84 protein-coding genes, 1 tRNA gene and 2 pseudogenes (2 of these 87 cut by a window edge) are annotated in these 115,343 nt (G+C 64.1%); 57 read left to right on the forward strand and 30 right to left on the reverse strand.

Annotated elements, in window-relative coordinates; translation table 11 throughout:
- From radA to LOY33_RS03355, 4 genes are all read left to right on the forward strand, one after another.
- A protein-coding gene (radA, locus tag LOY33_RS03340) for a DNA repair protein RadA (protein ID WP_258661448.1) crosses the window boundary here: on the forward strand, positions 1–366 show its final stretch. It extends 1,002 nt beyond the left edge of the window; only the last 366 of its 1,368 coding nucleotides appear in the window; its start codon lies off the left edge, out of view; the stop codon is at positions 364–366.
- A gap of 91 nt (positions 367–457) precedes the next feature.
- Positions 458–2,167: a ShlB/FhaC/HecB family hemolysin secretion/activation protein gene (locus tag LOY33_RS03345; RefSeq protein WP_258661451.1), complete on the forward strand. Its 1,710-nt coding sequence runs from the start codon at positions 458–460 to the stop codon at positions 2,165–2,167.
- A gap of 36 nt (positions 2,168–2,203) precedes the next feature.
- Positions 2,204–15,796 carry a hemagglutinin repeat-containing protein gene (locus LOY33_RS03350; protein ID WP_258661453.1) on the forward strand — a complete coding sequence of 4,531 codons (13,593 nt, stop codon included), beginning with the start codon at positions 2,204–2,206 and terminating at the stop codon, positions 15,794–15,796.
- Positions 15,797–15,801: 5 nt separating this feature from the next.
- Positions 15,802–16,119, forward strand: a complete 318-nt coding sequence (locus tag LOY33_RS03355; protein WP_253087386.1) for a hypothetical protein — start codon at positions 15,802–15,804, stop codon at positions 16,117–16,119.
- A gap of 300 nt (positions 16,120–16,419) precedes the next feature.
- Here LOY33_RS03355 and LOY33_RS03360 read toward each other — a convergent pair.
- The 3 genes and pseudogenes from LOY33_RS03360 to LOY33_RS03370 all read right to left on the reverse strand — a co-directional run.
- Positions 16,420–16,859 (reverse strand): annotated as a pseudogene (locus tag LOY33_RS03360) (transposase); the annotation flags it as partial.
- A 300-nt stretch (positions 16,860–17,159) separates the two neighbouring features.
- Positions 17,160–18,680 (reverse strand): nucleobase:cation symporter-2 family protein, encoded by a 1,521-nt coding sequence (locus tag LOY33_RS03365; protein WP_043860568.1) that lies wholly within the window; start codon positions 18,678–18,680, stop codon positions 17,160–17,162.
- Between the two features lie 264 nt (positions 18,681–18,944).
- Positions 18,945–19,310 (reverse strand): PilZ domain-containing protein, encoded by a 366-nt coding sequence (locus tag LOY33_RS03370; RefSeq protein WP_058540734.1) that lies wholly within the window; start codon positions 19,308–19,310, stop codon positions 18,945–18,947.
- Positions 19,311–19,507: 197 nt separating this feature from the next.
- On the opposite strand from LOY33_RS03370, the gene LOY33_RS03375 reads away from it, so the two are divergent.
- From LOY33_RS03375 to yjiA, 3 genes are all read left to right on the forward strand, one after another.
- Entirely contained in the window at positions 19,508–21,574 is a 2,067-nt protein-coding gene (locus LOY33_RS03375) for a carbon starvation CstA family protein (RefSeq protein WP_043860566.1), read from the forward strand.
- Positions 21,575–21,592: 18 nt separating this feature from the next.
- Positions 21,593–21,790, forward strand: coding sequence for a YbdD/YjiX family protein (locus LOY33_RS03380; RefSeq protein ID WP_043860565.1), 198 nt, complete (start codon positions 21,593–21,595; stop codon positions 21,788–21,790).
- A 62-nt stretch (positions 21,791–21,852) separates the two neighbouring features.
- Complete coding sequence (yjiA, locus tag LOY33_RS03385) at positions 21,853–22,836, forward strand: GTPase (RefSeq protein ID WP_167400244.1); 984 nt, start codon at positions 21,853–21,855, stop codon at positions 22,834–22,836.
- Between the two features lie 142 nt (positions 22,837–22,978).
- On the opposite strand, the gene glyA is transcribed toward yjiA, so the two are convergent.
- Positions 22,979–24,232, reverse strand: a complete 1,254-nt coding sequence (glyA, locus tag LOY33_RS03390; protein WP_043860563.1) for a serine hydroxymethyltransferase — start codon at positions 24,230–24,232, stop codon at positions 22,979–22,981.
- Positions 24,233–24,440: 208 nt separating this feature from the next.
- The gene (locus LOY33_RS03395; protein WP_258661476.1) at positions 24,441–28,283 is read right to left on the reverse strand and encodes a bifunctional diguanylate cyclase/phosphodiesterase; all 3,843 of its coding nucleotides are present in this window, start codon (positions 28,281–28,283) and stop codon (positions 24,441–24,443) included.
- A gap of 364 nt (positions 28,284–28,647) precedes the next feature.
- Here LOY33_RS03395 and tssA point away from each other — a divergent pair, with 364 nt between their 5' ends.
- The 27 genes and pseudogenes from tssA to gdhA all read left to right on the forward strand — a co-directional run bounded on the left by tssA (position 28,648) and on the right by gdhA (position 64,485).
- Positions 28,648–30,210, forward strand: a complete 1,563-nt coding sequence (gene tssA, locus LOY33_RS03400; protein WP_236177437.1) for a type VI secretion system protein TssA — start codon at positions 28,648–28,650, stop codon at positions 30,208–30,210.
- Between the two features lie 32 nt (positions 30,211–30,242).
- Positions 30,243–30,752 carry a type VI secretion system contractile sheath small subunit gene (gene tssB / locus LOY33_RS03405; RefSeq protein ID WP_043860560.1) on the forward strand — a complete coding sequence of 170 codons (510 nt, stop codon included), beginning with the start codon at positions 30,243–30,245 and terminating at the stop codon, positions 30,750–30,752.
- A gap of 25 nt (positions 30,753–30,777) precedes the next feature.
- Positions 30,778–32,253, forward strand: a complete 1,476-nt coding sequence (gene tssC / locus LOY33_RS03410) for a type VI secretion system contractile sheath large subunit (RefSeq protein ID WP_058540731.1) — start codon at positions 30,778–30,780, stop codon at positions 32,251–32,253.
- Between the two features lie 14 nt (positions 32,254–32,267).
- A complete protein-coding gene (tssE, locus tag LOY33_RS03415) occupies positions 32,268–32,675 on the forward strand; it encodes a type VI secretion system baseplate subunit TssE (protein WP_043860558.1) in 408 nt (135 codons plus the stop codon).
- Positions 32,676–32,740: 65 nt separating this feature from the next.
- The gene (tssF, locus tag LOY33_RS03420; RefSeq protein ID WP_054916573.1) at positions 32,741–34,528 is read left to right on the forward strand and encodes a type VI secretion system baseplate subunit TssF; all 1,788 of its coding nucleotides are present in this window, start codon (positions 32,741–32,743) and stop codon (positions 34,526–34,528) included.
- Positions 34,492–35,499, forward strand: a complete 1,008-nt coding sequence (gene tssG, locus LOY33_RS03425) for a type VI secretion system baseplate subunit TssG (RefSeq protein WP_043860556.1) — start codon at positions 34,492–34,494, stop codon at positions 35,497–35,499. The genes tssF and tssG overlap by 37 nt, the downstream gene beginning before the upstream one ends.
- A 6-nt stretch (positions 35,500–35,505) precedes the next feature.
- Entirely contained in the window at positions 35,506–38,094 is a 2,589-nt protein-coding gene (tssH, locus tag LOY33_RS03430; RefSeq protein ID WP_258661483.1) for a type VI secretion system ATPase TssH, read from the forward strand.
- A gap of 10 nt (positions 38,095–38,104) precedes the next feature.
- Positions 38,105–39,622, forward strand: coding sequence for a sigma 54-interacting transcriptional regulator (locus tag LOY33_RS03435; RefSeq protein ID WP_258661486.1), 1,518 nt, complete (start codon positions 38,105–38,107; stop codon positions 39,620–39,622).
- A gap of 95 nt (positions 39,623–39,717) precedes the next feature.
- Entirely contained in the window at positions 39,718–39,858 is a 141-nt protein-coding gene (locus LOY33_RS03440; RefSeq protein ID WP_058540727.1) for a hypothetical protein, read from the forward strand.
- 17 nt (positions 39,859–39,875) lie between these two features.
- Positions 39,876–41,039, forward strand: coding sequence for a type VI secretion system-associated FHA domain protein TagH (gene tagH / locus LOY33_RS03445; RefSeq protein ID WP_253087390.1), 1,164 nt, complete (start codon positions 39,876–39,878; stop codon positions 41,037–41,039).
- A gap of 5 nt (positions 41,040–41,044) precedes the next feature.
- Positions 41,045–41,539 carry a type VI secretion system lipoprotein TssJ gene (gene tssJ, locus LOY33_RS03450; RefSeq protein WP_043860551.1) on the forward strand — a complete coding sequence of 165 codons (495 nt, stop codon included), beginning with the start codon at positions 41,045–41,047 and terminating at the stop codon, positions 41,537–41,539.
- A gap of 2 nt (positions 41,540–41,541) precedes the next feature.
- Complete coding sequence (gene tssK / locus LOY33_RS03455) at positions 41,542–42,873, forward strand: type VI secretion system baseplate subunit TssK (protein ID WP_054916577.1); 1,332 nt, start codon at positions 41,542–41,544, stop codon at positions 42,871–42,873.
- A gap of 4 nt (positions 42,874–42,877) precedes the next feature.
- On the forward strand, positions 42,878–43,747 hold the full coding sequence (gene icmH, locus LOY33_RS03460; RefSeq protein WP_058540725.1) for a type IVB secretion system protein IcmH/DotU: 870 nt from the start codon (positions 42,878–42,880) through the stop codon (positions 43,745–43,747).
- Between the two features lie 14 nt (positions 43,748–43,761).
- On the forward strand, positions 43,762–47,319 hold the full coding sequence (gene tssM / locus LOY33_RS03465; RefSeq protein WP_258661489.1) for a type VI secretion system membrane subunit TssM: 3,558 nt from the start codon (positions 43,762–43,764) through the stop codon (positions 47,317–47,319).
- On the forward strand, positions 47,320–48,048 hold the full coding sequence (locus tag LOY33_RS03470; protein WP_258661492.1) for a PP2C family serine/threonine-protein phosphatase: 729 nt from the start codon (positions 47,320–47,322) through the stop codon (positions 48,046–48,048).
- Positions 48,045–49,094 (forward strand): serine/threonine-protein kinase, encoded by a 1,050-nt coding sequence (locus LOY33_RS03475; RefSeq protein ID WP_078481832.1) that lies wholly within the window; start codon positions 48,045–48,047, stop codon positions 49,092–49,094. Before LOY33_RS03470 ends, LOY33_RS03475 begins: the two co-directional genes overlap by 4 nt.
- Positions 49,095–49,412: 318 nt before the next feature.
- A complete protein-coding gene (locus LOY33_RS03480; RefSeq protein ID WP_043859617.1) occupies positions 49,413–49,931 on the forward strand; it encodes an Hcp family type VI secretion system effector in 519 nt (172 codons plus the stop codon).
- Positions 49,932–50,026: 95 nt separating this feature from the next.
- Positions 50,027–53,047 carry a type VI secretion system tip protein VgrG gene (locus LOY33_RS03485; RefSeq protein WP_258661496.1) on the forward strand — a complete coding sequence of 1,007 codons (3,021 nt, stop codon included), beginning with the start codon at positions 50,027–50,029 and terminating at the stop codon, positions 53,045–53,047.
- On the forward strand, positions 53,044–57,729 hold the full coding sequence (locus LOY33_RS03490; RefSeq protein WP_258661499.1) for an RHS repeat-associated core domain-containing protein: 4,686 nt from the start codon (positions 53,044–53,046) through the stop codon (positions 57,727–57,729). The genes LOY33_RS03485 and LOY33_RS03490 overlap by 4 nt, the downstream gene beginning before the upstream one ends.
- Positions 57,726–58,082 carry a hypothetical protein gene (locus tag LOY33_RS03495; protein ID WP_258661502.1) on the forward strand — a complete coding sequence of 119 codons (357 nt, stop codon included), beginning with the start codon at positions 57,726–57,728 and terminating at the stop codon, positions 58,080–58,082. The genes LOY33_RS03490 and LOY33_RS03495 overlap by 4 nt, the downstream gene beginning before the upstream one ends.
- Positions 58,083–58,375: 293 nt before the next feature.
- Positions 58,376–58,657 (forward strand): annotated as a pseudogene (locus LOY33_RS03500) (hypothetical protein); the annotation flags it as partial.
- A gap of 129 nt (positions 58,658–58,786) precedes the next feature.
- Positions 58,787–59,173, forward strand: coding sequence for a hypothetical protein (locus LOY33_RS03505; protein ID WP_146094999.1), 387 nt, complete (start codon positions 58,787–58,789; stop codon positions 59,171–59,173).
- Between the two features lie 411 nt (positions 59,174–59,584).
- A complete protein-coding gene (locus LOY33_RS03510) occupies positions 59,585–59,866 on the forward strand; it encodes a hypothetical protein (protein ID WP_258661507.1) in 282 nt (93 codons plus the stop codon).
- Between the two features lie 211 nt (positions 59,867–60,077).
- Positions 60,078–60,617, forward strand: coding sequence for an SMI1/KNR4 family protein (locus LOY33_RS03515; RefSeq protein ID WP_258661520.1), 540 nt, complete (start codon positions 60,078–60,080; stop codon positions 60,615–60,617).
- A 217-nt stretch (positions 60,618–60,834) separates the two neighbouring features.
- Positions 60,835–61,098: a PAAR domain-containing protein gene (locus LOY33_RS03520; protein WP_054916267.1), complete on the forward strand. Its 264-nt coding sequence runs from the start codon at positions 60,835–60,837 to the stop codon at positions 61,096–61,098.
- A gap of 120 nt (positions 61,099–61,218) precedes the next feature.
- Positions 61,219–62,883 (forward strand): energy-dependent translational throttle protein EttA, encoded by a 1,665-nt coding sequence (gene ettA, locus LOY33_RS03525; RefSeq protein ID WP_043860207.1) that lies wholly within the window; start codon positions 61,219–61,221, stop codon positions 62,881–62,883.
- A 264-nt stretch (positions 62,884–63,147) separates the two neighbouring features.
- Positions 63,148–64,485 carry an NADP-specific glutamate dehydrogenase gene (gdhA, locus tag LOY33_RS03530; protein WP_258661525.1) on the forward strand — a complete coding sequence of 446 codons (1,338 nt, stop codon included), beginning with the start codon at positions 63,148–63,150 and terminating at the stop codon, positions 64,483–64,485.
- On the opposite strand, the gene LOY33_RS03535 is transcribed toward gdhA, so the two are convergent.
- The 4 genes from LOY33_RS03535 to LOY33_RS03550 form a co-directional block, all read right to left on the reverse strand.
- Entirely contained in the window at positions 64,482–64,970 is a 489-nt protein-coding gene (locus tag LOY33_RS03535) for a GreA/GreB family elongation factor (RefSeq protein WP_054916265.1), read from the reverse strand. The two genes, gdhA and LOY33_RS03535, sit on opposite strands and share 4 nt — an antisense overlap.
- Before the next feature lie 67 nt (positions 64,971–65,037).
- The gene (locus LOY33_RS03540) at positions 65,038–65,388 is read right to left on the reverse strand and encodes a hypothetical protein (protein WP_043860210.1); all 351 of its coding nucleotides are present in this window, start codon (positions 65,386–65,388) and stop codon (positions 65,038–65,040) included.
- Positions 65,389–65,543: 155 nt separating this feature from the next.
- Positions 65,544–67,397, reverse strand: coding sequence for a DUF4105 domain-containing protein (locus LOY33_RS03545; protein ID WP_054916264.1), 1,854 nt, complete (start codon positions 67,395–67,397; stop codon positions 65,544–65,546).
- Positions 67,398–67,476: 79 nt separating this feature from the next.
- On the reverse strand, positions 67,477–67,965 hold the full coding sequence (locus tag LOY33_RS03550; protein ID WP_043860212.1) for a DUF3015 domain-containing protein: 489 nt from the start codon (positions 67,963–67,965) through the stop codon (positions 67,477–67,479).
- A gap of 276 nt (positions 67,966–68,241) precedes the next feature.
- On the opposite strand from LOY33_RS03550, the gene LOY33_RS03555 reads away from it, so the two are divergent.
- From LOY33_RS03555 to LOY33_RS03575, 5 genes are all read left to right on the forward strand, one after another.
- The gene (locus LOY33_RS03555) at positions 68,242–70,680 is read left to right on the forward strand and encodes a Lon protease family protein (protein WP_043860213.1); all 2,439 of its coding nucleotides are present in this window, start codon (positions 68,242–68,244) and stop codon (positions 70,678–70,680) included.
- A gap of 216 nt (positions 70,681–70,896) precedes the next feature.
- Positions 70,897–71,238, forward strand: coding sequence for a hypothetical protein (locus LOY33_RS03560; RefSeq protein ID WP_043860214.1), 342 nt, complete (start codon positions 70,897–70,899; stop codon positions 71,236–71,238).
- Positions 71,239–71,347: 109 nt separating this feature from the next.
- Entirely contained in the window at positions 71,348–71,836 is a 489-nt protein-coding gene (locus LOY33_RS03565; RefSeq protein ID WP_043860215.1) for a TIGR00645 family protein, read from the forward strand.
- Positions 71,837–71,972: 136 nt separating this feature from the next.
- The gene (locus LOY33_RS03570; protein ID WP_043860216.1) at positions 71,973–72,278 is read left to right on the forward strand and encodes a DUF6482 family protein; all 306 of its coding nucleotides are present in this window, start codon (positions 71,973–71,975) and stop codon (positions 72,276–72,278) included.
- A gap of 86 nt (positions 72,279–72,364) precedes the next feature.
- The gene (locus tag LOY33_RS03575) at positions 72,365–72,982 is read left to right on the forward strand and encodes an FKBP-type peptidyl-prolyl cis-trans isomerase (RefSeq protein WP_043860217.1); all 618 of its coding nucleotides are present in this window, start codon (positions 72,365–72,367) and stop codon (positions 72,980–72,982) included.
- Positions 72,983–73,061: 79 nt separating this feature from the next.
- Here LOY33_RS03575 and LOY33_RS03580 read toward each other — a convergent pair whose 3' ends face one another.
- The 3 genes from LOY33_RS03580 to LOY33_RS03590 form a co-directional block, all read right to left on the reverse strand.
- Positions 73,062–73,310, reverse strand: coding sequence for a hypothetical protein (locus tag LOY33_RS03580; RefSeq protein ID WP_043860218.1), 249 nt, complete (start codon positions 73,308–73,310; stop codon positions 73,062–73,064).
- Positions 73,311–73,443: 133 nt separating this feature from the next.
- Positions 73,444–73,785, reverse strand: a complete 342-nt coding sequence (locus tag LOY33_RS03585; RefSeq protein WP_258661557.1) for a zinc ribbon domain-containing protein YjdM — start codon at positions 73,783–73,785, stop codon at positions 73,444–73,446.
- Between the two features lie 99 nt (positions 73,786–73,884).
- Positions 73,885–74,853 carry a polyprenyl synthetase family protein gene (locus LOY33_RS03590; protein ID WP_054916263.1) on the reverse strand — a complete coding sequence of 323 codons (969 nt, stop codon included), beginning with the start codon at positions 74,851–74,853 and terminating at the stop codon, positions 73,885–73,887.
- 253 nt (positions 74,854–75,106) lie between these two features.
- Here LOY33_RS03590 and rplU point away from each other — a divergent pair, with 253 nt between their 5' ends.
- The 5 genes from rplU to LOY33_RS03615 all read left to right on the forward strand — a co-directional run bounded on the left by rplU (position 75,107) and on the right by LOY33_RS03615 (position 78,784).
- On the forward strand, positions 75,107–75,418 hold the full coding sequence (gene rplU, locus LOY33_RS03595) for a 50S ribosomal protein L21 (RefSeq protein WP_038614793.1): 312 nt from the start codon (positions 75,107–75,109) through the stop codon (positions 75,416–75,418).
- 33 nt (positions 75,419–75,451) lie between these two features.
- Positions 75,452–75,709 (forward strand): 50S ribosomal protein L27, encoded by a 258-nt coding sequence (gene rpmA / locus LOY33_RS03600; protein WP_010225698.1) that lies wholly within the window; start codon positions 75,452–75,454, stop codon positions 75,707–75,709.
- A gap of 191 nt (positions 75,710–75,900) precedes the next feature.
- Positions 75,901–77,124: an Obg family GTPase CgtA gene (gene cgtA, locus LOY33_RS03605; protein WP_043860221.1), complete on the forward strand. Its 1,224-nt coding sequence runs from the start codon at positions 75,901–75,903 to the stop codon at positions 77,122–77,124.
- Positions 77,125–77,199: 75 nt separating this feature from the next.
- Positions 77,200–78,318, forward strand: coding sequence for a glutamate 5-kinase (gene proB / locus LOY33_RS03610; protein WP_043860222.1), 1,119 nt, complete (start codon positions 77,200–77,202; stop codon positions 78,316–78,318).
- A 4-nt stretch (positions 78,319–78,322) separates the two neighbouring features.
- Complete coding sequence (locus tag LOY33_RS03615) at positions 78,323–78,784, forward strand: CreA family protein (RefSeq protein WP_043860223.1); 462 nt, start codon at positions 78,323–78,325, stop codon at positions 78,782–78,784.
- Between the two features lie 107 nt (positions 78,785–78,891).
- Here the strand turns inward: LOY33_RS03615 and mksF are convergent, their stop codons facing one another.
- The 3 genes from mksF to mksB are packed head-to-tail and all read right to left on the reverse strand — an operon-like array spanning position 78,892 to position 83,691.
- Positions 78,892–81,726 (reverse strand): Mks condensin complex protein MksF, encoded by a 2,835-nt coding sequence (mksF, locus tag LOY33_RS03620; protein WP_054916262.1) that lies wholly within the window; start codon positions 81,724–81,726, stop codon positions 78,892–78,894.
- Positions 81,723–82,424 (reverse strand): Mks condensin complex protein MksE, encoded by a 702-nt coding sequence (gene mksE / locus LOY33_RS03625; protein ID WP_043859813.1) that lies wholly within the window; start codon positions 82,422–82,424, stop codon positions 81,723–81,725. The genes mksF and mksE overlap by 4 nt, the downstream gene beginning before the upstream one ends.
- The gene (gene mksB, locus LOY33_RS03630; RefSeq protein WP_043859814.1) at positions 82,414–83,691 is read right to left on the reverse strand and encodes an Mks condensin complex protein MksB; all 1,278 of its coding nucleotides are present in this window, start codon (positions 83,689–83,691) and stop codon (positions 82,414–82,416) included. Before mksB ends, mksE begins: the two co-directional genes overlap by 11 nt.
- Positions 83,692–83,857: 166 nt before the next feature.
- Here mksB and LOY33_RS03635 point away from each other — a divergent pair, with 166 nt between their 5' ends.
- Complete coding sequence (locus tag LOY33_RS03635; RefSeq protein WP_043859815.1) at positions 83,858–84,640, forward strand: hypothetical protein; 783 nt, start codon at positions 83,858–83,860, stop codon at positions 84,638–84,640.
- Entirely contained in the window at positions 84,633–85,088 is a 456-nt protein-coding gene (gene rimI, locus LOY33_RS03640; protein WP_043859816.1) for a ribosomal protein S18-alanine N-acetyltransferase, read from the forward strand. Before LOY33_RS03635 ends, rimI begins: the two co-directional genes overlap by 8 nt.
- 4 nt (positions 85,089–85,092) lie before the next feature.
- On the opposite strand, the gene LOY33_RS03645 is transcribed toward rimI, so the two are convergent.
- Positions 85,093–85,416, reverse strand: coding sequence for a hypothetical protein (locus LOY33_RS03645; RefSeq protein ID WP_054916260.1), 324 nt, complete (start codon positions 85,414–85,416; stop codon positions 85,093–85,095).
- A 118-nt stretch (positions 85,417–85,534) separates the two neighbouring features.
- Between LOY33_RS03645 and can the strand changes: the two genes are divergently transcribed.
- Positions 85,535–86,173 carry a carbonate dehydratase gene (gene can, locus LOY33_RS03650; RefSeq protein ID WP_043859818.1) on the forward strand — a complete coding sequence of 213 codons (639 nt, stop codon included), beginning with the start codon at positions 85,535–85,537 and terminating at the stop codon, positions 86,171–86,173.
- Positions 86,174–86,261: 88 nt separating this feature from the next.
- On the opposite strand, the gene LOY33_RS03655 is transcribed toward can, so the two are convergent.
- Complete coding sequence (locus LOY33_RS03655) at positions 86,262–87,386, reverse strand: hypothetical protein (RefSeq protein ID WP_043859819.1); 1,125 nt, start codon at positions 87,384–87,386, stop codon at positions 86,262–86,264.
- A gap of 87 nt (positions 87,387–87,473) precedes the next feature.
- On the opposite strand from LOY33_RS03655, the gene LOY33_RS03660 reads away from it, so the two are divergent.
- Positions 87,474–88,067 carry a D-Ala-D-Ala carboxypeptidase family metallohydrolase gene (locus LOY33_RS03660; protein ID WP_258661579.1) on the forward strand — a complete coding sequence of 198 codons (594 nt, stop codon included), beginning with the start codon at positions 87,474–87,476 and terminating at the stop codon, positions 88,065–88,067.
- A gap of 96 nt (positions 88,068–88,163) precedes the next feature.
- Positions 88,164–89,807 (forward strand): AarF/ABC1/UbiB kinase family protein, encoded by a 1,644-nt coding sequence (locus LOY33_RS03665; RefSeq protein WP_078481778.1) that lies wholly within the window; start codon positions 88,164–88,166, stop codon positions 89,805–89,807.
- Here LOY33_RS03665 and LOY33_RS03670 read toward each other — a convergent pair.
- Positions 89,794–90,642 (reverse strand): LysR substrate-binding domain-containing protein, encoded by an 849-nt coding sequence (locus LOY33_RS03670; protein ID WP_043859822.1) that lies wholly within the window; start codon positions 90,640–90,642, stop codon positions 89,794–89,796. The two genes, LOY33_RS03665 and LOY33_RS03670, sit on opposite strands and share 14 nt — an antisense overlap.
- Positions 90,643–90,757: 115 nt before the next feature.
- On the opposite strand from LOY33_RS03670, the gene LOY33_RS03675 reads away from it, so the two are divergent.
- From LOY33_RS03675 to LOY33_RS03690, 4 genes are all read left to right on the forward strand, one after another.
- A complete protein-coding gene (locus LOY33_RS03675; RefSeq protein WP_054916257.1) occupies positions 90,758–91,375 on the forward strand; it encodes a LysE family translocator in 618 nt (205 codons plus the stop codon).
- Positions 91,376–91,487: 112 nt separating this feature from the next.
- Positions 91,488–92,003 carry a sigma-70 family RNA polymerase sigma factor gene (locus LOY33_RS03680; protein WP_043864306.1) on the forward strand — a complete coding sequence of 172 codons (516 nt, stop codon included), beginning with the start codon at positions 91,488–91,490 and terminating at the stop codon, positions 92,001–92,003.
- A complete protein-coding gene (locus tag LOY33_RS03685; RefSeq protein ID WP_256582860.1) occupies positions 92,000–92,941 on the forward strand; it encodes a FecR family protein in 942 nt (313 codons plus the stop codon). The genes LOY33_RS03680 and LOY33_RS03685 overlap by 4 nt, the downstream gene beginning before the upstream one ends.
- 76 nt (positions 92,942–93,017) lie before the next feature.
- Positions 93,018–95,474, forward strand: a complete 2,457-nt coding sequence (locus LOY33_RS03690; RefSeq protein ID WP_258661593.1) for a TonB-dependent receptor — start codon at positions 93,018–93,020, stop codon at positions 95,472–95,474.
- A gap of 116 nt (positions 95,475–95,590) precedes the next feature.
- On the opposite strand, the gene LOY33_RS03695 is transcribed toward LOY33_RS03690, so the two are convergent.
- The 4 genes from LOY33_RS03695 to LOY33_RS03710 form a co-directional block, all read right to left on the reverse strand.
- A tRNA-Met gene (locus tag LOY33_RS03695) sits at positions 95,591–95,667 on the reverse strand.
- A gap of 92 nt (positions 95,668–95,759) precedes the next feature.
- Positions 95,760–98,171 carry a TonB-dependent receptor gene (locus LOY33_RS03700; protein WP_229589128.1) on the reverse strand — a complete coding sequence of 804 codons (2,412 nt, stop codon included), beginning with the start codon at positions 98,169–98,171 and terminating at the stop codon, positions 95,760–95,762.
- A 96-nt stretch (positions 98,172–98,267) separates the two neighbouring features.
- Positions 98,268–99,194: a FecR domain-containing protein gene (locus tag LOY33_RS03705; protein ID WP_258661596.1), complete on the reverse strand. Its 927-nt coding sequence runs from the start codon at positions 99,192–99,194 to the stop codon at positions 98,268–98,270.
- Positions 99,191–99,712 carry an RNA polymerase sigma factor gene (locus LOY33_RS03710; protein WP_054916253.1) on the reverse strand — a complete coding sequence of 174 codons (522 nt, stop codon included), beginning with the start codon at positions 99,710–99,712 and terminating at the stop codon, positions 99,191–99,193. Before LOY33_RS03710 ends, LOY33_RS03705 begins: the two co-directional genes overlap by 4 nt.
- Positions 99,713–99,947: 235 nt before the next feature.
- Between LOY33_RS03710 and LOY33_RS03715 the strand changes: the two genes are divergently transcribed.
- A complete protein-coding gene (locus LOY33_RS03715) occupies positions 99,948–101,168 on the forward strand; it encodes an MFS transporter (protein ID WP_043864311.1) in 1,221 nt (406 codons plus the stop codon).
- Positions 101,169–101,468: 300 nt separating this feature from the next.
- On the forward strand, positions 101,469–102,626 hold the full coding sequence (locus LOY33_RS03720; protein WP_258661608.1) for an MFS transporter: 1,158 nt from the start codon (positions 101,469–101,471) through the stop codon (positions 102,624–102,626).
- 9 nt (positions 102,627–102,635) lie between these two features.
- Here LOY33_RS03720 and LOY33_RS03725 read toward each other — a convergent pair whose 3' ends face one another.
- From LOY33_RS03725 to LOY33_RS03740, 4 genes are all read right to left on the reverse strand, one after another.
- Positions 102,636–105,092 carry a TonB-dependent receptor gene (locus tag LOY33_RS03725; RefSeq protein WP_116052783.1) on the reverse strand — a complete coding sequence of 819 codons (2,457 nt, stop codon included), beginning with the start codon at positions 105,090–105,092 and terminating at the stop codon, positions 102,636–102,638.
- A gap of 91 nt (positions 105,093–105,183) precedes the next feature.
- On the reverse strand, positions 105,184–106,140 hold the full coding sequence (locus LOY33_RS03730) for a FecR domain-containing protein (RefSeq protein WP_258661610.1): 957 nt from the start codon (positions 106,138–106,140) through the stop codon (positions 105,184–105,186).
- Positions 106,127–106,642: a sigma-70 family RNA polymerase sigma factor gene (locus tag LOY33_RS03735; RefSeq protein ID WP_043864315.1), complete on the reverse strand. Its 516-nt coding sequence runs from the start codon at positions 106,640–106,642 to the stop codon at positions 106,127–106,129. Before LOY33_RS03735 ends, LOY33_RS03730 begins: the two co-directional genes overlap by 14 nt.
- 110 nt (positions 106,643–106,752) lie before the next feature.
- Positions 106,753–107,751 carry a LacI family DNA-binding transcriptional regulator gene (locus LOY33_RS03740; protein ID WP_229589130.1) on the reverse strand — a complete coding sequence of 333 codons (999 nt, stop codon included), beginning with the start codon at positions 107,749–107,751 and terminating at the stop codon, positions 106,753–106,755.
- A gap of 247 nt (positions 107,752–107,998) precedes the next feature.
- Here LOY33_RS03740 and LOY33_RS03745 point away from each other — a divergent pair, with 247 nt between their 5' ends.
- Both LOY33_RS03745 and LOY33_RS03750 read left to right on the forward strand, forming a co-directional pair.
- A complete protein-coding gene (locus LOY33_RS03745) occupies positions 107,999–109,330 on the forward strand; it encodes an MFS transporter (protein WP_043864317.1) in 1,332 nt (443 codons plus the stop codon).
- A 13-nt stretch (positions 109,331–109,343) separates the two neighbouring features.
- The gene (locus LOY33_RS03750; protein WP_258661622.1) at positions 109,344–110,699 is read left to right on the forward strand and encodes an amidase; all 1,356 of its coding nucleotides are present in this window, start codon (positions 109,344–109,346) and stop codon (positions 110,697–110,699) included.
- Positions 110,700–110,706: 7 nt separating this feature from the next.
- Here the strand turns inward: LOY33_RS03750 and LOY33_RS03755 are convergent, their stop codons facing one another.
- The 4 genes from LOY33_RS03755 to LOY33_RS03770 all read right to left on the reverse strand — a co-directional run.
- Positions 110,707–113,097, reverse strand: coding sequence for a TonB-dependent receptor (locus tag LOY33_RS03755; RefSeq protein WP_043864319.1), 2,391 nt, complete (start codon positions 113,095–113,097; stop codon positions 110,707–110,709).
- A gap of 85 nt (positions 113,098–113,182) precedes the next feature.
- The gene (locus LOY33_RS03760) at positions 113,183–114,151 is read right to left on the reverse strand and encodes a FecR domain-containing protein (protein WP_238596461.1); all 969 of its coding nucleotides are present in this window, start codon (positions 114,149–114,151) and stop codon (positions 113,183–113,185) included.
- Positions 114,148–114,678 (reverse strand): sigma-70 family RNA polymerase sigma factor, encoded by a 531-nt coding sequence (locus LOY33_RS03765; RefSeq protein WP_043864320.1) that lies wholly within the window; start codon positions 114,676–114,678, stop codon positions 114,148–114,150. The genes LOY33_RS03760 and LOY33_RS03765 overlap by 4 nt, the downstream gene beginning before the upstream one ends.
- Before the next feature lie 102 nt (positions 114,679–114,780).
- On the reverse strand, positions 114,781–115,343 hold the 3' end of the coding sequence (locus LOY33_RS03770) for a PLP-dependent aspartate aminotransferase family protein (RefSeq protein WP_043864321.1). The gene runs 604 nt beyond the window's last position; the window shows 563 of its 1,167 coding nt (coding positions 605–1,167); its start codon lies beyond the right edge, outside the window; the stop codon is at positions 114,781–114,783.

Below are 115,343 nucleotides of genomic sequence, written 5' to 3' on the forward strand. Positions count from 1 at the left end.
GCCATGTTGCTGGCGGTGCTGCATCGCCATGGCGGCATCCCCACCCACGACCAGGACGTGTTTCTCAACGTGGTGGGCGGGGTCAAGGTACTGGAGACCGCGTCGGACCTGGCCTTGATGGCGGCGGTGATGTCGAGCCTGCGCAACCGCCCGCTGCCACACGACCTGCTGGTGTTCGGCGAGGTGGGCCTGTCTGGTGAAGTGCGCCCGGTGCCGAGCGGGCAGGAGCGCCTGAAGGAGGCCGCCAAACATGGCTTCAAGCGCGCCATCGTGCCCAAGGGCAACGCGCCCAAGGAAGCGCCGCCGGGGCTGCAGGTGATTGCGGTGACGCGGCTGGAGCAGGCGCTGGATGCATTGTTTGAATAAAATGTAATCAATTTGCCATGATGGCAAATTGACGCCATTGTTCTGTCTCTCTACTATCGCGCCTTCGTTTTTTGCTTCCAGGGATGGGAAGATGGCGTTTTTGGTATCTGGCACAAAGCTGTCCTGCTTCTGGCTGTTGTTGGGCATCCTTGCTGGCCCTGTATCGGCCGCGAGCTTGCCGGGGGACCAGGAACTGATTCGCGAGCGTCAGGGGCGGTTGCTTGAAGAGCAGCAGCGGCGCCTGCAGGAACTCAAGGAGCTGCCTGGCAGCACCGCCCCTACCCAGACTGCACCGGCGCCGGCCGATGCCCGCTGCTTTCAGATCGACACCATCGAGCTCAAGGGCGCCGACAGCCTCTCGAGCGCCCAGCGCAGCCGCGTGCTGCAGCCCTACATCGGCCAGTGCCTGGGCGTTACCCAGCTCAATGAAGTGCTCAAAGCCATCACCAACCTCTACATCGACAAGGGCTGGGTGACCAGCCGCGCCTACCTGCCGCAACAGGACCTGTCCTCAGGACACCTGCAGGTGCTGGTGGTGGAAGGGCGACTGGAAGGTCTGCGCGGTGCCGATGACAGTCAGCTGTCCGCACGCGAGCTGGGCATGACCTTTCCTGGCCGTGAAGGCGAACCGGTCAACCTGCGTGAAATCGAACAGATGGTCGACCAGCTCAATCGCTTGTTGTCGAACAAAGCACAGATGGAACTGAGCCCCGGTGCTGCCGTAGGAGGCAGTACCGTGCTGGTGCGCAATACCGCACAGAAACCCTGGCGCGCAGCGATCTCGCGCAACAACAACGGGCAGAAGAGCACCGGCGAGCAGCAGGTCAACCTGGGCTTCGAATGGGACAGCCCGCTGGGCCTGGCCGACCAACTGGTGCTGCGCGGTGGCCACGATGTGGTCAGTGACCACGCTGTCGGTTCGAAGAACGGCGTGCTGTTTTACAACCTGCCGTGGGGCTGGTGGAACTTCACCTACAGCTATAGCGAAAGCGAGTACCGCGCGCTCGGCCAGGGCAATGGCTATGACTTCAAGTACAGCGGCGACAGCCAGTCCCACCAGTTGCGTGCCGAACGCGTGATCCATCGCGACGCGCTCAGCAAGACCTCCCTCAATGCTGGTCTGGCGTACCTGCGCACCAACAATTACGTCGAACAGAGCCGTCTGCAAAACAACAGCAACCGCATCAGCGAGTCGCAGTTGGGCTTCAACCATGGGCGGCGTATCGGCAACGCCTTCGTAAACCTCGACCTCGGCATGCAGAACGGCATCGGCGCCTTTGATGCCCAGGGCAATGACAATCCCGGGCCTGGTCACGCCGATGCGCGTTTTCGCAAGTACACCGCCACCCTCAGCTACCTGCAGGGTTTCGAGCTGTGGGGCGAGTCGCTCAGCTTCAGCAGCCTGGCTACCGGCCAGCGCAGCGAGGACGTGCTGTACAGCCCGCAGCGCATCAGCCTGGGCGGCCTGGCCTCGGTACGCGGCTTCAAGGACCAGTCCTTGGCTGGTGACAGCGGTGGCTACTGGCGTAATGACCTGCGCTGGAGCCGCCCGGTTACCTGGCAGCGACTGCAACCAGTGTTGCGTGAATACGGTTTGAGCCTGGGTTACGACCAGGGTGTGATTCGTGGCGACCGTTACAACGGCCAGCGGCACGGTCGCGCCAGTAGCAACTCGGTGGAGCTGTTTGCGTTGGGCAAGCATGTGCAGGCGAGTGTGGTATTCGCACATACGCTGAAGCGCCCTGGCGCGCTGCCGGACCGGGAAGCCCCGGTGTACTTCCACTTTGGTCTTGCCATCTGACCTTTCCGATCAAGACTGCACCCAGCGAGATGTGACATGGACGTTCGACTTTTTGCCTTCTTGGCGCGCCAGCGCTCGGCCACGATTCAATCGCGTGAGTCTTTCTGCGGGCTATCCAAGCGTGGCTTGGCATTCATTCTAGCCAATGCCATGTTTTGGCAACCGCTGTGGGTGCAGGCGTCCGAAGGCATAGTGGTCAGCGCACCGGGGACGACATTGGGTCAAGCCGGCAACGGCGTCCCCATCGTCAATATCGCCGCACCTAACGGCAGCGGCCTGTCGCACAACCAGTTCAAGGATTACAACGTCGCCAGTCAGGGCGTGATTCTCAACAACGCCACCGGGCGCACCCAGGCCACCCAGTTGGGCGGGATCATCCTCGGCAACTCCAACCTCAAGGGCAAAGCCGCCAACACCATCCTCAACGAGGTCAACGGTACCAATCCCAGCCAGTTGCGTGGTTACACGGAAGTGGCGGGGCAATCGGCCAAGGTCATCGTCGCAAACCCCCATGGCATCAGCTGCAATGGCTGCGGTTTTATCAACACCCCTCAGGTGACGCTGACCACGGGCACACCGGTGCTCGACCACCAAGGCCGCGTGGGCCGCTACCAGGTCGATGGTGGCAGCGTCAGCCTCGAAGGTGCGGGGCTAAACGCCGACAACGTCGAGCGCTTCGACATCATTACCCGCTCGGCCAGGCTCAACGCGCAGTTGCATGCCCAGGAACTGAACATCGTCACCGGGCGTAATGACGTCGACGCCAGCACACTGGCCACCACCGCGCGCGCGGGCACTGACCAGGCGGCGCCCGCATTGGCCATCGATTCCACCGCACTGGGCGGCATGTATGCCGGGGCGATCAAGCTGGTAGGCACCGAAGCCGGGGTCGGAGTGCGCCTGGCCGGTGACGTTGTGGCCAGTGCGGGGGACATGCAGCTCGATGCCAATGGACACTTGAGCGTGGCGCAGGTCAGTGCCAGTGGGGCGGTGAAGGTCAAGGCGGCGAGTGTCGAGGTGCAGGGGCCGATGTATAGCGGTACCGAGGTGCGTGTGGACAGCGCGGGGGCGCTGGTCAACCAGCAGAGCATTGCGGCGCGTGAGCGTGTGACCTTGCAGGCCGAGGGGACGCTGAGTAACCGCGGTGTTATCGAGGCCGGTGTGAACCCCGACAACAGCCGCAATGGCCGGGGGGATGTGAAGTTGACGGCGGCGCAGTTCGACAACGCGGGCAAGACTGTGGTGGCCAGCCGAAACCTGGCGGTCAATGTGCGTAACGGAGTGGACAACCGGAGTGGTGCGTTCAGTGCCGGGCAAGTGGCGCAGTTCAAAGCCGATAGCTTCGACAACCGGCAACAGGGGCGCCTGGTCAGCGGCGCCCACATGGCAATCGATGGCGGTCAATTGCTCAATGGCAAAGGTGGCCAGGTCACCAGCAAGGGGGCGCTTGATATCACTCTGACCAATCTGGACAACCAGGCGGGTGAGCTGTCGAGCCTTGATGTGATCAGCCTCGATCTGGGCAGCCTGGACAATCGCGCCGGGCGTATTCTGGCCGGCCTTGGCATGGCGCTCACGGCCGCTGAGCATATCGATAACCGAGGCGGTCACCTTGCCAGCCAAGCCACTTTGGGCATCAAGGCCGCCACGCTGAACAATGGCGCCGAAGGTCGCATCAGTGGCAATCAGGCGGTGGCCGTCAGCGTTGGCAGGCTCGACCAGCACGGCGGCCAACTGACGAGTGCCACCGACCTGACCCTGGACCTGAACAAGGGACGTCTGGATAACCGCAATGGCGTGATTGCCGCCCGTCAATTGAACCTGCGTCAGCTAGCCGACGTGGATAACCGTAGCGGCGAAATTTCCAGTCAGCGCGCCCTGCACCTTGTTGCCCACACGCTGGACAACAGCAAAGGCCAGTTGTACAGCGAGCAAGCCCTGACGCTTAGGTTGGATGGCGTGATGAGTAACCTGGGTGGCCTGGTGTCGGCTGAGGGGCTCGACCTTGCGGCGCTGCGCCTGGATAACCGCGAAGGAGTAGTGACCAGTGACGGTGACCTGTTCGTCGCCCTTGGAGAGGGTCTGGACAATCGCCTGGGCGAACTTTCCAGTGCGGGCGTCAGCCGTATCGAAGCCGACCGTATCGACAACCGTGTGGGGACGGTCAGCGGTGACAATGCCCTGCGGCTGAACGTGAAGGGCGCGCTCGACAACAGGCAGGGTGTACTGGCTGCGGGAGGGACGTTGGACGTCGATGCCGGCAGCCTCGACAATACCGCACAGGGCAAGGTGCTCAGCGACGGTTCGCTGCAAGCCAAGGTCAGCGGTCTGTTGAACAACCAGGCGCAGGGCCTGTTCAGTGCAAAGGGCAAGGCGTTGATCGACGCCGGGCAACTGGACAACCGCAGTGGTCGGCTCAGCGGCAAGGATCTGTTGACCCTGCGGGGTGGCCAGTGGGACAACCGCGGCGGCAAGGTCGATGCCAATGGCCAACTTGACCTGCATATCGACAGCCTCGACAACCGCGATCATGGGCAGGTAAGTGGTCAGTCTGGCATCCGTTATAAAGGGCAGGCGCTTCTCAATACTTTAGGGCTGTTCGGTGCCATGGGGGACATGCATCTGACGCTCACGCACCTGGACAATACTGCGGGACATGTGTCGAGCGGTGGCGACCTGAGTGCGCGCGTTGATCGGCTGAATCAGCAAGGCGGCAAGCTCGTTACGCTGGGGCAGTTGAATCTGCGCGGCACGCAGTTGGACAACAGCCAGGGTGGACTGGTCGGTGCCGGCAAGGGCGCGACCCTTGAGGTGCAGACCCTTGATAACCGCGCCGGTGAACTGTCCGCAGGACAGTCCATGGTGCTGCTGGGGCAACGTCTGGACAACAGCGCGGGCAAGCTTCTGGCCGGCACGGACCTGAGGCTGAAGGTTGCCCAGGTGATCAACCAGTCCCAGGGGCTGTTGCGTGCCAGCGGGGAGTTGACACTCGATGGCGTGGGCCTGGACAACACTGGTGGTCGCCTAATCGGTGAGCAGCACATACACCTCAAGACCGGCGAGACGCTGCGTAATGAACGGGGTCTGATCACTACTGAGGGCGACCTTGTCGTAACGGCTGCCAGCCTGGACAACACCGACGGAACCCTGAGCAGCGCCGGCAACCTTGCGCTTGCAGCAGAGGGCGGTGTGAACAACCGACGCGGCTCTCTTGCTGCCGAGGGACGGATGACCGTTACCAGCGTCCGGCTGGACAACCGTGCGGGAGAAATGGGGGCACACGGTGCGCTGACGTTGACCACCGGTGACCTGGACAATCGCGAGCGCGGCCAACTGACCGGCAACGGCAGGCTGGTGGTCCAGGCTGCACAGGTCAGCAATGGTGTTGGCAGCCGGATTGCCAGCGAAGGCGCCGCTGAAATCACTGCCAGCGGCCTGGACCAGCAGGGGGGCGAACTGTTCAGCAAGACATCGTTGAGCCTGGACCTTGGCTCGGGTCAGTTGACCAACCGGGGCCTGATCAATGCACCGGTTCTGGTACTCAAGAACCTCGCGGCGGTGGATAACCAGCAGGGTGAAATTTCCAGCGCTCAGGCGGTGAACCTCAGCGCCACTCGCCTGGACAACCGACTCGGCAAACTCATCAGCAACCAGCAATTGACGGTACGCGTCGACCAGGCTATCGCAAACGTCAAGGGCCTAGTCTCGGGCAATGGCCTTACCCTCTCTGCCGCCAGCTTGGACAACCGTGAAGGTCTGGTCAGCAGTCGCCAGGCACTGTCCCTGTCCGTTGAGGGCCTGCTCGACAATCGTCAAGGCACATTGGTGGGTGACGCCGCGAGTCGGTTGCTTGCCGCTACGCTGGACAACGGTCAGGGCACGGTTTCCAGCAAAGGGAACCTGGTCGTCGAGGCCGGCAGGATGATCAATGCCGGCGGTTCGCTTGTGGGACTTGGGCAGATGCAGCTCAAAGGCGGTTACCTGGATAACCGTCTGCTGGGGCTGGTCGGTGGCAACGCAGCGGTGTTGCTCGATATCGCGCAGGTGGACAACCGCGGCGGTGAAATCACTGGCAAGACCACCCTTGGTCTTACCGGCGCACAGTTGGACAACAGCGATGGTGGCCTGCTGGTCGCGGGGACCGACCTGTCGCTGGACGTACAGCAGTTACTCAACCGCAACCAGGGTCGCATCGAGGCACACACCGGCCTGACACTCACTGGCCAGCGTCTGGACAATGAGGGTGGGCGCTTGCTCAGCCAGCAGGACATGGCCGTGATGCTGACCGGGCAGGCACTCAACCGTGCCGGGCTGATCAACGCTGAAGGCAAATTGGCGCTGACCCTGCTGGGGCTGGACAACAGCGCCGGCACCTTATCCAGCGCTGGCGCGATGCAGTTGGCAGCCGGTGGCGCGGTGCTCAACCAGGGGGGGCGCTTGCTCACTGATGAGGGCCTGAGGCTCACCAGTGCCAGCCTGGACAACAGCGCCAAGGGCGTACTGGCAAGCAAGGGTGGGCTGGACATTGGCACCGGCCATTTCGACAACAGCCATGAAGGCAGCGTCAGCAGCAACCTTACCTTGGCCATTCGCGCCGGCCAGCTGGACAACCATGACGGTGGCCGTCTTGGCAGCCGTGAAGCGCTCACTGCCAGTGTCAACGGGCTCGACCAGCAAGGTGGCAAGCTGTTCAGCGACGCCTCCGTGCACCTGGACCTCAATCACGGTCATCTGGACAACCGTGCTGGTCTGATCAATGCGCCGTTGCTGGTGCTGGACAACCTGAAGACGGTGGACAATCGCGCGGGCGAAATCTCCAGCGCCCAGGCGTTCACCCTGGCTGCTCGACAGCTGGACAACGGCGGCGGCCGTGTGCTGAGCAACCAGGCATTGCACGTGCGCGTCAGCGAACTGTTGAGCAACCTGAAGGGAATGCTCGCTGCCCAATCGCTCGATGGCCGCGTGGGGCGGCTGGATAACAGTGCGGGTACTCTGGTGAGCCTGAGTGGCATGAGCCTGGAGGTCAACGCGCTGTTGCTCAATCGCGACAACGGCATGATCGAGGCGCGCAGCAATCTTGCCTTGAGCAGCCTGGGCCTAGACAACCAACGCGGCAAACTGCTGGGCAGTGCCATCACGCTGGATATGCGCGGCGCCGACCTGGATAACAGTGGCGGGCTGATCACTACCGCAGGCCCTTTGACCCTGGATAACCTGCGCAAGCTGGCCAACGTGGGCGGTGAGCTTTCCACGGCCCGTGACTTGCGTTTCAAGGCGGGCGAGTTGGACAACCGCAATGGCGTGCTGCTCAGCGAGCAGTCCTTGAGCGTGACGGCGACAGACATCGACAACCAGAGCGGCCTGGTCTCGGGCTGGCAGGGCCTGGCTGTTACCGCCCAGCGCCTGGATAACCGCCAGCAGGGCACGCTATCAAGCCGCTCTGGCGACCTTGAGGCGCAGGTCGAGCACGCCCTGCGCAACAGCGGCAGGGGGGCACTGGTCGCCCAGCAGCGCCTGGAGGTCAGCGCTGCCAGCCTCGACAACAGCGCCAACGGCGTACTGTCCAGCGGTGCGGGCCAGCGCCTGACGGTAACCGGCACGCTCGACAACCAGGAGGGCGGACTGATCGACGCCGGGGGCGACCTCGAGATCAGCGCGCACACCCTCGACAATCGCACGGGGCGTGTGGCGGCGCAGCAGGGGTTGAGCCTGAGCGGTACACGGCTGGACAACCGTGCCGGTAGCCTGGCCGCACAGGGCGTGCTGACCCTCGACCTGCTGGCTGATGTGGTCAACCGCGGTGGCAAGCTAGCCAGCGGCAAGGCCTTGCTGATTCAGCGTGCGGGCGTGCTCGACAATCAAGGCGGTCAGATCGCCAGCCAAGGTTTGCTGACACTGCTGGTGGCGGGGCTGGACAACAGCCAACGCGGCACGCTTGCCGCCAGCGACCTGCTTACCCTCACCAGCACGGGAGGTGTGGATAACGGCGAGCAAGGGCTGATCTACAGCCAGCACGCAGACGTGAACCTGCGTGCGGCGAGCCTTGCCAATGCCAAGGGTACCTTGCAGGCCCAAGGCGCCGTGGCGATCGAGCTGGATGGCGACCTCGACAACCAGAGTGGCAAGGTCATCGCTCAGGGAGGGGCCCTGACCCTGAGCGGCGTCAATGTCGACAACCGAGGTGGCGTGCTCGCCAGCCTCAAGAGCGCATTCGTCGCGCGCAGCACCGGCGTGTTGCGAAACGGGGTGGATACGCTGGGGCAGGGCGGCATTCTTCAAGCCCTGCGGCTGGATCTACAAACCGGGCAGCTCGACAATCGTGGCGGACGCATCGCGGCGCTCGATGGCGACGCGCTGATCCGCGCCCACCGACTGGACAATCGCGCCGGCGGGCTTTCCGCCAGTGGCCTGCTGAGCGTCACCGGCCAAGACCTGGCCAACGGCGGTGACACCCGAGGCGAAATGGTCGGCCAACGTATCGAGCTTGACCTGACCGGCGCCCTGGATAACCGCAAGGGCATCCTCGAAAGCGCGAGTGTGCTGGGCATCAACGCCGCCAGCCTGGACAACCAGGGTGGGCAGTTGCGGGCACTGGGCGCCACCGGCAAGAGCCGGTTTGCCATCGGCGGGCTGTTCGACAACCGCAGCGGCCTGGTAGAGATCGGCAGCAGTGACCTCACCCTCGGCGCAGGATTGCTGAAGAACGTGGGCGGCAAGGTGCTGCACGCGGGCACCGGCACATTCGACATCGATATGGCCAACCTTACCCGTGCTGGTGGCAGCCTAGTCACGCGCGGCGGCCTGACACTGACGGCCGATAGCTGGACCAACGGCAGCGCCATCCAGGCAGGGCGCCTGAACCTGAACATCAATCACCTGACCCAGACCGCTGGCGGCCAGTTGCTAGCTTCTGATCGGCTTGAGGGCATCGGCGGCAATTGGAGCAATGACGGGCTGATCGCCAGTGACGGCGATCTCAGCCTTAGCCTGCGTGGCACTTATAGCGGTAATGGTCGCGTCAGCAGCCAGGGTTCACTAAACGTGCGAACTGCGCAGATGGCATTGGGCAGCAACGCCAGCATGACGGGGGTGGGCACAAGTAACGTCGATGTAAGTGGCCTGTTGAGTAACCTGGGGCGACTGACCTCGGGGGCAGACATGTTGGTCAGCGCAGGACGCCTGGATAACCTAGGAACGTTAGGCAGCAACCAACGGTTGAGCGTAACCACCGCTAGCCTGCGCAATGAGCGCGGGTTGCTGTTCAGCGGCGGTGATATGCAGTTGTTCACAGGTAACTTGACCAATTTCTATGGTGACGTTTACAGCCTTGGCACGTTGACCGTAGCGCGAGATGTAGCGGGGAGTTGGGCGGATAAGCTTGAGAATATTTCCGGCAGCCTCGAAAGTGCGGGTGACATGCGCTTGGGTGTGGGAGAGATCGAAAACCGGAAAGAGTTTTTCAAGGTGTCGGGAACACCCGTGTGGAGTTCTATCGGCATGCGAGAGACCGGACAAAATTCCGGACATATGGTGCTGCAGGAGTACTATGAGTCAGAACTGGAGGCCGACTCTCCTGCGGCAATCATTCAATCCGGAAGGGATCTTTTCATTCTTGGGCGTAACCTTGAGAACTCCGCTTCTGTTATTAGTGCTCAGCGTAACATCACCGCGACTTTAGAGAAGTTCAACAATGCTGGGACAGCATTGGGTACTTATTCTGTCCTGAAGTCGTTTGGCCTGCCCGGATACGTCAATAAGTATGCTAACAAGTTTTGGTCGGCTGTGATGAAGTACAATGCTGTCAACGATCCTGATTATTCCTATGTTTCTCAAGGTTTTGAGAGCCGAGGCACGTTGAGGAGTTGGGACGCCAATTGGAATGAGTCCAGAATCACGCCAACGATACGCCTGAGTTCTGACAACGACCAAGCTGTCACTGTCGGTTGGCGTCACTATGGCACGTTAGTCAGTGGCAGTGCGTTCAATGTGAGGCCGGCGTTTCGGCCGGGCTCACCAGCCCCGCTTCCCGAGCAGTTGCAAGGCATTTCCTTCTTCGATGAGCGCATCATCAATCATGGCGCACAGGTGGGAGCTGCCAACGCCGTAATCCAGGCAGGTGGCCGGGTGCAGATCAACGCCACGAAGAACCTCACCAACAGCGTCATTCGTGAAGGTTTGCCCGTGAGTGGCTCGGCTGCGAAGGCTTTCGACCCAAAGCTTTCGACTGCTTCCAGCAGCACCCTTATCACTATCAATGCGCAATTACCCCCAGATCTGGCCCGACAGCAGGTAAACCCTCTGGCATTGGGGAGCTTCACCCTGCCAACTGGGCAGAATGGGCTGTTCCGCTTGAGTGGGCAAGGGGGCAGCACGGTCAAGGGGGCTTCGCCAACCTGGAGTATGGGCAGTTCTAGCCTCGATTCCCCAGGGCGTGAGGCGGTGGCACCTGGCGTGCAGCTCGGTATGCCTAAGGTGGTCGATGCAGCTGTTTCCAGCCTGAGTAATCAGTATGTCGAACGTCTCGACCATCAAGGCGGCGTGAAAGGGGGGCATGCCAGCGTGCTCAGCTTACATACCCCGGTTGCAACAGCGGTGGATACATCGGTGCCTCAGCGCCATGATGGCGCTAAGGGTCGCACCCCGGAGGTCACTGATGACCTTGGTATCAGCAGCGTGACGCCGCTGCCAGGTATCACCCATGTTCCCAGTAGCCAGTATGTCGGCGCCCCGCACAAGTACCTGATCGAAACCAACCCGGTACTGACCGAACTCAAACAGTTCATGAGCTCCGACTATCTGCTCTCCGGCCTGGGCTACGACCCGGATAAAAGCTGGAAGCGTCTGGGCGACGGTCTCTACGAACAACGCCTCATACAGCAGGCGGTGGTGGCCCGCACCGGCCAGCAGTTCCTCGAAGGGAAGACCTCCGGCGAACAGGTATTCAAGTACCTGATGGACAACGCCATCCGCAGCCAGCGTGAGCTGGCTTTGAGCGTCGGCGTGGGGCTGAGCGCAGCGCAGGTGACAGCCCTGACCCACGATATCGTGTGGATGGAAACGCATCAGGTCAACGGTGAGCAGGTACTGGTTCCGGTGCTCTACCTGGCCCAGGCCAACAACCGCCTGGCACCCAGCGGCGCACTGATCGCCGGCCAGGATGTAGAACTCATCGCAGGCGAGAACCTGACCAACGCAGGTACGCTGCTTGCCTCGCGCGATCTCTCTGCCAAAGCGGGCAATGACCTTGTCAACAGCGGCTTGATCCAGGCTGGCGAGCGGCTGGAACTGTTGGCTGGCAACAACGTGCTCAACAGTACCGGTGGCATCATTGCCGGTCGCGATGTGAGTGTGAGAGCGGTCAACGGTGATCTGATCAACCAGCGTGACCAGACCCGTGCAGTACTCAATCATCGTGGCACAAGCCAGCAGAGTGACTTCCTCGACAACGCCGCGCGCATTGAAGCGGCCAACGACCTTGATCTTTCTGCAGGTCGTGACGTCAAGAACATCGGCAGCGTGATAAAGAGCGGCGGCGACCTGTCCATCAGCGCGGGTCGTGACGTCAGCTTGCTGGCGGTCGAACAACGGGAAAGTTTCTACAGTAGCCAGAAGCGCAACAGCACCGTGCAGCAGCATGGCGCCACGGTTGAAGCGGGGCGTGATCTGGATATCGGCGCTGGCCGTGATATCAATGCCGTAGCCAGTCGCATTGAGGTCGGGCGTGATATCGCCATGGCCGCCACAAGTGACCTCAACCTTGGCGCTGCTGCCGAAGAGGCCCACCGCTATAGCCGTGGCCGCAAAGTTACCCAGTCCCAGGACCGCATTACTCAGGTTTCGACCGTAGTGAGTGCAGGTGGTGACGTGTCCTTGAGCGCGGGCCAGGACCTGTCTATCGTCGCCAGCCAGGTGAAAGGCGGCGGTGCGGTCGATATCGATGCGGCCCGTGATCTGGTTGTCGCTTCCGATCAAGATGAGAGTGCGTCCTACTACCTGAAGAAGAGTAAGGGCTCATTCGGGCGTAGCAGTTCCGAGCAGAAAGAGAGCTACCACAGCACCAATGTCGCGTCTCTGATCGAGGCGGGCAAAGACCTCACCATCAACACCAGCAAGGCCGCCGATGGCAGTCTGAACCTGGATGGCGGGCGCAACGTCAGCATCATTGGCAGCGAACTCAAGGCTGGCAGTGACCTGCTGATGGCGGCCGCAGGAGACGTTGCGGTGTTGTCCGGAATCGAAGAGCACGGCAGCTTCAGCAAGAAGACCAAGTCAGGCTTCCTCGGCCTCAGCAGAAGCGGCAAGAGCCAGCTCAAGACCAGCGCCAGTCAGGTGGCCAGTGAGCTGGAGGCCGGCAATGACGCAGTCATCGCCGCAGGCGGCGACGTACGGATACGCGCCAGCGAAACCCGTGCCGGCAACGACGTGGAACTGCGCGCCGGCTTGGTCAACGCCGCAGGCGATATCAACCTTGTGTCTGCCAATGACACGGCCTATAGCCATAGTGAGCAGTACAAGCAGAAGGTCGGGTTGAGCGCATCCAATGGCTTCCTATCGATCGCCTCGGCCAAGGAATCTGGACGTCAGGCGCAAACCAGCACCAGCGTAGGTAGTCAGGTGGTGGCGGACCGCGATGCCACGCTGCAAGCCAAGCGCGATATCAACGTGGTTGGCAGCGGGATCGACGCCGGTCGCAATGTCAGCCTAAATGCCGGGCGCGATGTAAATGTGCTGGCGGCGCAGAACCAGCAGTACGACGAACAATGGTCTCGCCACAAGCAGGTCGGGCTGGGTGTTTCGGGCGATGACAATGGCGTGAGTTTCTTTGCAGGCGCTGAACAGCTCAAGGAGAAGCAGCGCCTTGAGCAGCAAACTGCCGCTGCCAGCCAGATCAGTGCCGGGCAAGACCTGGCCGTGGTCGCAGGTCGCGATATCAACCAGGCTGGCTCGGATGCGCAAGCCGCGCGCGATATCGACTTTACTGCTGTACGTGACATTAACATCGATGCCGCGCAGCAGTTGCGCGTGAGCGAACAGCAGCGTGAGCTCCAGCGCAACGGTGTAACTGCCACCGTCAACCACAACTTCGGTAATGCCAAGGACGCCGCAAACGGCGCAGGCAAGGGCGACAATGCTGTCAGCAAGGTCTCCAGTACCCTCAAGGGCTTCGACGCAGTCAACCAGTTCATGGCCGGGCCGACGGCGGACGTCAAGGTGGGCCACAGCATCCAGAGCGTCACCCAGCAGACGGTGGAGCACAGCACCCGATCATCCACGCTGGATGCGGGCAGGGACGTCAATGTCGCTGCCGGCAACGATGTGACGATCAAGGGCGGGCAGTTGCAGGCCGAGCGCGACATAAACATCAAGGGGCGCGATATCCACCTTGACGTGGCCAAGGGCAGCGTGACTCAGGAAAACGTACAGCGTGAAAGCTGGGGTGGTGCCCATGGTGGTACCAGCGGTGGCTTCAAAGTAGGCGTTGGGGGCAGCTATGGTGCCGCCGCTGCGGATTCGACACAGGGCTCCTCGACACCGGCTCAATTGGCGGCAGGGCGCGATGTCAATCTGCAGGCCAGCCGTGACATGAATCTGGTGGGCACTCAGGTGTCTGCCGGGCGTGACATCGACCTCAAAGCCGGCAACGACCTCAACATCCGTGCGGTGCATAACGACAGCAGCAGTAACGAGCACCGACATAATGCCGGCGGGGAGGCTGGCTTTGCGTTCGGTTCCGATGGGGTCGGTGTGTATGCCAGTGTCAGCCCGGGCGAGGGCAATCTGGAACGTGAAGCTGAACGCCACCAGCAAGCCTACCTGTATGCCGGCGACCGCTTGAACTTCAGCAGCGCCGGGGATACCACGATTGCCGGTGCTGACCTGCGCGGCGACGAAGTGCTGGGACGGGTGGGGGGCGACCTGAAGGTCGCGTCGCTTGCTGACACGGGCCGGGTCAAGGGTAAGGAATCCGATCTTAACGTGACGGTTACAGTTGGCATTGGGGCAGGCATCAGCGGCTCCGTGGGCTACGGCAAGACCAGCGGCAAGACCCATTGGGTTGACCAGCAAACCACCATCACCGGTACGAGTAAAGTCGATGTTCGTACTGAAAACCACACTCAGGTCGATGGGGCGCTGATTGCAGCCGATAACGGCAATCTCAAACTCGACACCGGCACGCTTGGCTTCAGCGACATCGCTGGCAGCGATAAAGAGCATGGCTACTACTTGAACGTGGGTGGCAGCTTCAGCAAAGGTAGCGGGGGTACGACTCAGGATGCCAGCCAGGTCGGCAAGGGTGATAACGGGCGCGATGGCAAAACCAGCTGGAGCGTGAGCGGCTGGGAATATCAGAAGGATCGCGAGCAAATCGTGCGAGCCACCGTAGGGGCTGGCGAGATCGTGGTGCGCAATGATGCTGTCACCGGTATCGACTCCACGAAGGGCCTCAACCGAGATCTCAACAAGGCTTACGAGATCACACGCGACCAAGAGCAGTACACACACCTTTACGTCACTGGTTCGTCAGTAAACGCGGTGATGACCCCCAAGCAGACGTTTGATCGTTGGAAAGCCAATGCGGCCCGCTACGGCGAAAACAGTGAGCAGGCACTGAACGATCTCAGTGATCTTGTGTTCACCATGTCCGCATTTGCGCAGGGCAACGGTGCCATTGCGGTCAACAATACATTGGTGTCGCGTGCAAAAATGCGCGAGTTCACTCACCGCGATCCAGCCAGACGAGCGGTTATCGTCAATGGGGTAATCGCCGATCTGACCCATGGAGCGACCACGCCTGAGTCTCAAGCATTAGCCCAACGTCTGACCGAACTGGCGGGTGAGTCGCCGGAAAAAGCCCTTCAGGTGATCGCGCAGTTGAGGCTGCTTTCCGATTCGAGTCTTGGGCAGTCGAACTGGGTAGCCTCACCTCAATTGGCTTATGGCACTATCGTTGGAGTAGGCGCGGCACTTTCGGCCTATTACGCGGCACCCAACAACAGCGAGGGATTGGTTGCAGCTGCCAGCGCATTGGAAGCGGCCACGTGGGAAACGGGGAAAGACGTCAAGCACCAGATGGAGGTTTCGGCCACGATCTGGACGATACTGTTGGGTACGAAACTGCCGATCGCCGATTTTGATCCCAAGTCGGGCGTTTACGACAACCCGATCGCGGGTTCAAATAACGGGCATCCGGTCAGTGGTGGGTATGCGGAGGGTGGAGGCCTGGTGACCACGCCGCATACGGGCGGCACACAGCTGGATGGACAGAAGGGGGATGGTGCGTATGTGACGCCGGGGCATCAGTTGAGTCCGGGGGGGATGTACAGTGAGGTGGGCGATGCGGGAGAGGGTGCAAAAGGAATACCTTCAATCGTGGAGCCAAAAATTGCTCAGCAAATGGGGAAGCGGGGTTGGACAACCGATTCTCTTGAAGGTGTTATCGCAAACCCAAGCAAGACTGTTGTGACTAGAGATACTAGGTTCGATCCGGCTTCTGGTACCAGACTCAATGATCCCGCAACTGGTTATGTAGCCAAAGATGGTTCTTACGTTGTGCGGAATGACCGGACTGGTGCGATCGTGCAGGTATCGGATAAGAATGATAAAAATTGGGTCGCGCCATGGGACTAAATGTAATGAACGAATTTATATTTCTGGGTGCGGGGCCGGAGCCCACTAGGTTTTGGGGTGAAACGCCGTTATTTAACTTAATTGATGGGCATAAATTACTAGTTTTTTGCGATGAACACGATGCAGCCGTACTCGGAATCGAGGGGTTTAAAGTCATTGGAGATAAAAGAGTGCCTGACATGGATTGTATTGCGGATTTTTCTGCCCTGGCTATGACTGCCGGAGAGCTATTCCCGGCTGAGTCTAGAAAATCGGCCAAGTACTTCCTAAGTACGATTTCAGACCCTGATACGCTATTGGAGTTCGTTTTAGTTAAAGCTTGACGGTGCAAAAGGGGCTGCAGACACTCTGGCTACGCTGAGTCAAGGCCAAAAAAGAGCTGTCGGAAAAATTGACAATATTCTTAATAATTTCAAGAATAGTGATATTACGGGTACCTTAAAGGATATGGCTGGTAATCCTGTTCCGAAGCCTGGCGGTTGTTATCGGGATCACCTAAGGATACTCCGATCAACTTGCCGAAAAGCGGCAGCCGGCCAAGCATTCTGCGGCGCGTGGCGCTGATTGCCGAAAGAAAGTCCCAGGCACAGCGTTTTGAGGGCTTTGTCGCCCGTTCTTCCGTGTTACGCGCGTAACTCGCCCATACTCATTAGCTTTTTTCGAGCCATCCACAGGTTCGACAGAGCGAACAGCGTGGTCAACTGAGCCGTGTTCTTCATCAGCCCTCGAAAGCGCACTTTCACGTAACCAAGTTGCCGTTTGATCACCCGAAACGGATGCTCAACCTTGGCCCGTGTCTGAGCTTTGCAGTACTCAATTTTGCGCTTGGCTTTGTAAAGCAGGCTGCGTTTGTTCAGCTTGGAATACGTGCTGCGGCGCGCGGCGACTTGCCAGATTACTCACGACTTTCATGCTCTTCGCGCTTCTCGACACCGATGTATCCGGCGTCTGCATACACCGTGCTTTCTTCGCCATGCAACAGCTCGGCGACCTGTGTGACATCGGCCACATTGGCTGCGGTGCCATGGACGTGATGAACCAGGCCGGACTCAGCATCGACGCCAGCGCCTGGGATAGGTCGGCACTGTCGGCCAGCGCGTTGCCGGCATGCAGCCCATGACGGTCAGGGCCGCGTCCAGCAGGCGAGCGGTACGAGGAACAACAGGGTGGCCGGGCATACGTGCCATGTGTGCGTCCTTTGCAGGGGTATCGAGGGCGAGGATGATCACAGAGAGACCATGCTTGTGCCGTCAGGCCTTCCCGTCTCGGTGCGCCCACATTCAGTCGCTTTCCGATGGCCAACAGGCACACACAAAAAGGGCCGGTGCACGTGCACCAGCCCTTCCTCATCAACCGAGCACTATCAATGCTCAGCCACCGTCTCTCGCCTCACTACCTGCCCCCCATGCTCATCCTTCTCCAGCAACGGAATCTCCTTGCCCTCGGCATCGAACAGCTTGCCGTCTTCGAAGTAGTCGCCGTCACGCAGCCCGGAAATGTCCGAGTAGTTCAGCGTGCGCTCGGAGGCGGCCACGAACACCGACTGATGATCGGAGTTGCCGGTCTTGAAGTGGTTGAACACCAGGTTCAGCAGAATCGCCATGATCGCCGACGAGCTGATGCCGGAGTGGAAGATGGTCTCGAACCAGTTCGGGAACTGCGCGTAGAAGTTGGGCGCGGCAATCGGGATCATGCCGAAGCCCAGTGAGGCGGCCACGATGATCAGGTTCATGTTGTTGCGGTAGTCCACCTTGGACAGCGTGCGGATACCACTGGCCGCCACGGTGCCGAACAGCACGATCCCCGCGCCACCCAGTACCGAGGTCGGTACGGCGGCAATCACCCGGCCCATGATCGGCAGCAGGCCCAGCACCACCAGGATCACGCCACCGGTAGCCACCACGTAGCGGCTCTTCACCCCGGTCACGGCCACCAGGCCGACGTTCTGGGCGAATGCGCTCTGGGTGAACGAACCGAAGATCGGCGCCAGGATGCTCGAGGCCATGTCGGCACGCAGGCCATCGCCCAGGCGCTTGGAGTCGACCTTGGTGTCGATGATCTCACCTACCGCGAGGATGTCGGCCGAGGTTTCCACCAGGGTCACCATGATCACGATGCACATCGACAGGATGGCCGCGATATGGAAGGTCGGCATGCCGAAGTGGAACGGGGTAGGGAAGGCCACCAGTGGACCTTCGAGCACCTTGCTGAAATCAGCCATGCCCAGCGACCAGGCGATCAGGGTGCCGAACACCATCGCCAGCAGGATCGACAGCCGCGAGATCGCCGCGCTGCCCAGCTTGCTCAGTATCAGCACGATCAGGAAGGTCACCGCCGCCAGGCCGATGTTGGACATGCTGCCGAAGTCCGGTGCCTTGCTGTTGCCGCCCATGACCCAGCGCGCCGCGACCGGCATCAGGGTCAGGCCGATGGTGGTGATCACGATGCCGGTCACCAGTGGCGGGAAGAACTTGGTGATGCGCGAGAACACCGGGGTGATCAGAAACCCGATCAACGAGGCCGCCATCACCGCGCCCAGCACTCCCGGCAGGCCGCCGCCGCCCTCGCTGCTGAGAATCGCGCCCATGGTGGCCACGCCGGCAAACGAAACGCCCTGTACCAGCGGCAACTGGCAACCGAAGAACGGCAGGCCCAGGGTCTGCAGCAGGGTCGCCAGGCCACCGGCAAACAGCGATGCGGCAATCAGCAGGCCGATGTCGGCCGGGCCCAGGCCGGCCGCCTGGCCGAGAATCAGCGGTACCGCGACGATACCGCCGTACATGGTGAGTACGTGTTGCAGCCCGTACGCCAGGTTGGCGCCGAGCCCCAGGTTCTCGTCTTCAGGACGTGATGCCGTGGACGTGTCGGGGGAGGACGTAGTCATGGGAGCAGGTTCTCTGTTTTATTGTTGTGGCGCTACTGTAGACAACTCGTGCCATTCATTGCCAGAACAATTGTATACAATTTTTAGATTGGCACAGGAACAGTCAGGTCATTGGTTTGGGTGCAGGCGTGGATGCAGTTATCGTTCCAACACGCAGCACCAGGCCCGCCAGGGCTGGGTCCGGTGGCATGAACGGCTGTTTGAAAGCTGTCTGGGTGGACAGGAAGGCGGGGCGGGGTCAGGTCGGTAGCGGGCTAAAAGATTTCAAATGTCGATGAGTTGATGGAATTCGCGCTCCAGTTCGGTGCGATCGGCCAGGTTGAGCTCCACCAGGCGGCACAGGTGCTCCAGCGAATCGAGGTCGATGTGCTCGCAGATAAACCCCAGCTGGGTGTCGTCGACATGGCGCAGTTCCACCGTCATGGTGACAAACGCCTCTTCACCCAGGCGTATCTGCGCAGCGAACGGCCGCTCGAGGTCGGCGTCCCAGGCCTTGGGCGCCTCGATCAGCAGGCCCTTGAGCGACAGGTCGAGCAGGTTGACCGGCCAGCGTCGTTCGCCCTGGAGCAGTTCGGTCGGTGCATCGAAGGGTATGCGCTGGAAGCGCCGGCGTTCTGGGTGATCGCTCATGGTGAAGGCCCTTTGCAGTAGAACCTGGCTGGAACCTGACTGACTATAGCTCAGGGCTTGCCAGCATGATCGCGAACGCGCATAACGAGACTGTGGGCGGGGCTGCAGGCTCTAGACCAAAGCAAGTATGGCAATGCGCCAAGACTCGCCCTAGACTCGATGGGCGGTCTTTCATATCCACTAGCTGGAAGCAAACCATGAACAACAATAATAGCCTGCTACGCCATATACCATGGCTGCTGCTGGCAGTCCTGGGGGCCTGTGCGCTGGGTGTGGTTGCCCTGCGCCGTGGCGAAGCGATCAACGCCTTGTGGATTGTGGTTGCCTCGGTAGCCCTCTACCTGGTCGCCTACCGTTACTACAGTCTGTTCATCGCCACCAAGGTGATGCAGCTGGACCCGCGCCGGGCCACCCCGGCGGTGCTCAACAACGATGGTCTGGACTACGTGCCGACCAACAAGCACATCCTGTTCGGTCACCACTTCGCGGCCATCGCCGGCGCTGGCCCGCTGGTGGGCCCGGTACTGGCTGCGCAGATGGGCTATCTGCCCGGTACGCTCTGGCTGATCGCCGGCGTGGTACTGGCCGGTGCAGTGCAGGACTTCATGATCCTGTTCCTGTCCACCCGCCGCAACGGTCGCTCGCTGGGCGACATGGTGCGTGAGGAAATGGGCCGCATTCCCGGCACCATCGCCCTGTTCGGCTGCTTCCTGATCATGATCATCATCCTTGCGGTGCTGGCGCTGATCGTGGTCAAGGCCCTGGCCGAAAGCCCATGGGGCATGTTCACGGTGATGGCGACCATCCCCATCGCGATGTTCATGGGCGTGTACATGCGTTATATCCGCCCGGGCCGCATCGGCGAGATCTCGCTGATCGGTGTGGTGCTGCTGTTGCTGTCCATCTGGCTGGGGGGCCTGGTGGCCGCCGATCCGGTGTGGGGCCCGGCGTTCACCTTCACCGGCGTGCAGATCACCTGGATGCTGGTGGGCTATGGCTTCGTCGCCGCCGTGCTGCCGGTATGGCTGGTGCTGGCGCCGCGTGACTACCTCTCCACCTTCCTCAAGATCGGTACCATCATTGCCCTGGCCATCGGCATCCTGGTGCTGGCGCCCGAGCTGAAGATGCCGGCGCTGACCCAGTTCACCGACGGCACCGGCCCTGTGTGGAAGGGCACCCTGTTCCCGTTCCTGTTCATTACCATCGCCTGTGGCGCGGTATCGGGCTTCCATGCGCTGATCTCCTCGGGCACCACGCCCAAGCTGCTGGACAACGAAGTCAACGCCCGCTACATCGGCTATGGCGGCATGCTGATGGAGTCGTTCGTCGCGATCATGGCCATGGTTGCCGCCTCGGTGATCGAGCCGGGCGTGTACTTCGCCATGAACAGCCCGGCCGCGGTGGTCGGTGCCGACGTGGTGTCGGTGGCGCAGACAGTCAGCAGTTGGGGCTTTGCCATCACCCCCGAGCAGCTCGAGGCGGTCGCCCGGGACATCGGCGAGCACACCGTGCTGGCCCGTGCCGGTGGTGCGCCGACCCTGGCGGTGGGTATCGCACAGATCCTGCACCAGGTACTACCGGGTGAAAACACCATGGCGTTCTGGTACCACTTCGCGATCCTGTTCGAAGCCCTGTTCATCCTCACTGCGGTAGACGCCGGTACGCGTGCCGGGCGCTTCATGCTGCAGGACCTGCTGGGCTCGTTCGTGCCGGCGCTCAAGCGCACCGAGTCGTGGGGCGCCAACCTGCTCGCCACCGCCGGCTGTGTGGCGTTGTGGGGCTACCTGCTGTACCAGGGCGTGATCGACCCGCTGGGTGGCATCAACACCTTGTGGCCGCTGTTCGGCATCTCCAACCAGATGCTGGCCGGTATCGCGCTGATGCTCGGCACCGTGGTGCTGATCAAGATGAAGCGCCAGCAGTACATGTGGGTCACCCTGGTGCCGGCGGTATGGCTGCTGATCTGCACCACCACCGCAGGCTTCATCAAGCTGTTCGACCCGAACCCGGCGGTGGGCTTCCTGGCCCTGGCCAACAAGTACAGCGCGGCGCTGGACGCCGGTCAGGTTCTGGCCCCGGCCAAGGACATCGCGCAGATGCAGCACGTGATCTTCAACGCGTACACCAACGCGACGCTGACCGCGCTGTTCCTGTTCGTGGTGTTCAGCATCCTGTTCTTCGCGCTCAAGGTCGGTATCCGCGCCTTGAACAAGAAAGAACGTACCGACAAGGAATCGCCGTTCCAGGCCTTGCCGGACGCGTAAACCAAGAGGATTGCAGACATGTTCAACGATCTCGGTCGACTGGGTAAGTACCTGGGGCAGGCAGCCCGCCTGATGGTCGGCATGCCCGACTACGACAATTACGTCGAGCATATGCAAACCCGGCACCCCGACCTGCCGCCGATGACCTACGAGGAGTTCTTCCGGGAACGCCAGGAGGCGCGCTACGGCGGCAAGGGCGGGCCCAAGTGCTGTTGAAAGACGGCACCGCCCGCGTGTGACAAACCTGTGGGAGCCCGGGCAGCCGGGCTCCCACAGTCATTTCAGTGTTCAGGAGATTTTCCGTGCAACCCATTCCCGTCACCGTGCTCAGCGGTTTTCTGGGGGCCGGCAAGACCACCTTGCTGCGCCACCTGCTCAAGGCCGAGCACGGCCTGAAAATCGCCGTGATCGAAAACGAGTTCAGCGACGCCGGCATCGACACCCAACTGCTGGGCGACGAACCGGTGCAGGTCATGACCCTGGCCAACGGCTGCGTGTGCTGCACCATCCACACCGACCTGACCAAGGCGCTGTTCCTGCTGCTGGAGCGTCTGGACAGCGGCGAAATCGCCTTCGACCGGCTGGTGATCGAGTGCACCGGCCTGGCCGACCCGGCACCGGTGGCGCAGACCTTCTTCATCGACGAAGAGCTGCGCGAGCGCTACATCCTCGACGGCATCATCACCCTGGTGGATGCCGCGCATGCCGACCTGCACCTGACCCAGACCATCGCCCAGGCCCAGGTCGGGTTTGCCGATCGCCTGCTGGTGAGCAAGACCGACCTGGTCGATGCGGCCGCGTTCGAGGCTTTGAGCCAGCGCCTGGCGCGGATCAACCGACGTGCGCCGATCCGTGTGGTGGACAACGGCAGGATCGACCTGGCCGAGCTGCTGGATGTGCGCGGGTTCAACCTCAACGCCAGCCTCAACCTGCGGCCTGTTGTGGCGGCGGGCAACAGCCTGGACCGGATCTCCAGCATGGTGCTGCGTACCGATGTGCCGCTGGATATCGACCGGCTGAGCGAGTTCATGAACCAATTGCTGGAGGCGCATGGCAAGCAGCTGTTGCGCTACAAGGGCGTGTTGAACATTGCTGGCGAGGATCGGCGGCTGGTGTTTCAGGGCGTGCTGAAGCTCTATGGCTTCGACTGGGATACCGAGTGGGCCGAAGGCGAACAGCGCGAGAGTGTGATGGTGTTCATTGCCGATGACCTGCCCGAGGCGAAGATTCGCGAGGGGTTCGAGGCCTTGGGTCGCCCCTGAGGGCCCATCGCGGGTCAAGCCCGCTCCCACAGGTTTACTACCCATCTGGAGGGCTATGAAATCCTGTGGGAGCGGGCTTGACCCGCGATGCCACAAAAAAGCCCGGCTGGGAGCCGGGCTTTTTCACATCAGGTACCTGCGATCAGTTGCCGTACACCGGCAGCTTGGCGCAGATGGCCTTGACCTTCTCGCGAACGGCGTCGATCACCGCTTCGTTGTTCAGGTCGTCCAGGATGTCGCAGATCCAGCCCGCCAGTTCCTTGCACTCTGCTTCCTTGAAGCCGCGAGTGGTCACGGCCGGGGTGCCGAAGCGCAGGCCGGAAGTGACGAACGGGGAGCGTGGGTCGTTTGGCACGGAGTTCTTGTTGACGGTGATGAAGGCTTTGCCCAGGGCAGCGTCTGCGTCCTTGCCGGAGATTTCCTGCTTGATCAGCGACAGCAGGAACAGGTGGTTTTCAGTACCGCCCGACACCACGTCGAAGCCGCGCTCGATGAACACGCCGGCCATGGCCTGGGCGTTCTTCACCACTTGCTGCTGGTAGGCCTTGAACTCAGGCTGCAGCGCTTCCTTGAAGCAGATCGCCTTGGCCGCGATCACGTGCTCCAGCGGGCCGCCCTGGGCGCCCGGGAATACGGCGGAGTTCAGCTTCTTCTCGATGTCGGCGTTGGCACGGGCCAGGATCAGGCCGCCACGTGGACCGCGCAGGGTCTTGTGGGTGGTGGTGGTGACCACGTCGGCGAACGGCACCGGGTTCGGGTACACGCCAGCGGCGACCAGGCCAGCCACGTGGGCCATGTCGACGAACAGGTAGGCACCGACCTTGTCGGCGATTTCGCGGAAGCGCGGGAAGTCCAGCACCTGCGAGTAGGCCGAGAAACCGGCCACGATCATTTTCGGCTTGTGCTCGACCGCCAGGCGCTCGACTTCGTCGTAGTCGATCAGGCCGTTGGCGTCGATGCCGTACTGGATGGCGTTGTACAGCTTGCCCGAGGACGACACGGCCGCGCCGTGGGTCAGGTGGCCGCCGTGGGCCAGGCTCATGCCCAGGATGGTGTCACCGGCCGACAGCAGGGCCAGGTAGACGGCAGCGTTGGCCTGGGAGCCGGCGTGCGGCTGCACGTTGGCGTAGTCGGCGCCGAACAGCTGCTTGGCGCGGTCGATGGCCAGTTGCTCGACCACGTCGACGTATTCGCAGCCACCGTAGTAGCGCTTGCCCGGGTAGCCTTCGGCGTACTTGTTGGTCAGTACCGAGCCTTGAGCTTCCATCACCGCAGGGCTGGTGTAGTTTTCCGAAGCGATCAGCTCAATGTGCTCTTCCTGGCGCTGAGCTTCTTGCTCCATGGCGGCAAAGAGATCGGCGTCGTACTTGGCAATGGTCAAATCACGGCTGAACATGGCGGTCCTCAAGGATCGTGCTGAAATAGGCGGGCATTCTACCTCATCGGCTTTTGTCTGGCATATGAAAGGGCATCATGTCGCAGACAAGCGGGGCTCATTCAGGCTCGGTGTGAACTTATCGCGGGTCAAGCCCGCTCCCACAGGTCTGGTATCCGCTCTCGGGGGCCGAGAACATCCTGTGGGAGCGGGCTTGACCCGCGATGCGTCATTCGAACATGAACAACGTTTCGTTGCTGAACTGCGCCTCGAACTGGTTGGCCGGCATCGGCCGCCCGAACAGGTAGCCCTGCACCTCGTCGCAACCGTGCTCGCGCAGAAACTCCAGTTGCTCATGGGTCTCCACACCCTCGGCGATCACCGCCAGGTTCAGGCTGTGGGCCATGGCGATGATGGCGCGGGCGATCTGCGCATCCTGCTCGCCCTCGGGCAGACCGTCGACGAAGGTGCGGTCGATCTTGAGCACGTCGATGGGGAACTGCTTGAGGTAGTTGAGCGACGAGTAGCCGGTGCCGAAGTCGTCCACCGCAATGCTCAGCCCCAGATTCTTCAGGCTGTCGAGGATCACCATCGCCTCGTTGACCTCGCGCATCAGGATGCTTTCGGTCAGTTCCAGCTCCAGGCACGCCGGCGGCAGCCCGGTATCGGCCAGGATGGTGGCGATGCGCGTGCCCAGTTGGCCATCGGAGAACTGGCGCGCCGAAATGTTCACCGACACCTTCGGCACTCGCACCTTGGCCTGGTGCCAGGCCTTGAGCTGGCGGCAGGCTTCGCTGATGACCCAGTCGCCCACGTCCACCACCAGCCCCAGCTCCTCGATCACCGGGATGAAGTCGCCCGGCGGCACCAGCCCGCGGCGCGGGTGGCGCCAGCGCAGCAGGGCCTCGGCACCGGTCAGACGCTTGCCGTCGCCGCTGAACTGCGGCTGGTAGTAGAGGATGAACTCGTTCTGCTCCAGCGCATGACGCAGGTCGCTTTCCAGCTCCAGGCGCTCCAGCGCACTGGCGTTCATGTCGGCCTGGTAGAACTGGAAGTTGTTCTTGCCGCGCTCCTTGGCGTGGTACATCGCGGTGTCGGCGTTCTTCATCAGCTGGCTCAGCTCGCTGCCATCCTGCGGGCTGAGGGCGATGCCGATGCTGGCAGTGACGAAGAACTCGCGGTTCTCCAGCACGAACGGTCGCACCAGGCTGCCCAGGATCTGCTCGGCCACGTGGATCGCGCGGTTGAGCGCGATTTCGCGGGTGGCCTTGGGTTGCAGCAGCAAGGTGAATTCATCGCCGCCCATGCGTGCCACGGTGTCGTCGTCGTGTACGCAGTCGAGCAGGCGTTCGGCCATGTCCTTGAGCATGCGATCGCCTGCGGCATGCCCCAGGGAGTCGTTGATCGGCTTGAAACGGTCCAGGTCCAGGAACATCAGCACCACCCAGGCCTTCTGCCGCTCGGCCTGCTGCAGCGCGGTGTGCAGGCGGTCCTGGAACAGCGTGCGGTTGGGCAGGTGGGTCAGGGCGTCGTAGTAGGCCAGGCGGTGAATGCGCTGTTCGCTGGCCTTGCGCTCGCTGATGTCGGTGAAGAAGCACACGTAGCTGGCCAGGTCACCCTCGTCGTCGAGCACCGCGGTGATGCCGACCCACGCCGGGTAGTGCTCGCCGCTGCGGCGCTTGAGCCAGACCTCGCCCTCCCAGGTGCCGCGCTGGTGCAGTTGCTTGAGCACGTAGTTGAGGTGGGCTTCCTGCTGTTCGTCGACGGTGAGCAGGCTCGGCAACTGGTCGAGCACGTCGCTCACCGCGTAGCCGCTGACCCGGCTGAAGGCTTCGTTGGCCTGCACGATGTAGCCGGCCGGGTCGGTGATCAGGATCGCCGAGGTGGAATGCTCGAACACCGTGGCGGCCATGCGCAGGTCTTTCTCGGCGCGGCGTTGCTGGCTGATGTCGCGGCCGACGCCCAGGATGCCCTCGAAATGGTTGTGCTCGTCCCACACCAGTACCACGCGCAGCTCGATCGGGATCTTGCGGCCGTCGGCGCGCAGACAGTCGAACAGGAACAGCTGGGTGGTCACCTCGGTGCGCAGGCGCTCCAGCGCGGCGGGTTCCTCGAGGGCCCGCTTGACCCGTTCGAACAGGGTGAACACGCCGGTCAGCTGCGCCGGGTTGGCAATGGTCGACTGCCAGCCGTTGGCGAAGATCCACGGCACGTCGTAGCCCAGTACCGTCTGCACCGAAGGGCTGACGTAGTTGAGCTGCAACTGCGGGTCGGTGGAGAAGATCACGTCGCTGATGCTCTCGGCGAGCATGCGGTAGCGCTGCTCGCTGTCGCGCAGCGACTCGCTCGCCTCGATCTGGTCGGTGACGTCCTTGCCCACCCCGATGATGCGCAGCACCGTGCCGTCAGGGTCGCGGGTCAGGGCCTGTTCGCGAATGTCGTAGCGTCGCCAGCTCTGGTCGTGGTGAAGAAAACGCAGTTGGCAATGCAACTGCTCCACATAGCCGCTCTGGCGCTGCTGCTGGCGCATCTGGCGAAACAGCTCGGCGTCCTGCGGGTGCAGCAGCACTTCCCAGAAGTACTCGCCCATCTGCGCCAGCTCGCTGCGCGAATAGCCCAGAGTCTGGCCCAGGTGGCGGTTGCTGAAGATCATGCGCAGGCTGTGCACATCCTGCACGTACAGCTGGTCGGGCACGGTGCGCACCACGTCCGACCAGAAGCTTTCGCGCTCCAGCAGCGACAGCTCCACGCGCTTGCGGCTGGTGATGTCGCTGATGCTCAGGATCACGGCCTGGTAGTCACGCCGTGCCTGGGGGAAGCGCACCATCAGCCACAGGTGCTGGTCCTGGCCCTGGGGGTCGCTGAGCCGCACTTCCAGCTCCAGCAGGCGCAGGTCCTGCACCACTGCCTCGACCAACTGCATGCCCACCCCGTCGGCGCCCGGCGAGTGGCCTTCGATCAGGCGCTGCCAGGCGCTCTCGCAGCAGCCGGCGCCCAGCAGTTGCAGGGCCACCTGATTGACTTCGGTAACCTTCAGCTCGCCCAGCAGGCTGTGGCGCAGCGATACATCCTGGGCCAGGCGCTGGGCCAGCTCGGCTGTGCTGCGCAGGCGCAGGCGCTCCAGCAGTTCGGTCAGCCCCGACAGGTCGAGTACGCACAAGGCCACGCCCGTGCCTTCGAAGATGTCCTGATAGCGTCGCCGACCTTCCTGCAGGGCGCGGTGGCGGCGGCGCATGCTGATCAGCGCCAGCAGCGGGATCAGCGCGCACACCAGGCCCAGCACGCACTTGCCGATCAAGGCCGGCAGCAGTTGCAGGCGGCTGTGGGCGGCATCGAACAGGCCGCGCAGTTGCCAGTCGCTGTTGTCCAGGTACGCCAGCAGCACGCTTTGCGGCGGCTCGATGCTGGCGTCGCGCGCATCGAGCGGCGGCGCGTGGCGATCGATGACCTGGGCCGTGCGGCTGTTTTCCAGCAGCCACAGCGGTGGCGCGGCGTGCTCCAGGGGTTGGCTCAGTTGCTGGTAGTACTCCGGGGCCAGGCGCAGCAGCCAATAGCCACGGGTGTCGCTGTCGGGGTGCTGCAGCAGCAGGTAGACCAGGCTGTTGTCGTCGCTGTTGCTGAAGTAGTACGGGCGCTCCTGGCCCAGGTGCAGCAGCTCCTGGAGCGCCTTGCGGTCGGCACTGATGCCCGCGCTGTCGCGCAGCAACGCGCCCTGGGCGTCCACCCACACCAGGCTGCGCAGGGCGGGCAGGCGTGCGTGCAGGTGTTCGAGCAGCGGCGGCAGGTCGGTGACGGCCGGTGCGGCAGGGTAGGGTTGCAGCAGGGTGAGGGCTTTTTGCGCGTTCAATGCCAGGCTCAGGTTGAGCTGGCTGGCCAGTTCGGCACTTGCATCCAGGCTCTGCTGGCGGCGATCGGCCTGGGTATGGCGGAACTGCTCGAACACTTGCCAGAACAGCAGCGCGAGCAACAGCAGCACCAGGATGGCCAACGCGCCTTTGAGCGAGCCACGCAAGGGCGAACCGGACGCACTCGTGGCTTTGCGCGGGGATGAAGGCTGAGTCAGATTGGTCAAACGCTGTTCCTGCGTGAGGCTGTGGCAGGTGATCGCTACGCAGCGACAAGCGGCGCAGTGTGCGGTAGTCCTGTCGCATCCCGGTTCCAGGCGCGCACTATAAGCTGCACGCCCGAAGGGCGGCTAGCATGCCTTGAAGTGTGGCAAAGTGCCAGTCCTGTTCGTCAGCGGAATGGTTTCCTGCTTTTTGATACAAATTGCACACGCTGTGTTGATTGCAATGTGCCATTTCCCTATCTAGGATGTGCCCCCTCACTTAAGGCAGCGAACCCACGGATGGGTGTTTGACGCTGTTTTGGTAGGCCCCGTGCCGCCTGGGCTTTTTCGGTCGGCGCGGGGCCTGCAGTCCAACTACAGGCCAAGGATGTCCTACTCAAGCAAGTTGCACGCTCGTTACCACGAGGTTGCCCGGCAGGCTGTATCAACAGACTGTTTTGCGGGCGAGGACGTGCGTTTTTCCAGTGAGTACGAAGCACTGGAAGGCGAGCTGAACAAGGCTCAGTCCGTTCACGAGAGCGGCCAGATCGACTGGCTCCGCGTGCTCGAGAACAGCGAGACGCTGCTGCGCACACAGTCCAAGGACCTGCGGGTTGCCGCCTGGTTGACGTGGGCGTTGTATCAACGCGAATCCTTCCCGGGCCTGCTGGCCGGCGTGGGGCTGTTGCAGCACCTGTGCGAGCAGCACTGGGCGCAGGTGCACCCGGCCAAGCCGCGCACACGGGCCGCGGCCATCGGCTGGCTGGTGCCGCGCCTGGAGCAGGTACTGGGTGAAAACGTCGCGATCAAGGAGCAACTGGCGCTGTTCCGCCGCCTGGTCGACAGCCTGCAGGCGCTCGATGCAGCCCTGACCACGCACCTGGGCGATGAGGCGCCGCTGTTGCTGCCGTTGTGCCGACGCCTGTCGAGCATGGTGCAACGTGCTGCCGACAATCAGCCCGAACCTGGGGCCGTGGGCGCGGTCGTGGCCCAGGTCAAGCAGGCCGCCACCCAGTTGCTCACCCCCGGCGCCCCCGTCGACAGCGAAAAAGACGCGCACAAGGTGTTACGCACCCTGCAGGATGGCGCTCGACCGTTATCGAACTGGTGGCTCAAGCAGAAGGCCACCGACGTGCGCGCCTTGCGCCTCAACCGCACGCTGCTGTGGTTGCAGATCGACGCGGTGCCCGAGCGCAATGCCGAACAGGTGACCGTGCTGCGCGGGTTGCCGGTCGACCGCCTGAAGATCTACCAGGAACGCTTTGCCAACGGCCAGTACGCCGACCTGCTGATGGAGCTCGAGGCCAGCCTGGCCAAGTCGCCGTTCTGGTTCGACGGCCAGCGCATGGTCTGGGAGTGCCTGCTGGAGCTCAACGCCGAGCAGGGCATGCGCGAGGTGGAGTTCCACTTCGCGCAACTGCTGCAGCGCCTGCCCGGGGTGGTGGAGCTGCGCTTTCATGACGGCACGCCGTTTGCCGACCCGGCGACGCGGGGCTGGATCAACGCCAGCGTCATGCCGCACCTGCAGAGCACCAGCGCACCGCGCAAGGTCGAGACCGACCTCGCGACCAGCCTGCCACCCTGGGAGCTGGCCCTGGAGGCGGTGCTGCCCGTGCTGCGCAAGGACGGCCTCAAGCCTGCCGTGCAGATACTCAAGCAGGGCATGCAGGCGGCTCAAGGCGGGCGCGTGCGCTTTTTCTGGCAGCTCAGCCAGGCGCGGCTGTGCTTTCTGGCCAAGAAGTACGAACTGGCCAAGACCCAGCTCGAAGCCCTCGATCACGAACTGCAACAGGCCGGCCTGCATCAGTGGGAGCCGGACCTGGCACTGGAAGTACTGCGTCTGCTGCACAGCTGTTGTGAGCTGCTGCCGCAGAACCACGCCGTGCGCGAACGCAAGGATGAGGTTTATCGCAGGCTGTGCCACCTCGACCTCGAAGTGGTACTCGACTAGGCCCCCGGGCCGCAAACGCAAGGAGAAAAGCCATGGCCAAAGAAGGCTCGGTAGCCCCCAAGGAACGCATCAACGTCACGTTCAAACCTGCCACGGGCGGTGCCCAGGAAGAAATCGAACTGCCCTTGAAGCTGCTCGCGATCGGTGACTACACCCAGCGTCCGGACGAACGCAAGGTAGAGGACCGCAAGCCCATCAGCATCGACAAGATGACGTTTGACGAAGTGCTCGCCAAGCAGGAGTTGAGCCTGACCCTCAGCGTGCCCAACCGCCTGCAGGACGACGAAAGCGCCAGCGATGAGCTGGGCATCAGCCTGCGGGTCAACTCCATGAAGGACTTCAACCCGGCCAGCCTGGTCGAGCAGGTGCCAGAGCTCAAGAAGCTGATGGAACTGCGCGATGCGCTGGTGGCACTCAAGGGCCCGCTGGGCAACGCACCGGCTTTTCGCAAGGCCATCGAAGGCGTGCTCGCCGACGATGAGTCGCGCACCCGCGTACTCGGCGAACTGGGCCTGAGCGCCACGCCGACCACCGACGCTTGAGCCTCCCCCGTCAAGGAAGAACACCATGAGCACCAGCGCAGCACAGCAAACCAGCAGCACCGAAGGCGAGTACAGCATTCTCGACAACATCATCGCGCAAACCCGCCTGACGCCCGACGATGAAGCCTATGACATTGCCAAGCGCGGCGTGTCGGCCTTCATCGAAGAGCTGCTCAAGCCGCACAACGACGGCGAACCGGTCAAGAAGGCCATGGTCGACCGCATGATCGCCGAGATCGATGCCAAGCTCAGCCGCCAGATGGACGCGATTCTCCACCACCCCGACTTCCAGTCGCTGGAGTCGGCCTGGCGTGGCCTGCAGTTGCTGGTCGACCGCACCAACTTTCGCGAAAACATCAAGATAGAAATTCTCAACGTCTCCAAGCAGGACCTGCTGGACGACTTCGAGGACTCGCCCGAAGTCATGCAGGCCGGTCTCTACAAGCACATCTATACCGCAGAGTACGGCCAGTTCGGTGGCCAGCCGGTGGGCGCGATCATCGCCAACTACTTCATGTCGCCCAGCTCCCCCGACGTCAAGCTGATGCAGTACGTCTCCAGCGTTGCGTGCATGTCCCATGCGCCGTTCATCGCCGCTGCCGGTCCGAAGTTCTTCGGCCTCGAAAGCTTCACCGGCCTGCCGGACCTCAAGGATCTCAAGGACCACTTCGAAGGCCCGCAGTTTGCCAAGTGGCAGAGCTTTCGCCAGTCCGAGGACGCGCGCTACATCGGCCTCACCGTGCCGCGCTTCCTGCTGCGCAACCCTTATGACCCGGAGGAAAACCCGGTCAAGTCGTTCGTCTACAAGGAAACCGTGGCCAACAGCCACGAGCACTACCTGTGGGGCAACACCGCCTATGCGTTCGGCACCAAGCTGACCGACAGCTTCGCCAAGTTCCGCTGGTGCCCGAACATCATCGGCCCGCAGAGCGGTGGCGCGGTGGAAGACCTGCCGCTGCACCACTTCGAAAGCATGGGCGAGATCGAGACCAAGATCCCCACCGAAGTGCTGGTGTCGGACCGCCGCGAGTACGAGCTGGCCGAGGAAGGCTTCATTTCCCTGACCATGCGCAAGGGCAGTGACAACGCCGCGTTCTTCTCCGCCAGTTCGGTGCAGAAACCCAAGTTCTTCGGCATCAGCGCCGAGGGCAAGGCCGCCGAGCTGAACTACAAGCTCGGTACCCAGCTGCCCTACATGATGATCGTCAACCGCCTGGCCCACTACCTCAAGGTACTGCAGCGCGAGCAGCTGGGCTCGTGGAAGGAGCGCACCGACCTGGAGCTGGAACTCAACAAGTGGATCCGCCAGTACGTGGCCGACCAGGAGAACCCGAGCGCCGAGGTGCGCGGGCGTCGTCCGCTGCGCGCGGCCCAGATCATCGTCAGCGATGTGGAAGGGGAGCCGGGTTGGTACCGGGTCAGCCTCAACGTGCGCCCGCACTTCAAGTACATGGGCGCCGACTTCACCCTGTCGCTGGTCGGCAAGCTGGATAAAGAGTAAGCGGGGGCGCGTACATGAGCGGATATGGCAGCCTTTTCGAGCGTCTGGGCGGCGAAGCCGACAAGCGTCGCGGCTGGAGCCGCGAGAGGGCTGCCATGGCCTCGGTGGCGGTGCACCTGGGCAAGATGCTCAGTACCCGTGCGGGCAGCGTGCAGACACTGCCCGATTACGGGCTGGCAGACCTCAATGACATGCGCCTGAGCCTGCATGACGCGCTGAGCCAGGCGCGTCAGGCCATCGAGCAGTTCATCGAAGCCTACGAACCGCGCCTGACCAATGTGCGCGTGGTGTCGCTGCCGCGTGATCACGATCAGCTCAAGCTGGCTTTCAGCATCGAAGGCCTGCTTGAGCTGGACGGGATCAAGCGTCAGGTCAGCTTTTCCGCGCGCCTGGAGGGCGGCGGGCAGGTGCAGGTCAACTGAGACGCGCACCGCGCTGTCGTCTCGCGAACAGGACGTTCCTGAGCATGCAAAACAGGTAACCGAGCATGTCCTTCAATCATTACTACCAGAGCGAGCTCACCGCGTTGCGCCAGCTGGGGCGACGCTTTGCCGAGCGCAGCCCGGCCCTGGCGCCGTTTCTGGGGCAGGCCGGGCGCGACCCGGACGTGGAGCGGCTGCTCGAGGGCTTTGCCTTCCTCACCGGGCGCCTGCGCCAGAAGCTCGATGACGAACTGCCCGAGCTGAGCCATTCGCTGATGCAGCTGCTGTGGCCCAACTACATGCGCCCGCTGCCGGCGTTCAGCATCCTGCAGTTCGACCCGCTGGGCCAGTCCGGCCCGCCCTTGCGGGTGGCGCGCGATACACCGGTCGAGAGCCAGCCGATCGATGAGGTGCGCTGCCGTTTTCGTACCTGCTACCCCACCGATGTCATGGCCCTGGACCTCACCGCGCTCAATTACTCGGTAAAGGGTGATGGGGCGCTGCTCAGCCTGCGCCTGGAGATGAGCTGCGACGGGCATGTCGGCGAGCTGGAACTGAGCCGCCTGCGCCTGCACCTGGCAGGCGAGCGCTACATCAGCCAGATGCTCTACCTGTGCCTGCTGCGCAACGTGGAAGGCATCGAGCTGGTGCCGCTGGGGGGCGATGGCAAGCCGCTGGTGCGCGCCAGTGGCGAGAACGTGACAGTGCGCCTGGCTGGCAACCGTATCCAGCCGGTCGGCTTCGCCGAGGAAGAAGCGCTGATTCCCTACCCGCTGAACACCTTTCGCGGTTACCGCTACCTGCAGGAGTACTTCGCCTTCCAGGACAAGTTCCTGTTCGTCGACCTCGACGGCCTGGAGGCACTCAAGTCCCTGGGCACGGAAACCCTCAAGCAGATGCGCGGGCTGGAGATACGTTTCGACATCCGCAGGGGCGGTATCCAGCGCATGCGCCCCACGCTGGACAACGTCAAGCTGTACTGCACCCCTATCGCCAACCTGTTCCAGCACGATGCCCTGCCGATTCGCCTGGATGGCAAGCAGGACGAATACCTGCTGCTGCCCGCCGAGTACGACCTGGAGAACTGCGGGGTGTTCTCGGTGCACAGCGTGACCGGCTGGAAGCCCGGCGGCGTGGGCTACCAGGCCTATGTGCCGTTCGAGTCGTTCGAGCACGACCCCAGTTTCGACGTGCCGCAGACCAGCCCGCACTACAGCATTCGCCAGCGCTCCTCGCTGTTGCATGACGGCCTGGACACCTACCTGAGCTTCGGAATACGCGATACCCGCACCCACGAGACGCTGTCCATCGAGCTCACCTGCACCAATCAGAACCTGCCGCGCCGGCTCAAGCTGGGTGATATCGATCAGCCGTCCGAGCAGACCCCGGAGTTCCTCACCTTCCGCAACATCACCCCGGTCACGGCCAGCTACGCACCGCCCCTGAACCGGGATTTCCTGTGGAAGCTGATCAGCAACATGTCGCTCAACTACCTGTCGCTGGCCAACGTCGATGCGCTCAAGGTGATCCTGGAAACCTACGACTTGCCGCGCTACTACGACCAACATGCCGAGAAGGTCAGCAAGCGCCTGCTCGGCGGGCTCAAGTCGATCCGTCACGAGCATGTCGACCGATTGCACCGCGGCCTGCCCCTGCGCGGGCTGCGCACCGAACTGACCATCGACCCGCAAGGCTACATCGGCGAAGGCGACCTGTTCGTGTTCGCCTCGGTGCTCAACGAGTTCTTTGCCCTTTATGCCAGCCTCAACTCGTACCACGAGTTGCGGGTCAGAAGTACCCAGGGAGAGGTGTACCAATGGACACCACGTATGGGCCTGCAGCCCCTGCTTTGAGCGGGCTGAGCCACGCAATACGCGAATACTCGCTGTTTCAGGCCGTGCTGCTGGTCATCGACCGGCTGCGCGAGTTCCATCCGCACCTGAGCGAAGAGGAGCTGTACGACCAGCTGGAGTTCCAGGCCAATCCGAGTCTGGGCTTTCCGGGCAGCGACGTCGATCGCGTCGAGTTCTTCGACGACCGCGGGCAGATGCGTGCACGCCTGCGTTTCAACCTGATCGGCCTGTGCGGCGCCAGCTCGCCGCTGCCGGCGTTCTACGTGGAGCAGGCGCTGGGCGATGGCGAGGACGGCAACACGACCCGGCAGTTTCTCGACGTGTTCCACCATCGGCTACAGCGCCTGATGCTGCCCATCTGGCGCAAGTACCGTTATCGCGCACGCTTCCAGAGCGGGGCGATGGACCCATTCTCGGCGCAGCTGTTCGCCCTGATCGGGCTGGGTGGCGAGCACATTCGCGAGGCCCGCGAACTGAACTGGAAGCGCCTGTTGCCCTACCTGGGCCTGCTGAGCCTGCGTGCCCACTCGGCGGCATTGATCGAGGCGGTGCTGCGCTACTACTTCAAGCATGCGCAGCTGGTCATCGAGCAGTGCATCGAACGTCGCGTGGTCATCCTGCAGGAGCAGTGCAATCGCCTGGGGCGCGCCAACAGCCTGCTGGGCGAGGACGTGGTGCTGGGCGAGCGGGTGCGTGATCGCAACGGCAAGTTCCGCATCCACATCACCCAGCTCGACTGGCAGCGCTTTCACGAGTTCCTGCCGATCGGCTTCGGCTATCAGCCGCTGTGTGCCCTGGTGCGTTTCACCCTGCGCGACCCGCTGGACTACGACATCCGCCTTGTGCTGCGCCAGGAAGAGATTCGCGAGCTGCGTATCGGCCAGGACAACGCCTGCCGTCTGGGATGGACGAGTTGGCTCGGTCACGAACGCGCCGATGGCGTGGTGACCCTGGGAAGCAAAATTCATTAAGGACCGATGAACATGATCACCGTAGACCTGCAACAACTCATCCAGGCGCTGGACGCCGACACCCGTCGTGACCTGGAGCGCTGCGCCGAACGTTGCGTGGCACGTGGCGGCAGCAGGATCCTGGTCGAGGACCTGCTGCTGGAATTGCTAGATCGCCCCGAAGGCCTTCTTGAACGGGCCTTGCACGACGCCGACGTGGCGCCGGGCGAACTGCGCGCCACCCTGCAGGTGCAGCTTGAACACAGCGCTTCGCGCAACCCGGTGTTCGCCCCCGAACTGGTGCAGTGGCTGCAGGATGCGCTGCTGGTGGCCAACCTCGAACTGGGCAGCAGCCAGGTCGAACAGGCTGCGCTGATCCTGGCGCTGCTGCGCAACCCCGTGCGCTATGCCGGCAGCCATTACCAGCCGCTGCTGGCCCGCCTGAACATCGAGCGCCTCAAGGGCTTCGCCCTGGCGTCCCGGCCGGTTGCAGCGCAGGGTGCCACGGGCGGCCAGGGCGAGTCGATGCTGCAGCGCTTTACCCACAACCTCACGCAGCAGGCCCGCGACGGCCGACTCGACCCGGTACTGTGCCGCGATGAAGCGCTGCGCCAGATGATCGACATCCTTGCCCGGCGGCGCAAGAACAACCCCATCGTGGTGGGCGAGGCCGGTGTGGGCAAGACCGCCATCGTCGAGGGCCTGGCGCTGCGCATTGCCGCCGCCGAAGTGCCGCCGGCACTGCGCGGGGTAGAGCTGCTGGCGCTGGACATGGGCCTGCTGCAGGCCGGCGCCAGCGTCAAGGGCGAGTTCGAGCGACGCCTCAAGGGCGTGATCGACGAGGTCAAGGCCGCGCCCCGACCGGTCATCCTGTTTATCGATGAAGCCCACACCCTGATCGGTGCGGGCGGCAACGCCGGCGGTTCGGATGCGGCCAACCTGCTCAAGCCTGCACTGGCGCGGGGCGAGCTGCGCACCATCGCCGCCACCACCTGGAGCGAGTACAAGAAGTACTTCGAGAAGGACCCGGCCCTGGCCCGGCGCTTTCAGCCGGTACAACTGCACGAGCCGACAGCGGACGAGGCGGTGACCATCCTGCGCGGCCTGGCCCAGGTGTATGAGAAGAGTCACGGTATCTACCTGCGCGATGATGCGGTGGTGGCGGCGGCGCACATGTCGGCGCGCTACCTGGCCGGGCGACAGTTGCCGGACAAGGCGGTCGATGTGCTCGACACCGCCTGTGCCCGGGTGCGCATCAGCCTGGCCGCCGCGCCGCAACGCCTGGAACGCCTGCGTGCCTCGCTGGCCGAGGGCGAGCGGCAGGTGCAGGCGCAGCAGCGCGACGCCGAAGCCGGCGTGGGCATCGACCAAGAGGCGCTGCACCTGTTGCAGGCGCAACTGCGCAGCGACCAGGCCGACCAGCAGGCCGTGCAGGCGCGCTGGGAACAGCAGCGCGCGCTGGCCGAGCAGGTGCTGGACCTGCGCCGGCAGTTGGCCGAAGCCCGCGAGCAGGGCAATGCACGGGATGACGTGGCCGTACTGCAGGCCAGCCTGGAGACCACCCGCCGCCTGCTGGAAGCGGCGCAGGCCGAAGAGCGCCTGGTCAGCTTCGAAGTGTGCCCGCGCCTGGTGGCCGAAGTGATCAGTGCCTGGACCGGCGTGCCGCTGGAGCAACTGGCCCGCGAGCACAACGCCAGGATCATGCGCTTTGCCGAAGACCTGCGTGCGCGCATCCGTGGTCAGGAGCAGGCCGTGCAGGCACTGGACCGTTCGATGCGGGCCAACGCAGCCGGCCTGGCAAAGCCCGATGCGCCGGTCGGGGTGTTCCTGCTGGTGGGGCCCAGTGGCGTGGGCAAGACCGAAACGGCCCTGGCCCTGGCCGACCTGCTGTATGGCGGCGAGCGCTTCATCACCACCATCAACATGTCCGAGTTCCAGGAGAAGCACACCGTGTCGCGGCTGATCGGCGCGCCGCCCGGTTACGTCGGCTATGGCGAGGGCGGCATGCTCACCGAGGCGGTGCGCCAGAAGCCCTATTCCGTAGTGCTGCTGGATGAGGTCGAGAAGGCCGACCCGGACGTGCTGAACCTGTTCTACCAGATCTTCGACAAGGGCGTGGCCAACGACGGCGAGGGGCGCGAAATCGACTTTCGCAACACCCTGATCCTGATGACCTCCAACCTGGCCAGCGAGCAGATCGCGAGCCTTTGCCAAGGCGCCGAACGGCCCTCTGCCGAGCAACTGGAACAGGCCATACGGCCCGCCTTGAGCAGGCATTTCAAACCGGCCTTGCTGGCGCGCATGCGTGTGGTGCCGTATTACCCGGTGAGCGGCCCGGTGCTGCGCGAGCTGGTCGAGATCAAGCTGCAGCGCTTTGGCCAGCGGCTGCTGCGCCGGCAACTGGGTTTCACCTATGCCCCGGCGCTGGTCGAGCACCTGGCCGAGCGTTGCACCCAGGGCGACAGCGGCGCGCGGCTGATCGACCACCTGCTCGACCTGCACCTGATGCCGCAGGTGGCTGACCGGCTGCTGGCAGCGATGGCGGCCGGGGAGTCGTTGCAGCAGGTGCATGCCACGCTCGATGGCGATACGGGCGTGAGGTGCGAGTTTGCCTGAGGTGGGGGTGATGTTCACCCACGTGCCGCAGCCCTTGCGCTATGCCGAAGCCCTGTTGACGCACTTCGCCAGCCTGTCGCGTACGGGCCGGGAACCCGCGCTGCAGGAGCGCTTCGTGCAGGCGGTGGCCGAGCTCAGCGGTTGCGAGCTCAGTCAGCTGTACCTGCTCGATGCCACCCACACTTCGCTGAGCCTTGCCGCCGAATGGCTGGGCGGGGCCTTGCAGCCGCGTGCTGCCGCCAGCGTGCCGGTGGATTACAACGGCGAGCAACTGCTGCAGTTCGCGCTGTGCCAGAACCGTTCGGTAAGCCTTGCCGACCTGCCCGCCAGCCTGCTCGACACCAGTTTCCTGCCGGTGCTGCACAGCCCCTGGCAGTCGCTGCTGTGCGTACCGCTGCTCAACCCGCAGCAGGCCATCGCCGGCCTGCTGCTGTGTGCCAGCCGTACCAGCGTCGACCTGGGCGGCTTTGCCCAGTCGCTGGGACAGCTGGGGGCGTTCGTGCTGGTGCAAATGGAGTTGCTGCAACGCCTGCACCAGCCCGAGGCGCCGCCGGCGCCGCTGCCCGCCACGCGCGCCGGCGCCACCGACTACGGGCTGATCGGCAACAGCGCCGCGATGCGCCAGGCCTACCAGCTGATCAGCAAGGTGCTGCACAGCCCCTACACCGTCCTGCTGCTGGGCGAGACCGGCACCGGCAAGGAGGTCGTGGCCCGGGCGATTCACGACTACGGCCCGCGCTGTACCCGGCCGTTCGTGGTGCAGAACTGTGCGGCCCTGCCGGAAAACCTGCTGGAGAGCGAACTGTTCGGGTATCGCCGGGGCGCCTTCACTGGCGCACTGCGCGACCGCCCTGGCCTGTTCGATGCCGCCCACGGCGGCACCCTGCTGCTCGACGAAATCGGCGACATGCCGCTGTCGCTGCAGGCCAAGCTGCTGCGCGTGCTGCAGGAGGGCGAGATCCGCCCGCTGGGTTCCAACGACACCCACACCATCGATGTGCGCATCATCGCCGCCACCCACCGCGACCTGGCGGTGCTGGTCAGCGAAGGGCGCTTTCGTGAAGACCTGTACTACCGCCTGGCGCAGTTCCCCATCGAGTTGCCGGCCCTGCGTCAGCGCGGCGGCGATGTGCCAGTGCTGGCCCGGCATTTCTCTGCCAAGGCCTGCGAGTTTCTGGGGCGCAAGCCCCTGCAGTGGTCGCCGGCGGCACTGGCCTACCTCGACGGGCTCGCCTGGCCGGGCAACGTGCGTGAACTCAAGGGCCTGGTGGAGCGCGCGGTGTTGCTGTGCGACGGCGAGTGCCTGCTGCCTGAGCATGTTGCCCCGGCCAGCGAAGTACCGTCGGGGGACAGCGGGCTGAACCTGCGTGACCGCCTTGAAAACGTGGAGCGCCACTGGCTGCTCGACTGCCTGCGCAAGAACGCCGGCAACCAGACCCTGGCCGCACGCGAGCTGGGCCTGCCGCGGCGCACCCTGCTGTACCGCCTGGGGCGGCTGAACATCAACCTTGGCGAGTTCGAAGGTTGAGCGGCCATGGCGAGCAATGCTGCATTTTCCCTTACAACCGTGCGCTGCCCCGGCGGGCGGCGCTTCGTGCAATGCCCACCGATGGAGATCTGCAAATGTCTGTTCGTCACTGGCCCGCCTTGCTGCTGGCGCTGATCGTGCTCAGCGGCCTGGGCGGCTGTAGCGGCAATTACAAATTCAACGACGACACCTATCGCCCGCTGGGCGATCCGCAGGCAGCCAACCGCGGCAAGTGAGTGCAAGGAGCATCAACATGGAACTGGTTCTTGAAACGCAGGGACGCAGCAAGACCTTCACCCGTGCAGGCGGCGTGATTGGGCGCGACGAGGCGTGCGACTGGGTCATCAGCGACCCGCAGCGGCATGTCTCCAAGCGACATGCGCTGGTCACCTGTCAGGAGGGCGTGTTCTTCCTCACCGACATCAGCAGCAACGGCACCCGCGACGGACGCAGCGGTGCGCAGCTGCGCAAGGGGCAGGCGCAGCGAATCGAGCAGGACAGCGTGTACCTGCTGGGCGGTTTCGAGGTGCGCGCGCGCCTGGTCACCCGCACCGCAGCCGATGTCGAGGTCGGCCTGCCCAGCGCCGCGGGCAGCATCATCCCTGACGACGCCTTTCTTGAGCTGGACCCGTTCCATGCCCTCGACCAGCAGGACGTCGAGCCTTCGCCCCTCGACGCACTGAGTACACTCGACACGGTTGCACCGGTGGCCCGCCAGCGCCCCGACTACGCGCGCATAGACATGGAAAGCCTGCTGGTACCCAACCTGGTGGCGCAGCCCGAACCCGACGATGAACCACAGGCGCCGCCGGCACCTGCATGTAACGAACGGTTCTGGGCAGCCTTTGGTACCGCCCTCGGGGTCGATCTGGGCGGGCTCGACCCTGGCGCCCGTGAAGCCCTGGCGATCAAGGCGGCCGGCCTGCTCAAGCAGAGCATCGGCGGCGTGCAGCAAAGCCTGCGCACCCGCAGCGAACTGAAGAACGAGTTGCGCCTGGCCCTGACCACCTCCCACCGCGCCAGCCACAACCCGTTGAAGTCGAGCGCCGATGCCGGCCAGGCGCTGGGCCTGTTGCTGCACCCGGCCGCGCCCGGCCAGCTCCCTGCGAGCCAGGCACTGACCCAGGCCTACCGCGACCTGCAGGCGCATCAGGTGGCGATGCTGACGGCCTGTCGCGCTGCGCTGCAGGGTGTGCTTGAGCACTTTTCGCCACGCCAGCTGGGCCTGCAGTTCGAGCGCGGCCGGGCACCGCTGCTGCGGACTGCCGGCAGCCAGTGGCGCGCCTACGTGCGCTACCACCAGGCCCTTGGCCAGGACGATGAATGGAGCGAGCGCCTGCTGGCGCGCGACTTCGCCCAGGCCTACGCCGAACAGGTTCGCCTGATCGGCACCCTTCACACCGACGCTCAAGGATGATCCCCATGCTGCGCTGCAAGACCTTTCTCTCCACCGGCCTGATGGCGCTGGCGCTGTTGCTGGCCGGTTGCTCCGCGCTATCGCCGTACTCGGAACTGACCAAGCTGCAACTGACCCTCGACGCCGGTGACCAGCTCAACCCGGACCTCAATGGCCGGCCCTCGCCGATCGTGGTGCGCCTGTTCGAACTCAAGCACCCGGTGGCCTTCGAGCATGCCGACTTCTTCAGCCTGTACGAGCGGGCCAAGGAATCCCTGGCGCCAGACCTGGTGGTCAGCGAAGAGCTGGAGCTGCGCCCCGGTGAGCACGTGACGCTGCGCCTGAGCGTGGAACCTGGCAGCCGCTACGTCGGCGTGCTGGCGGCCTACCGCGACCTGGAGCAGACCCAGTGGCGCTACGTGGTCCAGATCACCCCGCAGGCACTCAACAGCGCCAGCCTGACGCTGGACCAGGCTGGCATTCGCAACAGCAACGCCACACTGGCCCGGACGGAAAACTGATCATGCATGTGCACAAAGTCATTTGGCAGGAAGGCATGCTGCTGCGTCCGCAGCACTTCCAGCACAACGATCGCTACTACGACTACCAGATGAAAACCCGCACCCAGCTGCTGGGCAGCTACAACTGGGGTTTTCTCAGCCTGGAGATCGACCAGCAGTTCCTGAGCATGGGCAAGCTGGTGGTCAGCCAGGCCAGCGGCGTGCTGCCCGACGGCAGCCTGTTCGAACTCAGCAGCAACATCGAGCCGCTGGCCCTGGACATACCGCCCAACACCGGCAACACGCCGGTGTACCTGGCACTGCCGTTGGTGACCGGCAACCACATCGAGACCCGGCGACTGGAGCAGTCCGATGTGCTGGCGCGCTACATCGCCTACGAGACCCCGGTCAGCGACTCCAACGCCGGTGACGACATCAACAGCGACATCAGCTGTGCACGGCCGGACTTTCGCCTGCTGCTGGGCGAGCAGCAGGGCGATCAGGCCTACGTCAAGCTCAAGCTGTGCGCCGTGCTCGACACCACCCCGGACGGCGTGATCAGCCTGGACCCCGAGTTCGTGCCGACCTTCATCCACACCCACGCTTCAAGCTACCTGCTGTCGTGCCTCAAGGAGGTGATCAGCATGCTTGGCCACCGTGGCGACACCATTGCCGAGCGCATCCGTTCCAACGGCAAGGTCGGCGGCGCGGAGGTGGGCGACTTCATGATGCTGCAACTGATCAATCGTACCGAACTGCTGCTGCGTCACTACCTGGGCCTGGACCAGCTGCACCCCGAGGAGCTGTACCGCACCCTGCTGACCATGCTGGGGGACCTGGCGACCTTTGCCAGCGACACCAAGCGCCCGCGTACCGACAGCCGTTATCAGCACAGCGACCAGGGCGCGAGCTTTCGCCGGCTGATGGACGGCATACGCGAGGTGCTGTCGATGGTGCTGGAACAGCACGCCATCGAACTGGACCTGCAAACCCGCCAGTACGGCATCCTGGTGGCCGCCGTGCACGACCAGACGCTGCTCGCCTCGGCCTCGTTCGTACTGGCCGCCAGCGCCAACTGCGACAGCGAGACCCTGCGCACGCGCCTGCCCTCGCACCTCAAGGTCGGCCCGGTGGAACGTATCCGGCAACTGGTCAACCTGCACCTGCCTGGCATCAAGGTGGTGCCGTTGCCGGTGGCGCCGCGGCAGATCCCGTTCCATTCCAACAAGACCTACTTCCTGCTCGAATTCAACGCCGAAGACCAGGCCCTGCTGGAGCGCTCCGGTGGTTTTGCCTTCCACGTCTCGGGCGAGTTCGCCGAGCTCGAACTGAAATTCTGGGCCATCAGGAACTGACCGCATGCACAAGGACATCGAACACCGTCAGGACGACAAGACCGTGCTGGTGGACCGCCAGGGCCAGGCGCCCAGGCAGGTTCCGCTGACCGATGGGTTGGCCACGCCGCGCCTGGAGCAACTGGAAGACCGGATGATCTACTCGGCTCGCCTGGGCCCGGCCGAGGCCATCAACATCAGCCTCAACACCCTGGTGGCAGCCGCCTCGGACCTGCTCTCGCACGTGGTGCGGCTCAAGCACAGCGACAGCCGCGAAGACCTCGACGCCCTCAACCAGACCCTCACCCATGGCATCAAGCTGTTCGAGGCCCATGCGCTGCACAACGGCGCCGAGCCCAGCCAGGTGATGACCGCGCGCTACGTGCTGTGCTCGGTGCTCGACGAGGCCGTGGTCACCACCTCCTGGGGCAACGAGAGCGAGTGGGCGCAGATGAGCCTGCTCAGCACCTTTCACAACGAGACCTTCGGTGGCGAGAAGTTCTTCCAACTGCTCGATCGTCTGTCGAAGAACCCGGTCAAGCACCTGCCGATGCTGGAGCTCATGTACCTGTGCCTGTCGCTGGGGTTCGAGGGCAAGTACCGCGTGATGGTACGCGGCATGCTCGAACTCGAAGGGATTCGCGACGCCTTGTTCCGCCAGGTGCGGCAACTGCGCGGGGATGCCCCGCGCGAACTTTCGCCGCAGTGGGAAGGGCTCAACGACCAGCGTCGCAGCCTGGTGCGGGTGGTGCCGTGGTGGATGGTCACGCTGTTCGCGCTGATCTGCCTGGTGGTGATGTATTCGGGGTTCGCCTGGGTGTTGGGCGAGCAGCGCGAGGCCGTGCTGCAACCTTTTCAGCAGCTTGACCCGGAAACGGTCCAGGCGCAGCAGTAGAACAGGGACGTGTGATGAAAAACTTCTTCAAGAAAGTCGGCGATTTTTTGCGCAAGACGTGGGTATGGACGCTGTTGCTGGTGCTGTCGCTGGTACTGCTGGTGTGGTTCGTGGGGCCGCTGCTGGCAGTCGACGACCACCGCTTCTGGGCCTCGGCCACCTCGCGCCTGCTGACCATCAGTGCGCTGTTCCTGTGCTGGGGGTTGGGCATGGTGTTCGCCAGCTGGCGCGCCGGGGTGCAGAAAAAGGCTGTCGAAGAGAGCGAGGACGGCCAGGAACGCCTGCGCCGTGAAGCGCGCATCGACGAGGACCACAAGGAACTGCGCAGCCGCTTCAGCGAGGCGTTGCGTACGCTCAAGGGCTCGAGCCTGTATGGCGGGCGCAGCGAGCGCTGGCGCAACGACCTGCCCTGGTACTTGTTGATCGGCCCCCAGGGCAGTGGCAAGACCAGCCTGCTGGACTTTTCCGGCCTGGAGTTTCCGCTCAACAAACTGGACCGCCAACTCACCCGCGACACCCGCGGTACGCGTCATTGCGACTGGTATTTCGCCGACCACGCGGTGTTGATCGACACCGCCGGACGCTACCTGACCCAGGAAACCGCCGAGGTCGACGCCAGTGCCTGGCGTACCCTGCTCAACCTGCTGCGTCGACGCAGCCGCAGCCGGCCGCTCAACGGCGTGCTGGTCAGCGTGCCGGTCGAGCTGCTGCGCAGTGGCGACGAGAAGGGCCTGGAAAACCTGGCGCGCCAGGTCCATGCGCGACTGCAGGAAATCCAGCAGACCCTGCATGTCCAGGTGCCGGTGTACCTGGTGCTGAGCAAGGCCGACCAGTTGCAGGGGTTCGACGATTTCTTCGACCAGCTCAGCCGTGAAGAAAGCGACCAGGTACTGGGCAGCACCTTCACCAAGGCGCAGAACGGCACCGATGTGGCTGTGCTGCGCCAGGACTTCGAGGCGCTGCTGCGGCGCCTCAACAGCCAGGTGATCATGCGCATGCACCACGAGCGCGATACACAGCGGCGCGCGCGCATCCTCGACTTCCCGCACCAGCTGGCGCAGATCGGCGAGCAGCTGTGCCTGTTCGTCGACATCGCCTTCACCGGCAATCGCTACCAGCGCGCCAGCCAGCTTCGCGGGTTCTACCTCACCAGTGCGCCGCACCTTGTCCAGCAACTGGACCCGGACACCGCCAGCATCGGGGCCAGCCTGGGCCTGCCCAGCACGGTGCTACCCACCTTGCGCAGCGGGCGTTCGCGGTTCATCCATCACCTGCTCAGCCGGGTCATCTTCCCCGAGGCCGACCTGGCCGGCCTCGACCAGCGCGAGCGGCGACGCATCGACTGGGGGCAGCGCGCACTGTATGTCGGCGCGCTGGGCGTACTGGTGTGCTGCGGGTTGCTGTGGGCGGGCGGTTTCAGTGCCAACCACGACCGCCTCGAGCAACTGCGCGGGCTCGGTCAGGTGTGGGCCGGGCAGCGTGCAGCGCTGACCCCGCAAAGCGATGCCATGGCCGCGCTCAAGCCGCTGGACAGCAGCTATGCCGCGACCCAGGTATTCCCGCCTTCGGGTGATGCGTCACTGCATGAGCGCCTGGGCCTGTACCAGGGCGAGCAGAGCAATCCGTTGCTTCGCAGTGCCTACGAACAGGACCTGCACACCCAACTGCTGCCACGGGTGGCCAAACAGCTCGAAGGGCAGATACGTGGCAACCTGCGCGACCGTGAGCGCCTGCTCAACAGCCTGCGTGCCTACCTGATGCTGAGCATGCCCGACCGCCGCGAAGCCGCCTGGCTGCAGGAGTGGGTAGCCGCTGACTGGTCGCGCCGCTACGCGGGCAACACGGCGGTGCAAAACGGGCTCAACGGGCATTTCGAACGCCTGCTGCAACTGCCATTCAGCTACCCGCTGGACCCGCAACTGGTGGCCCAGGCACGCAAGGTGCTGCGCAGCGAATCGCTGGTCAACGTGGTGTACCGTGTACTGCGCGAGCAGGCCAGCAGCCTGCCCGACTACCGTCTCAGCCAGCACCTGGGCCCCCAGGGCGGGCTGTTTTTCGGCACCGACTACGTGATTCCGGGGTTTTACACCCAGCAGGGCTACGAGCAGTATTTCTCGGTACAGGGCTCGACCCTGGTCAGCGAGCTGCTGCGTGACAACTGGGTCCTGGGTGAGGGCAGCGGCATCAGCGACATGGACATGCGCCGCCTGCTGGTAGGATTGGAACAGCTGTACTTTCGCGACTACGCCAACCACTGGAGCGAGGCTGTCGGCCAGGTCGGCCTGCAACCGTTCGGCGATGCCGGCGAGGGCGCCGATCAGCTCGCCGGGCTCACCTCGGCCAACTCGCCGGTACTTCAACTGCTGGTGCAGGTGCGCGACAACACCCGTTTCGAGCCCGTGCCGGGCAGCACCGATGAGCCCGCCGAGGCACCGGCCAGCGACCCGGCCAAGGGGGTCAAGCTGGGCAAGAAGGCCAACACGGCGGTCGCCGTGGCCGGCAAGGTCCAGGGCGCCCTGGCGAGCAAGCCCGCCGTGGCGGCCAAGCCGCTGCCCGACACCGCGAAGAAGTCCCTGCAGCGGCGTTTCGAATCCCTGCATCGGCTGCTGGACGAAAACAATGGCCCCTCCGCCGACCTCACCCCGGCGCTGCAGGCGCTCAACGACCTGCAACTGCAGATGGCCGGCCTCGCGCGCGCCAGCCAGCCGGAGCAGATGGCCTTCGAGCTTGCCAAGACCCGCATGGGGGGCCAGCGCGATGCGCTCAGCGCCCTGCGCAACGCCTCCGGGCGTCTGCCGCGACCGCTCAATGGCTGGTTCAACCTGCTGGCCGAAGACAGCTGGCGGCTGGTACTCAACGATGCCTACCAGTACGTCAACGAGCGCTACCAGAGCGAGCTGTACGGCTTCTACGGTGAGTCGATCCAGCAGCGCTACCCGTTCGATGCCCACAGCACCAGTGACGTGGCGATCAACGACTTTCGCGAGTTCTTCAAGGCCCAGGGCATCGCCGAGCGCTTCTTCGACACCTACCTGCGCCCGTTCATCAGCGGCGACCCGGGCAGTTACCGCCTGCGCAGCATCGACGGCCAGAGCCTGCCGATCTCGCGGGTCTACCTGGACCAGATGGCCAGGACCCAGACGATTCGCCAGAGCTTCTTCGCCGAGAACCCGGCGCAGCCGCAGGTGCAGTTCAGGCTCGAGCCCTACACCCTGGACTCGGCGGTGAGCCGCGCCGAGTTCCGCTTTGGCGATCGGCAGCTGGACTATCGCCACGGCCCGGTGGTGCCCATGACCTTCAACTGGCCGACCGATGCCCAGGACGGTCGCGCAAGCCTGGTGCTCGAACGCATGGTCGAGCGCCCGATCGGCATCGAGAAGAACACCGGGCCGTGGTCGCTGTTCCGCCTGTTCGACCTGATGCAGACCGAGTACCTCAAGGGCCGCGACGTGCTGGTGCTCAAGGCCGAAGTGGGCGGGCTGCGGGCCAACTACCTGCTCAGCAGCCAGCGTGCGCCCAACCCTTTCGACGTTGGCGTGTTACGCGGCTTTCGTCTGCCGGGGTCGCTCTAGATGCAGGTTGGAGCACGCTGGCACAGCGCGGCGCGCACGGATGCTGGCAAGGTGCGCATGCGCAACGAGGACGCGTTTCTGGAGTGCCCGGCGCAGGGCCTGTGGGCGGTGGCCGATGGCATGGGCGGCTACCGCGGTGGCGACCTGGCCAGCCAGCTGATCGTCGCCAGCCTGGCCGAGTTGCCGGCCCATGGAAGTTTTGACGAGCGCCTGGAAGGGGTGCGCGGGTGCCTGCATTGGATCAACCGGCGCCTTGGCCAGGAACTGACCGTCACGGATGCACACCACGACAGCATCATGGGCAGCACGGTGGTGGCGCTGCTGCTCGAGGGCGAGCGTGCGGCGTGCATCTGGGCCGGCGACAGCCGCTGCTACCTGTGGCGCCAGCAGCGTCTTTACCAGCTGTCACGCGACCATTCGTTGCAGCAGCAGTTGATCGACCAGCGCCAGATGAGCGCGGAGCAGGCGCGGGCGCAACCGGGCGCTCGCGCCCTGACCCGCGCCCTTGGCGCCAGCGAGCAGCTGACCCTGGAGGTGCTGGAGCTGCAGGTATACCCGGGCGATGCGTTCCTGCTGTGCAGCGACGGCCTGTACCAGGAACTGAGCAGCGATGCCCTGGGCAAGGCGTTGAGCCTGGCGTCGGCGCAGGTCGCGCTGGAGCGTCTGTTCGAAGGGGCATTGCGTGGCGCGGCGGGGGACAACCTGACCGCAGTGGTGATTCGCCAATGAGCAGACACCAGCCCGACCTCGGTGCCTTGCTGGCCACCGAATCCCGCGACGCCAACCTCACCTATTTCGCCTTCGTCAACGGCCAGTTGGCCACCCCGGCGCCCGCTGCGGCCAAGCGCAAGGGGCGCCGCACAGGCAAGAAAAAGCCGGCGCCGACACCGCCGCTGGTGCCGCTGCCGCAGGTGCTGGCCGGGCGCTATCGGCTCGAACGCCTGCTCGGTGCCGGCGGCATGGGCATGGTCTATCGCGCCCGCGATCTGCTGCGCGAGCAGTTCGGTGACCCGCAGCCCTGTGTGGCGATCAAGCTCGTGAGCGAGGCGCTGGCCGCCTCGCCGGATGCCAACGCGCTCCTGTTCAGCGAGTTTGCCCTGACCCGGCACGTGGCGCACCCGCAGGTGGTCAACCTGTACAGCTTCGAGATCGACCCGCCGAGCCAGCGCGCCTTCATCACCCTGGAGCTGCTGCGCGGGCCGGCACTGGACAAACTGCTGTGCGAGCAACCGCTGGGCCTGCACGGGCAGGCGTTGAACGCCATCGTGTTGCCGCTGCTGGAAGCCCTGGCCTGCTGCCATGCCCGGGGCGTGTTTCACGGTGACCTCAAGCCGAGCAACGTGATGCTCGGCGAAGATGGCGTGCGCCTGTTCGATTTTGGTCTTGGCCAGGCCGACGCCGGTGTGCTTTCGGGGCTGGCCCACCTCAGCCGCGAGCGCTTCAACGCCTGGACGCCCGGCTACGCAGCACCGGAACTACTTGAACACGGCACGCTGGGTGCGGCGGCGGATATGTATGCGGTGGCCTGCCTGATCTACGAGCTGGCCAGCGGCAAGCATCCCTATCGGCGCCTGCCTTCAACTCAGGCCCGCGCCGAGCAGCTCGATCGCACGCTGACGCGCCCGTCGAACCTGCCCACGCACTGCTGGCCTGCGCTGAAAAATGCGCTGGCGTTCGACCCTGCCCAGCGCACGGTCAGTGCGCGGCAACTGCAGGAGGCGATGGCGTCGAAAGGGGGCTATTGGGGGCGTGTTTTTTCGCTTTTCAAGCGCTGAAAATCTACCCTGCCGTTTTTACCAACTGCGCAACTTCTTGCGCACTCAAATGTGGATAACCCTGTGCATACATTTCCCTAGGCCTTTGGGATAAAGGCCTACAGACGAGTGCGCAACTTCTTGCACAGTACTGCGCAAGAAGTTGCGCACTTTTTCGGGTTTTCTCGCGTAAAAGTGCTCAAAAAACGTACAGCAAAAACACAAGCTACTGATTAACAACAACTAAATTTCAGTTGGCACGGGTCTTGAACTGTTTCCTTGCAGTCGCACGGCATTTTTCGCCTGTTCGGCTTCACTTTTTGCAAGGAGCAAACCCCCATGGCAACACCTGCCTACATGTCCGTCACCGGCACCAAACAAGGCCTGATCACCGCCGGTGCCTTCACCGCCGATTCGGTCGGCAACACCTACCAGGAAGGCCACGAAGACCAGGTCATGGTCCAGGGCTTCAACCACGAAGTGATCATCCCGCGCGACCCGCAGTCCGGTCAGCCGACCGGCCAGCGCGTGCACAAGCCGGTGGTCATCACCAAGGTCTTCGACAAGGCGTCGCCCCTGCTGCTGGCCGCGCTGACCTCCGGCGAGCGCCTGACCGAAATCGTCATCCACTGGTACCGCACCTCGGCGGCCGGCACCCAGGAGCACTATTTCACCACCAAGCTCGAAGACGCGATCATCGTCGACATCAAGGACTACATGCACAACTGCCAGGACCCGGCCAACGCGCACTTCACCCACCTTGAAGACGTGCACTTCACCTACCGCAAGATCACCTGGACCCACGAAGTGTCCGGTACCTCCGGCTCGGACGACTGGCGTACCCCGGTCGCCGGCTAAGCCTGCGTTAGTTCACTGCCCCGGCCAGCCAGTCAGCCAGCATGGCCGGCCGGGGCAGCCTGTCACCCCAGTTTTTGCAGCGGGAGGAACATCGGATGTTCTCAGCGGCCAACCAGCCCCATTTCACCCTGACCCTGGACGGGGTCGACAGCGACTTTCAGGTGCTGTCGTTCAGCGGGCGCGAAGCGCTCAGCCAGCCGTTCGAATTCGAACTGGAGCTGGTCAGTGAACGGGCGTCGCTGAACCTCGAATCCCTCCTGCACACGCTCGCCTTCCTGCAGCTGTCGCCCAGCGGCAGCGGCATTCACGGGCTGGTCTACAGCGCCGCGCAGGGCGAAGCGGGGCGGCGCCTGTCGCGCTACCGGCTGGTGCTGCGCCCGCAGCTGGCGTACCTGGCACACCGCATCAACCAGCGCATCTTCCAGCACAAGACGGTGCCGCAGATCATCGCCCAGGTGCTCGAGGAGCACGGCATCCTCGCCAGCGACCACCGCTTCGTGCTCGGCGCGGTGTACCCCGAGCGGGTGTACTGCGTGCAGTACGACGAGTCCGACCTGCACTTCATCCAGCGCCTGTGCGAGGAGGAGGGTATCCACTACCACTTCCAGCACAGCCCGCAGGGCCATGCGCTGGTGTTCGGCGACGACCAGACCGTATTCCCCACGCTGGCCCCGGTGGCCTACCAGCAGGACACCGGGCTGGTGGCCGACGTGCCGGTGATCAAGCGCTTCGGCCTGCGCCTGGCCACGCGCACCAGCCGCACCACGCGGCGCGACTACGACTTCACCAAACCGCGCATCCAGCTCGAAAGCGACGCCGACAGCGGTGCTGCGCCGGACCTGGAAGACTACGACTACCCGGCGCGCTTCAGCGACCGCGCGCGCGGCAAGCACCTGGCCACCCGCGCCCTGGAGCGCCACCGCAGCGACTACCGCCTGGCCGAGGGCCGCAGCGACCAGCCGAGCCTGGTCAGCGGGCATTTTCTGAGCCTGACCGAGCATGCCAACCCGGCCTGGAACGACCTGTGGTTGCTCACCGAAGTGCTGCATGAAGGCAAGCAGCCGCAGGTGCTTGAGGAGGTGATCAGCAGCGACGTCACCGACCTCAAGGACGACTTCCACCAGGGCTATCGCAACCGCTTCTGCGCCACGCCGTGGGAGGTGCCGTACCGTCCGCCGCTGAGGCATCCCAAGCCGAGGGTGCTGGGCTCCCAGCGCGCCGTGGTGACCGGCCCCGAAGGCGAGGAGATCTATTGCGACGAGTACGGCCGGGTCAAGGTGCAGTTCTTCTGGGACCGCGAAGGCCAATCGGACGACAAGACCACCTGCTGGATGCGCGTGGCCTCCAGCTGGGCCAGCCAGAGCAGCTTCGGCGCCATCTCGCTGCCGCGTATCGGCATGGAGGTGCTGATCACCTTTCTGGAAGGCGACCCCGACCAGCCGCTGATCACCGGTTGCCTGTACCACGGCGCCAACCTGCCGCCGTACCGGCTGCCCGACTTCAAGACCCTGGCCACGGTCAAGAGCAAGGAATACAAGGGCAGCCGCAGCAACGAGCTGCGCATCGACGACACCACCAGCGAGATCAGCATCGCGTTGCGCAGCGACCATGGCGCCAGTGCGATCAACCTGGGCTACCTGACCCACCCGCGCCCCTCGGGCGGCCAGCCGCGCGGTGAGGGTTTCGAACTGCGCACCGACCGGCATGGCGCCGTGCGCGCGGCGGCGGGCCTGCTGCTGACCACCGAGCCCCGGCATCACGAAGCCAAGCACCACAAGGACCTGCCCGAAACCGCCGAACGCCTGGCCACCGCCAGCGAGCAGCAGGACGGCTTCGGCCAGCAGGCGCGCGAGGTGCAGGCGCAGGATTCGGGCGATCAGGACGAGGTGGCCAAGGCCCTGCATGCCCAGCACCAGGGCATCGTCGGCAGCGGCCCGACCAACCAGAGCGCCAACGAGTTTCCCGAGTTCAGCGAACCGCACCTGGTGCTGGCCAGCCCGGCGGGCATCGCCCTGACCACCCCGCGCTCGACGCATGTCGCGACCGGTGAACACCTGGCGTTGAGCAGCACCGGGCATACGAGTCTGTCGATCGGCAAGCGGCTGCTGGCCAGTGCCAGCCAGGGCATGCGACTGTTCGTGCAGAACATGGGCTGGCGGTTGGTGGCGGCGTCGGGCGACATCGATATCAAAGCGCTGAAAGACAACATCAACCTGCTGGCCAAGCTCGACATCACCGCCAATGCCGACCGCATCACCCTCACGGCCAAGACCGAACTGGTACTCCAAGGCGGCGGCAGCGCCAGTACCTACAACGCGGGCGGCATCACTCACGTAACTACCGGGCCATACACCGCGCACGCGGCGAACTTCGCCCATGTGGGGCCCAAGAGCCTGGCCGGGACCTTCCCCGAGCCGCCCAAGCCGGGCAAGGGCGATCTGGAGTTGCTGTACCAGTACGCCAACAGCAAAGGCGTGAAAACCGGCGACTACAACGTGACCGACGCACTGGGCAAATCGATCAAGGGCACGCTCGACGCCGACGGCTTCAACCTCGCCAGCGGTGCCGCCCTCGGCCCGCTGTGGGCCGACTTCGGCCTGGACCCGGCTGACACCTGGGCCGAAGCCAGCCACTTTGGCGCCAGCACGTGGCCGCTCAGCCCCTCACTCGACGATATCGCACCCGGCCAGCAATCAGTGGTCGGCGAGGTGCTGGGCGCGGCCAGGGATGGCCTGGAGAACGGCAAGGCACTGGTGCAGCAAGGCATGGACAAGGGCAAAGGACTGGTACAGGACGTTATGGCACAAGGAAAGACAATGGCCCAGGGCCTCATGGGCCCCGGTGGCTCTGCAGTGATGGACGATGGCAAGGCGCTTGCGGGCAGCGGGCTGCAACTGGCCAGAAGTGGCCAGGCGGCCTTGCAGCAGGCACAGCAGGTGGGCGCTGCACTCAAGGGCGAGCCCGCCGCGATGGCCGGCCTGGCCAGTAGCGTGGTGCCCGGCGCAGCGGCGTCGCTGGAAGCGGCAAGGGCGCTCAAGACCTTGCCCGGTCTGGCCCAGCCGACCTTGCCGAGCAGCCCGGCCAAGGCTCTGGCCAGCCGCGAGGTGCTGGCATGAGCGAGTCCGCCAAACCCCGCGAACCCCAGGTCGCGGTCGCCCCGCTCAACACCATCGACGCCAAGGACGTGGGCCGCGGCGCCGCCGAATTCGACGCCTGGCTGCAATCGATCAGCGGTGGCACCGTCACCCTGGAGCGCATCAAGTCCGTGGCCGGCGCCTTGCCGGTGGTGGGCAACATCATGGCCCTGGTGGATGCACTGGGGGACGTGGTCACCCTGGTCAAGAGCAAGCAGCGCGAGGTGCTGGACTGGGTCAGCCTGGGCATCAACCTGATCGGCGTACTGCCGGCACCGCCGACCATGGCGGCCGCGCGCATGAGCCTGCGCCCGACGTTGTTCCTGGTGCGCCAGGAACTGCGCAACAGCGCCAAGATGCTGCTCGGCGACTCGCTTATCCAGGTGCTGATCGGCCATTTGAACGCCACCATCGCCGGCACCATCGACGACTTCGTCACCCAGGCCAAGCCCAGGCTGGCCGAGATTCTTGACGCGGCGGGTGCGAAGGGCACCCAGATGCTCGGCGAAATCGCCGACGGCCTGGACGCCGTGGCCACCGGCCAGCTCGATGCCAGGAGCGACCGCACGGCGATGAGCCAGCAGTTGTCTGCGGCTGGCGACCAGCTCACGCACAGCCCCAGGGCGGCGATCAGGAATATCTTCGGTGCGATGCACAGTGCCTGCAAGGCTGCGGGCAAGGGGGTGGTGAACAGCGCCGTGAGCAAGCTGGTGTCGGATGACATCAAGGCTCAGGTACTGGCCCAGACCGGGCAGTTGCGCAAGCTGGGGCCGGAGTTGGCGCGCCAGTTGAACAGGCTGGCGGACCCGTCGCTGGCGATGAGCATCGGTTCGATGCTCAATGTGCTGGACGGCGCCGTGAAGGGCTTTCGCAAGCGCAACAAGAACGGGCAGTCGGGCGTGAGCAAGCCGGGCACCGTGACCCAGGTGGAACGGGAGAAACCCAAGGGGGAGCTGGGGGCGACGGCCAGGCAGCATGAGGCCGTGGCTTCGACCAGCCCGCTTCCAGATACCTGCCCGATCCCGCGCCCAGCGCCCAAGGCGCACTCAGGCAACCACATCAGCTTTGCCCTGGGTTCGGAATTCATCATCCATACCGACTTCAGCCTGCCGGGTGCATTTCCCATCGAGTGGCAGCGTATCTACCACTCGCGCCTGGCCGAGTACGACCAAGGCAACCTGGGCGCTCGCTGGGTCACGCCGTTCACCACCTGCATCGATGTGGTCGGCACGGGTCTGCTGTTTCACGACTACGATGGCCGTAGCCATGCGTTCGACCTGCCCAAGGTCGAGAAGGCGCAGTACAACGCTATCGAAGACCTGCTGCTGGTTCGCAGTCGTGAAGACGAACTGGTGATCTGCCGCGGCTTCGTGCGCAAGGAACACTATCTGCGCGTGGGCGAGCGCTACTACCTGCAGAAGATCCTGTTGCACAACGATGCCGGCTGCATGCTGCATTACGAGCATCGGCACGAGGGCCGGCCGGTACTATCCGACATCATCACCTTTCAAGGCGACATGAGTGACGTGCTGCGTCACCTAGGCACCTTGATCGATGACCATGGCCGTATCACCGGCCTGTGGGAAATGCGTGACGGCCAACCGCTACGCCAACTGTGTGCCTATCACTACGATGCCCATGGCGACCTGGTCGCCGCGCAGGATGAACACGCAGGCACCTGGCACTACCACTATCAAAATCACCTGGTGACCCGTTACACCGACCGTACCGGCCGGGGCATGAACCTGGAGTGGAAGGGCAGTGCGTTCGATGCCAAGGCCATCCGCGAATGGGCCGATGACGGCAGCTACGAGTTGCACCTGGAGTGGGACAGCAACATTCGCCTCACCTACGTCACCGACGCCCATGGCCAGGAGACCTGGTACTACTACGACATCCTTGGACATCTGTACCGTGTGCGTTACCCCGACGAGCGCTCGGAGTGGATCTTTCGCGACGAGCGCAAGCACATCGTTCGGCATGTCCACGTCGATGGCAGCGAAGACCGTTACGACTACGACGAGCAAGGCAGCGTGGTGCGGCATATCCGTGCCGACCACAGCCAGGTTCACTTTGCCTACGACGACCGCCGTCGCCCGATCAGGATCCGCGACGCCGAGGCCGGTGTGTGGGAACGCCAGTACGACCTCAAGGGCAACCTCAGCGAAACCGTCGACCCGCTGGGCAACAAGACCGAGTTCGCCTACACACCCTCCGGTCTGGTCAAGGCGATCAAGGACGCCAACGGCAACGAAAAGGCGCTGGTGTACAACGACGCCGGGCAACTGGTCGAGTACACCGACTGCTCGGGCAAGACCAGCAAATGGGCCTATGACGATATCGGGCAGTTGGTGCAGTTCACCGATGCCGCCGGCAACAAGACCCAGTACACGTACAAGGCCGGCCAGCTCGCCCTGGTCATCCATCCGGACAAGACCGAAGAGCGCTTCGAGCGCGATGCCGAGAGTCGCCTGCTGGCCCACGTCGATGCCCTCGACCGCTGCACCACCTGGACCTACACCGTCGCCGGGTTGCTCGCCGAGCGGGTCGACGCGGCCGAAAACACCCTGCGTTACCGCTGGGACAAACTGGGCCGCCTCACGGGCCTGGAAAACGAAAACGAAAGCCACGCCAGTTTCCGCTACGACCCGGTCGGCCGTCTGCTGGAAGAGAGCGGCTTCGACGGCCTCACCACGCGCTACCAGTACGACACGAACACTGGGCGCCTGACCTCCACCCACGTCGGGCAACGCCGCCTCGACGTCACCTTCGATCCCGTCGGCCGTCTCATTTCCCGCGTGGCCAGCCAGGGTGACCAGCGCGAGGAAGAAACCTTTGCCTACGACGGCAACGGCAGGCTGATCCAGGCCATCAACGCCGCGAGCAAACTGCAGTGGTTCCATGACGAGGCCGGCAACCTCGTTCGTGAACACCAGCACTACCTGGCCACCGGCACCCCGATGGTCGCGGTGTGGCAGCACGAGTACGACGCCCTCAACCTGCGTACCTCCACCACTCGTCCGGACGGGCACAAGGTCAGCTGGCTGACCTACGGTAGCGGTCATCTGTTGGGCATGACGGTCGATCACCATGAGCTGCTGGCCTACGAGCGCGATGACCTGCACCGCGAGGTTGTGCGGCATCAGGGCAACAGGTTGAGCCAGACTCAGGCGTGGGACCCGGCGGGGCGCCTGCAGGAACAGCTGCTGGGCAGCCAGGACGGCAAATCGACCCTGCTCAAGCGTGAGTATCAGTACGACGCGGTAGGCCAGCTGAGCGACATCCACGACACCCGTCGTGGTCATCTGGCCTACCAGTACGACCCGATTGGCCGCCTGTTACAGGCCACCAGCCGCCTGGGGGTGGAGACCTTCGCCTTCGACCCGGCCGGCAACCTGCTGGACGACAAGCACCACGAGCCGACGCGGCCGCTGGAGCGCACGCCCAGGCGTAACCGTCTGATGGACAACCTGCTGCGCGAGTATGCGGGCACGCATTACACCTATGACGAGCGGGGCAACCTGAGCCATCGGTTGCACAACGGTGTGCAGGCCCGGTTCACCTGGGACCTGTTCGACCGTTTGCAGGCTTACAGCGACGACAAGCTCAAGGTCGAGTACAGCTATGACGCCCTTGGGCGACGGTTGCACAAGCACTCGACGGCGCATTACTGGAACAAACCTGAAGCCGGTACTGGCTGGAACCAGCTGGAGCGAGCCAAGCGCCAGCGCGAGCTGAACTGCGGCTTCACCCTGTTCGGCTGGGACGGCGACACCCTCGCCTGGGAAAGCTCGCCTGCGCAGGATGAAGGTGACACCGGGCGCACGGTGCACTACTTGTACGAACCCGGCAGCTTTGTGCCGGTGGCGCAGGCTCTGCGCAAGGCCCCGATACGGTTGTACAAGGAGCCGGACTGGAGCAACCGCCCCTACGACATCGACCAGGACCCGCTCTGGCAGCAAGCGGCCTCGCCTCAACCCTTTGATGCGATTGCCTGGTACCAGTTTGACCACCTGGGTACGCCGATGGAACTGACCGACCACAACGGCGACGTGGCGTGGTCGGCGCAGTACAAGGCGTGGGGTGAGGTGAAACAAGAACGTTCGGCCTGGGCGAAACAGGTGGGGTTGAACAACCCGATCCGCTTTCAGGGCCAGTATCACGACCATGAGACGGGTCTGCACTACAACCGGTATCGGTACTATGATCCGGCGGTTGGGCGGTTTGTTGGGCAAGATCCGATTGGCTACCTGGGCGGCTTCAATCTCTACCAATATGTTCCGAATCCGATTGATTGGATCGATCCTTGGGGGCTGGCTCGGATCAAGAATGCTGTTGAAGGTGATAGGCGGCATCAAGAGTTTAATGCACGAATGAGTGCTCAGCACCCTAATGCTACGATACAGAGCGAATGTTATCTTCGAGATGCTAACGGAAAGTCAGTAAGAGACCCTGTGACGAATGAGCGGAGGAGGGTTGATACTGCAGTAATTGAGAATGGCAAGGCGGACACTTATGAGGTTACAAGTATGACTGCGGATAAGACGGATCAGCTTATGAAGGAACAGAATATCCGGGATGAGGGCGGAACGTTCATTCGTGATAGAAGTACAAAAAAACTTGTACCTGTTATGGGGATTTCAGAGGTTGTTAGGCTGCCATGACAATAAAAAATAACTTTGCTGTTTGGGGGGCGGTTAGTGAATTGGTTTCCGCTTATAAGAAAATGAATAGTGAAAATGAGTTGGTGCATGATATCGAGTCTCAGGATCTTGTGAAGAAGGCGATAGCTGCTAAGTATGATTTTTTTTATCGAAATGGGCTTTTGCTTGTAAATCCATTTTCGGAAGAAGGGGAGCTTATAGATAGGGTGTATAGGAGAAAAGATTTTTCTGATGAAGGATTTGAGCTATGTCGGAAAAAGGTACCAGCCTGGATGAGAAGTAAAGCGTCAAAGAAAAATCCTCCGGATATTTCTGCACTTGAAAAAGCCTTGAAGGACATGAGGGGGGCTTAATTGCGCAAGGTGTATGCGCAAATTTCGGAAAGTATGGCGGAAGAAATGGCCATGAGTGGGGATTGTGAAAGGGTTCATTTGAACGTTGCCGTTAATTACACGCCCTGATGTTGACTGCACCGCTACTAGGGGCTGTATGAAAAGTCTTGAGACGAAGGTCAGGCAAGACGAAAACAGCCTAGGAAGCGGAGTTTACGGGTTGTAAATGAGCATTCCGAGGTTGTTTTCAACGCAGCATCGCCGAGTATCAAGGCTTTTCGTACCGAGCCTAGAACGACAAGCTCAAGGACTAGTACAGCTATGACGCCTTTGGGCGTCGGTTGCACAAGCACTCGACGGCGCATTACTGGAACAAACCTGAAGCCGGTACTGGCTGGAACCAGCTTGAGCGAGCAAAGCGCCAGCGCGAGCTGAACTGCGGCTTCACCCTGTTCGGCTGGGACGGCGACTCCCTCGCCTTGGAAAGCTCGCCTGCGCAGGATGAAGGTGACACCGGGCGCACGGTGCACTACCTGTACGAACCGGGGAGCTTTGTGCCGGTGGCACAGGCTCTGCGCAAGGCCCCGATACGGTTGTCTCCGCCTGAAAATATCAAAAGCGGGCATGGCCCGGGTGCGGTTCACATTCCGCCAAACCAAGTCCCTAAAGAATGGAGCGTCATTCCCCCCCGGGGGCTGAACCATCACAACCGATAAGAGGTTAAAGTGCTTAACGAAGCAGCAAGTAAAATATTCGATGACTATTATGGTTTTGATGATGGTTTGATCAAATCATTTGAATATGATTTTTTTCACGCGGATGCATTGAGAATAAAAATAGATGTGTATGCTAGGAACTATGAGCTCGAAGGTGATGTGTGGCGAACTGTTCGAATAATTATTGATGGTGTCAGTGAGGTGCGGTCTGTGTTCGAAGCGGGTGCTTTTAATGTTATTTGCTCTCGTGTGAAGCTATTGAATTTTGATGGTAAATGGTGTGTTGAGGTCGATGGAGACTTTGGTGATATCCCTATATCGCTGGAGGCAATTAGAAGCTACAGTATGTGCTACGTTCTGGGGGAGAGGGTGGAAGTGCTGGAGGTCGATGAATAACGTAGCGGCTTAATATCGGATGCTGTTTGGGAGTGGCTGGTTAAAATTGTTTTCAGATTAACTGGAAGGGTTAGTTAGGTTTGCTGGAGGATTGGGTCGATTTCACGATGGTATCGTGAACACTTTTAGTGAGAGTTTACGCGGCACGGTACAGCTGCGGCAGGTCATGGTCACCTTCTAGATCCTCCCGGTAACTTCAAGAGTGCACATGGATCCGGCGCGGTACATGTTCACCCAAGCAAGGTTCCAGACGGTTGGAGTATTATTCCACCTGGCACCAAGCCTTCGCAGCCAATAGGTGGTTGAAATGTTTAATGAAGACGCAGTTGGGCTTGTTGACGGATTTGATCGATTCAATGATGGAGTAATTAACTACTTTAAGTATGAGTTTTTGGGGGCGGTACGCTTTCTGTGCATATTGAATTCTGCGCCCGTGATTACAGGCTTGAGGGGAATGTATGGAAAAGGGTCACGGTGATTGTTGCTCACGTTGACGAAGTTCGGTCGGCATTTTCTGGTGGGCAAACAAATGTTGTATGCTCTGGTGTCAAGCTTTTGAAATACGGTGAGGGGTGGTGTGTTGAGGTGGATGGTGATTACGGGCCAAATGATCCATCTTCTCTTGAAGAGATTAGAAAGTACGGTTCTTGCTACATAACTGGCGATACTGTCGAGGTGGTTGAGGTTGAGTGAGTTGTATTTTTTGTGCTCGGACCTGGCGCAGGTTAAAGCAGTTACCGGCATGTGAACGAAAATACAAGCGACCTCATGCGGCGTGATCGACCAGGCCATAGCGTGCCAAGGAGTTGGATCTCAAATTCTGTTACATGATGGAGCCGTTTCAGGGTGTTACCGATCTGGCGTATTCGCAGGACAGCGGAGTGTCCTCAGACGTGTTGATAACATGCTGAATCACCCCTGGCGGCACGATGATCTTCTGGACGTGAGTCAGGGCCACCAATACAGTGCTCAACGCGGGATTCTTGTAGCCTCCAGTGATGGATTTCGAAACCGAATGTCAAAAACGCGTGTCATCGGCACAACGCTTTCTGCAATCGCTTCTGCAGAGAAGGAACTGAACAGAACGTTCCCCACATCCTTTTCCCGCTGGCTGCTTGCCAACAATGGACGGTCACTGGGTGGCCTGGTGGTGTTCCCCGTGTTCGACAGCCGAGACCCGAGGAAGACCTGGGACTCGATCGTCCGAAATTACACGTCAGGGTGGCAGGCGTGGCTGGAAAATTTCTCGCAATCGCCTGAGCGTTTTGCACCGCTGTTGCCCTTCGCAGAGTTTGGAACAGGTGATTATTATTGCTTCGATTATGACGCGCGAGGCGCCTCAGGCGAACCTGCCGTGGTGTTGTGGGATCATGAAACGGGCAGTGCCCGCCGTGTTGCGGATGACTTTGAGCAGTGGCTGAGTAGCGTTGATCCTGCTCCTTAACGATCATCAGTAGCCCTGGATGGCTTGAATGTTTGACAGCGACTATGAGGATCTGGGCAGCCCAGCGTGATACCCGCTCGATGACGCCCGCGTTCCCACGACATGCAACGGCATGTTGATGTTCAGCCCTCTTCCAATCAGGCACCATCGGACGTGAGTGCAAAGGCCTGCACCTCCACACGTAATACATCCCATCACACAAGGACGGACCCACCTCATGAAAGACATTGTTCGCCTGGGCGATGCCACCACCCACGGTGGCGTGGTACTCGAAGCCTTTTCCAACACCAACCTCAATGGCAAGCCGATTGCCGGGGTAGGGCACAGCGTCAGTTGCCCCCTGTGCAAAGGGGTATTTCCCATTGCCGAGGGCAGCAGCACCTACAGCGTCGGCGGTACGCCCGTGGCGCTGGATGGCATGAAGACCGCCTGCGGCGCCGCGCTGATCGCCAGTGGCCCCAAGGGCGCAGTCATCAGCTAGGCATTGCCCGCAACGTGCACTTTCCCGCCCGGCCGCACCGCCAGTCGCGACGATGGCCGGGGTACCCAATTGTGTCTACAATCAGCTCCTTTGATTGACCTACTTACTGGAGCTCACGTTTTGGCTCAATACGTCTACACCATGCATCGGCTGAGCAAAGTTGTGCCGCCGAAGCGGGAAATCCTCAAGAACATTTCGCTGTCCTTTTTCCCCGGCGCCAAGATCGGCGTGCTCGGCCTCAACGGTTCGGGTAAATCCACCCTGCTGAAAATCATGGCCGGCGTCGACACCGAGTTCGACGGCGAAGCACGTCCGATGCCCGATCTGAATGTCGGCTACCTGCCGCAAGAGCCGCAACTGGACCCCACCAAGACCGTGCGTGAAGTGGTCGAAGAGGCCGTCAGCGTGATCAAGGACGCCCAGGCCCGCCTGGACGAGGTCTACGCCGCCTATGCCGACCCGGACGCCGACTTCGACAAGCTGGCCGCCGAACAGGCCAAGCTGGAAGCGATCCTGCAGGCCAGCGACGGTCACAACCTCGAGCGCCAGCTGGAAGTCGCCGCCGACGCGCTGCGCCTGCCGGCCTGGGACGCCAAGGTCGAACACCTGTCCGGTGGCGAGAAGCGCCGCGTGGCCCTGTGCCGCCTGCTGCTGTCGGCCCCCGACATGCTGCTGCTCGACGAACCGACCAACCACCTGGATGCCGACTCGGTAGCCTGGCTGGAGCACTTCCTGCACGACTTCCCGGGCACCGTGGTCGCGATTACCCACGACCGTTACTTCCTGGACAACGTCGCCGGCTGGATTCTGGAACTCGACCGCGGCGCCGGTATTCCTTACGAGGGCAACTATTCGGGTTGGCTGGAAGCCAAGTCGGACCGCCTGGCCCAGGAGTCCAAGCAGCAGTCGGCCCATGAAAAGGCCATGAAGGAAGAACTGGAATGGGTGCGCAAAGGCGCCAAGGCCCGCCAGTCCAAATCCAAGGCGCGTCTGCAACGCTTCGAAGAAATGCAGTCGCAGGAATTCCAGAAGCGCAGCGAAACCAACGAGATCTACATCCCGGCCGGCCCGCGCCTGGGTGACAAGGTCATCGAGTTCAAGAACGTCACCAAGGGCTACGGCGACCGCGTTCTGATCGACAACCTGTCGTTCAGCATGCCAAAAGGCGCCATCGTCGGTGTGATCGGCGGTAACGGCGCCGGTAAATCGACCCTGTTCCGCATGCTGATGGGCAAGGAGCAACCGGACTCGGGCAGCATCGAGATCGGTGAAACCGTGCAACTGGCCTGCGTCGATCAGAGCCGCGAAGACCTGGACGGCGGCAAGACCGTGTTCCAGCAGATCTCCGACGGTTCCGACCAGATCCGCATCGGCAACTACGAGATTCCGGCGCGTACCTACGTGGGGCGCTTCAACTTCAAGGGCGGCGACCAGCAGAAGTTCGTCAAGGACCTCTCCGGTGGTGAGCGTGGTCGCCTGCACCTGGCGTTGACGCTCAAAGAGGGCGGCAACGTGCTGCTGCTCGACGAACCGTCCAACGACCTCGACGTCGAAACCCTGCGTTCGCTGGAGGAAGCCCTGCTGGACTTCCCGGGCGCCGCTATCGTGATCTCTCACGATCGGTGGTTCCTTGACCGTGTGGCTACCCACATCCTGGCCTACGAAGACGATTCGCAGGCGGTGTTCTTCGAAGGCAACTACACCGAGTACGAAGCCGATCGCAAGAAGCGCCTGGGTGAAGCCGCTGCCCAGCCGCACCGGGTACGGCACAAGAAACTGGCATGACCTTCACGGTCTTGCACTGAAACGGGGCCTTCGGGCCCCGTTTTTTTTGCCTGGAATCCGGGTGAATCCTTCGCCGGCAAGGCCGGCTCCTACAGGGTTGTGCGGCCTGCTGTAGGAGCAGGCTTTGCTGGCGAAGTGTATACATTTATAGAAATGCACCATTTATTTCCATAAAAACGACATTTTGCCCTGTTGCGGTGCGAGCGGTTCTTGGTAAAGTCCTGAAAAAACTAATAAGTCCAACTCTATCTGGTGAATGTCTAAATGATCGAATCCGTCGAAGACTTCCTCGCACGCCTGCAAAAACGCGACCCTGCCCAGCCCGAGTTCCATCAGGCCGTGGAAGAGGTACTGCGCAGCCTGTGGCCCTTCCTCGAAGCCAACCCGCACTACCTGCAGGCCGGTATTCTCGAACGCATGGTCGAGCCGGAGCGGGCCATTCTGTTCCGTGTGTCGTGGGTCGACGACAAGGGCAGGGTGCGTGTCAACCGCGGCTACCGCATCCAGATGAGCAGCGCCATCGGCCCATACAAGGGCGGCCTGCGTTTCCACCCTTCGGTGAACCTCGGCGTGCTGAAGTTCCTGGCCTTCGAACAGGTACTCAAGAATTCCCTCACCTCGCTGCCCATGGGCGGCGGCAAGGGCGGCTCGGACTTCGACCCCAAGGGCAAGAGCGACGCCGAAGTCATGCGCTTCTGCCAGGCATTCATGAGCGAGCTGTACCGCCACATCGGCGCCGACCTCGACGTGCCAGCCGGTGACATCGGCGTAGGTGGTCGCGAAATCGGCTTCCTGTTCGGCCAGTACAAGCGCCTGGCCAACCAGTTCACCTCGGTGCTGACCGGCAAGGGCATGAACTACGGCGGCAGCCTGATTCGCCCCGAAGCCACCGGCTACGGCTGCGTGTACTTCGCCGAAGAAATGCTCAAGCGCGACGGCCTGCGCATCGACGGTCGCCGCGTGGCCATCTCCGGCTCCGGCAACGTGGCGCAATATGCCGCGCGCAAGGTCATGGACCTGGGCGGCAAGGTCATCTCGCTGTCCGACTCCGAGGGTACCCTGTACTGCGAAGCCGGCCTGAACGATGCGCAGTGGGATGCGCTGATGGAGCTCAAGAACGTCAAGCGCGGCCGCCTGAGCGAGCTGGGCGGCGAGTTCGGCCTGGAGTTCCGCGCCGGCCAGCGCCCATGGACCCTGGCCTGCGGCATCGCCCTGCCGTGCGCCACCCAGAACGAGCTGGACGCCGAAGACGCACGCACCCTGCTGCGCAACGGCTGCATCTGCGTGGCCGAAGGCGCCAACATGCCGACCACCCTGGACGCCGTGGACCTCTTCATCGAGGCCGGCATCCTGTTCGCCCCGGGCAAGGCCTCCAACGCCGGCGGCGTGGCCGTCAGCGGCCTGGAGATGTCGCAGAACGCCATGCGCCTGCTGTGGACGGCCGGCGAGGTGGACAGCAAGCTGCACAACATCATGCAGTCGATCCACCATGCCTGCGTGTACTACGGCGAAGAGAACGGCCGCATCAACTACGTCAAGGGCGCCAACATCGCCGGCTTCGTCAAGGTTGCCGACGCCATGCTGGCCCAGGGCGTGGTCTAGGCCTGCGGCTCGATGGCGACGACCTCGATCAGTTGATCACCCGCCGGTCGTCGCCACAGCACCTCGTCACCGGGCGCTGCCCCCAGCAGGGCCCGGCCCAGGGGTGACCCCCAGTTGATCAGGCCACTGGCGGCATAGGCCTGGTCTTCGCCGACCAGTTGCACTTCATGCTGGCGGCCTTCTTCATCGACAAACACCACCCGGCTACCGATCTGCACCTTGCTCTGCGAGGTGGCGGGTGCGGCCACCTGGGCGCTCTGCACGCGGGCGCTGAAGTAGCGCAGGTCGCGCTCGACCTCGGCCAGGCGTTGTTTGTCGGGGTCGCCCAGCAGCGTGCTGCGCAGGGTCTCCAGTTCGCTGACCCGCTGCTTGAGCAGGGTCAGGCCCTGGGCGGTGACGTGGTTGGGTTGTTCGCTGATGCGCCGCTCTACCGGTTGATTGGCCTGATCGGCGGCCTGGTCTTCGTTGACGAATGCTCGGCTCATGGTTGGCCTCCTTTGTAGGAAGACCATGATGCGCGGTCACCGGTTGCATCGAATGTTCGAGGGCGACCTATTGGCGTCGATAGGCGCGGGCGGCGTCGCGGTCCTTTTCCTGCTGCCACTGCTGGTCGCGCTCGTCCCAGTGGCGGCTGCGGTAGGTGTCCTGGTCCTGGCTCTGCTGCATGGCCTGGCACTGGCGAAAGCCGTCGTCCCAGCCAGTCTCGTACTGGCGGTCGTGCAGATAGCGCGGCACGTCCTTGCGAAACTCGCCCATCATCACGCCTGCGGCCTGGTGGCCGCTGCTGCAACCGGCCTGGAAGCCGTCGGCGTAGGGGGCAGGGTAGCCTTGCTCGATCAGTTGATCGTGGGTGCTGGCGCAACCGCCCAGCATCATTGCCACCAGTACCCAGTGCCCGCGCATGTTCGAACTCTCCACCTGTTGGGGGGAAGTCTAGGTGCTGGTGTGTGCAAGAGAGGTCAAAAAGATGTCAAACAATTGGATCGCATCGCGGGTCAAGCCCGCTCCCACAAGGTTTCTCACTGCCCTTGTGGGAGCGGGCTTGACCCGCGATGACTTCAGTAGTTGTACCACTTCACCTCGAGCATCACCTCGTTCTGCGCCGTCGCCAGCTGGCTGAACTCGCGCCTGGCACTCAGGCGCAGGCCCAGGTTGCGCGACAGTTCCCACTGCTGGTTGAGGCTCAGGCTGCGGCGGACCTCGCCATTGGTGAAGTAGTCGCCCTTGGCCTCCAGGCTCAGGTTGCCCAGCCCGTTGCGCCACAGCACGCCGGTGTTGAACCCTGCCGCGGGTGCGATGAACCCGGCAAAGTCATTGTTGTGCTCCACCCGCACCGTGCCCAGGGCAAACCCGAGCATGTCCTGGCCCAACTGCCAGGTGCCCCCGGCGCCGCCATTCACATGGCTGACCAGCACCTCGTTCTCATGCTTGCCCAGCACCCGTTCCAACCCGCCGGCCACCTGCCACGACCACGGCTTGAGCAGGTCGTTGCGCGGCGTCAGCGAGCGGATCGTGGCCAGGTCCAGGCGCTGCACCTGCCAGTCGTTGTGTTCGTACTGGCGCACCTTCAGTTGCAGGATCTCGATCTGCGCCCCCAGCGGGAAGCCGTAGGCGTTGTCGTTGAGGTCGTGATAGGCCATGCGCAGCCCGTACTCGGCAAAGGCCCGGTCTTCTCGGGTACCCACGCCCAGCTGCCAGGTGCGCGACTCGTGGCCGTCCTCCGGCAGCCCGGGGCGTTCGATCTGCAACGGTGGTGGCGGGTTGCGGTTGATCGCGCGCAGCAACTCGAAGCTGCGCCTGGCCCGCTCCGGGTCGCGCTCCAGGCCATTGGCGCGGTAGCGCTCCAGGCGATAGGCGGCGTCCTGCACCAGCGCCTGGCGCTCGCGCGGCAGCTCGGTGAAGGCGGGGCTCTGCAGTTGCGCGGTGTCGGCGCTCACGGCCAGCACCTGCTGCTGTTCGGCATGGTCCAGCGGTTTGGCCCGCTCCAGCAGCTCGCGCTCGCGCGATGGACGGTAGTCGGTACGCGCTACCAGCCCGGACTGTTTCACCGCCTTGACCGTGTCGGTGGGGATCGCCGTGAGCGGGAACTGCGAGGTCAGGTCCAGGCTCGGCCGTGCCACCTGCAGCAGTTCGAGCAGGCGATACGAGCAGTTTTCGTCGAAGAAGAAATAGTCGAACTGGATCTGCTTGAGTTCCCAGATGTGCTCGACCATGCGCCCGGTTTCCTCGGGCGTGAGGTTCAGCCGGTATTCCCACAGGTCGCGGTTTTCCAGGCTGCGGTACTCGGACAGCTTCTCCTGGTAGGGCACCAGCGCGAACAGGCCGGGGTAGCCGCCCATCAGGCCCTTCCAGGCATACAGGATGCTGTTGTCGTTGCCCTCGATGTAGGCGCCGAAGTTGATCGCGTAGCTCAGCAGTGCGGTGTTGTCGCTCTGCACGTCGGCCTGGTCGATACGCAGCAGCGTGTGCCCGAACATCGACGAGGGGCTGTTCAGGTAGGCGGCCGGGAAGATCATCACCGCGCTGTGCGGCGACACGTCCGAGTACCACTGGGTGTAGGCCTTGCAGTCCGGCGCCGGCAGGTCGGTGAGCTGCAACTGCTCACGCAGCCAGCGGGTGCGCGCCGGGAATACGCATTGCGCGTGCTGGTCGCCCAGGCTGGCCGGGGCGTACAGCGCCTCATAGGTGGCGCGCAGTTCCTGGTCAGGGTGGTGCGCACCGTCCTTGGCCAGGAAGAATTTGGGGTCGTCCACGTAGCTGCGCCATCCGCCGAGCTTGGCGGTTTCGTAATGGCCCAGGGAGATCCAGTAGCGGTCGTTGGCCAGTGCGTGCAGACGAGCATCGTCCAGCACGGTGGCAGCGTGCAGCGGGGCGCAGGCACAGAGCGCCAGGTAGGCAAGGCGTTTGAGCATGTCGGGCAACTACGTCTGAATGATGCCGATAGAGGCGGGCAAACAAACCCGCCCCGTGGTCGGGGCGGGTGTGCCGAGCTTAGGCCGGGGTTGCGTATTTGGCCAGACGGGCGTCGCTTTTCAGGACGGCGAGGGTGTTGGTGTGAACATCTTCAGCGGTAGCGTCGGCTGTGGTGAAGATTTCCTGGAAGTGCTGGTGAGTCACGGCCGCGAAGTGCGCACGGTCTTCCGGTGCGACGCCCAGTACCACCGCGTAGGTGGTCAGTGCTTCGCCCTGGCCTTGCGCCATGTCTTCGGACAGCTCGTTCATCATGCCATTCATGGCGAACCAGGATTTGCCGCCATAGGTCAGCGACGCATTGGTGGAGCAGCCGTTGGTGCCCGAGGTCATGCCGAAGGTGGCGTTGCCCGAGGTACCGTTGGTGGTGGATGCGAGGAAGTGAGCCGGCGTGCCGCGTTGGCCCTCGAACAGCATGTTGCCCCAGCCGCAGTCCGGGCCGCCTGGCGCCTGGGCCATGGCGTTGAGCGAAACCGCGGTGAACAGAGTACCCAGAAGAATCCGTTTCATAGCATTGTTCTCTTTCTGATGTTCAAACCAAAGGTCAGGGTTATCTGGCATGTCTGTAGGACTAGTTGCCAGGACGGGTCGGTTGTTTACCCAGCCGCGCAGTTTGGAGTTTAGGCACGATCTAAGGGTTCCGTGATTAATTGCAAAAGATTGCTTGAAATAATTGACGCGGAGCAGGTTTTCGACCCTGCGCGCTAAAGCGTTGAAGAGCCTTGCAAGCCGGGCGCAGGCGGCGCCAGAATGCCGTCATCCGCCCCGCCGAAGTAAGGAAGCCCGATGCCCGATCCTGTTGCTGCGAGCCTGCGTCTTGCGCCCGAAGCCCTGACCCGGCCGTTTTCCGCTGAACAGTTCGATTTTTCCACCACCAATGATCTGGAGCCCTTTCGCGGTGTGCTAGGCCAGGAACGTGCAGTCGAAGCCTTGCAGTTCGGCGTCGCCATGCCACGCCCCGGTTACAACGTGTTTGTCATGGGCGAGCCGGGCACCGGCCGCTTCTCGTTCGTCAAGCGCTACCTCAAGGCAGAAGGCAAGCGCCTGCAGACGCCGTCCGACTGGCTGTACGTCAACAACTTCGACGAGCCCCGCGAGCCCAAGGCGTTCGAGCTGCCGGCCGGCAGTGCCGGGGCCTTCATCGCCGATATCGGGGGCCTGATCGACAACCTGCTGGCGACCTTTCCGGCGGTGTTCGAGCACCCGTCCTATCAGCAGAAGAAAAGCGCCATCGACCGCGCCTTCAACCAGCGCTACGACCGTGCCCTGGATGTGATCGAGCGCGCCTCGCTGGAAAAGGACGTGGCCCTGTACCGCGACAGCAGCAACGTCGCCTTCACCCCAATGGCCGATGGCAAGGCGCTGGACGAGGCCGAGTTCGCCCAGTTGCCTGAGGCCGAGCGCGAGCGTTTCCACGAGGACATCGCCGCGCTGGAAGAGCGCCTCAACGAAGAGCTCGCCAGCCTGCCGCAGTGGAAGCGCGAGTCGAACAACCAGCTGCGCCAGCTCAACGAAGAAACCATCACCCTGGCCCTGCAGCCCTTGCTGGCCCCGCTGTCGGAGAAATACGCCGAGAACGCTGCGGTGTGCGCCTACCTGCAGGCCATGCAGGTCAACCTGCTGCGCACCGTGGTCGAGCAACTGGTCGACGACAGCAAGACCGACGCGGTGGCGCGCAAGATGCTCGAAGAGCAGTACGCCCCCAGCCTGGTGGTCGGCCATCACGCCAGCGGCGGCGCGCCCGTGGTGTTCGAGCCGCACCCTACCTACGACAACCTGTTCGGCCGCATCGAATACGGCAACGACCAGGGCGCGCTGTACACCACCTATCGCCAGTTGCGCCCGGGGGCGCTGCACCGCGCCAATGGCGGGTTCCTGATTCTGGAAGCCGAGAAGATGCTCGGCGAGCCGTTCGTGTGGGATGCGCTCAAGCGCGCCCTGCAATCGCGCAAGCTGAAGATGGAGTCGCCGCTGGGCGAGTTCGGTCGCCTGGCCACCGTGACCCTCACCCCGCAGATGATCCCGCTGCAGGTCAAGGTGATCATCATCGGCGCCCGCCAGCTGTACTACGCGCTGCAGGACCACGACCCGGACTTCCAGGAGATGTTCCGGGTGCTGGTGGACTTCGACGAAGACATTCCCATGGTCGAGGAGAGCCTGGAGCAGTTCGCCCAGCTGCTCAAGACCCGCACCAGCGAGGAGGGCATGGCCCCGCTGACCGCCGATGCGGTGGCGCGCCTGGCCACCTACAGCGCCCGCCTGGCCGAGCACCAGGGGCGCCTGTCGGCGCGCATCGGCGACCTGTTCCAGCTGGTCAGCGAGGCGGATTTCATTCGCCACCTGGCCAACGACGAGATGACCGATGCCGGGCACATCGAGCGGGCGCTCAAGGCCAAGGCCACGCGTACTGGGCGGGTATCGGCGCGGATTCTCGACGACATGCTGGCCGGGATCATCCTGATCGACACCGAAGGCGCGGCGGTGGGCAAGTGCAATGGCCTGACCGTGCTGGAGGTGGGCGATTCGGCGTTCGGTGTGCCGGCGCGGATTTCCGCCACGGTGTACCCGGGCGGCAGCGGCATCGTGGATATCGAGCGTGAGGTCAACCTGGGCCAGCCGATCCACTCCAAGGGCGTGATGATCCTCACCGGGTACCTGGGCAGCCGCTACGCCCAGGAGTTCCCCCTGGCCATTTCGGCCAGCATCGCGCTGGAGCAGTCCTACGGCTATGTGGATGGCGACAGCGCATCGCTGGGTGAGGCCTGCACGCTGATCTCGGCCCTGTCGAAAACCCCGCTCAAGCAGTGCTTTGCGATCACCGGCTCGATCAACCAGTTCGGTGAAGTGCAGGCGGTGGGCGGGGTCAACGAGAAGATCGAGGGCTTCTTCCGCCTGTGCGAGGCTCGTGGCCTGACCGGTGAGCAGGGCGCGATCATCCCTCGGGCCAACGTGGCCACGCTGATGCTCGACGAGCGCGTGCTGCAGGCGGTGCGCGCCGGGCAATTCCATGTGTACGCAGTCAGTCAGGCCGACGAGGCCCTGAGCCTGCTGGTGGGCGAGCCGGCCGGGCAGCCGAACGAGGAGGGCGAGTTCCCCGAAGGCAGCATCAATGCGCGGGTAGTCGAGCGGTTGCGGGTGATTGCCGAGATGATCAGCGAAGAGGACCTCAAGGAAGCCGAGAAGGAGCAGGCCGAAGAGGCGCTGGCGCAGGTGAAGCCTTCCTGACCGCGTTGGGTTCTTCGCCGGCAATGCCGGCTCCTACATGTGGGAGTCGGCATTACGGGCGAAGGGGGCAGTTCGGCGCATGGCACATGACCGCTCGGCGCCGACCGCTTGTCGCCGGCGGATTTCTTCTATCCTCAAGGCATGGACCGTCGTGCGCAAAAGGATCGAAACCAGCCTGGCCACAGGCTACGCAACGCCTCACCGAGGACCGTCGCCATGCCGCGTACCCTCAGCCTTACCCGTCAATGCCTGGGCCTGGTGACCCGCATTGAGTGCCGTATCCGCCCGCTGGCCGGTGACACCGGCATGTGGACACTGCTGTTCGCCGCCGGCATGGCCGGCGAGCAACCCTCCGCGATCAAGGCCCAGGGGCCGTTTCACGGGCCGTTCGTGGCCGAGTCGGTGCTCAGCGCGATTGTCGACAGCCTGACCCTGCACGGCTACCAGGTGGCCGACGACCCGCAGATCTGGTGCGTGCACCTGCAGGCGCAGCTGCGTCGCATCAACGGCGAGCGGGTTCATCATGTGGGTGACCTGCAGTCCAACCCCGACACCTGAGCCGACCGGATCATCCACTGGCCTGTGGCAGCGTGTCGCGGGCTTTTCCTGTCACAGGTGGCTGCTATACTCGCGCTCGTTTTTTTCCAGCCACCTGGTGATCTGCTCAATGGAACGCTTTATCGAAAATGCGATGTACGCCTCGCGCTGGCTGCTCGCACCCATCTATTTTGGCCTGTCCCTGGGGCTGCTGGCGTTGGCGCTGAAGTTCTTTCAGGAGATCTTCCATGTGCTGCCCAACGTCTTCTCGCTGGCCGAGTCCGACCTCATCCTGGTACTGCTGTCGCTGATCGACATGGCCCTGGTGGGCGGCCTGTTGGTGATGGTGATGATCTCGGGCTACGAGAACTTCGTGTCGCAGCTGGATATCGCCGAAGGCACCGAAAAGCTCAACTGGCTGGGCAAGATGGACTCTTCCTCGCTGAAGATGAAGGTGGCCGCCTCGATCGTGGCGATCTCCTCCATCCACCTGCTGCGGGTGTTCATGGACGCGCGCAACATCGAGACCCAGTACCTGATGTGGTACGTGATCATCCACATGACCTTCGTGGTCTCGGCGTTCGCCATGGGCTACCTGGACAAGATGACCAAGCACTGACCTGCGGGGTATCACGCCTTGTCAGCCGCCCGTCCGTTGCATAACGGACGGGCGGTTGCGTTTCTGGCTTGTGCTTTGGTCGATGCTGTACAAAAAATGAACGGCCTGTGGAATGTTCCAGTAGCGAGGTATCGCAATGAACCTGCATGAACTGAACAGCGAGGCCAGGGCCGGCCGGGTGGACGAACTGAACCTGATCGCCATCGAAGGGGGGGACTTCGTGCTCGAGGCCCGGGTCAAGGGCAAGGCGCACCCGTTGCTGGATGCCAAGGGGGTACGTCTCAAGGTGCACTCGGTGGTCGATGGCCAGCGCCTGCTCAATGGCTTGCCCGCCGTGCCGTTGCACCTGGTGCACTGGTCGGTGCAGGACGAGATGTGCGGCCTGCACGGCACCCCCGAAGAAGACCTCAAGGTGCCGATGCCGCGACGTACTGCCTGGTAGCTGAACTGCTTTGCCGCAGTGTGCTAGGCTGCTTGCCCTTTTCACAGCGGGCGCGGCTTTTGTGCGCCCTGTAGCGGAGCAGAAACATGTCCGAACTCAACCTGTCCACCGACGAAACCCGCGTCAGCTACGGCATTGGCCGTCAGCTGGGTGGCCAGCTGCGTGACAACCCGCCACCGGGCGTCAACCTGGACGCGATCCTGGCCGGTCTGACCGACGCCTTCAATGGCCAGGCCAGCCGCGTCAGCGAAGAAGACCTGTCGGCCAGCTTCAAGGTCATCCGTGAAATCATGCAGGCCGAAGCGGCTGCCAAGGCCGAAGCGGCCGCTGGCGAAGGCAAGGCCTTCCTGGCCGAGAACGCCAAGCGTGACGGCATCACCACCCTGGCCTCGGGCCTGCAGTTCGAAGTACTGACTGCCGGTGAAGGCGCCAAGCCAAGCCGTGAAGACAGCGTGCGCACCCACTACCACGGCACCCTGATCGACGGCACCGTGTTCGACAGCTCCTACGAGCGTGGCCAGCCGGCAGAATTCCCGGTCGGCGGCGTGATCGCTGGCTGGACCGAGGCCCTGCAACTGATGAACGCGGGCAGCAAATGGCGCCTGTACGTACCGAGCGAGCTGGCTTACGGCGCCCAGGGCGTTGGCAGCATCCCGCCGCACAGCGTGCTGGTGTTCGACGTCGAGCTGCTGGACGTACTGTAATACCTCTTCGCCGGCAAGGCCGGCTCCTACAGGGTCAGCGCGTACCCGTGTAGGAGCCGGCCTTGCCGGCGAAGCGTTTTCAGTTCCACTGCGCGCCACCCCCAGGGCGCAACGCCCGGGCATAGCAGAACAGGAACAGATTCCTCACCAGCTCCTTGAGCACCACAGGCTCGCTCGAATTCAACCCGTGAAGATCCAGGTCGCCCTGGTCGCGCAGTTCGCCCAGCGCGTCTTCTTCGAGCACGGCGCATACCTCGCCGGTTTCGCGGTGCAGGATGCGCAGGTACGGATGGGGGCGGTCAAGCCAGGCGTCTATCAGATAAGTCATGGCTATTCTCCTTGAAAGCGTTCAATGAGAATAATTCTTATTATCAAAATAGCAAGTGACTATTGGATTTTTCTTGCGATTACCGCCGGGCGGTAGGGTCGAGGCTGCGAGTGCAGCCCCGGGCAGGCAGGGGTCAGACCTTGCGCACGAATTCCGATTTCAGCTTCATCGGGCCGATGCCGTCGATCTTGCAGTCGATGTCGTGGTCGCCGTCGCACAGGCGGATGTTCTTGACCTTGGTGCCGACCTTGACCACCAGCGAGGTGCCCTTGACCTTGAGGTCCTTGATCACGGTGATGGTGTCGCCGTCCTGCAGGACGTTGCCCACCGAATCCTTCTTCACCGCTTCGTCTCTGGCCGCTTCGGCTTCACCGCTGGCCGACCACTCGTGGGCGCACTCGGGGCAGATCAGCTGGCTGGCGTCTTCGTAGGTGTATTCGGAGTTGCATTTGGGGCAGGGTGGCAAAGTGCTCACTACGGTTCCTCAGGACTACGTGCAGAAAACCCACATTGTATAGGGTTTTGCCGGCCAGAGGAAAAGCAGGCCCATCGAGCGATGGGCCGGGGCAGGGGATCAGTGCGTGCGGGCGACGGCGAATTCGCTGAGTTCGACCAGCGCATCGCGGTATTCGCTGGCCGGCAGCACGTCCAGGCAGGCGATGGCACGGGCCACGTAGTCACGCGCCATCTGTGCGGTGTACTCCAGCGCGCCGGCGGCCTCCACTGCGTTGCGGATGCTCTCCAGGTCTTCAAGGCCACCTTTCTGGATGGCCTGGCGCACCAGCGCCGCCTGCTCGGGGGTGCCTTCGCGCATGGTGTAGATCAGCGGCAGGGTCGGCTTGCCTTCGGCCAGGTCGTCACCGACGTTCTTGCCCAGGGTCTCGGCGTCGCCCTTGTAGTCGAGCAGGTCGTCGACCAGCTGGAAGGCCACGCCCAGGTGGTCGCCGAAGGTACGCAGGGCTTCGCGCTGTTCATCGCTGGCGCCGGCCAGTGCGGCGGCGCTGTGGGTGGAGGCTTCGAACAGCATGGCGGTCTTGCCGCGGATGACGTCCATGTAGACTTCCTCGGTGGTGCTGGCGTCGCGAATGCGCGACAGCTGCAGCACTTCACCCTCGGCAATCACGCGGGTGGCCTTGGAGAGGATCTGCATGACCGGCATCGAGCCCAGCTCGACCATCATCTCGAACGAGCGCGAGTACAGGAAGTCGCCCACCAGCACGCTTGGCGCGTTGCCCCACAGGGCATTGGCGGTGGAGCGGCCACGGCGCATGCCCGACATGTCGACCACGTCGTCATGCAGCAGGGTGGCGGTGTGCAGGAACTCGATGGTGGCTGCCAGCAGGCGCAGGTCGTCGCCTTCGCGGCCCAGTGCCTTGCCGCACAGCAACACCAGCAGCGGGCGCAGACGCTTGCCCCCGGCCGAGGTAATATAGTCGCCGATTTTCGATACCAGCGGCACACGCGAAGTCAGCTGCTTCTTGATGATCTCGTCAACGGCGCTGAAGTCGTCCGCTACCGCACGGTAGAAAGCTTGGGGTTGCATCGGCCACAGGTGCTCCATAAGGGTTGCGCGGCATGCTAGGTTGCGGGTCCCGGCGTGTCAAGGCGCACTGCCCGTGGGGTCAATGGCCACACTTGCAAGGCAAAGCTGGCTTGCGTACAATCGCGCACCCTGAACTTCCTGGGCAGCACCTGCCTTACGCAATTGCACTGGGCCGTTCCAGCCCTATGCAGCCATGCCAGCCAATACTCTTCCTATAAAGAGCTGGGTGAGCAGGATTATCGGAGAAATACCCATGTACGCAGTAATTGTTACCGGTGGCAAGCAGTACAAAGTCGCCGAAGGTGAATACCTGAAAATCGAAAAACTGGAAGTCGCCACTGGCGAATCCGTGACTTTCGACCGCGTTCTGTTGGTTGCCAATGGCGACGACGTGAACATCGGCGCTCCAGTCGTTGCTGGTGCCAAGGTTGTTGCTGAAGTGATCTCGCAAGGTCGTCACGACAAAGTGCGCATCATCAAGTTCCGCCGCCGTAAGCACCACATGAAGCGTATGGGCCACCGCCAGTGGTTCACCGAAATCAAGATCACCGGTATTTCGGCTTAATCGCCCAAATCCCCATTTCTGGAGAATTGAACCATGGCACACAAAAAAGCTGGTGGTAGTACCCGTAACGGTCGCGACTCAGAAGCCAAACGCCTTGGCGTGAAGATGTATGGCGGCCAGGCTATCATCCCGGGCAACATCATCGTGCGTCAGCGCGGCACCCAATTCCACGCTGGCTACGGCGTTGGCATGGGCAAGGATCACACCCTGTTCGCCAAGATCGCGGGTAAGATCAAGTTCGAAGTAAAAGGCGCCTTCGGTCGTCGTTACGTGAGCGTCGTTGCCGAGTAATCGCGCGATCGCTGGAAAAGCCCTGTCTCGCGACGGGGCTTTTTCGTTTGTGGGGTGAGTCTCTTGCAAAGCTGTTTGTATGGGCTGCCGGCGCTGGTGTTCTGGCCGTATCGGGGCCGCCGCGCTCACTTTTGCAAGAGCCTTATGTCTTTGTGTCACTCAGCTCGTCCAACTGACGAGAGGCGGTTTTTATGAAGTTTGTTGACGAAGTATCGATCAAGGTCAAGGCCGGTGACGGCGGTAACGGTTGCATGAGCTTCCGCCGCGAGAAGTTCATCGAGAACGGTGGCCCCAACGGTGGCGATGGTGGCGACGGCGGCTCGGTGTACATGGTTGCCGACGAAAACCTCAACACCCTGGTCGACTACCGCTACACCCGCCACTTCGAGGCCCAGCGCGGCTCCAATGGCGGCAGCACAGATTGCACCGGCAAGAAGGGCGACGACCTGATCCTGCGCGTGCCGGTCGGCACCACCGTGATCGACGCGGGCACCCAGGAAGTGATCGGCGACCTGGTCAAGGCCGGGCAGAAACTGATGGTGGTGCAGGGCGGCTGGCACGGCCTGGGCAACACCCGTTTCAAGTCCAGCACCAACCGTGCGCCACGCCAGACCACCCCGGGCAAGCCCGGGGAGCAGCGTGACCTGAAACTGGAAATGAAAGTGCTGGCCGACGTCGGCCTGCTGGGCTTGCCCAATGCCGGCAAATCCACCTTCATCCGTTCGGTGTCGGCCGCCAAGCCGAAAGTCGCCGACTACCCGTTCACCACCCTGGTGCCGAACCTGGGCGTGGTCAGCGTCGACCGCTGGAAGAGCTTCGTCATCGCCGACATCCCCGGCCTGATCGAAGGCGCTTCGGAAGGCGCCGGCCTGGGTATCCGCTTCCTCAAGCACCTGGCGCGTACCCGCCTGCTGCTGCACCTCGTCGACCTGGCCCCGCTGGATGAAAGCAGCAGCGCCGACGCCGCCGAAGTCATCGTCAACGAGCTGACCCGCTTCAGCCCGTCGCTGGCCGAGCGTGACCGCTGGCTGGTGCTGAACAAGACCGACATGCTGATGGACGACGAGCGCGACGAGCGCGTCAAGGAAGTGGTCGAGCGCCTGCAGTGGGAAGGCCCGGTGTACGTCATCTCGGCGATCTCCAAGCAGGGCACCGAGCAGCTCAGCCGCGACATCATGCGCTACCTCGAAGACCGTGCCGACCGCCTGGCGGCCGACCCGGCCTACCGCGACGAGCTGGCCGACCTCGACCAGCGCATCGAAGACGAGGCCCGTGCCCAGCTGCAGGCCCTGGACGACGCGCGCGCCCTGCGCCGTACCGGCGTCAAGAGCGTGCACGACATCGGCGACGATGATGACGATGACGACTGGGAAGACGACGAAGACGGCCCGGAAATCATTTACGTGCGCGACTGATTCGTTGCAGTACACTAAACGCCGCTTTTTCAAGCGGCGTTTTGGTATCTAAAGATCTCTATAGGTTGGAAGAAGATGCGGAGCAAGGTGACGGGTGCGCAGCGCTGGGTCGTGAAAATCGGCAGCGCGTTGCTGACGGCGGATGGCAAGGGCCTGGACCGCGCGGCGATGGGCGTGTGGGTCGAGCAGATGGTGGCCCTGCATGAGGCAGGGGTCGAGTTGGTGCTGGTCTCTTCGGGGGCCGTGGCTGCCGGCATGAGCCGCCTGGGCTGGAGCAAGCGACCGAGTGCGATGAACGAGCTGCAGGCTGCCGCCTCCATCGGCCAGATGGGCCTGGTGCAGGCCTGGGAGTCGAGCTTTGCCGAGCATGGCCGGCACACCGCGCAGATCCTACTGACCCACGACGACCTCTCCGACCGCAAGCGTTACCTCAACGCCCGCAGCACCCTGCGTACCCTGGTGGAGCTGGGCGTGGTACCGGTGATCAACGAGAACGACACCGTGGTCACCGACGAGATCCGCTTCGGCGACAACGACACCCTGGCCGCACTGGTGGCCAACCTGGTGGAAGCCGACCTGCTGGTGATCCTCACCGACCGCGACGGCATGTTCGATGCCGACCCGCGCAACAACCCCGAAGCCCAGCTGATCTACGAGGCGCGCGCCGATGACCCGGCGCTGGACGCCGTGGCCGGCGGCACCGGTGGCGCACTGGGGCGTGGCGGCATGCAGACCAAGCTGCGTGCGGCGCGCCTGGCCGCGCGGTCGGGGGCGCACACCATCATCGTCGGCGGGCGCATCGAGCGCGTGCTCGACCGCCTCAAGGCCGGCGAGCGCCTGGGCACCTTGCTCTCGCCCGAGCGCGGCATGCTCGCGGCACGCAAGCAATGGCTGGCCGGGCACCTGCAGACCCGCGGCACCCTGGTGCTGGACGCCGGTGCGGTGCAGGCCTTGCGCCAGGCCAACAAGAGCCTGCTGCCGGTGGGCGTCAAGACCGTGCAGGGCAGTTTCCGGCGTGGCGAGATGGTCGTGTGCGTAGGGCCGGACGGCCTTGAGGTGGCCCGCGGCCTGGCCAACTACAGCGCGCTGGAAGCGCAGAAGATCATCGGCCAGTCATCCGAGGCCATCGAGGCCGTGCTGGGCTACAGCGCCGAGCCGGAACTGGTGCACCGCGACAACCTGATTCTGGTATGAGGAAATGAGCGTGATCAAAGGGATTTTTGCAGCCGCCTTGCTGGCCTTGCCGATGCTGGCCGGTGCCGAGGAAATCGGCCAGGTGTCGACGGTGTTCAAGTTCGTCGGGCCCAACGACCGCATCGTGGTCGAGGCGTTCGACGACCCCAAGGTGGAGGGCGTGACCTGCTACCTGTCGCGCGCCAAGACCGGCGGCGTGAAGGGTGGGCTGGGGTTGGCCGAAGACCGTGCCGAGGCGTCGATCGCCTGCCGTCAGGTGGGGCCGATCCGCTTCAAGGGCGAGCTCAAGGATGGCGATGAAGTGTTCAAGGAGCGCACCTCGCTGGTGTTCAAGACCATGCAGGTTGTGCGCTTTCTGGACAAGAAGCGCAACACGCTGGTGTACCTGGTGTACAGCGACCGCCTGATCGAAGGCAGCCCGCAGAACGCGGTGACGGCGATTCCGATTCTGCCTTGGGCAGAATAAGACCGCGTTGAATCCATCGCGGGTCGAGCCCGCTCCCACAGGTTAAATGGTGCCCTCTGTGGGAGCGGGCTTGACCCACGATGGGGCCCAAAGGGCCCCCAAGGCCGTCAGATCGACGCCGGCTCAACCTCCACTTCCCGCACCTCGACCTTCACCTGATCGCGACGGCTGATGTACTTCCAGTCCGCCTCGTCGATGTAGATCCCGTTCGGCCCGCTACCGCCCTCCAGGTCGATTGCCACGTGCGCCGATACCTGCGGCTTCACGCTCGCCAGAATCGGCACGAAGCCCAACTGCAGGCTGGTCTCCAGCAATGCCGCCTGGTTGCGTTCGTCGATGTCGGCCGCCTCGTCCAGGTAGTACGGCAGGCGCACGCGCCCGGCCTGGTCGCGGTCCATCAGGTGCAGCAACAGGTACATGTTGGTCAGCGCCTTGATGGTCATGGTGGTGCCGTTGGAGGCCGCGCCATCGATGTCGGTATGGATGATCGGCTGGCCGCCTACCTTGGTGATCTCGAACGCCAGCTCGAACAGGTCCTTCAGGCCCAGCTGGTTGTGGTTGGCTGCCACCAGCCGCGCCAGGTACTCCTTGGCCTCTTCGTTCTTGTTGTCCTGCTCGGCGCTCTGGCTCAGGTCGAACACCGACAGGGTCTCGCCTTCCTCGTACTGGCCGGCACTGTGGATGATCTGGTCGATGTGCTTGAGCGCTTCCTTGTTCGGCGCCAGCACGATGCGAAAGCTCTGCAGGTTGGATACCTGGCGCTTGTTGATCTCGCGGTTGAACAGTGCCAGCTGGTGCTCGAGGCTGTCGTAGTCGCTGCGGATGTTGCGCAGGGTACGCGCGATGTCGGTCACCGCCGCGCGCCGCGCCTTGCCCAGGGTCAGGGCTTCGTCGGTACGGTGCGCATAGGCGTTGATCAGCAGCTGCAGGCGGCGCTCCATGTCGTCTTCGCTGTCGAACTTGGCCACGCCCTTGAGGCGTACCTGGGCGTACAGCGCCTCGATCTGGCCATCCACCCGCAGCAGGCCCTGCCAGCTGTCCTGGTAGTCGTTGAGCAGCGGCAGCAGGTTGTCCATGGAGTCGTCGACCGGGTCCATGAACGGCGTGCCGAACGGCAGGTCGGCCGGCAGCAGCTGGCGACGGCGCAGGGCGTCGTCGAGGGTGCGCTGCTTGGCCTCCATGTCGGCGATCTGGCGACCGACCAGTTGCAGCTTGGCCGACAGTTGCTGCACGCGCTCGGTGAACGCGTCGCTGGAGCGCTTGAGCTCGTCCTGGGCCGCCTCCATCTGCGCCAGCTGCTCCAGCTTGTCGCCTTCTTCGGCCGACAGGGTCTGGGTACGGCGGTAGTCTTCCAGGGCCTTTTGCGCATCCAGCACCTGCTGGTACAGCGCTTCGGTCTGGGTCTTGCTCGCGGCGCGGTCGGCGGCCACGGCCTGCTGGGTCTTGAGCTGCTTGAGCTCTTTTTCCAGGCGCTCCTTCTGGTCGCGCAGCGCGGCGCGGTCGGCCAGGGCCTGCAAGGCCGGCGGCTCGATATGGCTGAGGTCGATGGACAGCCCCGGCGCCTCGAAGCGCTCGCCCTTGAAGCCGTCGAGTACCGCTTCCAGAGACTTGACCCACACGTCGCTGTCATCCAGCTCGATGCCGCGCTCGCCCAGCGGCAGGCTGAACAGCGCACCGTTGAACAGGCGCATCAGGCGCTCGACGTCCTGCTGCGAGAACTCTTCGCGCAGGCGTGCATAGCTGTTGTTGTCGGCATGGTCGAGCTGCTGCTTGACCGACTTCAGGCGCTTCTCCAGGTCGCGCAGGCGCTCTTCCAGGTCCTCGGCGCTGAACTGGCGCGACTGCGCCAGGGCACCGGCCAGTTCGTCGTGGGCGTCCTTGGCGGCCAGCAGCTGCTGCTCCAGCACCTTGACGTCATCCACCAGCGCGAAGCGGTGCTTGAGCACCGACAGTTCGCCCAGCCAGCGCTGGATACCGGTCATTTCGCGTTCCAGGCGCATCAGCTCCTGGGTGCCGCCGCGCTGGTTGTTCTGCAGCGCGTCCTGCTCGTGGCTGTAGTGCTCGGCCTGCAGCACCAGCTCTTCCTTGCGTGCGCCGGCGTAGTCCTGCCAGGTGCCGAGCAACTGGTCGAGCAGCGGTGACAGGCGGTGCAGCTTGCCGCGCAGGATGTCGCGCTGGGCCACGCCATTGGCCAGGGCCTCGACCAGCGGGCCGGCGGCTACCAGCGAGTTGTAGTCCTGTTCCATGCGCCGCACGTCGCGGAAGGCTTCTTCGCAGGCGGCGATGTAGTCGACGCTGCCCGAGCGCAGGCTGTGCTCGAACGCATCGAGGAACAGCTGCTTGAGCTTGGCCGCGGTAATCTCGCGCATGTGCAGCAGGTTGATGAACAGGGCGCGGAAGGTCTTCAGGCTCTGCTCGCTGGTGGAGCGCAGCGGAATCAGGGTCAGGTCCAGCGGCACCGAGGTGTGCCCGCCCACCAGCAGCCGGCGCAGTTCGTCGGGCTTGAGCTCGTAGGCTTTCAGGCCGTTGCGCTCCAGGTTGGTGAACAGCTCCTTCTGGCGCAGGCAGGTGTCGTTCTTCTGGTAGTGGCCCAGGTCCAGCTCGCCGGCATAGGCGAAGAACTGGTGGCCGAAGCCGCCGCCAGGGCCGCGCCCGACCACGCCGATCACGTGCGGGCCGTGGGGCAGGTTGACCTCGCAGAGGATGTAGCTGGTGTCGCTGGCGAAGTAGAAGCGGCGTGACTGCTCCAGGCTGTATTTGCCGAAGCTCATGTCCGACATGCGCGCCAGGATAGGGAACTGCAGGGCGTTGATCGACGCACTCTTGCCCAGATTGTTGGCGCCGTACACCGACAGCGGGTGCTCCAGCGGGAACAGGCCCAGGCTGTAGCCGGCGGTGTTGAGCAATGCAAAGCGGCGAATGCCGTAGCGGTCCTGGCTCATGCGTCAATCTCCTGTTGCTCTTGGGCAATGGCACGGGCCAAGGCGTCTTCTTCGCTTTCCTCGAACGGGCTCAGGTCGAGCGGGTCGTCGGTCCTGTTCAGCTCTTCAGGGGTTTCTTCCACCACCAGTACCGGGGTCGGCAGCGGCAGGGCACTGTGCAGGCTGGCGGCCAGGTCGCGGTCCTGCTGCACCGACAGGCACACGTCGAGGAAGCGGTGCATCGGCGGCAGGAAGCGGTAGATGCCGTTGTCTTCGCTGGCAAAGCCGAGCTGGGTCATGCGGCGCATGATCTTCTCTTCCAGCTCGTCGGGGGTCTGCACCTCGGCCTGCAGGAACAGGTCGCGGTACTTTTCCAGCAGCGAGGGCAGCTCGTCGCGCCCCAGGCTGCCGCCGTCGAGCACCGACATCGGGTCGCGGCCCTGGTCGGCCAGGTGCTCCACCAGGATGAAGGTGAACAGCGACAGGCGCTGGGCGGTCTTGTTGACCTGGGCAGCAGCCAGTTCCGGCACGAAGTAGTAGAAGCCACGGGTGTCGCACACCAGTTCGAAGCCCAGGGCCTTGAACAGGCCGCGGTACTGGTCCTGGAAGTTCGACAGCTGGGCGTACAGCTCCGGGTCGCGCCGGCTGATGTGGAAGCCCTTGAACAGCTCGCGGAAGATCGGTGCGAGCTGGGACAGTTCGGAAAGATCAAGATGCATGGGTAGGGCTCGCAGTAGGCTCGGGCGACGGTTCGCGGCTTGAAGTCAGGGCGAACGAGCGCAGGCTGACCAGGTGTTCCTGAGTGGTGTACTCGCGGCGCTCCAGGCGCGCGCGGGTAAAGCGTTTTTCCCGCGACAGGCGCGAGAACCAGTACAGCAGTTCGTCGGTGGCGCCTTCGGGCTCCTGCTCCAGCAGCCACACCATCAGGTCGGGCAGCGGCAGGGCGTCTTCGCAGCGTTCGAGCATTTCCTTGACCGTGCGCGGTGCACGCGGCGCGGCGCCCTTGTGGCTCTTGTGCGCCTTGGGGAACTGCGCCGGCTTGGCTTCGAAGCGGGCCAGGGCATACACGTAGGCCTCGACCTGGCTGGCGCTGCCGAGGAAGGTGCTCTGCGGGCGGGTGAACAGCGGCATGGCCGCCTGCGGCACGGCGTCGATGCCCTTGCGCCGGATCACCGACAGCGCCAGTGCGGCGCCACGGGTCACGGCGTTGTGCCGGCGCGCCTCTTCACGCAGCGGCAGCAGCAGCTCGCGGGCGTGGCGCAGGGTCAGCTGGGCGCTGGTCTGCATCTCGAGGATGCGCGCGTGGGTGCGCAGCAGCATGTCGTCGTCGACCAGGTGGCCCAGTCGCGCCTGCTCGCCCAGCAGGCGCAACAGCACGGTCTCGACCTTGCGCACGCCCTGTTCGAAGGCGCCGTCGGCGTTCACCAGCTGGATCATCGGCTCGACGTATTCGTCCCAGGTGGCCAGCACTTCGGCGTAGCGCTGGCGCAGCGGGATCTGCCGGTCGCTGGTCTTGGCCCGCTCGGCCACCGCCACCAGCGCCTGCTCGTCGTTGTCGAGTTTTTTCAGCACGTCACGCACGCGCATGTCGAGCAGACGCAGCTGGCGCGCCAGGTCGTTGCCGTCGCGGATGTCGAAGGCGTCCTGGATATGCCCGGCCAGTCGCTCGAGGTGGCGCAGGTAGGCTTCGATCTCCAGGCACAGGCCCAGGCGGTGCTCGCGCCGCAGGTAGGCCAGGAAGTCGTGGATCTGGGCGTTGAGCTCGAAGCGGTTCGGGCTCTTGGCCACCGGGACCAGGATGTCCAGGCGAATCCACACGTCCAGCAGGTTGGTGATGTCCTGGGGCGTACTGTCGAGCTGTTGTGCGGCCAGTTGCCCGCGCAGCTCGGCCAGGCTCAGGGTGCCCCCGTCGAAGCGCTCGCACAACGGCTCGAGCAGGGCCCAGTGTTCGGCTAGGGCGCGCAGGACGCGCTTGGGTTCGATCATTGGCGGGTCGACTCGCTGCCAAGTAAAAGCGCCGATTGTACTGCATCAGGGGGGGATCGATTCACCCCCTGATCGTTTGCCGGTGTTGTCGGGCGGTTTTGTGCCTGCAACGGCGGCGTAACGGCGGTAGAATGCTCGCCCCGACTTATCCACAGATGGCCGCCCTTTGCTTACCGAGTCCCGCCGCCGCGCCTACCTGAACGCCATGCAAGTGGTGCACTGGCTGCCGCGCGCCGAACTGCCGTTCGCCGCGCCATCGCGCCCCGAGCTGCTGCGGGTACCCGAACCGCTGGTCGAGGCGCCGGTGGTGCTGCCGGCAGTGGTGGCCAAGGCGTCTGCACCGGCTGCCAAGCCGGCCGAGCGGCCAAAAATCGAGATTCCGCGACCGACGGTCAGCGCCAAGCCGGCCAGCAAGCCGGTGCTCGATGCCGAAGAAACCGCCGCCGTGGTCAAGCCAGCGCTGGTACCGCCGCCCCGCTTTGCCTTGCAGCTGCTGCGTGCCGGCGATTGCCTGGTGCTGGTGGAGCTGGTTACCGGCCAGCCGTTCCAGAGCCGCGACCCGTCCTACCTGCTGCTCAAGGACATGCTGCGCGCCGCCGGCCTGCCCGACAGCCCGCAGATCATCGGCGAGCCGGTACGCTGGCCGTTGCTAGTGCGCGGCACTCTCGACCAGGGCCCGCTGGCGGCGCGTGATTTTGTCCAGGGTTTCATCCAGGCCCGCCTTGAAGAGGCGCCCTGCAGCTGCCTGTGGCTGGTCGGCCTGCCGGCGGTGCGCTTTGCCGGTGAAGCCGACGAGCAGGCGTACTACCGCGAATTGCCGGTGGAGGGCCTGGGCAACTGCTGGGCCTTGCCTGGCCTTGAACTGTTGATGGACGAGCCCGCCCGCAAGGCGCACGTCTGGCAAGCCATGCGCCGGCTGATGGCGCGCTGGAAACCACGCAATGAGTGACAACATCAGTTTTCGCCGCATGACCGAGGCGGATCTGGATGCCGTGCTGAAGATCGAATACGCCGCCTTCAGCCACCCGTGGACCCGGGGGATCTTTCTCGACGGGCTGAAGAACTACGAAATCTGGCTGATGTTCGAAGGCCAGCAGCAGGTGGGCCACGGCGTGATCAACGTGATCATCGACGAGGCGCACCTGCTCAACATCACCGTCAAGCCCGAAAGCCAGGGCCGTGGCCTGGGCCTGCGCCTGCTCGAAGAGCTGATGAAGCGCGCCTACGCCAGCAACGGCCGCGAGTGCTTCCTCGAAGTGCGCGCCAGCAACCAGTCGGCGTATCGCCTGTACGAGCGCTTCGGCTTCAACGAGATCGGCCGACGACGCGACTACTACCCGGTGGCGGGTGGCCGCGAAGATGCGCTGGTGATGGCCTGCACGCTGTTCGAAGAATAACCCTTCAGCGCTCGCGCTTGCCGTCCAGCGGGTCGCGGCGCGCCAGTTCGGCCTCGTCCAGGCCGTTGCCGCCGCCAATGTCATCTTCGTCGACTACGCTCAGGTCCCAGTCGGCCGGGTGGTCGCCGCCGACTTCATCGGCTGAGCGGGCGCCGTCTTCGGGGATCAGGGTTTCGGGCGTCAGGTCATCGTCGCTGGGGTCGTAGTGCGTGTCGGTCACCGGTGGGTCTTGATCGAAGTCCAGCGGCTGCACCGAGCCCATCTGGTCCTCGATGGTATCGATCGGTGCGGGTTCCGGGGCATGCGGCGGGCGATGTGATTCGGTCATGTCTATTCTCCTGCGGGTGGCCTGTAAGGGGTGGACCGGCCACTGGCGGGAAGATTCAAAGGCGTGACCCGAACGGGGTGGCGCCAGTCACACATGCGCATTCCCATGAGGCTTGACCATGCACGATCTACAAGAACTGATTGATAACAACGCGCGCTGGGCCGATGCGATCAAGCAGGAAGATCCGGACTTCTTCGCCAAGCTGGCGCGTCAGCAGACTCCGGAATTCCTCTGGATCGGCTGTTCGGATGCGCGGGTGCCGGCCAACGAGATCGTCGGCATGCTGCCGGGCGACCTGTTTGTGCACCGCAACGTGGCGAACGTGGTGCTGCACACCGACCTCAACTGCCTGTCGGTGATCCAGTACGCGGTGGACGTACTCAAGGTCAAGCACATCCTGGTGACCGGGCACTACGGTTGCGGCGGCGTGCGGGCCTCGATGCAGGACCGTCAGCTGGGCCTGATCGACGGCTGGCTTCGTGCGATTCGCGACGTGTACTACGAGCATCGTGTGGAATTGTCCAAGCTGGCGACCGAGGAAGAGCAGGTCGACCGCCTGTGCGAGCTGAACGTGATCCAGCAGGTGGCGAACGTGGGGCACACCAGCATCGTGCAGAACGCCTGGCATCGCGGGCAGAGCCTGTCGATCCATGGGTGCATCTACGGGATCAAGGACGGCCTGTGGAAAAGCCTGAACACCACCATCAGCGGGTTCGAGCAGCTGCCGCCGCAGTACCGGTTGCGTCCGCAGGACTGACCGCCCATTGGCTGTTGCAGGAGCCAGCCTGGCTGGCGAAGGCCGCGCTACCTGTCCGTGGTGCGGCCTTCGCCGGCAAAGCCGGCTCCTACAGGTTGCGTAACGCCCGCGTCATTACCCCCGTATTGCACTTGGCATGGGCCTGCTCCGGCGTCATCTGGCGTACCGTGCGGAAAAACAGCCCGCAGGTCTGCTTCTTCTCCTTCACTTGCCATTTTTGCGTGCATGCCCCTAGCGTGGCACTTGCATCAGCCTTCGGGTTGCGCCCCATTCCCGCCTGCCAGCACGCCGCGCTCAAGTCCTGCCCCATCATCCGCAAACCCGCCGCATCGGCCTTGTCCGGGTCGTTGTCGTTGTTCTTCGGGTCGGCGGCGTACCAGATCGCGCTCGGGTGATTTGCGCCCAGCACCGGCACGTTGCGCCCAGGCACCGGGCTGATGCTCACCAGCCCCAGTACCTTCACCTCTGGCCCGTACTGCTGCTGCACCCAACTGCGCACCGGCGCACCGAACGCCACCATCGGCAGGCTGGCGCCGTCAGCGGCCGCGGTCATGTCCCTGACCATGCGCACCTGGTAGTCGGTGAAATACCCGTACACCCCTTCAAGGTCCTTGCCGGCACTGGCTGGCGCGGCAATCGGCGCGATGTCCACGATGGTCTGGTAGGCCGGGGTGTGTTGCGCCGGCACGCCGTTGAAGGTCAGCAGCTGGGCCCAGCGGTCGGTGGTGTTGGAGCGCAGGTAGTCCTGGGCCTGGGTCAGCGAGTAGTCCGGCGGAAAGTGCAGCAGCTCGATGCTGCGCCGGTTCTCCAGGGCCATGCCCAACGGCAGGAACAACGCCCAGTTGTACGCCCACTTGCCCTCGCGATTGAGCCGGTCGGCACCTGCATAGGCCAGTTCGCCGCTGTCGAGCAGGGCCTTGAGCGGGGCCGCGTAGGTGGTCGGTACGCCGCTGATGTCGGCATGCAGCTGGTCGTGCTCGCGACGCACCGTCACCGTGGCGGTCGGGTAGCCATCGCGCTGCACGCTCTGGGTCAGGTAGTGCTCCACGGTGCGCTCCAGCGACCAGTCGCGAAAGCAGATCACCCCGCAGTTGTTGGGGTAGGCGAATAGGCGGGTCACGCGCTGCGCATCGCCCAGCGGTACGCGGGCGTCGGCCAGCACGGCGCTGCTGGCGGCAAGGGCGATCAGGCCCAGGGCAAAAGGTGTACGCATGTTCAACTCCTTGTCGATGAACTCCCGATGTGCGGAAGGCTTGCCATACTGGGGTAGTTCTCAGGACGAGGGGAAGGGGGCAGGACCATGAAGGGGTATCCGGGCATTGCACTGTTCGCCGGGCTGTTGAGCGTGTTGCCGGCCCACGCCGACGAGCGCGACCTGTGGTCGTTCGCGCAGTGGACGGGCAGCCACGATACGCGCGCGTTTCGCGAAATGCTGGTGCAGGCGCGGCTGTATGGGGTAGTGCCGTTGTACCAGCTGCTGCGCTCGGCCAGCGACTGGCGCCTGTGCAACGCCGAGCCGTTCGCCGTGGCGCCGCCCGACCAGTGGCCGGCGGTACGCTCGACCCTGCACTTGCTCAAGACCCTGGGCGAGCAGCAGCGCCTGAAAACCTACGAAGTGGTCTCGGCCTATCGCAACCCCACCCTCAACCGCTGCGCCGGTGGTGCCCGCGACAGTGCGTATACCCGCGCCTTCGCGGTCGACCTGCTGTTGCCGGCGTGGGCCGATCCGCGACCATTGTGCGAGTTCTGGCAGACCCAGGGCCAGGCCTGGAACATGGGGCTTGGGCGCTACCCGTCGGGGCGCATCCATATCGACACCGCCGGCTACCGCACCTGGGGCGGCGACCTGAGTGCCGACTCGTCGTTTTGCCCGCGCCTGGCGCCCAGCTCCTGAACAGCTCGGCGATGGCGGGGCGAGGAACTCCTGGGCCCCGCAAGGTACGGAAGTAGTTCACTCCCTGCACATCAACCCGCCCCGAGGAATCGCCCCATGCTCGAATCGACCTGGACTGCGCTCAAGCATCATCAGCGTGTGCGCGAGATTGTCGTGGTGCTGGCCAACTTCGGCGCCCAGGACGTGCTGTTCCGCCTGGGGCTGGGCAGGCTGCTGGGGGAGGCCGAAACGGTGGCCGGCCTGCCCGCCGACGAAGGCACCCCGCAACGCGTGCGGCGGGCGCTGGAGGCGCTGGGCCCGACCTTCGTCAAGCTCGGGCAGATCCTCTCCAGCCGCAGCGACATTTTGCCTGCGGCATGGATCGACGAGTTGCAGGCCCTGCACAGCAGCGCCGCTACCTTGCCCTGGGCGCAGCTGCAGGCCCAGGTGCTCGAAGACCTGGGCGCCGAACTGGACCAGGTATTCGCCGAGTTCGACACCACCCCGCTGGCGGCGGCGTCCATGGCCCAGGTGTATCGGGCACGCCTGCTCGGGGGCGAGGAGGTGGTGGTCAAGGTTCAGCGTCCGGGGCTGCGGCGCAAGATGACCGCCGACCTGCAGCTGCTCGAAAGCGTTGCGCAACTGGTCGAGCAAAACACCGCCCTGGCCGACTACCAGCCGCGCAAGATGGTGCGGCAACTGGCCCGGGCCATGCTCGAAGAGCTGGACTTCACCCAGGAAGGCAGCCACTGCGACGCGGTGGCGGCCAATTTCGCCAGCCAGCCGCACATCGTCATTCCGCGCATCTACTGGGCCCACAGCAGCGAGCGGCTGCTGGTGCAGCAGTACCTGCCCAGCCATACCCCGCTGGAGCGCGAGGCGCTGATCGAGCAGGGCCTGGACCCGAGCCTGCTGGCCAGCCGCGGCGCCGCCGCGTTCATCAAGATGCTGCTGGAGGACGGGCTGTTCCATGGCGACCCGCACCCGGGCAACCTCAAGGCCATGGACGACAACCGCGTGGGCTTCATCGACTTCGGCATGGTCGGGCGCCTTGGCGAGCGCCGTCGGCTGGAGGTGATGACGTTCATGCGCGCCCTGACCGAGGGCAACAGCGATGCACTGGTGACGGTACTGGTGGACTGGAACGACGACGGCGTGCGCAACATGCCCGCCATCGAGCAGGCTGCCGGCGAGTACATGGCGCGTCACGGCGGCAAGGCGCTGAAGATGGGCGCGCTGATCGAGGATTTTCTGGGGCTGATGCGCGAATACCGCCTGCTGCTGCCCCCGGACCTGCTGGTGCTGTTCAAGGCCCTGGTGACCGCCGACGGCGTACTGACCCGGCTGGACCCGCAACTGGACCTGGTGGCCACCGCCAGACCGGCGATCAGGGCTCAGCTCAAGGCGCAGCTGAGCTGGAAGATTGCCAGGCGCCTGGGGCTCGATGGCCTGGAACTGGGACGCGGCCTGCTCGGTGAATTGCCGCAGCTGACGCGGCTGCTGGTGAACCGCTTCAAGCATGGTGTGCTGGAGATGCGCGTCGATGTGCCGGGGCTGGAGCGCCTGGAGCGTTCGTTGCGCCTGGCCTCGACGCGGCTGTCGCTGGCGTTGCTGATCAGTGCGCTGGTGATTGCCTTCGGCCCGCAGATCGCCGCTGCCGGGCCGGTGTGGCTGGGCTTGCCCGCCGTCAGCTGGCTGGCGGCGATCGCCACCCTGGGCGGCTTGCTGGCGTTTTTGCGCAGCCTGTTCAAGAGCCCGTGAGCCAGTCGGCAAAGCGCCGCTGCGCCGTGCCGGCAGCGAAGGGCTCGGGGCTCAGCAGGTAGTAGGCCGAACCGTCCTCGGTGAACCCGTAGGGTGCCACCAACTGCCCGCTGTCGAGCTCGTCCTGCACCATCATGCGCGAGGCCAGCGCCACGCCCAGCCCGGCCAGGGCGGCCTGGATGCACAGGTAGAAGTGTTCGTAGCCGGCGCGGCTGCTGCCCCTGGCCGACTGGCCGCTCAGGCGCAGCCAGTGCTTCCAGGCGTCGGGACGGGTGGCGCTGTGCAGCAGGCGGGTACCGGCAAAGCCCTTGTCGGGCAGTGCCAGGTCGGCGCGACACACCGGCCCTACTGCCTCGTTGCAGAGCTTGAGGCTGTGCAGGCTGGCATCCCAGTGGAAGTCGTCGCGGCGCAGCGCCAGGTCGATGCCGCTGCGGGCAAAGTCCACCGGCCCGCCGGCGGCCACCAGGTGCAGCTGGATGTCCGGGTGCGCGGCATGGAACGCCGGCAGCCGCGGGATCAGCCACTTCATCGCGATGGTCGGCTCGCATGACAGCACCAGCACGTTGTCGCGGGCCTGCTGCAGGCGTTGCACGCTGGCGTGCAGCTGCTCGAACACCGACAGGGTGGTGTCGTGCAGGGCGCGCCCGGCCGGCGTGAGGAAAATGGCGCGGTTGCGCCGCTCGAACAACTGCACCCCCAGGGATTCTTCCAGCAGACGCACCTGACGGCTCACCGCACCGTGGGTGACGTTGAGCTGTTGGGCGGCGCGCACGAAGCTTTCGGTCTGGGCGGCGACGTCGAAATAGCGAAAGGCGGCGAGGGCGGGCAGTTTCATATGTGTGAGGAAAACTAGCGGATTTGCGCCACTATAAATCGCTTTTTTGCCGTGCTGAAGCTTTCGATAATGGCGCTGCGCAGAATCATCTGCGTCATTTCATGGAGTATCGACGGTGGGTGAATTGCTGGCGGTGGCCTTGATTACCGTGTTGGCGGTGATCAGCCCGGGGGCGGACTTTGCCATGGTGACACGCAGCAGCTATGCGTTTGGCAGGCGCAGCGGATTGCTCGCCGCCCTGGGGATTGCCTGCGGCGTGCAGGTGCATGTGGTGTACACGGTGCTGGGGGTGGCAGTGCTGATCAGCCAGTCGCCGGGGCTGTTCATGGCCATGAAGGTGGTGGGGGCAGGGTACCTGATCTACCTGGGGTATCGGTCGCTGCGCACTCGTGCGCCGGTGGCCCTGGAGGGCGCGGCGGGGGGGACGGGGCGCGGTGCATGGGGGGCGTTCGCATCGGGCTTTCTGACCAATGCGCTGAACCCCAAGACCATGCTGTTCGTGGTCAGCGCCTACAGCCAGGTGGTGCAGCCGGGGGCCTCGCTGGGGCTCAACTTTGCCTATGGGGCGTTCATGTCGCTGGCGCATTGGGTGTGGTTCAGCCTGGTGGCGCTGTTCTTTTCGCGGGAGGCGTTGCGCCAGGCGATGCTGCGCCGCCAGCGCATGGTGGACCGGGTGATCGGGGTGGCGTTGATCGGCCTGGGGGTGGCGGTGGTGTTCGTGAATGTGCGCTGAGCGCCTGGCCGCTGCGCTGGCTAGCCAGCGAAAGGCGCACCACCGATCCCGCCATTGCATCTCCCACCAGCGGCGCCATAAGATATAACCATTCTCATTTAATGCCGCCGACATGAAAGCCACCCCACCCGCCGACAGTCTCGCTTCGTTGTACAAGGGCTACCACGGCTGGCTGCTGGTGTGGCTGCGCCAACGCCTGGACTGCCCGCACAACGCTGCCGACACGGCCCAGGACACTTTCATGCGCCTGCTCAGCGCCGGCAGCTATGTGGCCCCGCGCGAGCCGCGGGCGTTCCTGGCTACCGTGGCGCGGCGTCTGCTGATCGACCGCGGGCGCCGGCAGAAGCTCGAACAGGCCTACCGCGAAGCGCTCGCCCGGCACGTCGAGTACCTCGACCAGGCACCTTCTCCCGAGCAGATGCTGGCCGCCCTCCAGGCCCTGGAGCACATCGCCCGCGCCCTCGACCTGATGAGCGTGCGTGCCCGCGAAGTGTTCATCCTGCGTCACCTCGAAGGGCTCAGCCATGCCGAGATCGCCGCACGCCTGAACGTCTCGACCAAGACGGTGCAGAACCACCTGGTGCAGGCCCTGCTGCACTGCCACGCTGCCACGGATCCTGCCCTGTGAACCTGCCTGCGGCCACCCTGCGCAAGGCTGCCGAATGGCTGGTGCGCCTGGACGACAGCGCCAGTGCCGGCGACCAGCAGGCCTTCGAGGCATGGCTGGCCAGCGACCCGCAGCACCTGGAGGCCGTGCGCCAGTTGCAGGGCAGCCTCGCGCCACTGCGTGAACTGCCCCGTGCGCCGGCCCGCGCGGCGCTCAAGCGCATTGCGCCGCAACCCCGTGGCAAGCGCGCGCTCAAGGCGCTGGCAATCAGCCTGGGCCTGCTGCTGCCGGCCGGCCTGGTGCTGCAGCACTATCCACCGGCTTATCTGATGGCCGATATCCGTACCGGCAGCGGCCAGTGGACTACACAGCAATTGCCGGACGGCAGCCGCATCAGCCTGGATGGCCGGTCGGCGGTCGACCTGCAGTTCGACGCCCAATCGCGCACCCTGCGCCTGCTCAGCGGCGAGATCCTGCTGGATGTGGCCAAGGACGCCAGTCGCCCGTTCCGCGTGGTTACCGAACACGGCAGCATCCGTGCCCTGGGCACCCGCTTCATGGTCGAGCGCAGCGAGCACAGCACACGCCTGGCCATGCTCGAGTCGAGCACCGAGGTCAAGAGCGCCGGCAGCAGCCGCACGGTCAGCGCCGGCCAGCAGGTGCGCTTCGACGCCACTGGCATCCAGCCACTCCAGGCGGTCGACGCCGCCGGGCTGGAGCAGGCCTGGGCCAGCCACCAGATGATGGTCAAGGAGCAGCCGCTGGGCGAGGTGCTGGAACGCCTGGCACGCAATCACGGCGGCTACCTGCTGTTCGATACCAAGGCGCTGGCGCACCTGAACGTGACCGCCGTGTTGCCCGCCGACGACAGCGAGCGGGCGTTGCGCCTGCTGGCGCGCAGCTTCCCGATCCGGGTGCAGCACTACACCCCGTGGGTCACGCGAGTCACTCTTGAATAGAAATCCTTATCAAACGCTTCCAGTTCCCGTTACCTGTGCGTCCTTGTATTAGCCAATACATCGGAGAGTCGGGAACATGCCTTCACACAAGCCCCTCAAGCCCAGCCGCGCCCTGGCGCTGGCGGTTCATCTAGCCCTCGGCACGCTGCCGCTGCTGGCCCTGCAGCCGGCGCATGCGCAGCAGCAGGTGCAGCGCTATGCCATCCCGGCCGGGGCGCTGGGCGACGTGCTGAGCCGTTATGCCCGCGAGTCGGGGGTGGCCATTTCATTCAATGCCGGCCAGGTCGCCAACCTGTCCAGCGCCGGGCTGCAGGGCAACTATGCCCTGCAGGACGGCTTCGCCGCGCTGCTGTACGGCCACGGCCTGCAGGCCCAGGCCAGCAGCGACGGCTACGTGCTGGTTGCGCTGCCGGCGGCCAACGGCGCGGTGGAGCTGGGCGCCACCAGTATCAACGGGCAGGTGCTGGGGAGCACCACCGAGGGTACCGGCTCCTACACCACCGGGCCGATGCAGACGGCCACCAAGCTGCCCCTGAGCATCCGTGAAACCCCGCAGTCGGTGAGTGTGATCACCCGCCAGCGCATGGACGACCAGGACATGCAGAGCCTGGAAGATGTGCTCAAGAACACCCCCGGCATGTCCATGACCAAGGATGGCCCGCAGCGCCCGACCTTCTACGCCCGCGGCTTCACCGTCGAGAACCTGATGAACGACGGGCTCTCCAACGACCTGTCGCATTACCTCTCGCGGGACATGAACTCCACGCCCGACATGGCGATCTACGACCACGTCGAGGTGGTGCGCGGCGCCACCGGCCTGATGCAGGGCTCGGGCACGCCGTCGGCGGCGATCAACATGGTGCGCAAGCGCCCCACGGCCGACCCGCGCCTGAGCATCACCGGCAGTGCCGGCAGCTGGGACAACTACCGCACCGAGGTCGACGGCTCCGGCGCGCTCAACGACAGCGGCACCCTGCGCGGCCGGATGGTCACCGCCTACCAGACCCGCAACAGCTTCCAGGACGTGGCCGATATCGAGCGCTCGGTGTTCTATGCCATCGGCGAGGCCGACCTGAGCGACAACAGCACCTTCACCCTGGGGCTGTCGAACCAGAGCGTCAACAACACCTCCACCTGGGGCGGCCTGCCCACTGGCATCGACGGCAGCGACCTGCACCTTTCGCGCTCCACCTACCTGGGCAACGACTGGGAATACTGGGACCAGGACAACACCACCCTGTTCAGCCGCCTGGACTATCGCCTGGACAACGACTGGAAGCTGCTGCTGGCGGCCAGCCGCACCTGGTCGAAGCTCAAGATGCTCGGCAGCATGACCGAGCGCATGGGCGATGAGGGCGAGGTGTTCGGCCAGTACCTGGGGCAGTACCACTACGACGACGAGCAGAGCAGCTATGACGCCTATGCCACCGGGCCGTACCAGTTGCTGGGGCGTACACACGAACTGGTAGTCGGGGCCAGCCGCCGCGAGCTGACCTTCGAGGGCAAGGGCAACTACAGCGACGACCTGATCGGCATGAACATCCATGCCTGGGACCCCGGCAGCCTGCCCAAGCGTCGCCTGGACCTGAACTACTGGCACCAGGACCGCGAAACCTCGCAGACCGGCACCTACGTCACGTCGCGCTTCAACCTGGCCGACGACCTGAAGCTGATCGTGGGCGGGCGCCTGGACTGGTACGACAGCGAATCCCAGACCCGCAACGGCACGCGCCTGGGCAAGCCTGTCAACGTGAGCGTCACGCGCAACCTGACCCGCTACGCCGGGGTGATCTACGACCTGGATGCGCAGCATTCGGTGTACGTGAGCTACACCGACATCTTCAAGCCGCAGTCCGAGCAGGACGCCAGCGGCAGCGAACTCAAGCCGATCGAGGGCAAGAACTACGAGGTGGGGATCAAGGGCGAGTACTTCGACGGCGCATTGAATGCCAGTGCCGCGGTGTTTCGCATCGACCAGGAGAATCGCGCCAAGACCCTGGAGCGCTACCAGTGCTCCGACCTGGTGCCCAGCTGCTCCGAGGCGGCGGGCAAGTTGCGCAGCGAGGGTATCGAGCTGGAAGTGAACGGCACCGTGCTGCCGGGCTGGGAACTGGGCGCGGGCTACACCTTCGCCCAGGTCAAGTACGTGAAGGACGGCGACCCGGCCAACGAGGGGCGGCTGTTCGACACCGACATCCCGCGGCACGTGTTCAAGGCGTTCACCACCTACCAGCTGCCGGGCGAGTTCGAGCGCTGGAAGGTCGGCGGCGGGGTGTACCGGCAGAATGCGATCTACAACAAGGGTGACAACTGGTACGCCACCGACAGCACCTACCGCATCGAGCAGGATGCCTACACCTTGGTCGACCTGATGCTCAGCTACAAGGCCTCCGAGCACCTGGACGTGCGCCTGAACGTGAACAACGTGTTCGACACCAGGTACTACCAGAGCATTGCCACCAACACGGTGTATGGCGGCAACTTCTACGGTGACCCCCGCAATGCGATGCTGACGTTGCGCTGGTCGCTCTGAAAGGATCAGGCCGGCTCCTGCGGGCGTGCAGGGGCCGGCCTTGCCGGCGAAGCGGCCGGCACTTTTCTTCAGGCATGAAAAAAGGGCCTACCTTTCGGTAAGCCCTTTTTAGTACTTGGTGGCTACACAGGGACTTGAACCCCGGACCCCAGCATTATGAATGCTATGCTCTAACCAACTGAGCTATGTAGCCAAGTGGCGCGCATTATTCGCTCGAAACGATGTTGTGTCAACACCCAATTTCAAAAAATTTAACGCCCGATCAACCGCTTAGCCAAAAACCCCTCAGAACCTGTAGGTGAAGTTGGTCATCACGTTGCGTGGTGCGCCGTAGGTGCCGTACAGGCCGGCCATGCTGTAGTACTCGCGGTCGAACAGGTTGTTCAGGTTCACCGAGGCTTCCAGGTGCTCGTTGATGTCGTAGCGCGCCATCAGGTTGGCGATGGCATAGCTGCCCTGGGTGAAGGTGTGCAGGTCGTTGCCCACCTTGCTCTGCCAGTTCACGCCACCGCCCACGGTCACCTTGTCCAGCACCCCGGGCAGGCGATAGCTGGTGAAGGTCTTGAGGCTGTGACGCGGCAGCACGGTGTTGATGCGCTCGTCCTGGTTGTCGGTGGTCAGGGTATAGGCATACCCCGCCGACGCCTGCCAACCCTCGGCCAGCTCGCCGTTGATCTCCATCTCTATGCCTTTGGAAGTGGTGTCCTGCTTGGCCTCGTACACGTTGTCGTGCTGCCAGATCGCCAGGTTGTCCTGTTCGAGCTTGAACACCGCCACGCTGGAGTTCAGCTTGCCGTCGAAGTGGCTGCCCTTGATGCCCATCTCGTAGCCGATGCCCTGCATCGGGTCGATGGGCTTGAATTGCGCGTCCTGCACCCACGACCCCTGCGGGTTGAAGATCTTGGTGTAGCTGGCATACAGCGACCAGGTGTCGTTCAGGTCGTACACCACCCCGGCATAGGGGATGAACACGCCGGTTTCCTTGCGGTCGGTGTTGCTGCTGGCCGCGCCATAGGGGCGGTCCTCGGTCTTGCGCTCCCAGTCGATCAGGCGGCTGCCCAGGATCAGGTTCAGGTCGTCGCTCAGGTGCAGGCGGGTGGTGAGGTAGGCGGCGTACTGGTTTTCTTCCTGTGACGACTTGCCGCTTTCGGTAAACGCCGGCTTGGGCTGCTTGCCGTCCCAGTCGAAGATGTTGTCGATCGACGCACCCGGGGTGGCGTTGTAGTCGTAGCGCCAGCCGCCCCACTCGGGCACGCTCTGGCTGAACTGCGACAGGGTCACGCCGCCGATCAGTTCGTGCTCGCGCTCGAACAGGCTGAACGGGCCGGTCACGTACAGGTCCAGGTTGTCCTGGCGCGGGGTGCCCGAGAAGCGCACCGGCAGCTGGCTCATGCCGCTGCCGTCCGGGTTCAGATCGCCCATGACGAAGCCGAACAGCTCATCGAACTTGTTTTCCGAGTGGCTGTACTCGAGCTTGCCGCTCCAGCCGTTGCCCAGTTGCTGCTCCACCGAGGCGAAGTAGCTGGTCTGTTCGTGGTCGTTGTACGACCAGGTGGGTGCGCTGTTGATCGAGCGGCTGAGGTTGCTGCGCTCACCGTTGCTGAACCGGGTGGGCAGGCCGCTGCGCAGCGGCGAGTCGACGTCGGTGCGCAGGTAGCTCAAGCCCAGGGTCAGCAGGGTGTCTTCGCTCAGGTCGAATTCGGTGATGCCGTACAGCAGCTGGGTGTCCTGCTTGTAGCGGTCGACCCAGGCCTTTTCGGTCTTGTAGTCGGCCACCAGGCGGCCGCGCACGTTGCCGCTTTCGGTCAGCGGGCCGGACACGTCGAAGCCGCTGCCGTAGCGGTCCCAGGTGCCGGCCGAGCCGGTGATGCTGGCCTGGCCCTCGTAGGTGGGGCGCTTGCGGATCAGGTTGATGGTCGCCGACGGGCTGCCCATGCCGCTGATCAGGCCGCTGGCGCCGCGCACGATCTCCACCCGGTCGTACATCGCCATGCTCTGGGTGTAGTTGTCCATGCGCGTGGTGGTAGGCACGCCGTCCACTTCGTAGTTCTGGATCACGAAGCCGCGCGAATAGTAGCTGTCGCTCTCGGCGCCCAGGCCGTCACGGGTGACGATGATGCCCGGGGTGGCTTCCAGGGTATCGGTCAGGGTGCTCAGGCGCTGGTCGTCCAGGCGCTGGCGGGTCATCACGGTCAGCGCCTGCGGGGTTTCCCTGGGCGTGAGGTTCAGGCGCGTCGAACTGCTGGAGGAGTAGGTGGTGTACAGCCCGGTGCCTTCGGTGGTCGAGCCTGGCGCCTTGCCCGAAATGCTCACGGCATCCAGTTGCAGGCCGCTGCCCAGATCCACCGGCAGCTCGATCAGGAAGCTGTTGGGGTTGGGCTGGCTCAGCCGTGCGCTGCTGCCGGTGAGGGTGCGCAGCGCCTGTTCGGCGGTGTACTGGCCCTGCACCTCGGGGGACACGATGCCCGCTACCTGGTTGGCGTCATAGATCACCTGGTAGCCGCTTTGCGCGCTGAACAGCTCGATGGCATCGACCAGCGACTGCGTCGAGATATGGAAATCGATGCGTTGCGTTTGGGCCTGAGTGGCCTCGGCGGCCTGCACGGCGGCGCCTGGCAGCAACGCCAGCAGGCTGGCGGCCAGAATCGCGCTGGCCAAGGGTCGACGGGTGAATGCGACGTCACGTGGGTACTGCATGGTTCCTCCCCCAAGAAGGTGCAAATGGTAATGCTTCTTATGTTGGGGGTGTGACGCAGCAGAAACGGGAATTACCGCGCCGCCGGCAAAATATTTTCAGCGCACGATCAGCCAGTGCCCCAACACGGCATCGGCACGCAGTTTCTGGCTGCTGAGCAGGGCATCGAGGGCGCTGTCGGCCTGGTCCAGGTTGAAGCTGCCGCTGACCCGTCGCTGGCCGGCGGCCTCGTTGAGCAGCACCAGGCGGGTGCCCTTGTAGGTGGCCAGCTGTTCGAGCACCTGCTGCAACGGCACATCGCGCACCCGCAGCTGACCGTCGCGCCAGGCCAGCAGGCGTTCGGCATCCACCGTCTGCGGCGCATCGAGCCGTTCGCCGTGCAGGGTCAGGCGCTGGCCGGGGCTCAGGCGCTGGCGCTGGCTGGCGGTGCTGACCTCGACGCTGCCGCTGAGCAGCACCACGTCATCGTGCTCGCCACGGCTGACCGAAAAGCGCGTGCCCAGCACCTGCACCCGGGCCTGGTCGACCTCCACCACGAAGGGCCTGCCGTCGTGCACCACGTCGGCGAACACCCGGCCCTGGCGCAGGCGCACGGTGCGGGTGTCGCCGTCGAGGTCGATGTCCACCGCGCTGGCGCTGTCCAGGCGCAGGCGCGAACCGTCGGCCAGTTGCACCTCGCGGCGCTCGCCGGCGGCGGTGGCGTAGTCGCTGCCCAGGGTGTGCAGCGAGGGCACCAGCAACCCGCTCAGGCCGGCGCCCAGCAGCAGGCTGGCGGCGGCCGCATACAGCGGCCAACGGCTTTTCTTGGCGCGGTGCCGGTCGGCCTTGCGCACCCGGTGGGCGGGCAGCTCCAGGGTCTGCCAGAGCTGTTCGACGGCGGCCAGCGCGGCGGCGTTCTGTGCGTCGTGCACCCAGGCGTCGAAGGCGTCGCGTTCAGTGGGCGTGAGGTCATCGGCACGGCGCCGGGTAAACCAGTGCAAGGCCTGCAGTTCGCGTTCAGCGCTGGGGGAGTGATCGGGCGTCATTCGGCTTCGTTCGGCTGGCGCGCGTGCAGGGCGGCGGCCGCGCAGTGGCTCAGGGCTTTGTTCAGGTGGCGCTCCACGGCGCGGGGCTCCAGGCCCAGGCGTGCGGCGATGTCCTTGTAGCTCATTTGCTCGACCCGGGCCAGCAGAAACACCTCGCGGGTGGGCGAGGGCAGGCCGTCGATCAGGCGCTCCAGATGGTCGAGGGTATTGCCGGCCACGGCGCTGCGCTCGGGGCTGGTGTCGGTGAGCAACTGGTCGAGGGCCTGCTCGTCGCTGACCCCGCGCACCTGGTTGCGGCGCGCGTGGTCGATGCTCAGGTTGCTGGCGATGCGGTAGAGGAAGGCGCGCAGGTTGCCGACCTCGCTGCGCTCGCTGTGCATCAGGCGCACGAAGGCGTCCTGCAAGAGGTCGCGCGCGGTCTCCCGGCAGCGCACCCGACGGGTGAGAAAGGCCAGCAGCTCGTTGCGGTGACGCTGGTAGAGCAGCGTCAGGCTTCGGTCTTCCTGATTGTCGGGCATGGAGTGGTCTGGGGCTCGCTATAGGTGTGGGAGCGGGCTTGACCCGCGATGCAGTCACCGCGCATGTGCCTGGCTCCGCAGCGATGCAATCGCGGGTCAAGCCCGCTCCCACAAGTGCTCGCGATGCTAGCGTTACTGAGAATTATTAACAAGTAGCCCACTCACTGAAAAGAATAGTGCGCTTGCTAACGAATTCTGGATAATTGGATCCCGACCACCCGATGGACGTTTTCCCATGGCCTTGAGCACCGCCCCGTCAAGTACGCACGCCAGCACCGGCGCGCCCAGCCAGAGCAGCCCGCTGGTGATGCGCATCATCGCTGCCTGTGCGCTGGCGCACCTGATCAACGACCTCATCCAGGCGGTGCTGCCGTCGATCTACCCACTGCTCAAGGCCAACTACGGGCTGAGCTTCACCCAGGTGGGGCTGATTACCCTGACCTTCCAGATCACCGCATCGCTGCTGCAACCGGCCGTCGGGTTCTATACCGACCGCAAGCCGATGCCCAACCTGCTGCCCCTGGGCACCCTGTGCACCCTGGTGGGCATCGTGATGCTGGCGTATGTCGGCAGCTTCCCGATGATTCTGCTGGCTGCGGCACTGGTGGGCATCGGCTCCTCGACCTTCCACCCGGAAACCTCGCGCATCGCGCGCCTGGCCTCGGGCGGGCGCTTCGGCCTGGCGCAGTCGACCTTCCAGGTCGGCGGCAATGCCGGCTCGGCGTTCGGGCCGCTGCTGGCTGCCGCCATCATCATCCCGTTCGGCCAGGGCAACGTGGTGTGGTTCGGCCTGTTCGCGCTGTTTGCAGTGATCGTCACCTACGGCCTGAGCCGCTGGTACCGCGGCCACCTGGCGCTGTTCAAGGCCAAGGCCGGCCAGGCCGCCACCCACGGCCTGAGCCGCAACCGGGTGATCGGCGCGCTGGTGGTGCTGGGCCTGCTGGTGTTCTCCAAGTACTTCTACATGGCCAGCCTGACCAGCTACTTCACCTTCTACCTGATCGAGAAGTTCGACCTGTCGGTGGCCAGTTCGCAGCTGTACCTGTTCCTGTTCCTGGGGGCGGTGGCTGCCGGGACCTTCTTCGGCGGGCCGATCGGCGATCGCATCGGGCGCAAGGCGGTGATCTGGTTCTCGATTCTGGGCGTGGCGCCGTTCACCCTGGCGCTGCCGTATGCCGACCTGTTCTGGACCAGCGTGCTCAGCGTGATCATCGGCTTCATCCTGGCTTCGGCGTTCTCGGCCATCGTGGTGTACGCGCAGGAGCTGGTGCCGGGCAACGTGGGCATGATCGCGGGGATCTTCTTCGGCCTGATGTTCGGCTTTGGCGGTATCGGCGCGGCGCTGCTGGGCTACCTGGCAGACATTCACGGCATCGAGTACGTGTACACGTTGTGTTCGTACCTGCCGCTGTTCGGGCTGCTGGCGATTCTGCTGCCGTCCACGCGCAAGCGCTGACAGCGCGCCGGCCAGGCGTCGATGCGATTGACGCCTGGCCGGGGTTTCACCTAGAGTGCCGGCCTTCCTTTTCCTGTAGTCGACCCATGAAACGTTTCTCCCGTCCTTGCGCAGCAAAGCCGCCGGTAGTCCAGGCCCTGCTGTGCGACTGGCCGTGCGATACGGTGCTCAAGCGTCGGCGCAGCGTCCTGTTCGCCTTCACCTTTTCTCCTCCGCGCGCCTGAACTGACCGTCGCTTTCAGAACACAGTCATGTTGATGCCTGCGCGCATGTGCGCGTCGGCGGGTTTCGGAGTTGTAGATGAACACGCGTTTGCTGGCGGGCCTTCTGTCCGCCGTTTCGATCGTAGGGTTGAGCCTGGGCGCCACCCTGCCACTGGTTTCCCTGCGCCTGCTCGATGCCGGGGCCAGCACCCTGCACATCGGCATCCTGTCGGCCGCGCCCGCTGCCGGCATGATGCTCTCGGCGTTCCTGGTGGACGCCTGCTGCCGCCACCTCACCCGGCGCACCATCTACCTGCTCAGCTTCGGCCTGTGCGCCCTGAGCGTGGGGCTGATCGAGTGGGCGTTCGACTCCACCTGGCTGCTCGGCCTGCTGCGCCTGGGCATGGGCGTGGGCATGGGGATCGCGATCATCCTGGGCGAATCCTGGGTCAACGAACTGAGCGAAGAGCACAACCGCGGCAAGGTCATGGCGCTGTACGCCACCGCCTTCACCGGTTGCCAGATGCTCGGCCCGACCATGCTTGCGCTGTTCGGCACCCATAGCCCCTGGGTGATCATCGTGGTCAGCGGCTGCTATGCCCTGGCCCTGGCGAGCATCGTGTGGACAGTGCCCAACGACTATGTGGAGCACGGTGACGACGGCGAGAAGAGCTTTACGCTGGGCGGCTTCTTTCGTGTGGCGCCGGCCCTGTGCATGGGCGTGCTGTTCTTCTCGTTCTTCGATGCGGTGATTCTCTCGCTGCTGCCGGTGTACGCCACCAACCACGCCTATGCGGTGGGCGTGGCAGCGCTGATGGTCACGGTGATCCTGACCGGCGACATGCTGTTCCAGTTGCCGCTGGGCTGGCTGGCCGACCGCTGCGAGCGCACCACGGTACACCTGGTGTGCGGCGTGGTGGCGATGCTGATCGGCCTGGCGCTGCCGTGGCTGATCCAGGTGCAGTGGCTGCTGTGGCCGGCGCTGGTGCTGCTGGGGGCGGTGGCGGGCGGGGTGTATACCCTGGCGCTGGTGCTGATCGGCCAGCAGTTCAAGGGCCAGGACCTGGTCACGGCCAATGCCAGCGTCGGCCTGTTGTGGGGTGTGGGCAGCCTGGTGGGGCCGCTGGTCAGTGGCGCGGCCATGGACGTCGCCCCCCATGGCCTGCCGATGGCACTGGCGGCGATGGCCGCGCTGTTCGTGTGCTTTGCCCGCAGCTCGCGGCGCAAGGCCTATGCGGCCCGCACCGCGCAGTAGCGGCCGGCCTCAGAAGCTTGCGCGCAGGGTCAGCGAGACGTTGCGCGGGTCGCCGTAGTAGTACCCCGTGGCCGTGGCGCCTACCTTCTTGTAGTAGTGCTTGTCGAACAGGTTGTTGGCGTTGAGCTGCAGCGAATAGTGCTGGTTGAAGCGGTAGCCCAGCAGCGCGCTGTACACCGCATAGCCGCTTTGCGAGGCCACGGCATTGCCGTTGCGCGAGTAGATGTCGCTTTGCGCACTGACCCCGCCACCCACGGTCCAGGCGTCGTATGCCCCCGGCAGGCGGTAGCTGGTGAACAGCTTCAACTGGCGCTTGGGGTCGGTGGGGCGCAGCACGTTGCCGGTATTGCTGAGGGTGTCCTTGAGGTACTCGGTGGTGGTGTAGGTGTAGCCGCCCGAGACCTGCCAGCCGGGCAGCACTTCGCCGGTCACTTCCAGTTCGAACCCTTCGCTACGGTTCTTGCCGGCGGCCACCTTGCAGTGGCCGCTGGTGTAGTTGGGCAGGCACGGGTCGGGGCTGCCCAGGTCATCCAGGGCGTTGCCCACCTGGTAGATGCGGAACACCGCCAGCGAGGTGTTGAGCCTGCCATCGTAGAACTCGCCCTTTATGCCCAGCTCGTAGGCTTCGCCAGTGACTGGGTCGAGCACCGCGTTGGACGCATCGGTGGCGCTTTGCGGGTTGAAGATCTCGGTGTAGCTGCCGTACAGGCTCAGGTTGTTGTTCAGGTCGTAGATCAGCGCCGCATACGGCACGATCTCGCGGTCGACGCTGTACTTGCCTGAGGTCTTGAGGTTGTTTTCCTGCTCGTAGTCGTACCAGTTGATGCGCGCGCCGATCACCGCGGTCAGCGGGTCGGCCAGCGAGATGCGCCAGGTGGCGTGCGCCGCCTGCTGGGTGGTGCGGGTCATCACCGGCTTTGCGCTGATGTTGATCGACGGCTCGGGCAGGCTGGTCTTGGGGTCCCATTCGCGAATGTCGAACACCCCGGAGGCCGTGAAGTTGGTGGCCGAGGCAGTGGAGTCGTTGCGGATGCGCTCCACGCCCACCATCAGTTCGTGCTCGCGGCCCAGCAGCTGGAAGGGGCCGTTGAGGGTGGCGCTGAGGTTGGTCTGCTCGCTTTCGCCGCCGTCGCCCTCGGTCACCTGGTAGTTCATCAGGTAGGGGTTGGTGGTGCTGGCGCGGGTGAAGTAGGTCTGCTTGAAGCCGTGGTCGTCGAGGCGAAACTGCGTGCGGGTGCCCGATACCTTGAGCGTCCAGTCGTTGTCGAACACATGCTCGAGCTCGGCGAAGGTCTGCAGGTTGCTGCGGTTCCAGCGGTTCCAGTCGGCGCCCAGGTAGGTGCTGCGCGAGAGCTTCAGCGGCGAGCCATCGAAGTTGGCTGGCAGGCCGCCCCACGAGCCGGTGGCCTCCAGCTCGGTATATTCGATGCCACCGGTGAGTGTGGTGCGTTCGCCCAGGTCGGCGGCCAGCACGCCGTAGAACACGTTCTTGCGCTCCATGCGGCTGTCCTGGAACGAGTCCTTGTCATCGTGCACGGCGATCATGCGGCCACGGATCGCGCCGTTGTCGGTCAGCGCGCCTGACAGGTCGGCCACATAGCGCTGCGCATCCCAGGAGCCGGCGGTGACGCTGGCCGAGGCCTGGAAGTCCCGGGTAGGGCGCTTGCGCACCAGGTTGACGGTGCCCGAGGGGTTGCCCGCGCCGCGCAGCATGCCGGTGGCGCCGCGCAGGATCTCGGCGCGGTCGATGATCGCCGAGTCACTCTGGATGAACGAGCCGCCGCCACTGCCTTGCACCACGGTGGCGCCGTCATACTGGATGGCGTCGATCTGGTAGCCGCGCGAGTAGTAGGTGACGCGCTCGCTGTCGACGTAGTCGACCACCACACCCGGGGTCTGCTCCATCAGGGTGGTGAGGTTGGTGATGTTCTGGTCGTCCAGGCGCTGGCGGGTCAGCACCGACACCGATTGCGGCGTGTGGCGCAGGGTCTGGGGCATCTTGCCGATGGTCACCGCACCGGTGGTGTACGAGCCGCTGTGCTCGGTGGTTTCGCCCAGGCGGTCGCTGGAGATGCTGGTGGCGCCCAGCTCCAGGGCGTCGCCGATGTCCACCGCCGGCAGCAGCAGGAAGCTGTTGGCCGACTTCTGCTGCACCTGCACGCCGCTGCCCTGCAACAGCAGCGCCAGGGCCTGGGCGTTGTCGTGGCTGCCGGACACGCCGGCGGTGGTCTTGCCCTGCAGGCTGGCGGCGTCATACGACAGGTTCAGCCCACCCTGGCGGGCCATCTGCTCAAGTGCTGCGTCCAGGGGCCCTGCGGGAATGTTCCAGCGTTGCACCTGCTGGGTGGCCGCAGGTGCGGCAGCGCCCAGCAACGGCGCAGCGGCGGCGCTCAGGGCCAGGCCGAGCAAGGCGCCGCGCACGGCGCGCTGAAGGGGATCGGGGCGGGCAACACTTGGGTGGATCATTCGGGGCTCCTGAGAAGAGACAGACGTTTCGCCTTTATCCCTACAGGCCGAAGCTGAATGAGAAACCACCTCATTTATTTTTCAAACAGATTCAAGCCGGGCTGACACTGACCCAGTAGCGGGTGCGGTAGTCGATGCGAATCGGCAGTGCTTCGGCCACCAGCGCCAGGATCTGGTCGGTGTCGGCCAGCTGATAGGTGCCGAACACCTTCAACCCGGCCACCGCCTCGGCGCAGCGCAGCACGCCGGGGCGGTAGCGCGACAGCTCGGCGATGAACTCGCCCAGGGGCATCCGCTGCACGCTGAGCACGCCTTCGCGCCAGCCCCACGGGTCGGCGTGAGTCACGGCCGGGCCGACCTGGCCGCTGGCGCTGAACAGCAGTTGCTCGCCGGGGCGGGCGATGCGCGGCGCGGTGCCGTTGCCGGGGTACAGCGTCACACTGCCCTGGCGCACCGCCAGCAGGGTGCCGTCGGTACGTTCGCGTACCAGCAATTGCGAGCCTTGCGTTTGCAGTACACCGTCACGGGTGGTCACGCGCAGTGGGCGTGGGTCGTTGCCGGTATCGATGGACACCTCGCCCTGGATCAGGCTCAGCGCGCGCAGGTCGGCCGCGAAGCGCAGGTCGATGGCGCTGGCGGTGTTGAGCTGGATCACGCTGCCGTCGTTGTTGTGGAAGGTGCGCCGCTCACCGGTGGCGGTGTGCTTGTCGGCCAGCAGGGTGGGCAGCCCGAGCGGCTCGCGACCGACCCAGCCCAGGGTGCCGGCGGCGCCGAGCAGGCCCAGCAGCTTGAGGCTGTCGCGCCGGCCGATGCTGCGTCGCTGCGTGCCCTCCAGGGTGCGCCGACTGAGCTCGCGGGGCAGGCTGCTGAATTCCTCGCTCATGGCCTGGACCTGGGCCCAGGCCAGGGCGTTGTGCGGGTGTTGTTCGAGCCAGCGACCAAAGGCCTGTTCGGCCTGTACGGTGGGCGTGTTGTAGCGCAGTTGCACCAGCCATTCGATGGCCTGGTCGACGTGGGCCTGGCCCGGTGCTGGCTCAGCCCCGGGCATGGCGCAACCGATAGCAGACGCCCATGGCCTTGGCCAGGTCGCGCTCCACCGTGGCGCGGGACACACCCAGCTGTTCGGCGATTTTCGGGCAGCTCATGTCGTCCAGTTGCGCGTGCAGAAACACCTGGCGCACCCGTGGCTTGAGCTGCATCAGCAGGCGGTCGAGGCGTTGCAGGGTATCGAGGATCATCCAGCGCTGTTCTTCGCTGGGCGCGTGCGCGGCGGGCAGGTGGGCCAGGCTTTCGAGGTAGGCCTGTTCCAGGGCGCGGCGACGAAACTGGTCGATCATCAGGCCGCGGGCGATGCTGCTCAGGTAGGCACGCGGCTGCTTGAGCGGGTGCGCGTGGCGAGCCTTGAGCAGGCGCACGAAGGTGTCCTGGGCCAGGTCGGCGGCGTGGGCGTGACAGCCAACGCGGCGCTGCAGCCAGGTGTTGAGCCAGGAGTGGTGGGTACGGTAGAGCAGGTCGACCTCGGACGGAGGGAGCGTGTCGCTGGTGGGCATCGTCGGTCGGGGCCTGCGCGCAAGAAGTGATTGTGAATCGTTCGCATTCTATGCGGGGAGCAGGGCGCGATGCAATTGGTGGGCGTGCGGGCCTCTTTGCCAGCCGTTCTTCAGCCAGCCACCCGCAATCCCGAGCTCGCCCGCACCTGCAACTGCGGCGCCAGAATGATCGACTCCACCGCTTCACCCTTGATGCGCTTGAGCAGCAACTCCACTGCATGCCGACCCATCTCGGCCAGCGGCAGGCGCACGCTGGTCAGCGGCACGATCAGTTCGTTGGCCAATGGTGTGTCGTTGAAACCCACCACGGCGATGTCCTTGCCCGGCTCCAGGCCCTTGTCCCGCGCGGCGCCCATCAGGCCGATGGCCAGAAAGTCGTTCACCGCGAAAAACGCCTGGGGGCGCGGGTTCAACCCCAGCAGGTACTCGCCCTGCTTGTGCCCGGTGAGGCTGTCGAACGGGCCATTGAGCGTCCACTCCGGGCGCAGGGTAATGCCCTGTTCGCGGTAGTACCGGGTAAAGCCGCGGGTGCGGTCGGCACCGGTGGAGGCGTGCCGCTCGCCCGCCAGGATCGCCACGTCGCGACAGCCCAGGCGGTACAGGTGCTCGGCCGCCAGCCAGCCGCCCAACTCGTCGTCGCTGCCCGCCGTGAGGTGCCCGGCAATCTGCCGGCTGACCAGCACGTAAGGGATGTGCTTGCGCCCCAGCAGCTCCAGCAATGGCTGCTGCTCGCCCACGTGCGAGTCGCCCACGATCAACCCCGCCACCGAGCGGCGCAGGGCATGCTCGGCCCGCGCCAGCTGGCGGGGTTGCTGATCGTCGGTATTGGACACGAAGGTCAGGTAGCCAGCCTGTTCGGCGGCGGCGTCGATGCTGTCGTAGATGGTCGCCATCACCAGGTCGGTAAGGCGCGGCATGAGCACGCAGATCTCCTGGCTTTTGCGCAACTTCAGGTTGGATGCCTGCGTGTTCGGCCGATAATCCAGCTCTTTCGCCAACGCGCGAATACGCGCCACCACCTCGGCCGATGCCGCGCGCTCGACCCCGGCAGGGTCGCCATTGAGCACCCGCGACACGGTGGAAACGTGCACCCCGAGGGCGGTTGCCATGGACTTCAAGGTGGCAGGGCGTGATGGAGTGGGCATGTTCGAGGGGCTTCCAACCGTGGCTGATTTCGGGGCGCGATTCTAACCCAATCGACGGCTTGTCTCGGCAAACAACCTTTACCCAAACGATTGACTAAATGTTTTTGTGTGAATACATTCGCTCAACCCAAACGTTTGGGCAACACAATAAAAATACGCCGGACGCGGCCGCATTTTTGACTTCTGCCATCACTTGAAGAGTCAGATCCCTATGAACAACCCACCCGTTCCGCGCTTTCGCTACCAGATTTTCTTCCTGATCATGCTGATGGCGCTGCTCAACTACATCGATCGTGGTGCCATTTCGTATGCCTCGGCCAGCATTCTCCCCGAGTACGGTTTCGACAAGGCCGACTGGGGCAACGTGCTGGGCTATTTCGGCTACGGCTACATCGTCGGTGCGTTGATCGGCGGCATCCTGGCCGACCGTTTCGGCGCCAAGCGCGTATGGCTGATCGCCGGCGGCACCTGGTCGATCTTCGAGATCGCCACCGCCTTTGCCGGCGACATGGGCCTGGCCTTCATGGGCGGTTCGGCCATGGCCGGCTTTGCCACCATCCGCGTGCTGTTCGGCTTTGCCGAAGGCCCGGCGTACTCGGTGATCAACAAGAGCGTGGCCAACTGGGCCACGCCCAAGGAGCGCGGCTTCGTGGTCTCGGTGGGCCTGCTCAGCACACCGCTGGGCGCCTTGCTCACCGCCCCGGTGGCGGTCGGCCTGCAGACCCTGACCGGCGACTGGCGCAGCATGTTCGTGGTACTGGGCGTGGTCAGCCTGGCGCTGCTGATCTTCTTCATGACTCGCTTCACCAACACCCCGGATGAAAACCCGCGGGTGTCCGAGGCCGAGCGCGAGTTCCTGCGCCAGGAGCGCGCCGCTGCCGCCAACGCCAGCACCCCGACCACCAGCGTTGCGCCGATCTGGCACTTCTTCAAGAACAAGGACCTGCTGCTCAATGCGGTGGGCTACTTCTCGTTCGTGTACGTCACCTTCCTGCTGCTGACCTGGACCCCCAAGTACCTGCAGGACGAGTTCCACTACAACCTGTCGTCGCTGTGGTACATGGGCATGATCCCGTGGACCGGCGCCTGCTTCACCGTGCTGCTGGGCGGCAAGATCTCCGACCTGCTGCTGCGTCGCACCGGCAACCTGAAGGTGGCGCGCAGCTGGCTGGCCGCAACCTGCCTGCTGCTGACCACGCTGTGCTTCATGCTGGTGTCGCAGGCCCAGACTGTATGGGGCGTGATCGCCCTGATGACCCTGGCCAACGCCCTCAACGCGCTGCCCAACTCGGTCTACTGGGCCGTGGTGATCGACACCGCGCCATCCAACCGCGTCGGTGCCTACAGCGGCATGACCCACTTCATCGCCAACACCGCCTCGTTCATCGCGCCGATGCTCACCGGCTACCTGACCGTGCGCTATGGCTACTCGTCGATGTTCGTGGCCGCCGCCGTGGCCACGGCCCTGGGCATGAGCGCGATGCTGATGGTGCGCCCCGGCAGCCGGCAGGTTGTCCCTTCCCCTACACCTGCAACGGTTTGATGGAGTTGCCTGTATGAACCTGGCCAAGCCAACCCACACTGGATACTTTTTTGGCCTGTCGGTCGGCGACCTGGCGCGGCGCCTGCGCGCCGGCAGCCTGACGAGTGTCGAGCTGACCCAGGCCGCGCTCGACAGCATCGAGCGCCTGAACCCGGCACTGAATGCCTTTGTCGCCGTGGATGCCGAAGTGTCGCTGGCGCAGGCGCGCAAGGCCGACGAACTGTTTGCCCAGGGCCTGGACCTGGGCCCGCTGCACGGCATACCGGTAGCGATCAAGGACAACATCGACACCTTCGACCACGTGACCACCTATGGTTCGGCGCACTTCGAAGGCTTTCGCCCCACGCAGGACGCCCTGTGCGTGCAGCGCCTGCGCGAGGGCGGCGCGGTAATCGTGGGCAAGACCCTGACCCACGAGTTCGCCTATGGCCCCACCGGCGACCGCTCGCTGCAGGGCGCGGCGCGCAACCCGTGGGATGCGCGCTGCATTACCGGCGGTTCGAGCGCCGGCAGTGCAGCGGCGGTGGCCAGCGGCATGGTGCCGCTGGCACTGGGCACCGATACCGGCGGCTCGATCCGCATTCCGGCGGCGTTGTGCGGCGCGGTCGGCTTCAAGCCGTCGTTCGCTGCCGTGCCGTTGGACGGGGTGTTCCCGCTGTCGTCGAGCCTCGACCACGTGGGCCCGATTGCCAACCATGTGGACGATGCCCGGGTAGTGTTCGAAGTGATCGCCGCGCGTACCTGCGCGCCGGCCACGCTGCGTCGCCCGCTGCGTGTAGGCTGGATCGAGCCGGGCACTTTCGGGCCATTGGACGCCGACGTTCAGGGGCAGGTGTACCAGGCTGCGCAGCAGCTGTTTGGCGATGCACTGGAGCAGACCGGCGAGCTGGAGCCGTTGGTGGCGCAGCTCAAGGATACCTTGCTCACCCTGCAGCGCGCCGAGGCCTACGACGTGCATGCCGAGCGCATGCAGACGGCGCCGCAGCTGTTCGAGCAGGAGGTGCGCGAACGCCTTGAGCTGTCACGCGAGGTCAGGGGCTGGCAGTACATTCGCGCCCAGGCCGGCCAGGTTCGGCTCAAGGCGGCGATGGCGCGGCTGTTCGAGCGTTATGACTTCCTGGTCTCGGCCAGCGTGCCGATCACCGCGACGCCGGTGGATGCGCGCGAGGTACAGGTGGGTGAGCAACGTATCGACGTGCGTGCTGCAGTGCTCAGTTACACCAGTGCCTGGAACCTCACCGGCCTGCCAGCCATCAGCCTGCCGGCAGGGCAGGTGCGGGGCATGCCGGTGGGGCTGCAGGTGATCGGTGCGGCGGGTGCCGACGATCAGCTGCTGCAGTTGCTGGCGCAGCGCTACGTTCGCACTTGATGCAGCCTCAGAACGTCCACTTGGCATTCACCATGGCATTGCGCGGTTCGCCGTAGGAGCCTGAGTTGAAGGTGCCCAGGCCGTCGTAGTAATGGGTGTCGAACAGGTTGTTGAGGTTCAGGCCGACCGTGAGGTGTTCATCCACCGCATAGTTGGCCAGCAACCCGACCACCCCGTAGTCACCCTGGTGTGCCTTGGTGCCGTAGGTGCCGTTGACCGCGTAGATGTCGCTCTGCCAGACCAGGTTGCCGCCCACGGTCAGGCGGTTCAGTTGCCCCGGCAGGCGGTAGGTGGTGCCGAGCTTGAACAGGTTCATCGGCTGGTTGGTTTCGACCCGATTGCCGTCCTTGTCGTGGGATTCACGGTAGGTATAGCCGCCGATGATGTTCCAGCCCGGCAGCACTTCGCCGGACACTTCGGTTTCGATGCCGCGCGTGGTGGTACCGGCAATGGCCCGGTAGATTTCGCGCCCTTGGGGCGACTCGCCAACGTACTGCGGGGTGTTCTTCTGCTGCACTTCGAACAGTGCCAGGCTCGCATTCAGCGCACCGTCGTAGAACTCGCCCTTGATGCCCAGTTCGTAGTTGTCGCCTTGCAGCGGCTCCAGCGAGGTGTTGCTGGCAGTCTTGTAGTAGGTCTGCGGCTGGAAGATGTTGGTGTAGCTGGCGTACACCGAGAAGGTGTCGTTCAGGTCCAGCACCACACCGGCATACGGGGTGACCACGCCGGATTTTCTGGTACGGTCGCGGCTGGTGCTGGCGCCGGTCAGTTCGTCGCTGCTGTCGTCTTTCTGATCCCACCAACTGACCCGGGTGCCGAGGATGATCGACAGCGGGTCATAGGGTTTGAGGCGCAGGGCCGTGTAGGTGCCCGACTGGCTCAGGCGGGTCAGGCTTTCTTCGGTCTTGGACAGGTGCGGCTTGCCGCCCGGGTTGCCATCCCACTGGTTGATATCGTCGACCGCCGGGTTGGCACGTTGATAGGTCGGGTAGTTGAGGTGGGTGTAGGCGATGTTGGCACCCACCACCAGTTCATGCTCGCGCCCACCCAGTTCGAACGGGCCGCTGGCGTACAGGTCGGCGTTGTCCTGGGTCTGGTAGCTGTCCAGGCGGTTGATGTACATCGACACGCCGGCGCCGGTCTGCGGGTCGGGCGCCCCGGCACTGGCCGAACCGGTCACGCCGCGGCGGTAGGCGTACTGGTGGCTGTAGGACGCCTTGAGGCTCCAGTCGTTGGCGAGTTTCTGCTCCAGCACGCTGGTGAAGTTGTACTGGGTGTTGTCCAGGTAGCTCCAGCGGGCTCCGGGGTTGAACGAGCGGGAAAAGTTCGTCGCGCTGCCATTGTTGTTGAACAGCGGAATGTGCCCGAAGCTGACCCCGTCGGAGTTGTTGTTCTGGTAGTCCAGGCTCACACGCAGCAGGGTGCTTTCGCTCAGGTCGAAATCCAGTGCGCCGTAGATCACGCGCTTGTCGGTCTTGTACCAGTCGACGAACGAGTTGGCGGTTTCATAGGCGCTGACCAGGCGGCCGCGCACCGCACCCGAGTCGGTCAGCGGGCCGGCGACGTCGAATTCGCCCCGGTAGCGGTCCCAGGCCCCGGCTTCTCCCGAGACGTAGCCCTGGAAGTCGGCCGTGGGCCGCTTGCGCACCAGGTTCAGGGTGGCCGAGGGCGAGCCCGCACCGCTGAGCAGGCCGGTGGCACCGCGCACCACTTCGACACGGTCGTAGATCGCCATGTCCGACAGGGTGCTGGTGAATTGCTGCGACTCGTTGGCCACCTGGGTCGGGATGCCGTCGTACTGTATGTTCTGGATCTGGAAACCGCGCGAGTAGAAGGTATAGCGGTCGCTGTCGCGGTGGTTGCTCGACAGGCCGGGGGTGAACTTGACCACATCGTCGAGCGAGGCAAGCTTGTGGTCGTCCAGTACCTGGCGCGGGATCACGGTGACCGACTGCGGGGTTTGGCGCAATGACAGGCCGAGCTTGGTGGCGGTGCGGGTCTGGCCGGTGGTGTAGGCGCCGGTGTTCTCGGTGGTCTCGCCCAGGCCTGCGCCGTTGATGCTGGTGGCGCCCAGTTCCACGGCGTTGCCGGTGGGGGCGGTGATCAGCTGGTAGCGGTTTTCGCCAGTGCGCACCACGCTCAGGCCCGTGCCGGCAAGCATGCCGTGCAGGGCCTGCTCAGGGGTACTTGCACCGGTCACGGGCCGGCTCTGTTTGCCGGCGGTCAGGGCGGCGTCGCTGGCCAGGTAGATACCGGCCTGGCTTGCCAGCTGGTTCAACTGGCTGGCCAGGGGGCCGGCAGGGATGTCCAGTGGCGCGGCGGTGGCGGCGCCGCTGGCGAGTGCAATGAGCAGGGCCAGGGGGCGTTTCAACAGGGCAGGGGCAGAGGCGAGTGGCATGCAGAATCCTTCGGGCGCGCAGGGGTGAAAGGGTGTTCTCCTCTAATTCGAATGAGCCGCAAAAACCGGAAGCACCTGACGCTTTTTATTTTTCGGCAGGCTCCAGGGTCACCCACCAGTCGAAGCGTCGTGACACTCGCACCGGCAAGGCGCTTTCGAGCATGGCAAGCACCTGGTCGGTATCGTTGAGCGGGTAGGTGCCCATGACCCTTAACGATGCGATCAGCGGGTTCACCGCCAGGTGCCCGCGCCGATGGTCGGCCAGCTCTGCAATGAAATCCCCCAGTGGCATGTCCTGCGCTACCAGCAGGCCTTGGCTCCAGGCCTGGCGTTGGGCGCAGGCCGGCGTGGTGGCGGCCATGGTGCTGGCATCGAAGCCCAGGCCCTGCCCCGCATTGGCCACCCGCTGTATTGCGCTGGCGGCACAGGTGGCGCGTACCGCGCCGTCGTACACGTTGAGCAGGGTGCGGGCGCCCTGCTGGCGCACACTGAAGCGCGTACCCAGGGGCACCAGGCTGCCGGCCCGGGTCTGCACCTGGAAGGGCCGCGCCTCAGCGGCGGTCTCGATCAGCACTTCACCGCTGTACAGGGTCAGCAGCCGGCGCTGCCCGTCCAGTTGTACATCCAGGGCGGTGGCGCTGTTGAGCCACAGGAGGGTACCGTCGGCCAGCACCTGGCGACGTACCTCGCCCACTGCGGTGGTGGTGCCGGCAGTGAGCGCTTGCAGGTCGTCCACCCAGTGGCGTTGCCAGCCCAGCCAGCCCAGCGTTGCCCCACCGCTGAGCACGCACAGGCTGCTTAGCACCTGGCGGCGGGAGCGTTGCGTACGCCGCAGGCTGGCGAGCGTCTGATGCGCCGCCCCGGCTTGCGGTTGCAGGCTGTCGAAGCGCTGGCTGATGCGCTCCACGTAGGTCCAGGCGATACGATGCTGTTCCTGTTGTTCCAGCCACTGTTGCCACTGGCCCCGCAAGGCCGCATCGGCTGGCGCGGCGCGCAGGCGTGCGAACCAGTCGGCGGCCTGCTCCAGGGTGGCAGAGTCCAGGGCCGCGCTCACAGCAAGGCCCCGTCCAGCTCCACTTCCAGCAGCAGGCACTGGAGCATGGCCTGGGCCATGTACTTGGTGACCGTGCGTTCGCTTACACCCAGCTGCGTGGCGATCTGGCGATAGTTCAGGCCCTGCAGTTGCGCCAGGCAAAAGGCTTCGGCCACAGGTGCCGGCAAGCGTTCGAGCATGGCCTGCAATTGGCCCAGGGTCTCCAGGATCAACGCCTGGTGCTCTTCGGAGGGGGCGATGCGTTGCGGCTGGTTGGCCAGCGTCTGCTGCCATGCACGCTCGACCTGCTTGCGGCGCTGGAAATCCACATACAGGTGTTTGGACACCGTACTCAGGTAGGCCCGCGCATGCCCGTCGCTACTGAACTCGCGCGGTTGCGCGAGCAGGCGCAGGAATACGTCGTGGGCTAGCTCTGCGGCATCGTGCACGTTGCCCAGACGCCGCGCCAGCCACTGCTGGATCCAGCCGTGATTGTCGCTGTAGAGGCTGGCCACGTTGGTACGGTAGCCGCAAGGAGGGGAGGTCATCGTGTGGCGCCCGTACCGAATGAGAATAGTTATCAAGTATATTCAGCCGGCGGGCATTGGGCAATCAGCGCAAGCAAGGGGCTGGCTTGCGCTGATGGGGGCTCAGATACGTGCGAGTGCTTGGGCCAGGTCTGCGCGCAGGTCATCGAGGTCTTCCACGCCTACCGACAGGCGCACCAGGGCGTCGCCAATGCCCAGTTGCGCGCGCGTCTGCTCGGGGATGGTGGCATGGGTCATGATCGCCGGGTGCTCGATCAGGCTTTCCACACCGCCCAGGCTTTCGGCCAGGGCAAAGATCTGTACCTGTTCCAGGAAGCGTCGGGCACCGGCCAGGTCGGTAGCCAGGTCGAGCGAGATCATCCCGCCAAAACCGTGCATCTGCTGGCGCGCCAGGGCGTGCTGCGGGTGCGAGGGCAAGCCGGGGTAGTACACACGCGCCACCTGCGGTTGCTGTTCGAGCCACTGCGCCAGTGCCAGGGCATTGCTGCAGTGGCGCTCCATGCGCAGGGCCAGGGTCTTGACCCCGCGCAAGGTGAGGAAGGCATCGAACGGGCCGGCGATGGCGCCCACTGCGTTCTGTATGAAGCCCAGGCGCTCGGCCAGCTCGGCATTGTCACCCACCACGGCAATGCCGCCGATCACGTCCGAATGCCCGTTGAGGTACT

Source organism: Pseudomonas sp. B21-036 (assembly GCF_024748925.1).
In the GTDB taxonomy this organism is placed as follows: domain Bacteria; phylum Pseudomonadota; class Gammaproteobacteria; order Pseudomonadales; family Pseudomonadaceae; genus Aquipseudomonas; species Aquipseudomonas palmensis.

Coding starts and splice junctions, on each gene's coding strand:
- rplU (WP_038614793.1), top strand. CDS start 75,107: ATGTACGCAGTAATTGTTACCGGTGGCAAGCAGTACAAAGTCGCCGAA.
- LOY33_RS03435 (WP_258661486.1), top strand. CDS start 38,105: ATGTTCACCCACGTGCCGCAGCCCTTGCGCTATGCCGAAGCCCTGTTG.
- LOY33_RS03750 (WP_258661622.1), top strand. CDS start 109,344: ATGAACCTGGCCAAGCCAACCCACACTGGATACTTTTTTGGCCTGTCG.
- LOY33_RS03535 (WP_054916265.1), bottom strand. CDS start 64,970: ATGAGCCGAGCATTCGTCAACGAAGACCAGGCCGCCGATCAGGCCAAT.
- LOY33_RS03705 (WP_258661596.1), bottom strand. CDS start 99,194: ATGACGCCCGATCACTCCCCCAGCGCTGAACGCGAACTGCAGGCCTTG.
- LOY33_RS03725 (WP_116052783.1), bottom strand. CDS start 105,092: ATGATCCACCCAAGTGTTGCCCGCCCCGATCCCCTTCAGCGCGCCGTG.
- LOY33_RS03545 (WP_054916264.1), bottom strand. CDS start 67,397: ATGCTCAAACGCCTTGCCTACCTGGCGCTCTGTGCCTGCGCCCCGCTG.
- rimI (WP_043859816.1), top strand. CDS start 84,633: ATGAGTGACAACATCAGTTTTCGCCGCATGACCGAGGCGGATCTGGAT.
- LOY33_RS03690 (WP_258661593.1), top strand. CDS start 93,018: ATGCCTTCACACAAGCCCCTCAAGCCCAGCCGCGCCCTGGCGCTGGCG.
- LOY33_RS03720 (WP_258661608.1), top strand. CDS start 101,469: ATGAACACGCGTTTGCTGGCGGGCCTTCTGTCCGCCGTTTCGATCGTA.
- LOY33_RS03740 (WP_229589130.1), bottom strand. CDS start 107,751: ATGGCAACCGCCCTCGGGGTGCACGTTTCCACCGTGTCGCGGGTGCTC.
- glyA (WP_043860563.1), bottom strand. CDS start 24,232: ATGTTCAGCCGTGATTTGACCATTGCCAAGTACGACGCCGATCTCTTT.
- LOY33_RS03570 (WP_043860216.1), top strand. CDS start 71,973: ATGAACCTGCATGAACTGAACAGCGAGGCCAGGGCCGGCCGGGTGGAC.
- LOY33_RS03575 (WP_043860217.1), top strand. CDS start 72,365: ATGTCCGAACTCAACCTGTCCACCGACGAAACCCGCGTCAGCTACGGC.
- icmH (WP_058540725.1), top strand. CDS start 42,878: ATGCACAAGGACATCGAACACCGTCAGGACGACAAGACCGTGCTGGTG.
- cgtA (WP_043860221.1), top strand. CDS start 75,901: ATGAAGTTTGTTGACGAAGTATCGATCAAGGTCAAGGCCGGTGACGGC.
- tssK (WP_054916577.1), top strand. CDS start 41,542: ATGCATGTGCACAAAGTCATTTGGCAGGAAGGCATGCTGCTGCGTCCG.
- mksF (WP_054916262.1), bottom strand. CDS start 81,726: ATGAGCCAGGACCGCTACGGCATTCGCCGCTTTGCATTGCTCAACACC.
- LOY33_RS03560 (WP_043860214.1), top strand. CDS start 70,897: ATGCCGCGTACCCTCAGCCTTACCCGTCAATGCCTGGGCCTGGTGACC.
- tssH (WP_258661483.1), top strand. CDS start 35,506: ATGAACATGATCACCGTAGACCTGCAACAACTCATCCAGGCGCTGGAC.
- LOY33_RS03365 (WP_043860568.1), bottom strand. CDS start 18,680: ATGACTACGTCCTCCCCCGACACGTCCACGGCATCACGTCCTGAAGAC.
- tssA (WP_236177437.1), top strand. CDS start 28,648: ATGTCCTACTCAAGCAAGTTGCACGCTCGTTACCACGAGGTTGCCCGG.
- LOY33_RS03480 (WP_043859617.1), top strand. CDS start 49,413: ATGGCAACACCTGCCTACATGTCCGTCACCGGCACCAAACAAGGCCTG.
- LOY33_RS03755 (WP_043864319.1), bottom strand. CDS start 113,097: ATGCCACTCGCCTCTGCCCCTGCCCTGTTGAAACGCCCCCTGGCCCTG.
- LOY33_RS03680 (WP_043864306.1), top strand. CDS start 91,488: ATGAAAGCCACCCCACCCGCCGACAGTCTCGCTTCGTTGTACAAGGGC.
- LOY33_RS03550 (WP_043860212.1), bottom strand. CDS start 67,965: ATGAAACGGATTCTTCTGGGTACTCTGTTCACCGCGGTTTCGCTCAAC.
- LOY33_RS03485 (WP_258661496.1), top strand. CDS start 50,027: ATGTTCTCAGCGGCCAACCAGCCCCATTTCACCCTGACCCTGGACGGG.
- LOY33_RS03475 (WP_078481832.1), top strand. CDS start 48,045: ATGAGCAGACACCAGCCCGACCTCGGTGCCTTGCTGGCCACCGAATCC.
- tssB (WP_043860560.1), top strand. CDS start 30,243: ATGGCCAAAGAAGGCTCGGTAGCCCCCAAGGAACGCATCAACGTCACG.
- tagH (WP_253087390.1), top strand. CDS start 39,876: ATGGAACTGGTTCTTGAAACGCAGGGACGCAGCAAGACCTTCACCCGT.
- LOY33_RS03440 (WP_058540727.1), top strand. CDS start 39,718: ATGTCTGTTCGTCACTGGCCCGCCTTGCTGCTGGCGCTGATCGTGCTC.
- tssJ (WP_043860551.1), top strand. CDS start 41,045: ATGCTGCGCTGCAAGACCTTTCTCTCCACCGGCCTGATGGCGCTGGCG.
- LOY33_RS03520 (WP_054916267.1), top strand. CDS start 60,835: ATGAAAGACATTGTTCGCCTGGGCGATGCCACCACCCACGGTGGCGTG.
- tssG (WP_043860556.1), top strand. CDS start 34,492: ATGGACACCACGTATGGGCCTGCAGCCCCTGCTTTGAGCGGGCTGAGC.
- LOY33_RS03665 (WP_078481778.1), top strand. CDS start 88,164: ATGCTCGAATCGACCTGGACTGCGCTCAAGCATCATCAGCGTGTGCGC.
- LOY33_RS03710 (WP_054916253.1), bottom strand. CDS start 99,712: ATGCCCGACAATCAGGAAGACCGAAGCCTGACGCTGCTCTACCAGCGT.
- LOY33_RS03375 (WP_043860566.1), top strand. CDS start 19,508: ATGAACAACAATAATAGCCTGCTACGCCATATACCATGGCTGCTGCTG.
- mksE (WP_043859813.1), bottom strand. CDS start 82,424: ATGCATCTTGATCTTTCCGAACTGTCCCAGCTCGCACCGATCTTCCGC.
- LOY33_RS03580 (WP_043860218.1), bottom strand. CDS start 73,310: ATGACTTATCTGATAGACGCCTGGCTTGACCGCCCCCATCCGTACCTG.
- can (WP_043859818.1), top strand. CDS start 85,535: ATGCACGATCTACAAGAACTGATTGATAACAACGCGCGCTGGGCCGAT.
- LOY33_RS03540 (WP_043860210.1), bottom strand. CDS start 65,388: ATGCGCGGGCACTGGGTACTGGTGGCAATGATGCTGGGCGGTTGCGCC.
- LOY33_RS03645 (WP_054916260.1), bottom strand. CDS start 85,416: ATGACCGAATCACATCGCCCGCCGCATGCCCCGGAACCCGCACCGATC.
- tssM (WP_258661489.1), top strand. CDS start 43,762: ATGAAAAACTTCTTCAAGAAAGTCGGCGATTTTTTGCGCAAGACGTGG.
- LOY33_RS03495 (WP_258661502.1), top strand. CDS start 57,726: ATGACAATAAAAAATAACTTTGCTGTTTGGGGGGCGGTTAGTGAATTG.
- LOY33_RS03370 (WP_058540734.1), bottom strand. CDS start 19,310: ATGAGCGATCACCCAGAACGCCGGCGCTTCCAGCGCATACCCTTCGAT.
- LOY33_RS03660 (WP_258661579.1), top strand. CDS start 87,474: ATGAAGGGGTATCCGGGCATTGCACTGTTCGCCGGGCTGTTGAGCGTG.
- LOY33_RS03655 (WP_043859819.1), bottom strand. CDS start 87,386: ATGCGTACACCTTTTGCCCTGGGCCTGATCGCCCTTGCCGCCAGCAGC.
- LOY33_RS03515 (WP_258661520.1), top strand. CDS start 60,078: ATGCTGAATCACCCCTGGCGGCACGATGATCTTCTGGACGTGAGTCAG.
- rpmA (WP_010225698.1), top strand. CDS start 75,452: ATGGCACACAAAAAAGCTGGTGGTAGTACCCGTAACGGTCGCGACTCA.
- mksB (WP_043859814.1), bottom strand. CDS start 83,691: ATGATCGAACCCAAGCGCGTCCTGCGCGCCCTAGCCGAACACTGGGCC.
- LOY33_RS03615 (WP_043860223.1), top strand. CDS start 78,323: ATGAGCGTGATCAAAGGGATTTTTGCAGCCGCCTTGCTGGCCTTGCCG.
- LOY33_RS03565 (WP_043860215.1), top strand. CDS start 71,348: ATGGAACGCTTTATCGAAAATGCGATGTACGCCTCGCGCTGGCTGCTC.
- LOY33_RS03355 (WP_253087386.1), top strand. CDS start 15,802: ATGAACGAATTTATATTTCTGGGTGCGGGGCCGGAGCCCACTAGGTTT.
- LOY33_RS03670 (WP_043859822.1), bottom strand. CDS start 90,642: ATGAAACTGCCCGCCCTCGCCGCCTTTCGCTATTTCGACGTCGCCGCC.
- LOY33_RS03555 (WP_043860213.1), top strand. CDS start 68,242: ATGCCCGATCCTGTTGCTGCGAGCCTGCGTCTTGCGCCCGAAGCCCTG.
- LOY33_RS03730 (WP_258661610.1), bottom strand. CDS start 106,140: ATGCCCGGGGCTGAGCCAGCACCGGGCCAGGCCCACGTCGACCAGGCC.
- proB (WP_043860222.1), top strand. CDS start 77,200: ATGCGGAGCAAGGTGACGGGTGCGCAGCGCTGGGTCGTGAAAATCGGC.
- LOY33_RS03590 (WP_054916263.1), bottom strand. CDS start 74,853: ATGCAACCCCAAGCTTTCTACCGTGCGGTAGCGGACGACTTCAGCGCC.
- LOY33_RS03735 (WP_043864315.1), bottom strand. CDS start 106,642: ATGCCCACCAGCGACACGCTCCCTCCGTCCGAGGTCGACCTGCTCTAC.
- LOY33_RS03490 (WP_258661499.1), top strand. CDS start 53,044: ATGAGCGAGTCCGCCAAACCCCGCGAACCCCAGGTCGCGGTCGCCCCG.
- LOY33_RS03470 (WP_258661492.1), top strand. CDS start 47,320: ATGCAGGTTGGAGCACGCTGGCACAGCGCGGCGCGCACGGATGCTGGC.
- tssF (WP_054916573.1), top strand. CDS start 32,741: ATGTCCTTCAATCATTACTACCAGAGCGAGCTCACCGCGTTGCGCCAG.
- LOY33_RS03350 (WP_258661453.1), top strand. CDS start 2,204: ATGGACGTTCGACTTTTTGCCTTCTTGGCGCGCCAGCGCTCGGCCACG.
- gdhA (WP_258661525.1), top strand. CDS start 63,148: ATGATCGAATCCGTCGAAGACTTCCTCGCACGCCTGCAAAAACGCGAC.
- LOY33_RS03700 (WP_229589128.1), bottom strand. CDS start 98,171: ATGCAGTACCCACGTGACGTCGCATTCACCCGTCGACCCTTGGCCAGC.
- LOY33_RS03745 (WP_043864317.1), top strand. CDS start 107,999: ATGAACAACCCACCCGTTCCGCGCTTTCGCTACCAGATTTTCTTCCTG.
- LOY33_RS03765 (WP_043864320.1), bottom strand. CDS start 114,678: ATGACCTCCCCTCCTTGCGGCTACCGTACCAACGTGGCCAGCCTCTAC.
- LOY33_RS03715 (WP_043864311.1), top strand. CDS start 99,948: ATGGCCTTGAGCACCGCCCCGTCAAGTACGCACGCCAGCACCGGCGCG.
- tssC (WP_058540731.1), top strand. CDS start 30,778: ATGAGCACCAGCGCAGCACAGCAAACCAGCAGCACCGAAGGCGAGTAC.
- LOY33_RS03345 (WP_258661451.1), top strand. CDS start 458: ATGGCGTTTTTGGTATCTGGCACAAAGCTGTCCTGCTTCTGGCTGTTG.
- LOY33_RS03380 (WP_043860565.1), top strand. CDS start 21,593: ATGTTCAACGATCTCGGTCGACTGGGTAAGTACCTGGGGCAGGCAGCC.
- tssE (WP_043860558.1), top strand. CDS start 32,268: ATGAGCGGATATGGCAGCCTTTTCGAGCGTCTGGGCGGCGAAGCCGAC.